The sequence below is a fragment of the Streptomyces sp. Tu 3180 genome (assembly GCF_009852415.1).
GTDB lineage: Bacteria > Actinomycetota > Actinomycetes > Streptomycetales > Streptomycetaceae > Streptomyces.
Genome location: NZ_WOXS01000002.1, coordinates 969,745 through 1,082,427, shown reverse-complemented (window position 1 = coordinate 1,082,427; position 112,683 = coordinate 969,745). Strand labels below are relative to the sequence as shown.

103 protein-coding genes and 8 pseudogenes (1 of these 111 only partly in view) are annotated in these 112,683 nt (G+C 73.8%); 51 read left to right on the top strand and 60 right to left on the bottom strand.

Features of this window, described 5'->3' with window-relative positions; translation table 11 throughout:
• Window positions 1–127: 127 nt before the first annotated feature.
• From GL259_RS05770 to GL259_RS05755, 4 genes are all read right to left on the bottom strand, one after another.
• A complete protein-coding gene (locus tag GL259_RS05770) occupies window positions 128–712 on the bottom strand; it encodes a hypothetical protein (protein ID WP_159529803.1) in 585 nt (194 codons plus the stop codon).
• Between the two features lie 169 nt (window positions 713–881).
• Window positions 882–1,601 (bottom strand): ferredoxin reductase, encoded by a 720-nt coding sequence (locus GL259_RS05765; RefSeq protein ID WP_159538413.1) that lies wholly within the window; start codon window positions 1,599–1,601, stop codon window positions 882–884.
• 88 nt (window positions 1,602–1,689) lie between these two features.
• Entirely contained in the window at window positions 1,690–2,295 is a 606-nt protein-coding gene (locus GL259_RS05760; RefSeq protein ID WP_159529802.1) for a sulfite oxidase-like oxidoreductase, read from the bottom strand.
• Between the two features lie 97 nt (window positions 2,296–2,392).
• Window positions 2,393–2,827, bottom strand: coding sequence for a MarR family winged helix-turn-helix transcriptional regulator (locus tag GL259_RS05755; protein WP_159529800.1), 435 nt, complete (start codon window positions 2,825–2,827; stop codon window positions 2,393–2,395).
• Between the two features lie 341 nt (window positions 2,828–3,168).
• Between GL259_RS05755 and GL259_RS05750 the strand changes: the two genes are divergently transcribed.
• Window positions 3,169–3,921, top strand: coding sequence for a putative protein N(5)-glutamine methyltransferase (locus GL259_RS05750; protein ID WP_166461430.1), 753 nt, complete (start codon window positions 3,169–3,171; stop codon window positions 3,919–3,921).
• Window positions 3,922–3,981: 60 nt separating this feature from the next.
• Here the strand turns inward: GL259_RS05750 and GL259_RS05745 are convergent, their stop codons facing one another.
• The gene (locus tag GL259_RS05745; protein WP_159529796.1) at window positions 3,982–6,063 is read right to left on the bottom strand and encodes a SpoIIE family protein phosphatase; all 2,082 of its coding nucleotides are present in this window, start codon (window positions 6,061–6,063) and stop codon (window positions 3,982–3,984) included.
• Window positions 6,064–6,296: 233 nt separating this feature from the next.
• Here GL259_RS05745 and GL259_RS05740 point away from each other — a divergent pair, with 233 nt between their 5' ends.
• The 3 genes from GL259_RS05740 (at window position 6,297) to GL259_RS05730 (ending at window position 9,419) form a co-directional block, all read left to right on the top strand.
• Window positions 6,297–6,665 carry a hypothetical protein gene (locus GL259_RS05740; protein ID WP_159529794.1) on the top strand — a complete coding sequence of 123 codons (369 nt, stop codon included), beginning with the start codon at window positions 6,297–6,299 and terminating at the stop codon, window positions 6,663–6,665.
• Window positions 6,666–6,818: 153 nt separating this feature from the next.
• The gene (locus GL259_RS05735; protein ID WP_159529792.1) at window positions 6,819–8,834 is read left to right on the top strand and encodes an NADPH-dependent 2,4-dienoyl-CoA reductase; all 2,016 of its coding nucleotides are present in this window, start codon (window positions 6,819–6,821) and stop codon (window positions 8,832–8,834) included.
• Window positions 8,835–8,867: 33 nt separating this feature from the next.
• The gene (locus GL259_RS05730) at window positions 8,868–9,419 is read left to right on the top strand and encodes a PadR family transcriptional regulator (RefSeq protein WP_159529790.1); all 552 of its coding nucleotides are present in this window, start codon (window positions 8,868–8,870) and stop codon (window positions 9,417–9,419) included.
• Window positions 9,420–9,590: 171 nt separating this feature from the next.
• On the opposite strand, the gene GL259_RS05725 is transcribed toward GL259_RS05730, so the two are convergent.
• Entirely contained in the window at window positions 9,591–10,127 is a 537-nt protein-coding gene (locus tag GL259_RS05725) for a hypothetical protein (RefSeq protein ID WP_159529788.1), read from the bottom strand.
• Between the two features lie 169 nt (window positions 10,128–10,296).
• Window positions 10,297–11,295, bottom strand: coding sequence for a fibronectin type III domain-containing protein (locus GL259_RS05720; protein ID WP_159529786.1), 999 nt, complete (start codon window positions 11,293–11,295; stop codon window positions 10,297–10,299).
• Between the two features lie 421 nt (window positions 11,296–11,716).
• On the opposite strand from GL259_RS05720, the gene GL259_RS05715 reads away from it, so the two are divergent.
• Window positions 11,717–12,409 (top strand): glycoside hydrolase family 75 protein, encoded by a 693-nt coding sequence (locus GL259_RS05715; RefSeq protein WP_159529784.1) that lies wholly within the window; start codon window positions 11,717–11,719, stop codon window positions 12,407–12,409.
• A gap of 131 nt (window positions 12,410–12,540) precedes the next feature.
• Here GL259_RS05715 and GL259_RS05710 read toward each other — a convergent pair whose 3' ends face one another.
• From GL259_RS05710 to dhaK, 3 genes are read right to left on the bottom strand one after another with little or no spacing between them, the layout of a single operon-like run.
• A complete protein-coding gene (locus GL259_RS05710; protein WP_159529782.1) occupies window positions 12,541–12,951 on the bottom strand; it encodes a PTS fructose transporter subunit IIA in 411 nt (136 codons plus the stop codon).
• Window positions 12,944–13,561 (bottom strand): dihydroxyacetone kinase subunit DhaL, encoded by a 618-nt coding sequence (gene dhaL / locus GL259_RS05705; RefSeq protein WP_159529780.1) that lies wholly within the window; start codon window positions 13,559–13,561, stop codon window positions 12,944–12,946. Before dhaL ends, GL259_RS05710 begins: the two co-directional genes overlap by 8 nt.
• A gap of 48 nt (window positions 13,562–13,609) precedes the next feature.
• On the bottom strand, window positions 13,610–14,602 hold the full coding sequence (gene dhaK, locus GL259_RS05700) for a dihydroxyacetone kinase subunit DhaK (RefSeq protein ID WP_159529778.1): 993 nt from the start codon (window positions 14,600–14,602) through the stop codon (window positions 13,610–13,612).
• A 251-nt stretch (window positions 14,603–14,853) separates the two neighbouring features.
• Between dhaK and GL259_RS39510 the strand changes: the two genes are divergently transcribed.
• Complete coding sequence (locus GL259_RS39510) at window positions 14,854–15,252, top strand: DUF6153 family protein (protein WP_347814614.1); 399 nt, start codon at window positions 14,854–14,856, stop codon at window positions 15,250–15,252.
• Window positions 15,253–15,379: 127 nt separating this feature from the next.
• Here GL259_RS39510 and GL259_RS05690 read toward each other — a convergent pair whose 3' ends face one another.
• Together GL259_RS05690 and GL259_RS05685 are read right to left on the bottom strand one after the other, a co-directional pair.
• The gene (locus tag GL259_RS05690; RefSeq protein WP_159529773.1) at window positions 15,380–15,658 is read right to left on the bottom strand and encodes a heavy-metal-associated domain-containing protein; all 279 of its coding nucleotides are present in this window, start codon (window positions 15,656–15,658) and stop codon (window positions 15,380–15,382) included.
• A gap of 185 nt (window positions 15,659–15,843) precedes the next feature.
• Window positions 15,844–16,182: a hypothetical protein gene (locus GL259_RS05685; RefSeq protein WP_243762258.1), complete on the bottom strand. Its 339-nt coding sequence runs from the start codon at window positions 16,180–16,182 to the stop codon at window positions 15,844–15,846.
• A gap of 183 nt (window positions 16,183–16,365) precedes the next feature.
• On the opposite strand from GL259_RS05685, the gene GL259_RS05680 reads away from it, so the two are divergent.
• The 3 genes from GL259_RS05680 (at window position 16,366) to GL259_RS05670 (ending at window position 20,107) form a co-directional block, all read left to right on the top strand.
• Complete coding sequence (locus GL259_RS05680) at window positions 16,366–16,674, top strand: DUF3040 domain-containing protein (protein ID WP_159529771.1); 309 nt, start codon at window positions 16,366–16,368, stop codon at window positions 16,672–16,674.
• Between the two features lie 574 nt (window positions 16,675–17,248).
• Window positions 17,249–18,460 (top strand): polysaccharide pyruvyl transferase family protein, encoded by a 1,212-nt coding sequence (locus GL259_RS05675; protein WP_159529769.1) that lies wholly within the window; start codon window positions 17,249–17,251, stop codon window positions 18,458–18,460.
• 168 nt (window positions 18,461–18,628) lie between these two features.
• The gene (locus GL259_RS05670) at window positions 18,629–20,107 is read left to right on the top strand and encodes an aldehyde dehydrogenase family protein (protein ID WP_159529767.1); all 1,479 of its coding nucleotides are present in this window, start codon (window positions 18,629–18,631) and stop codon (window positions 20,105–20,107) included.
• 363 nt (window positions 20,108–20,470) lie between these two features.
• On the opposite strand, the gene GL259_RS05665 is transcribed toward GL259_RS05670, so the two are convergent.
• Window positions 20,471–20,896: a DUF2267 domain-containing protein gene (locus GL259_RS05665; RefSeq protein WP_159529765.1), complete on the bottom strand. Its 426-nt coding sequence runs from the start codon at window positions 20,894–20,896 to the stop codon at window positions 20,471–20,473.
• A 283-nt stretch (window positions 20,897–21,179) separates the two neighbouring features.
• On the opposite strand from GL259_RS05665, the gene GL259_RS05660 reads away from it, so the two are divergent.
• The 5 genes from GL259_RS05660 (at window position 21,180) to GL259_RS05640 (ending at window position 25,824) form a co-directional block, all read left to right on the top strand.
• Window positions 21,180–21,689, top strand: coding sequence for an AAA family ATPase (locus GL259_RS05660; RefSeq protein ID WP_159529763.1), 510 nt, complete (start codon window positions 21,180–21,182; stop codon window positions 21,687–21,689).
• A gap of 214 nt (window positions 21,690–21,903) precedes the next feature.
• Entirely contained in the window at window positions 21,904–22,542 is a 639-nt protein-coding gene (locus GL259_RS05655) for a DUF2243 domain-containing protein (protein ID WP_159529761.1), read from the top strand.
• The gene (locus GL259_RS05650) at window positions 22,542–23,366 is read left to right on the top strand and encodes a cytochrome c oxidase assembly protein (RefSeq protein ID WP_159529759.1); all 825 of its coding nucleotides are present in this window, start codon (window positions 22,542–22,544) and stop codon (window positions 23,364–23,366) included. The genes GL259_RS05655 and GL259_RS05650 overlap by 1 nt, the downstream gene beginning before the upstream one ends.
• A gap of 45 nt (window positions 23,367–23,411) precedes the next feature.
• A complete protein-coding gene (gene ligA / locus GL259_RS05645) occupies window positions 23,412–25,511 on the top strand; it encodes an NAD-dependent DNA ligase LigA (protein WP_159529756.1) in 2,100 nt (699 codons plus the stop codon).
• 67 nt (window positions 25,512–25,578) lie between these two features.
• Window positions 25,579–25,824, top strand: coding sequence for a hypothetical protein (locus GL259_RS05640; protein WP_159529754.1), 246 nt, complete (start codon window positions 25,579–25,581; stop codon window positions 25,822–25,824).
• Between the two features lie 15 nt (window positions 25,825–25,839).
• On the opposite strand, the pseudogene GL259_RS05635 reads toward GL259_RS05640, so the two are convergent.
• Window positions 25,840–26,666: pseudogene (locus GL259_RS05635) on the bottom strand (IS5 family transposase).
• Window positions 26,667–26,673: 7 nt separating this feature from the next.
• On the opposite strand from GL259_RS05635, the gene GL259_RS37590 reads away from it, so the two are divergent.
• Window positions 26,674–26,949 (top strand): hypothetical protein, encoded by a 276-nt coding sequence (locus GL259_RS37590; RefSeq protein ID WP_166461406.1) that lies wholly within the window; start codon window positions 26,674–26,676, stop codon window positions 26,947–26,949.
• 12 nt (window positions 26,950–26,961) lie between these two features.
• Here the strand turns inward: GL259_RS37590 and GL259_RS05630 are convergent, their stop codons facing one another.
• From GL259_RS05630 to GL259_RS05615, 6 genes and pseudogenes are all read right to left on the bottom strand, one after another.
• Window positions 26,962–27,456: a hypothetical protein gene (locus GL259_RS05630; RefSeq protein WP_159529752.1), complete on the bottom strand. Its 495-nt coding sequence runs from the start codon at window positions 27,454–27,456 to the stop codon at window positions 26,962–26,964.
• Window positions 27,457–27,580: 124 nt separating this feature from the next.
• Window positions 27,581–27,813, bottom strand: a pseudogene (locus GL259_RS38585) (integrase); the annotation flags it as partial.
• A 161-nt stretch (window positions 27,814–27,974) separates the two neighbouring features.
• Window positions 27,975–28,778: an SAM-dependent methyltransferase gene (locus tag GL259_RS05625; RefSeq protein ID WP_159529750.1), complete on the bottom strand. Its 804-nt coding sequence runs from the start codon at window positions 28,776–28,778 to the stop codon at window positions 27,975–27,977.
• A gap of 685 nt (window positions 28,779–29,463) precedes the next feature.
• Complete coding sequence (locus GL259_RS38580; protein ID WP_243762257.1) at window positions 29,464–29,610, bottom strand: hypothetical protein; 147 nt, start codon at window positions 29,608–29,610, stop codon at window positions 29,464–29,466.
• 53 nt (window positions 29,611–29,663) lie between these two features.
• On the bottom strand, window positions 29,664–29,759 hold the full coding sequence (locus tag GL259_RS38575; protein WP_243762544.1) for an NAD(P)-dependent oxidoreductase: 96 nt from the start codon (window positions 29,757–29,759) through the stop codon (window positions 29,664–29,666).
• Window positions 29,760–29,820: 61 nt separating this feature from the next.
• Window positions 29,821–30,018 (bottom strand): hypothetical protein, encoded by a 198-nt coding sequence (locus GL259_RS05615; RefSeq protein WP_159529748.1) that lies wholly within the window; start codon window positions 30,016–30,018, stop codon window positions 29,821–29,823.
• A gap of 32 nt (window positions 30,019–30,050) precedes the next feature.
• On the opposite strand from GL259_RS05615, the pseudogene GL259_RS38570 reads away from it, so the two are divergent.
• Window positions 30,051–30,260, top strand: a pseudogene (locus tag GL259_RS38570) (hypothetical protein); the annotation flags it as partial.
• 70 nt (window positions 30,261–30,330) lie between these two features.
• Here the strand turns inward: GL259_RS38570 and sbnA are convergent.
• From sbnA to GL259_RS05550, 12 genes and pseudogenes are all read right to left on the bottom strand, one after another.
• Window positions 30,331–31,383, bottom strand: a complete 1,053-nt coding sequence (gene sbnA / locus GL259_RS05610) for a 2,3-diaminopropionate biosynthesis protein SbnA (protein WP_159529746.1) — start codon at window positions 31,381–31,383, stop codon at window positions 30,331–30,333.
• Window positions 31,384–31,423: 40 nt separating this feature from the next.
• Window positions 31,424–32,494, bottom strand: a complete 1,071-nt coding sequence (gene sbnB, locus GL259_RS05605) for a 2,3-diaminopropionate biosynthesis protein SbnB (protein WP_159529744.1) — start codon at window positions 32,492–32,494, stop codon at window positions 31,424–31,426.
• The gene (locus GL259_RS05600; RefSeq protein ID WP_159529742.1) at window positions 32,491–33,498 is read right to left on the bottom strand and encodes a TauD/TfdA family dioxygenase; all 1,008 of its coding nucleotides are present in this window, start codon (window positions 33,496–33,498) and stop codon (window positions 32,491–32,493) included. The genes sbnB and GL259_RS05600 overlap by 4 nt, the downstream gene beginning before the upstream one ends.
• Window positions 33,499–33,534: 36 nt before the next feature.
• Window positions 33,535–36,818: pseudogene (locus tag GL259_RS05595) on the bottom strand (amino acid adenylation domain-containing protein).
• Window positions 36,819–36,950: 132 nt separating this feature from the next.
• The gene (locus GL259_RS05590; RefSeq protein ID WP_159529740.1) at window positions 36,951–39,533 is read right to left on the bottom strand and encodes a Pls/PosA family non-ribosomal peptide synthetase; all 2,583 of its coding nucleotides are present in this window, start codon (window positions 39,531–39,533) and stop codon (window positions 36,951–36,953) included.
• 911 nt (window positions 39,534–40,444) lie between these two features.
• Window positions 40,445–41,648, bottom strand: a pseudogene (locus GL259_RS05585) (IS110 family transposase).
• Between the two features lie 940 nt (window positions 41,649–42,588).
• A complete protein-coding gene (locus GL259_RS05575; protein WP_159529736.1) occupies window positions 42,589–43,863 on the bottom strand; it encodes a glycosyltransferase family 39 protein in 1,275 nt (424 codons plus the stop codon).
• Window positions 43,860–45,158: a bifunctional glycosyltransferase family 2/GtrA family protein gene (locus GL259_RS05570; protein ID WP_159529734.1), complete on the bottom strand. Its 1,299-nt coding sequence runs from the start codon at window positions 45,156–45,158 to the stop codon at window positions 43,860–43,862. Before GL259_RS05570 ends, GL259_RS05575 begins: the two co-directional genes overlap by 4 nt.
• 131 nt (window positions 45,159–45,289) lie before the next feature.
• Window positions 45,290–45,823 carry a cellulase gene (locus tag GL259_RS37970; protein ID WP_208026440.1) on the bottom strand — a complete coding sequence of 178 codons (534 nt, stop codon included), beginning with the start codon at window positions 45,821–45,823 and terminating at the stop codon, window positions 45,290–45,292.
• Window positions 45,824–45,834: 11 nt separating this feature from the next.
• The gene (locus GL259_RS05560) at window positions 45,835–46,341 is read right to left on the bottom strand and encodes a SigE family RNA polymerase sigma factor (protein ID WP_159529732.1); all 507 of its coding nucleotides are present in this window, start codon (window positions 46,339–46,341) and stop codon (window positions 45,835–45,837) included.
• A 227-nt stretch (window positions 46,342–46,568) separates the two neighbouring features.
• Window positions 46,569–46,919: a hypothetical protein gene (locus GL259_RS05555; protein ID WP_159529730.1), complete on the bottom strand. Its 351-nt coding sequence runs from the start codon at window positions 46,917–46,919 to the stop codon at window positions 46,569–46,571.
• A gap of 63 nt (window positions 46,920–46,982) precedes the next feature.
• Window positions 46,983–47,363, bottom strand: coding sequence for a DUF6479 family protein (locus tag GL259_RS05550; RefSeq protein ID WP_159529728.1), 381 nt, complete (start codon window positions 47,361–47,363; stop codon window positions 46,983–46,985).
• 332 nt (window positions 47,364–47,695) lie between these two features.
• Here GL259_RS05550 and GL259_RS05545 point away from each other — a divergent pair, with 332 nt between their 5' ends.
• The 3 genes from GL259_RS05545 (at window position 47,696) to GL259_RS05535 (ending at window position 52,124) form a co-directional block, all read left to right on the top strand.
• Window positions 47,696–48,067: a ferredoxin gene (locus GL259_RS05545; RefSeq protein WP_159529726.1), complete on the top strand. Its 372-nt coding sequence runs from the start codon at window positions 47,696–47,698 to the stop codon at window positions 48,065–48,067.
• A gap of 171 nt (window positions 48,068–48,238) precedes the next feature.
• On the top strand, window positions 48,239–50,494 hold the full coding sequence (locus GL259_RS05540) for a serine/threonine-protein kinase (RefSeq protein WP_159529724.1): 2,256 nt from the start codon (window positions 48,239–48,241) through the stop codon (window positions 50,492–50,494).
• A gap of 61 nt (window positions 50,495–50,555) precedes the next feature.
• On the top strand, window positions 50,556–52,124 hold the full coding sequence (locus GL259_RS05535; RefSeq protein ID WP_159529722.1) for an NAD(P)/FAD-dependent oxidoreductase: 1,569 nt from the start codon (window positions 50,556–50,558) through the stop codon (window positions 52,122–52,124).
• Window positions 52,125–52,181: 57 nt separating this feature from the next.
• Here GL259_RS05535 and GL259_RS05530 read toward each other — a convergent pair whose 3' ends face one another.
• Window positions 52,182–53,963 carry a serine hydrolase domain-containing protein gene (locus GL259_RS05530; RefSeq protein WP_159529720.1) on the bottom strand — a complete coding sequence of 594 codons (1,782 nt, stop codon included), beginning with the start codon at window positions 53,961–53,963 and terminating at the stop codon, window positions 52,182–52,184.
• 283 nt (window positions 53,964–54,246) lie between these two features.
• On the opposite strand from GL259_RS05530, the gene GL259_RS05525 reads away from it, so the two are divergent.
• Window positions 54,247–55,743 (top strand): acyl-CoA synthetase, encoded by a 1,497-nt coding sequence (locus GL259_RS05525; RefSeq protein ID WP_159529718.1) that lies wholly within the window; start codon window positions 54,247–54,249, stop codon window positions 55,741–55,743.
• Between the two features lie 63 nt (window positions 55,744–55,806).
• Here GL259_RS05525 and paaK read toward each other — a convergent pair whose 3' ends face one another.
• The gene (gene paaK / locus GL259_RS05520) at window positions 55,807–57,105 is read right to left on the bottom strand and encodes a phenylacetate--CoA ligase PaaK (RefSeq protein ID WP_159529716.1); all 1,299 of its coding nucleotides are present in this window, start codon (window positions 57,103–57,105) and stop codon (window positions 55,807–55,809) included.
• 199 nt (window positions 57,106–57,304) lie between these two features.
• Between paaK and GL259_RS05515 the strand changes: the two genes are divergently transcribed.
• Window positions 57,305–58,147 carry an alpha/beta hydrolase gene (locus GL259_RS05515; RefSeq protein ID WP_159529714.1) on the top strand — a complete coding sequence of 281 codons (843 nt, stop codon included), beginning with the start codon at window positions 57,305–57,307 and terminating at the stop codon, window positions 58,145–58,147.
• A 44-nt stretch (window positions 58,148–58,191) separates the two neighbouring features.
• Here the strand turns inward: GL259_RS05515 and GL259_RS05510 are convergent, their stop codons facing one another.
• Window positions 58,192–60,066, bottom strand: a complete 1,875-nt coding sequence (locus GL259_RS05510; RefSeq protein WP_159529712.1) for a sulfatase — start codon at window positions 60,064–60,066, stop codon at window positions 58,192–58,194.
• Between the two features lie 215 nt (window positions 60,067–60,281).
• On the opposite strand from GL259_RS05510, the gene GL259_RS05505 reads away from it, so the two are divergent.
• The 4 genes from GL259_RS05505 (at window position 60,282) to GL259_RS05490 (ending at window position 62,954) form a co-directional block, all read left to right on the top strand.
• Window positions 60,282–60,524 carry a DUF397 domain-containing protein gene (locus GL259_RS05505; RefSeq protein WP_159529710.1) on the top strand — a complete coding sequence of 81 codons (243 nt, stop codon included), beginning with the start codon at window positions 60,282–60,284 and terminating at the stop codon, window positions 60,522–60,524.
• Between the two features lie 166 nt (window positions 60,525–60,690).
• Window positions 60,691–61,593, top strand: a complete 903-nt coding sequence (locus GL259_RS05500) for a universal stress protein (RefSeq protein ID WP_159529708.1) — start codon at window positions 60,691–60,693, stop codon at window positions 61,591–61,593.
• Window positions 61,594–61,791: 198 nt separating this feature from the next.
• Window positions 61,792–62,391 carry an ABATE domain-containing protein gene (locus GL259_RS05495; protein ID WP_159529706.1) on the top strand — a complete coding sequence of 200 codons (600 nt, stop codon included), beginning with the start codon at window positions 61,792–61,794 and terminating at the stop codon, window positions 62,389–62,391.
• Between the two features lie 65 nt (window positions 62,392–62,456).
• On the top strand, window positions 62,457–62,954 hold the full coding sequence (locus GL259_RS05490; RefSeq protein ID WP_159529704.1) for a hypothetical protein: 498 nt from the start codon (window positions 62,457–62,459) through the stop codon (window positions 62,952–62,954).
• 171 nt (window positions 62,955–63,125) lie between these two features.
• Here the strand turns inward: GL259_RS05490 and GL259_RS05485 are convergent, their stop codons facing one another.
• Window positions 63,126–65,084 carry an N-acetylmuramoyl-L-alanine amidase gene (locus GL259_RS05485; protein WP_166461429.1) on the bottom strand — a complete coding sequence of 653 codons (1,959 nt, stop codon included), beginning with the start codon at window positions 65,082–65,084 and terminating at the stop codon, window positions 63,126–63,128.
• 272 nt (window positions 65,085–65,356) lie between these two features.
• Complete coding sequence (locus tag GL259_RS05480) at window positions 65,357–66,496, bottom strand: aminoglycoside phosphotransferase family protein (RefSeq protein ID WP_159529702.1); 1,140 nt, start codon at window positions 66,494–66,496, stop codon at window positions 65,357–65,359.
• A 233-nt stretch (window positions 66,497–66,729) separates the two neighbouring features.
• Between GL259_RS05480 and GL259_RS05475 the strand changes: the two genes are divergently transcribed.
• Window positions 66,730–68,223, top strand: coding sequence for a hypothetical protein (locus GL259_RS05475; protein ID WP_159529700.1), 1,494 nt, complete (start codon window positions 66,730–66,732; stop codon window positions 68,221–68,223).
• Window positions 68,224–68,244: 21 nt separating this feature from the next.
• On the opposite strand, the gene GL259_RS05470 is transcribed toward GL259_RS05475, so the two are convergent.
• The 3 genes from GL259_RS05470 to GL259_RS05460 form a co-directional block, all read right to left on the bottom strand.
• Window positions 68,245–69,663 carry a SpoIIE family protein phosphatase gene (locus GL259_RS05470; protein ID WP_159529698.1) on the bottom strand — a complete coding sequence of 473 codons (1,419 nt, stop codon included), beginning with the start codon at window positions 69,661–69,663 and terminating at the stop codon, window positions 68,245–68,247.
• A gap of 293 nt (window positions 69,664–69,956) precedes the next feature.
• Entirely contained in the window at window positions 69,957–71,051 is a 1,095-nt protein-coding gene (locus GL259_RS05465; RefSeq protein WP_159529696.1) for a chemotaxis protein, read from the bottom strand.
• Between the two features lie 259 nt (window positions 71,052–71,310).
• Entirely contained in the window at window positions 71,311–72,885 is a 1,575-nt protein-coding gene (locus GL259_RS05460; protein ID WP_159529694.1) for an alpha/beta hydrolase, read from the bottom strand.
• A gap of 289 nt (window positions 72,886–73,174) precedes the next feature.
• On the opposite strand from GL259_RS05460, the gene GL259_RS05455 reads away from it, so the two are divergent.
• Window positions 73,175–73,834: a chaplin gene (locus GL259_RS05455; RefSeq protein ID WP_159529692.1), complete on the top strand. Its 660-nt coding sequence runs from the start codon at window positions 73,175–73,177 to the stop codon at window positions 73,832–73,834.
• Between the two features lie 52 nt (window positions 73,835–73,886).
• Here GL259_RS05455 and GL259_RS05450 read toward each other — a convergent pair whose 3' ends face one another.
• Entirely contained in the window at window positions 73,887–74,372 is a 486-nt protein-coding gene (locus GL259_RS05450; protein ID WP_159529690.1) for a nucleoside deaminase, read from the bottom strand.
• 159 nt (window positions 74,373–74,531) lie between these two features.
• Here GL259_RS05450 and GL259_RS05445 point away from each other — a divergent pair, with 159 nt between their 5' ends.
• Complete coding sequence (locus GL259_RS05445) at window positions 74,532–75,314, top strand: GNAT family N-acetyltransferase (RefSeq protein ID WP_159529688.1); 783 nt, start codon at window positions 74,532–74,534, stop codon at window positions 75,312–75,314.
• A gap of 545 nt (window positions 75,315–75,859) precedes the next feature.
• Window positions 75,860–76,819 (top strand): NAD-dependent epimerase/dehydratase family protein, encoded by a 960-nt coding sequence (locus GL259_RS05440; protein ID WP_159529686.1) that lies wholly within the window; start codon window positions 75,860–75,862, stop codon window positions 76,817–76,819.
• A gap of 82 nt (window positions 76,820–76,901) precedes the next feature.
• On the opposite strand, the gene GL259_RS05435 is transcribed toward GL259_RS05440, so the two are convergent.
• Window positions 76,902–77,261, bottom strand: coding sequence for a hypothetical protein (locus tag GL259_RS05435; protein ID WP_159529684.1), 360 nt, complete (start codon window positions 77,259–77,261; stop codon window positions 76,902–76,904).
• 203 nt (window positions 77,262–77,464) lie between these two features.
• Entirely contained in the window at window positions 77,465–77,905 is a 441-nt protein-coding gene (locus GL259_RS05430; protein ID WP_159529682.1) for an SPW repeat protein, read from the bottom strand.
• Between the two features lie 340 nt (window positions 77,906–78,245).
• Here GL259_RS05430 and GL259_RS05425 point away from each other — a divergent pair, with 340 nt between their 5' ends.
• The 3 genes and pseudogenes from GL259_RS05425 to GL259_RS38565 all read left to right on the top strand — a co-directional run bounded on the left by GL259_RS05425 (window position 78,246) and on the right by GL259_RS38565 (window position 79,617).
• Window positions 78,246–78,755 (top strand): MarR family transcriptional regulator, encoded by a 510-nt coding sequence (locus GL259_RS05425; protein WP_159529680.1) that lies wholly within the window; start codon window positions 78,246–78,248, stop codon window positions 78,753–78,755.
• Window positions 78,756–79,009: 254 nt separating this feature from the next.
• Window positions 79,010–79,291, top strand: a pseudogene (locus GL259_RS05420) (MMPL family transporter); the annotation flags it as partial.
• A gap of 146 nt (window positions 79,292–79,437) precedes the next feature.
• A complete protein-coding gene (locus GL259_RS38565) occupies window positions 79,438–79,617 on the top strand; it encodes a hypothetical protein (protein WP_159529678.1) in 180 nt (59 codons plus the stop codon).
• Here GL259_RS38565 and GL259_RS05410 read toward each other — a convergent pair.
• Window positions 79,559–80,521, bottom strand: a complete 963-nt coding sequence (locus GL259_RS05410) for a LysR family transcriptional regulator (RefSeq protein ID WP_208026439.1) — start codon at window positions 80,519–80,521, stop codon at window positions 79,559–79,561. The genes GL259_RS38565 and GL259_RS05410 overlap by 59 nt on opposite strands.
• 375 nt (window positions 80,522–80,896) lie before the next feature.
• Here GL259_RS05410 and sfnG point away from each other — a divergent pair, with 375 nt between their 5' ends.
• From sfnG to GL259_RS05360, 9 genes are all read left to right on the top strand, one after another.
• Window positions 80,897–82,015, top strand: a complete 1,119-nt coding sequence (gene sfnG, locus GL259_RS05400) for a dimethylsulfone monooxygenase SfnG (protein WP_159529674.1) — start codon at window positions 80,897–80,899, stop codon at window positions 82,013–82,015.
• Window positions 82,016–82,076: 61 nt separating this feature from the next.
• Window positions 82,077–83,294: an acyl-CoA dehydrogenase family protein gene (locus tag GL259_RS05395; protein ID WP_159529672.1), complete on the top strand. Its 1,218-nt coding sequence runs from the start codon at window positions 82,077–82,079 to the stop codon at window positions 83,292–83,294.
• A 136-nt stretch (window positions 83,295–83,430) separates the two neighbouring features.
• Window positions 83,431–83,985: an NADPH-dependent FMN reductase gene (gene ssuE / locus GL259_RS05390; protein WP_159529670.1), complete on the top strand. Its 555-nt coding sequence runs from the start codon at window positions 83,431–83,433 to the stop codon at window positions 83,983–83,985.
• Window positions 83,986–83,990: 5 nt separating this feature from the next.
• Entirely contained in the window at window positions 83,991–85,175 is a 1,185-nt protein-coding gene (locus GL259_RS05385) for an SfnB family sulfur acquisition oxidoreductase (RefSeq protein ID WP_159529668.1), read from the top strand.
• A gap of 37 nt (window positions 85,176–85,212) precedes the next feature.
• Window positions 85,213–86,358: an LLM class flavin-dependent oxidoreductase gene (locus GL259_RS05380; RefSeq protein WP_159529666.1), complete on the top strand. Its 1,146-nt coding sequence runs from the start codon at window positions 85,213–85,215 to the stop codon at window positions 86,356–86,358.
• A gap of 204 nt (window positions 86,359–86,562) precedes the next feature.
• Window positions 86,563–87,453, top strand: coding sequence for a glycoside hydrolase family 19 protein (locus GL259_RS05375; RefSeq protein WP_159529664.1), 891 nt, complete (start codon window positions 86,563–86,565; stop codon window positions 87,451–87,453).
• 104 nt (window positions 87,454–87,557) lie between these two features.
• Complete coding sequence (locus GL259_RS05370; RefSeq protein WP_159529662.1) at window positions 87,558–88,937, top strand: PI-PLC domain-containing protein; 1,380 nt, start codon at window positions 87,558–87,560, stop codon at window positions 88,935–88,937.
• A gap of 205 nt (window positions 88,938–89,142) precedes the next feature.
• Window positions 89,143–89,535, top strand: a complete 393-nt coding sequence (locus tag GL259_RS05365; protein WP_159529660.1) for a VOC family protein — start codon at window positions 89,143–89,145, stop codon at window positions 89,533–89,535.
• A gap of 45 nt (window positions 89,536–89,580) precedes the next feature.
• Window positions 89,581–90,660 (top strand): adenosine deaminase, encoded by a 1,080-nt coding sequence (locus GL259_RS05360; RefSeq protein WP_159529658.1) that lies wholly within the window; start codon window positions 89,581–89,583, stop codon window positions 90,658–90,660.
• Here GL259_RS05360 and GL259_RS05355 read toward each other — a convergent pair.
• Entirely contained in the window at window positions 90,642–91,157 is a 516-nt protein-coding gene (locus GL259_RS05355; protein WP_159529656.1) for a DinB family protein, read from the bottom strand. The genes GL259_RS05360 and GL259_RS05355 overlap by 19 nt on opposite strands.
• A 27-nt stretch (window positions 91,158–91,184) precedes the next feature.
• The gene (locus tag GL259_RS05350) at window positions 91,185–92,069 is read right to left on the bottom strand and encodes a LysR substrate-binding domain-containing protein (RefSeq protein ID WP_159529654.1); all 885 of its coding nucleotides are present in this window, start codon (window positions 92,067–92,069) and stop codon (window positions 91,185–91,187) included.
• Window positions 92,070–92,196: 127 nt separating this feature from the next.
• On the opposite strand from GL259_RS05350, the gene mgrA reads away from it, so the two are divergent.
• Window positions 92,197–93,189: an L-glyceraldehyde 3-phosphate reductase gene (gene mgrA / locus GL259_RS05345; RefSeq protein WP_159538409.1), complete on the top strand. Its 993-nt coding sequence runs from the start codon at window positions 92,197–92,199 to the stop codon at window positions 93,187–93,189.
• Window positions 93,190–93,227: 38 nt separating this feature from the next.
• On the opposite strand, the pseudogene GL259_RS38560 reads toward mgrA, so the two are convergent.
• Window positions 93,228–93,413, bottom strand: a pseudogene (locus GL259_RS38560) (hypothetical protein); the annotation flags it as partial.
• Window positions 93,414–93,768: 355 nt separating this feature from the next.
• On the opposite strand from GL259_RS38560, the gene GL259_RS05340 reads away from it, so the two are divergent.
• Window positions 93,769–94,179 carry a hypothetical protein gene (locus GL259_RS05340; RefSeq protein ID WP_159529652.1) on the top strand — a complete coding sequence of 137 codons (411 nt, stop codon included), beginning with the start codon at window positions 93,769–93,771 and terminating at the stop codon, window positions 94,177–94,179.
• 65 nt (window positions 94,180–94,244) lie between these two features.
• The gene (locus tag GL259_RS05335; protein ID WP_159529650.1) at window positions 94,245–96,566 is read left to right on the top strand and encodes an FHA domain-containing protein; all 2,322 of its coding nucleotides are present in this window, start codon (window positions 94,245–94,247) and stop codon (window positions 96,564–96,566) included.
• 74 nt (window positions 96,567–96,640) lie between these two features.
• Here GL259_RS05335 and GL259_RS05330 read toward each other — a convergent pair whose 3' ends face one another.
• The 3 genes from GL259_RS05330 to GL259_RS05320 form a co-directional block, all read right to left on the bottom strand.
• Window positions 96,641–97,906: a streptophobe family protein gene (locus GL259_RS05330; RefSeq protein ID WP_159529648.1), complete on the bottom strand. Its 1,266-nt coding sequence runs from the start codon at window positions 97,904–97,906 to the stop codon at window positions 96,641–96,643.
• Between the two features lie 177 nt (window positions 97,907–98,083).
• The gene (locus tag GL259_RS05325) at window positions 98,084–98,515 is read right to left on the bottom strand and encodes a PRC-barrel domain-containing protein (RefSeq protein WP_159529646.1); all 432 of its coding nucleotides are present in this window, start codon (window positions 98,513–98,515) and stop codon (window positions 98,084–98,086) included.
• Entirely contained in the window at window positions 98,512–99,096 is a 585-nt protein-coding gene (locus tag GL259_RS05320) for a PRC-barrel domain-containing protein (protein WP_159529644.1), read from the bottom strand. The genes GL259_RS05325 and GL259_RS05320 overlap by 4 nt, the downstream gene beginning before the upstream one ends.
• 164 nt (window positions 99,097–99,260) lie before the next feature.
• Between GL259_RS05320 and GL259_RS05315 the strand changes: the two genes are divergently transcribed.
• A complete protein-coding gene (locus tag GL259_RS05315; protein WP_159529642.1) occupies window positions 99,261–99,716 on the top strand; it encodes an ATP-binding protein in 456 nt (151 codons plus the stop codon).
• A gap of 201 nt (window positions 99,717–99,917) precedes the next feature.
• Here the strand turns inward: GL259_RS05315 and GL259_RS05310 are convergent, their stop codons facing one another.
• Window positions 99,918–100,805 carry an RNA polymerase sigma factor SigF gene (locus GL259_RS05310; RefSeq protein ID WP_159529640.1) on the bottom strand — a complete coding sequence of 296 codons (888 nt, stop codon included), beginning with the start codon at window positions 100,803–100,805 and terminating at the stop codon, window positions 99,918–99,920.
• A 297-nt stretch (window positions 100,806–101,102) separates the two neighbouring features.
• Between GL259_RS05310 and GL259_RS05305 the strand changes: the two genes are divergently transcribed.
• Window positions 101,103–101,543, top strand: coding sequence for a helix-turn-helix transcriptional regulator (locus GL259_RS05305; protein ID WP_159529638.1), 441 nt, complete (start codon window positions 101,103–101,105; stop codon window positions 101,541–101,543).
• Window positions 101,544–101,565: 22 nt separating this feature from the next.
• On the opposite strand, the gene GL259_RS05300 is transcribed toward GL259_RS05305, so the two are convergent.
• Both GL259_RS05300 and GL259_RS05295 read right to left on the bottom strand, forming a co-directional pair.
• A complete protein-coding gene (locus tag GL259_RS05300; protein ID WP_159529636.1) occupies window positions 101,566–102,168 on the bottom strand; it encodes an ATP-dependent Clp protease proteolytic subunit in 603 nt (200 codons plus the stop codon).
• Window positions 102,168–102,824, bottom strand: a complete 657-nt coding sequence (locus GL259_RS05295) for an ATP-dependent Clp protease proteolytic subunit (protein ID WP_159529634.1) — start codon at window positions 102,822–102,824, stop codon at window positions 102,168–102,170. The genes GL259_RS05300 and GL259_RS05295 overlap by 1 nt, the downstream gene beginning before the upstream one ends.
• A gap of 408 nt (window positions 102,825–103,232) precedes the next feature.
• Here GL259_RS05295 and GL259_RS05290 point away from each other — a divergent pair, with 408 nt between their 5' ends.
• Window positions 103,233–103,715: a VOC family protein gene (locus tag GL259_RS05290; RefSeq protein WP_159529632.1), complete on the top strand. Its 483-nt coding sequence runs from the start codon at window positions 103,233–103,235 to the stop codon at window positions 103,713–103,715.
• A gap of 33 nt (window positions 103,716–103,748) precedes the next feature.
• On the opposite strand, the gene GL259_RS05285 is transcribed toward GL259_RS05290, so the two are convergent.
• The gene (locus tag GL259_RS05285) at window positions 103,749–104,657 is read right to left on the bottom strand and encodes an SGNH/GDSL hydrolase family protein (protein WP_159529630.1); all 909 of its coding nucleotides are present in this window, start codon (window positions 104,655–104,657) and stop codon (window positions 103,749–103,751) included.
• Between the two features lie 185 nt (window positions 104,658–104,842).
• Here GL259_RS05285 and GL259_RS05280 point away from each other — a divergent pair, with 185 nt between their 5' ends.
• Window positions 104,843–105,538: a ribonuclease H gene (locus GL259_RS05280; RefSeq protein ID WP_243762256.1), complete on the top strand. Its 696-nt coding sequence runs from the start codon at window positions 104,843–104,845 to the stop codon at window positions 105,536–105,538.
• Here the strand turns inward: GL259_RS05280 and GL259_RS05275 are convergent, their stop codons facing one another.
• Entirely contained in the window at window positions 105,539–106,360 is an 822-nt protein-coding gene (locus GL259_RS05275; protein ID WP_159529626.1) for a tyrosinase family protein, read from the bottom strand. It abuts the gene before it with no gap.
• Window positions 106,361–106,394: 34 nt separating this feature from the next.
• Window positions 106,395–106,768, bottom strand: a pseudogene (locus tag GL259_RS05270) (tyrosinase cofactor).
• A 348-nt stretch (window positions 106,769–107,116) separates the two neighbouring features.
• Between GL259_RS05270 and GL259_RS05265 the strand changes: the two are divergent.
• Window positions 107,117–108,100, top strand: a complete 984-nt coding sequence (locus GL259_RS05265) for an aldo/keto reductase (protein ID WP_159529624.1) — start codon at window positions 107,117–107,119, stop codon at window positions 108,098–108,100.
• Window positions 108,101–108,118: 18 nt separating this feature from the next.
• On the opposite strand, the gene GL259_RS05260 is transcribed toward GL259_RS05265, so the two are convergent.
• Complete coding sequence (locus GL259_RS05260) at window positions 108,119–108,457, bottom strand: hypothetical protein (RefSeq protein WP_159529622.1); 339 nt, start codon at window positions 108,455–108,457, stop codon at window positions 108,119–108,121.
• A gap of 161 nt (window positions 108,458–108,618) precedes the next feature.
• On the opposite strand from GL259_RS05260, the gene GL259_RS05255 reads away from it, so the two are divergent.
• On the top strand, window positions 108,619–109,116 hold the full coding sequence (locus GL259_RS05255) for a DUF6328 family protein (protein WP_159529621.1): 498 nt from the start codon (window positions 108,619–108,621) through the stop codon (window positions 109,114–109,116).
• A 74-nt stretch (window positions 109,117–109,190) separates the two neighbouring features.
• Here GL259_RS05255 and GL259_RS05250 read toward each other — a convergent pair whose 3' ends face one another.
• Together GL259_RS05250 and GL259_RS05245 are read right to left on the bottom strand one after the other, a co-directional pair.
• Window positions 109,191–109,616, bottom strand: coding sequence for an SsgA family sporulation/cell division regulator (locus GL259_RS05250; protein ID WP_159529619.1), 426 nt, complete (start codon window positions 109,614–109,616; stop codon window positions 109,191–109,193).
• Window positions 109,617–109,742: 126 nt separating this feature from the next.
• Window positions 109,743–110,714 carry an LLM class F420-dependent oxidoreductase gene (locus GL259_RS05245; RefSeq protein WP_159529617.1) on the bottom strand — a complete coding sequence of 324 codons (972 nt, stop codon included), beginning with the start codon at window positions 110,712–110,714 and terminating at the stop codon, window positions 109,743–109,745.
• Window positions 110,715–110,786: 72 nt separating this feature from the next.
• Between GL259_RS05245 and GL259_RS05240 the strand changes: the two genes are divergently transcribed.
• Window positions 110,787–112,235, top strand: a complete 1,449-nt coding sequence (locus GL259_RS05240) for a serine hydrolase domain-containing protein (protein WP_159529615.1) — start codon at window positions 110,787–110,789, stop codon at window positions 112,233–112,235.
• On the opposite strand, the gene GL259_RS05235 is transcribed toward GL259_RS05240, so the two are convergent.
• Window positions 112,209–112,683: the final stretch of a serine/threonine-protein kinase gene (locus GL259_RS05235; protein WP_208026437.1), read on the bottom strand. 1,115 nt of this gene lie beyond the right edge of the window; the window shows 475 of its 1,590 coding nt (coding positions 1,116–1,590); the start codon falls outside the window, past its right edge — the gene reads right to left on this strand; it ends in the stop codon at window positions 112,209–112,211. The two genes, GL259_RS05240 and GL259_RS05235, sit on opposite strands and share 27 nt — an antisense overlap.

Sequence of the window (112,683 nt, the reverse complement as noted above, 5' to 3'; positions counted from 1 at the left end):
CACCCGAGCGGTGTCCGGCGGCGTTCCGCGGGGCGGCCGGGGCGGCGGCCGGCCGGGTCGCCGGCGCCCGTGCCGGCGGTGGCCCGACGGGCCCGTGACGCGGGCGGGCGGGAGGCGGTTGTCGCCCTCAGACCCCGCGGTGGGTCCACTCCGGTTCCGTACGGGCCCACGCCCGTTCCCACTCCGCCAGCCGGCGGCGCAGCGTCACCCCGCGCACCCCCCGGTGCACCAGGAGCACCCCGGCCGCCGAGACCCCCGCGGCGCAGACGCCCATGCCGATGCTGTGCTGCCACACCGAGGCGCCGTCGACCGGGGGCGGCACGTTGCGTCCCCGGGAGTCGATCCACACGTGCACCACGTCCCCGGGGCGCGCGTCCGCGGGGACCCGGGCGAGCGCGGTGCGCCGCCCCTCGCCCGGCTCCGTCCAGCGCACGGTCGCGCGGGGCACGCGCTGCCCGCCCGCCTCGGAGGAGGACCGCGCCCCGGCGGACCGCTCCACGACCTCCGCGCGCACACGATGACGGTCGGCGCGCTGCTCCGCCGCGGTCGCCCGCGCCTCGCCGTGGGCCCACCGGGCGACGGCCGCCCCCACCAGGGGAGCCCCCACGCACACCAGCACGGTGACGGCCAGCACCGTCCACGCCTCGATCACGTCCGACCGGCGCCGCAGCGGATTGCGGCCCCGGGGCCGGCCGCGCAGCCGCGTCCGCATGTCGACCTCCTCGCCCTCGCCCTCACCGTCACCGCCGCCGGGGCCGGACGGGACGCCCTGCCGCTCCCGTGGCCGCGCGCCGCACGCGCGACCGGCCCCCGGTCAGGGGTGCCCGGACGCACCGGCGCGAAACGGGGGGTCCGCGCCGTCCGGAAACGGCGCGGGACGGTCAGCCGAAGCGCTCGATACGGATCCGGTCCACGGGCTGTCCGGCCGCCACCAGCAGCCTGGAGGCGTGCTCGGCGAAGGCGTTGGAGCCGCACACATAGGCCTCCCACCCACCGGGAGGCTGCTCGGCCAGGAGCGGCGCCACATGGGCGGCCGCCATACGTCCCACGGGCACACCCTCCGGCGCGCTCCGCGTGAACACCGGCGTGGTCTCCGTGCCGAACTCCCGCGCGTAGATCAGCTCCTCGGGGCTGCGCGCCGACACCAGCAGCCGCAGCGGCACGGTCAGGTCCCGGGCCCGGTGGTGCCGGACCATCGACATCAGCGGAACCACGCCGGAGCCGGCGCCCACCAGCAGCGCGGGCCGGTCGCCCGGCCAGGCGAAGAAGCCGCTGAGCGGGCCGCGCACCTCCACCCGGTCGCCGGGCCGGGCCACCGTGTGGAACCAGCCCGAGACCTCGCCGTCCTCGACGTGGTCCAGCGTCAGCTCGATGTGCCCGGAGTCGTCCGGCGCGGACGCGATCGAGTAGTGGCGCTGGGCCGTGTAGCCGTCCCCGGCGGTCAGCCGCAGCAGCAGGTGCTGGCCGGGCAGGTGCCCCGGCCAGCCGGGCACGGCGAACCGGAAGGTCGCCGCGCGCGGAGTCTCGCGGCGGATCCCGGTCAGTGTGGCCGTGCGCCACACCGAGGCGGTCTGCTCGCTCACGCCGATGCGCCCGGGCACGGCGAACCGCGTCGGCGGGGTGAAACGCCCCGGCGCGTCCTGCGCCACGGTGCGCGCCGCGGTCCCGGTCACGCTCTCGGTCAGCCTCTCAGTCACCGGAGTACCGCTGCTCCTCCCAGGGGTTGCCGCGCGCGTGGTAGCCGTTGCCCTCCCAGAAGCCCGGCTCGTCGTGGTCCAGGAGCCGCAGGCCCGCGATCCACTTGGCGCTCTTCCAGAAGTACAGGTGCGGCACCAGCAGCCGCGCCGGGCCGCCGTGCTCGGGCGGGAGCGGCCGGCCGTCGTACTCCCAGGCGATCCACGCCCGGCCGCCGGTCACGTCGGCGAGCGGGAGGCTGGTGGTGTAGCCGGTGTGCGCGTAGGCGACGACATGGGTGGCGGACGCGTCGGGCCGGACCGCGTCGAGGAAGGCGTCCAGGCTGACGCCGCCGAACCGCACCCCGAACTTCGACCAGCTCGTCACGCAGTGGATCGCGCCCTCGTACGCCGAGGCCGGCAGCGCGTGCGCCTGCTCCCAGTCCCAGGTGCGGGGCTCGGCCACCAGACCGTCGATCCGGAAGGTCCAGTCGGCGGGCGCGAGGTCGGGCGTGACCTCCGCGGACAGGACGGGCCATTCGTCGCCCGCGTCGTACTGGCCGGGCGGCAGACCGGGGTTGTCCACGCGGGGGCGGCCGGTGAAGCCTCGGGTGATGTTCACGTGATCGGTGTTTCCGTTGCGGGGGTGCTCGAGTGGTTCCGGTATTCAACCGTACGGGGTGCCGGCGGCCGTACGCGCACCCGCCCGGCCCCGCTGCTCAGTGCCCCCCGGAGGCGGACCACGCGTTGTAGCGCTCCAGATAGCCGGCGAACCGCCGCAGGTCCTCCTCCGGCCAGTGGGCCAGCCGCTGCGCGAAGGCCGCGCGACGGCTCTCGGTCACCTGCGCCAGGATGCGCCGGCCGGCCGCCGTCAGCCGCACCACCTGGACCCGGTGGTCCCCGGGATCGGCCCGCCGCTCGACGAGCCCGGCCCGCTCCAGGGCGGCCACCTGGCGGCTCACGGTGGACTTGTCCAGCGCGTAGTGGGCGGCCAGGTCCGTGGCCCGGCAGCCGCCGCTCGTCTCCAGGTGCCCGAGCAGCGTGTACGACACCAGCGACAGCTCGGGGTGCATGCGCCCGGCCGACGCGCGGGCACGGCGGGCGAAGACCGTCATCTCGCGCTGGATGACCTCCACGGCCTCGGCTGCGTCCACCCGGACACCTCCCTCCACGACCCCGGGTCCTCAAGGCACCGTACAACCGAGGAGTTCGTCGGGTAGTGTGACCGTCCGGCTGCGGAGAGACCCAGCCGTGCAGGCCGAGGAGGTGAGACCCATCACCGCTGTGTCAGGTCGGGTGCTCTCCTCTCGAAGCGACGCGGATCACCGGCAGTAGGTGACCGCGGGAGCGCCCTTCGGCTCCCGAAAGGCCCAGGCTCTTGCCGCACACGCCGTCTCCGGCTCCCTCGTCTCCCTCCCGCCCTTCGTCTCCGGCGTCCCCCTCGCCCGTCCCCTCCTCGTCCGTCCCGCCGCCCGCACCCGCGTCCCGGGCCGCCGTGGCGGCCGCGCTGCGCGCCGCGGGCTGCGTCTTCGCCGAGGACGAGGCCGAGCTGATCCTCTCCGCCGCCTCCGCCCCGGACGACATCATCTCGATGGTCGAACGCCGGGCGGCCGGGCTGCCCCTCGAACTCGTCGTCGGCTGGGCCGAGTTCCGGGGCCGGCGGATCGCGGTGGAACCCGGCGTCTTCGTCCCCCGCCGCCGCACCGAGTTCCTCGTCGAGCAGGCCCTCGCGCAGGCGCCCGGCGCGACCGTCGTCGTGGACCTGTGCTGCGGCTCGGGCGCCGTCGGCGCGGCCCTGGCGGCCGGGCTCGGCGAGGTCGAACTGCACGCCGCCGACATCGACCCGGCCGCCGTGCGCTGCGCCCGCCGCAACGTCGCGGACCTCGGCGGGCAGGTCCACACCGGCGACCTGTTCGAGGCGCTCCCCGCCGGGCTGCGGGGCCGGGTCGAGGTCCTGGCGGCCAACGTGCCGTACGTGCCCACGGACGAGATCGGCCTGCTGCCCCCGGAGGCCCGCGACCACGAGCCGCGCGTCGCGCTCGACGGCGGCGCGGACGGCCTCGACGTGCTGCGCCGGGTGGCCGCCGGGGCGCCCGGCTGGCTGGCGCCCGGCGGCTGCCTCCTGGTGGAGACGAGCCGCCGTCAGGCGCCCGCCGCCGTCGCCGCCTTCACCGGCGCGGGACTGCGGACCCGCCTGGCCGTCTCCGAGGAGCGCCACGCCCACGTCGTGATCGGCGTCGGGCCGTAGGGCCCGCGGGCACCGGCCGCCCCTCGCGGGAACCGGGCGGCCGGCGCCGTCGGCACGGGCTCAGTCGGGTGCCCTCACGCGGGCGATGAGCAGGGCCACGTCGTCGAAGTTGTCGGGTTCGTGCAGGGTGCGCAGGAGCAGGTCGCAGACCTCCTCCAGGGAGCGGTCGGGGGGACCGTCCAGCAGGGTGAGCAGCCGGTCGAGGCGTTCGTCCAGCGGGTGGCGCCGCGTCTCGACGAGGCCGTCCGTGTAGAACACGAGCCGGTCGCCCGGCTCCAGCCCGACGGTGGTCGTGGAGAACCCGACCCCGCCCACCCCCAGCGGTACCCCGGTGGGCAGGTCGAGCAGCTCCGGGGCGTGGCCGACCCGGACCCGGACCGGCGGCAGGTGCCCGGCGTTGGCGAGGACGCACTGCCGCGCGCGGGGGTCGTGGACGGCGTAGACACAGGTGGCGATGGCCTGGTCCAGGCCGCCGGTGATCCTGTCCAGGTGCTCCAGGAGCACGGCCGGATCGAGGCCGAGGGAGGCCAGCGTCGTGGTCGCCGTGCGCAGCCGGCCCATGGCGGCCGCCGCGGGGATGCCGCTGCCCATGACGTCCCCCACCACGAGCGCGGTCTTGTCGTCCTCCAGCGGGATCACGTCGAACCAGTCGCCGCCCACCTCGCTGGTGGCGCCCGCCGGCTGGTAGCGGGAGGCGACCTCGAGCCCGCCCGTCACCCGCGGATGACTGGGCAGCAGACTGCGCTGGAGGGTCAGGGCGGTGGCGCGGGCGTTCTGGTACCAGCGGGCGTTGTCGATCTGCACGGCCGCGCGGGAGGCGAGCTCCCGCGCGAGCAGCAGGTCGTCCTCGTCGAACGGCGCGGGATTGTGCGTGCGCATGAGGTCGAGGGCGCCCAGCACCTCGCCGCGCGCGATCAGCGGCACGGCCAGGTACGAGTGGACGCCCGCCCGGGCCAGCAGCTCGGCCGCCCGGGGGGAACGGGCGATCCGCGCCAGGTCCTCGTCCTTCACCTGCGGCACCATCACGGGCCGTCCGGTGCGCACGCACTCGGTGACCAGCCGGTCCGGCGCGTACCGGGCCACCCGGCCCGGCGGATCGGCCGCGCCCAGCACGTCGTCGGCGTCCACGCCGCGCACCGCCAGCGCCCGGATCACCGCGGGCTCGGCCGGGCCGAGGGTGCTGCGGCGGCCCCGCACCACCGCGTCCAGCAGGTCCACCGCCGCCGCGTCGGCCAGCTCCGGCACGGCCACCCCGGCGAGTTCGTCCGCCGTGCGCTCCAGGTCCAGCGTGCTGCCGATCCGCGCGGAGGCGTCGGCGATCAGGTCCAGCCGGCGCCGGGCGGTCTCGGCCTCGACGCCCGCCCGGTACTGCTCGGTGATGTCCACCATCGACAGGGCCACGCCCAGCACCGTGCCGAGCGCGTCCTCCAGCCGGTACAGCGAGACCGACCAGGCGTGGTCCTCGTCCGGGTCGGCCGGGGTGCGGCCGACCGTGTTCCGGTCGACCACGGGCCGCCCGGTGTCCAGCACCTCGCGGGCGGCGGCCTCGAGGGGCCCGGTGTCCAGCATGGGCAGCACCTCGCGGGCCGTGCGGCCCAGGTGCTCCTCGGCCGGAACGCCGTTGATCTGCTCCAGCGCCGGGTTGACCGAGACGTACCGCAGATCGGTGTCCAGCACCGCCAGCCCGATGGGGGACTGGGCGACGATCCGCGTGGACAGCGCCACGTCCCTCTCCAGCCGCCGCACGGTCGACTGGTCCACCGCGAGGCCGAGGGCGTAGACGTCTCCCCGGTCGTCCAGCAGCCGCATGTTGCGGAACTCCACGAGCCGCGTGCTGCCGTCCTTGCACCGGATCGGGAAGGCCCCGGCCCAGCTCTGCCCGGTGCGCATGACGTCGGCGAACAGCTTCACCACGATGTCCAGGTGCTCCTCGTGCACCATGATCCGGGCGGCGTACTGGCCCAGCGCCTCCTGCGCGCCGTACCCGAACAGCTCCTCGGCCTGGGGGCTCCAGAGCACGATCCGCCCCTCGGTGTCCAGGACCACCGAGGCCACGCGCAGTACGTCGAGCAGCCCGCTGGGACGCACCGGACCGCGCACCGGCCCGTCGCCGTCGCCCGGGGGCGACTCCGCTGCACTCATCCCAGGCCCCGCCTTCGCCGATCCTCACGGCACGCCGTCGCCGCGCCGACTCCCCTTGTTCTACCGCGCGTGGGGACGATTTTCCGCCGCTTCCGCCGTCTGTTTCCACCTTCCCGCACCATCGCGCCGGGCGCGCCGCGACGCCGTCGCCACGGAGGGGGCCCGCGGGTAGTGCTCCCCCGCGCGTGGTGCTTTGCTGGGGGAGGGGCGGGGCCACGAGAGGAGCGACCACGATGGCCAGTGAGCGACCGCACCCGGAATCCGTCTCGGTCGAGATCAGTGGATGCAGCAAGCACGACGCCCGGATCGTGTTCGACACGCTGTGCGCGTGCTTCGCGTCCGACCGGTGCGCCGACGACGTGCCGGAGGAGTTCCACGAGACCCGTCCCACGGTGTGGCTCGGCACGTTCGACGTCGCCGAGGCGCACGAGGGCGCCCGCCCGGCCCGGCTGTCCTCGTCGGTCGACGCCGACGTGCACGGCGGCTACTGGGCGATCGACCGGTTCCGCACCACCCTGGACTCCCTGTTCACGGTGCACGACCTGAGCAAGGTCCCCGGCGACCAGGAGGAGGAGCTGCACGTGCGCCTCGAGAGCCGGTGACGCGTCCCGGAGCGCGGGGCCCCGGGGCCCGCGCTCCCGGACACGCGGGCGCCGTGGACCACTGTGCCCTCCGTCACGCTTATGCAACTAGTTGCATAAAGCGGTGGGCGTCCTCTACAACAGAGGCACGACACCGCGCGCACGGAGGGCCCGATGAGCCGTTACCCCCACCTGCTGACCCCGCTCGACCTGGGCTTCACCACGCTGCCCAACCGGGTCCTCATGGGCTCCATGCACGTCGGCCTGGAGGAGGCCGAGGGCGGTTTCGCGCGCATGGCCGAGTTCTACGCCGCCCGCGCCCGCGGCGGAGTGGGCCTGATCGTCACCGGCGGCATCGCCCCCAACGACGAGGGCCGGCCCTACGAGGGCGGCGCCAGGCTCACCACCGAGGCGGAGGCCGACCGGCACCGGGTCGTCACCGAGGCGGTGCACCGCGAGGGCGGGCGCATCGCGATGCAGATCCTGCACTTCGGCCGGTACGCCTACCACCGGGACCTGGTCGCCCCGAGCCCCCTGCAGGCGCCGATCAGCCCCTTCCCGCCCCGCGAGCTCACCGACGCCGAGGTCGAGCGCACCGTCGACGACTACGCCCGCGCCGCCCGCCTCGCCCGGCGGGCCGGCTACGACGGCGTCGAGATCATGGGCTCCGAGGGTTACCTGATCAACGAGTTCACCGCCGCGCAGACCAACCACCGCACGGACCGCTGGGGCGGCTCCCACGAGAACCGGATGCGCTTCCCCGTCGAGATCGTCCGCCGGGTGCGCGAGGCGGTCGGCGAGGACTTCATCGTCGTCTACCGGCTGTCCATGCTGGACCTGGTGCCCGGCGGCTCCACGCTGGACGAGGTGATCACGCTGGCCAAGGCCGTCGAGGCGGCCGGCGCCACGATCATCAACACCGGCATCGGCTGGCACGAGGCCCGCATCCCCACCATCGCCACCTCGGTCCCGCGCGGCGCGTACACCTGGGTGACCAAGCGCCTCATGGGCGAGGTGTCGGTCCCGCTGGTCACCACCAACCGCATCAACACCCCGGAACTCGCCGAGCAGTTGCTCGCCGAGGGCTGCGCGGACATGGTGTCGATGGCCCGCCCGATGCTCGCCGACCCCGACTTCGTCGCCAAGGCCGCGGCCGGCCGCCCGGAGGCGATCAACACCTGCATCGGCTGCAACCAGGCCTGCCTCGACCACACCTTCAGCGGGCAGATCACCTCCTGCCTGGTCAACCCGCGCGCCTGCCACGAGACCGAGCTGGTGCTGTCCCCGACCCGCCGCCGCAAGCGGATCGCGGTGGTCGGCGCCGGTCCGGCCGGCCTCGCCTGCGCGGTGAGCGCCGCCGAACGCGGCCACGACGTCACCCTGTTCGACGCCGCGAGCGAGATCGGCGGCCAGCTCAACGTGGCCCGCAGGGTCCCCGGCAAGCAGGAGTTCGACGAGACCCTGCGCTACTTCCGCACCCGGCTCGCCGAACTGGCCGTCGACGTACGCCTGGACACGCACGTCACCGCCGACGACGTGGCCGGCCACGACGAGGTCGTCGTCGCCACCGGCGTCACCCCCCGCGTCCCCGACATCCCCGGCGTCGACCACCCGAGCGTGCTCGGCTACCTCGACGTGCTCCGCGACGGCGCCCCCGTCGGCGACCGGGTCGCGATCCTCGGCGCGGGCGGCATCGGCTTCGACGTCGCCGAGTTCCTCACCGACGGCGGCGACAAGGCGCACGAGAACCCCGAGACGTACTTCCGCCAGTGGGGCGTCGACCTCGACTACCGCGCCCCCGGCGGCCTTGCCGCGCCCGAGCGCCCCGCCCCGCCGCGCACCGTCCACCTGCTGCAGCGCAAGACGTCCAAGGTCGGCGCCGGCCTCGGCAAGACCACCGGCTGGATCCACCGCACCGAGCTCAAGCACCGCGGGGTCACCATGGTCCCGGGCGTGCGCTACGACCGGATCGACGACGCCGGGCTGCACGTCACGATCGACGGCGAGAGCACCGTCCTGGAGGTCGACACGATCGTCCTGTGCACCGGGCAGGAGCCGCGCCGCGACCTGTACGAGGCGCTCGTCGCCGCCGGGCGCGCCGTCCACCTGATCGGCGGCGCCGACGTGGCCGCCGAACTGGACGCCAAGCGCGCCGTCAAGCAGGGCACGGAGCTGGCGGCGGCGCTGTAGGGGAGCCGCGGGCCCGTCCCTAGGATGAGCCCCATGTCACTCCCGCACGCGATCCTCACCGCCCTGCTCGAGAAGCCGTCGTCGGGACTGGAGCTGACCCGCCGCTTCGACAAGTCGATCGGCTACTTCTGGTCCGCGACGCATCAGCAGATCTATCGCGAGCTGGGGAAGCTGGAGGCCGAGGGCCTGATCCGGGCCCTCCCCGCCGAGCAGCCGGCCCGGGGGCAGAAGAAGGCGTACGAGGTCCTGCCGGACGGCCGCGCGGAGCTGGCCCGCTGGACCGGCGCGGCCCAGGACCCCAAGCCGCACCGCGACGCGCTGCTGCTGCGGCTGAGGGCGGCGGCCGTGGTCGGCACCGCCGGTCTCGAGGCCGACCTGCGGCGCCATCTGGAGCTGCACGAACGCCAGTTGGCGGAGTACCGGGAGATCGAGCGGCGCGACTTCCCGCCCGGCGCGGACGGGCCGCAGGACCGGCTGCGGCACCTGGTGCTGCGCGCCGGCATCGACCTGGAGACCTTCTGGATCCAGTGGCTCGGCCACGCGCTGTCGGAGTTCGCGCACCTGCCGGACGCCGGGGAGGCGTGACGGTCCGGGGAGCCCCGGGACGCCGGGGAGGCACGACGGCCCGGGGAGCCCGGAACGCCGGGGAGGCGCGACGGCCCGGGAGGCCCCGGACGTGACCGCCGCACCCCCCGGCGGGGCGACGCCGGCCGCCCGACCGGAGCGCGTCGGACGTGAGGGCGGCCGGCGCCGGGTCTACGGGTGGCGCAGCCCGCTGCGCCGGCGCACGTACCAGGCCGTGGCGAGGAGACCGGTGCCGACCAGCGCGCCGCCCGCCACCAGCGTCACCGTGCCGTAGTCGCGCGAACCGCCGCCGAGGCCGCCCATCACCCCGAGGGACGGCGAGGCCGTGGGGGTGACCGCCGGCGAGCTGGGCGCGGAGGAGACGACGACGGACTGCGTGCCCGCGGGGTTGCCGTTCGAGCACACCACGATCACCGTGTACGTGCCCGGGGCGACGTCCCCCCACGCGGCGGACTGTCCCGAGGCGGTCCCCGACAGCGCCACCTGACGGCCCTGGGAGAAGCTCGTCTGGCTGCTGGTGAGCAGCGAGGCGGTGCCCCAGTTGCCGTTGGTCTGCGTGCAGGCGCTGGTGGTGACCGAGACCGTCGACCCGGCGGTGCTGACGGAGATCCCGGGACCCGCGGCGGCCGGACCGGTCAGGGCGAGGGTGACCGCGGCGGCGGCCGCCGCGATCGGACCGGAGCCGAGCAGTGGCTTCGAAGTGCGCATGTGGACTGCCTTCCGGCGGCACGGTCGGCGGTACGTTCCTTGCGCCGCCAGAATCGGGGAACGCCCGTGCTGCCACGAGGCCAGCCAAGACGCGCCCGGCCCGTCGCGCACTCCGGCCGCCGCCGGGCAGGTGACGCCCTGCGCCGTCCGGCCGACCGGAGGGCGCGGGTCAGCCCCGCGCGCCCGTCGTCACCGTGCGCTCCGCCGAGAAGCCGCCCCAGGTCCCGTCCGGCAGCATCGCCCGGATCCGGACCCGATGGGTGACCCCCGGGTCCCGCCCCACGTAGAAGCGGTACGTCGCCCGGTCGCGCGGGGCGTCACCGCCCTGGACGAGCGAGGTGGCCGCGCGGCCGTCCAGGTGCACCTCGTACTCGGTGACCACCCCGTCCACCCGCGGCGGCACCCAGCTCAGGTCGAGGGAGTACGCCCCGTCGGACCGGTGGCTCGTGGCGCGGAAGCCGGTGGGCGCGGTGGCCCGGGCGTCCCCGCCGCCGGTGGTGGTGAGGCGGACGGCGGCGCCGGCCGGGGAGAGGTTGCCGGCCGCGTCCCGGGCCCGGACGGTGAACACGTAGCGGACGCCCGGCCGCAGCCCCGTGACCACGGCGGCCGTCTGGTTCCCGCCGACGCTGTGGATCTTCGTCCCGCCCTGGTGGACGTCGTACGACACCACACCCCGGTCGTCCGTCGAGGCGGACCACGCCAGCTGGACCGCCCGGCTCCCGACGGTCCGGCCGCGCAGCTTCGCCGGACGGGTGGGGGCGGAGTCGTCGGCCGCCACCGCCCCGGGAGTCGTCGCCCGGACCTCCCGGCTGCTCGGTCCGAGCCGCCCGTCCGCGTCGCGCGCCCGTACGGTGAAGACGTACGGGGTCGAGGGGCGCAGCCCGGTGACATCCACCATGTGCTTGGAAGCGGGCACTTCCTTGACCTTGGTGGCGCCCCGGTACACCTCGTACCGGCTCACCTCGGTGCCGGCCGCGGCGACCGCGTTCCACATGACGTGCACGCTGGTGGCGCTCCCGGCCTCGGCCGTGACGCCCGTCGGCGCCCCGGGCGGCCGCTCCGCCGCTTCCTCACCCGGCCGGTCCCCTCCGCAGGAGGTGACCAGCAGGAACACCCCGCAGAGCGCGAGAAGGCGGCGCGGGGACACGGTGACGGGAACGCCTCGCACGACTGTCGCCTCCCGGGGCGGCACACGGACGGGTCCGGGCACGCGCCCGGCAATGGTCCGGACCAATATGGCCCCGTCGGCGGGGTCCCATCAAGGGGGCGGCCGCGGGCGGGCGCTCCGGCGCGTTCCGTATGCTGGGCGTTCGAACGGCTGAACTGCCCATGAGGGCTCGGGAGTTCAGGCCCGTGGCGCGGACCGCTGTCGTCGCAGACCCGCGCCGGCGCGGGCGGCCGGGGGCCGGAGCGGACACGGGTCCGGGTCCCCGGCCCTGTCGCGGCCACGGGTGTGATCGTGCGTCGTACGGCCCTGTCGAGATGGCGTCGGCACCACTCCGGGATCAAATGGGGCCGAGTGTGACCGTCAGTGCCCCCGACGAGAGGCTCTTTTGATCGTGTTCCGAGTCCATTCGTTCACCTTGGCCATGGCCGGTGCCGCCCTGCTCGTTCCCCTGGCACTCCCCGCCGTCGCCGTGTCGCAGCCCCGCGCCGGATCGTCGCAGCCCCGCACCGCACCGGTCGCGCGGTACACGACCCCCGTCTCCGCCGCCGAGCTGCTGGCCCGGGTGGACGACTGCGTGCCCGTCTCCCAGGGCCTCTACCGCAAGGACCACGGCTCCCGCGCCACCGTCCCGGTGTGCGGCACGCGCGACGCCGTGTTCTGGAAGGCCGACATGGACATCGACTGCGACGGCCGTCCCGGCCACCGCTGCAACGCCACGACCGACCCGTACTTCTCCGCCGCCACGGCCTTCGTGCAGTCCGACGGCCGCCCGCTGAGCTCGGAGGAGCTGCCCTTCGTGGTGGTGCCCGCGCCCAGTGCCGTGTGGGACTACCGGGCCCACGGCGTGCGCGGGGGATCGGTCGTGGCGGTGGTGTACGGGGACCAGGTGCGGTACGGGGTCGTCGGCGACACCGGCCCCGCGAACGTCATCGGCGAGGCGTCCTACGCCATGGCCGAGGAGCTCGGCATCGACCCCGACCCGCGGACCGGCGGCACCTCCTCCGGAGTCACCTACGTCGTGTTCAGGAACAGCCGGGCGACTCCCGTCGAGGACCGCCAGGCGGCGGTGACGGCGGGGGAGCGGCTGGCCCGGCGGTTCGTGGACGGCGGCTGAACCGGCCGACGGGGACGCACCGCCTCCGGGAACCACCGGCTCGAGGAGCCGGTGCCGGCGGGAGACGGCGCGAGGGGAAGGCGGAGGGGCCCGGGGGCCTCCGCCCCCGGGCCCTCACACCTTCCGGGCCCTCACACCTTCCGGTACGTGTACGCCTCCGCGGCCGCCGCCTCCACCGCCGCCAGGTCGGCCCCCGCGGCCGCCGTCACCACCGCGGCCACCGCGCCCTCCACGAACGGCGCGTCCACCAGCCGGGTGTGCTCGGGCAGCTCGTCGCCCTCCGCGAGCAGCGCCTTCACCGTGAGCACCGCGCTGCCCAGATCGGTCAGGACGGCGACACCGGCCCCGCGGTCGACGGACGCGGCCGCCGCGGCGATCAGCTCCGCGCTCGTGCCGAGACCGCCGCTCCCGGTGCCGCCCGCCGGGGCCACCGGCACCGCGGCACCGGCTCCCGCCAGTCCCTTCGCCAGTTCCGCCACCGCCGCGGCCACCGCCGCGCTGTGCGACACCAGCACGATCCCCACCGGCTTCGCGTCACTCATCCCCGGCCCCCGCGTCCGAGGCGGCGTCGGCCAGCCCGGCGATCAGCAGCGCCGCCGACGTGGCCCCCGGATCCTGGTGCCCGATGCTGCGCTCGCCGAGATAACTGGCCCTGCCCTTGCGGGCCCGCAACGGCGTCGTGGCCACGGCGCCCTCCTCGGCCGCCGTGCGTGCCGCGGCGAACGAGTCACCGAGTGCGTCCACGGCCGGCAGCAACGCGTCGATCATCGTCTTGTCGCCCGCCGCGGCGCCCCCGAGCTGCATCACCGCGTCCACTCCGGCACGCAGCGCCTCGGCCAGCTGCCGCTCGTCGACCTCGGTGGCGTCCCCGAGCGCCTTGCCGGTGCGGCGCAGCAGCGTCCCGTACAGCGGGCCCGACGCGCCGCCCACGGTCGAGACGAGCAGCCGCCCGGACTGGGTCAGCACCGCGCCGGGGGTGGCGGGCGGTTCCTTCTCCAGCGCGGCCCGCACCGCCGCGAACCCGCGCTGGAGGTTGCTGCCGTGGTCGGCGTCGCCGATCGGCGAGTCGAGGGCGGTGAGCCGCTGCGCCTCGCGGTCCACGGAGGCGGCGGTCACCGTCATCCAACGGCGGAAGAAGTCGGCGTCGAGCACGGGATCTCCTTGCCTGCTAGGTGGTCGTGAACCATTGCCCGGCGTGTCTCACACGCCCCAGCGCAGTCCCGGGGTCCGCACCGGCGCGTCCCACAGCCGCAGCAGCTCCTCGTCGATCCGGCACAGGGTGACCGAGGCGCCCGCCATGTCCAGGGACGTGACGTAGTTGCCGACGAGGACGCGGGCGACGGGCACGCCGCGCTCGCCGAGCACCCGCTGCACCTCGGCGTTGAAGCCGTACAGCTCCAGCAGCGGGGTCGCGCCCATGCCGTTGACCAGGACCAGGACGGGGTCGCGCGGGGCGAGGTCCGCCAGGATCGCGTCGACGGCGACCTCGGCGATCTCACCGGAGGTCATCATCGGCCGCCGCTCCCGGCCGGGCTCGCCGTGGATGCCGATGCCCAGCTCCAGCTCCCCGGCGGGCAGATCGAAGGTCGGACTGCCCTTGGCGGGCGTCGTGCAGGCGCTCAGCGCCACGCCGAAGCTGCGGGAGTTCTCGTTCACCTGCCGGGCGATCGCCTCCACCTGCTCCAGCGGCCGGCCCTCCTCCGCCGCCGCGCCGGCGATCTTCTCCACGAACAGCGTCGCCCCCGTGCCCCGCCGCCCGGCCGTGTAGAGGCTGTCGGTCACCGCGACATCGTCGTTGACCAGCACCTTCGCGACCTGGATGCCCTCGTCCTCGGCCAGTTCGGCGGCCATGTCGAAGTTGAGCACGTCACCGGTGTAGTTCTTCACGACGAACAGCACCCCGGCCCCGCTGTCCACGGCCGCCGCCGCCCGCACCATCTGGTCGGGCACGGGCGAGGTGAACACCTCGCCGGGACAGGCCGCCGACAGCATCCCCGGGCCCACGAACCCGCCGTGCAGCGGCTCGTGCCCGGAACCCCCGCCGGAGACCAGGGCCACCTTCCCGGCCACGGGCGCGTCCCTGCGCACGACCACCCGGTTCTCCACGTCCACCGTCAGCTCGGGATGGGCCGCCGCCATACCGCGCAACGCGTCCGCCACGACGGTCTCCGGGACGTTGATGAGCATCTTCATGGTGTCTCCTCGGAGGGTGTGCAGGTGGGCTTCTGACCTGCCTTCTCGCTGGTCGGGCAGGATTCGGTCAGGTGTCGTTCCCGGCGCCCGCGAGCGGGTCCCGGCGGTGCCGGCGCCGGCTCGGCACGGACTTCCCCGGCGCCGTGCCGGGTTTCCGCGAGGGGTCGGCTGCATGTCGGTGGAGGTCCCACGGGGGCAGTATCGGCCTTGTGGCCGTGAAGGTCACGTGAGGCGGCCTCCCGAGCGCGCCGGTGGAGGCCGGGCGGCCCTCGACCGGAGGCCGTGAGGCCCGCGGCTGCGGGGAACGCGTCGCCGAAGCCGGCGACCGGCCGGTACGCCCGCTCGGTGAGGGGTGCCCGTACGATGAGTCCGTGACCTTCAGCACCCGATCGAGCGGCCGCCCGGCCGGGTTGCCGCTCGCGCTGCTGGTCCTGGCGGTGCTGGCCGGTGTGCTGGGCATGCACGCCCTGGCGCCCGGCGGTGTCCCGGCGGCGCAGACGACGGCCGGGCACGAGAGGGTGACGGCCGCGGCGGACGGCGTGCCGCACGCGGACGGCGCCTACGAGCCGGCCAGGAGGACGGCCGGGCAGATCATCACCTCGCGGAGCGCGGAGATCGAGCAGATGGACAAGCTGCTCGGCGAGGACTGACCGGACCCCGTGCGTGGGGACTGACCGGACCTCGTGGGTGCGGGGCGGGCGCCGGCCCGCCCCGCACCCCGTCCGGCTCGGCCCCGGGGGGTGGGGCCTCGGCTCGCGGTCCGGCAGGCGCGCCGGTTCAGACCGCGCGGCCGGTGAGTTCGTAGCCGGCGTCGTCGACGGCCCGGGCCAGCGACGCGTCGTCGGGCTCGGCCGCGGTGGTGACGGCGACCCGGCCGGACTCGAGGTCGACGTCCACCGCCAGCACGCCGTCCAGGGCGCCGATCTCCTCGGTGAGCGTGGCCTTGCAGTGCCCGCAGGTCATTCCCGAGACGTCGTAGACGGTGGTGACGCCCTCGGTGGCCGGGGCCTCGGCGGTGGTGGTGGAGCAGGTGCCGTCGGGGGTGCAGCAGGACATGGGTTCCTCCCGGAGGAGACGGGGCCGGACGTACGCCAGGGGGGTACTGATGACATCCACATGTATACCCCTCGGGGGTATCTTCGGCAAGTGGTCTCCGGAGGCGGTCGTGCGCACCCGGCGGGGGTGCACGACCGGCGAGGGCGGTCACGGAGGCCGGTCGTACCGGGCCGCGCCGTCGCCCGTCAGCCGTCGTTGTCGCGCCACCGGCCGCCCGTCGGGGCCGTGTCGAAGCGGGTCGCGGCCGAGGCGTTGCCGCCGAAGTCGTTGTCGGTGACCCGGCCGCCCGTCCAGGTGGCGTCGCGGGTGATCCAGAGGGCGTGGGTCTGGGTCCGGGGCCGCCGGTCGTCCCGGACGCGGTTGCCGTGCAGGTGGGGACGGACGACGGGGGCGTCGGCGGTGAGACCCGCGCGCGGCGCGGGCGCCTCCGGGAGGCGGTAGGCGGAGCCGGGCGCGGGGGTGCCGTCGCCGACCAGCCCGTGCTCGCGGGCGTCGACGGTCAGGGGCATGGCTGGCAGTGGCATGGCTGTGGGGCCGCTCCTCACCGCGTGACGTCACCGTTCCCGTCCTGCGGGTTCCGACCCGGGTACCGGGTGCCGGCGGGCTTCAACCCTGCCGGGCCGGACCGGCTCGGGGGCGGTCGGGCCGGACCGGTTAGCCGAAGGCGTGTGCGGGGCAGCAGGAGAGGCGGCCCCGGAGGAGGAACAGTGTCGATCGGCCGGCTCACCGAACACGAGCAGCGCGTTCTCGAGGAGATGGAGCGCGAGCTGCGCCGCGACCGCCGCCTGGACCGGCGGCTGCGCGCCCTGCGCCGGCACGGGCGGCCGAACCGGCTCCGGGACGCCTTCCGCGATCCGCGCCCGTGGGCCGTCGTCCTGCTGCTCGCGGTCTGCGTCGCGCTCATGGCGGCCGGCGTCGTCACGTCGGACCCCCGGGTGATCTGGGCCTTCGCCGTCGTGTGGCCGCTGATGCCGTATGCGGTCCTCCGGCTGCTGGGCCGGTGGCCGGACAGGTGAGCCGTCCGTCCCCGGGCCGCGGGAGACCGCTCGGCGCGGGAGCCGGCGGCCGTGCCCGGGAGCGGGGGAGCGAGGCGAGGACGCCGGCCGGAGCCCGCGGGACCGAGCGGTGATGCGGTTCCGGGGCCGCCCGTGAGGAAACCCCGGGGGAGATCGTGTGAGCCGGTCGGTTCCCCCGTCCGCCTCGCCTGTCCCTCCGGTCCGTCCTGCCCGCCTCGTCCGGATCGACCGCCCCGCCTTCCGCGTCGGACCCGTGCTCCGTACGGGTACGGGGCGCCGGGCGTGCCGAGCCCGGACGCCCGGTGACGACCGCCAGAGCGGGCGGGAAGGCGCGGAAGACGGGACACTTCTACTGCGCCACCCACCAGGAAGTCCGCGCGGGGCGGGCGACGGGATTCCGCCCCGCCCCGACGGTGACAAGGAGTCCGAGTCCCGCGGGAACGAGCCGGGCGCCGAGTCCCGAACGGGCCGGCCGGCGGCACGCGGCCCCGGCGACGGGCCCCGGGACGGCCCCGTCCGGCAGGTGCCCGCGCACCCCGTCCCCCGCACCTCGCGTTTCCGACAGGAGATCCGCATGACCACCCAGCGCCCGTTCGTCCCGCCGGAGCCGCGTATCGGAGTGCTCGGTTCGTACGGCGGCCTGAACACGGGTGACGAGGCCATCCTCACCTGTGTCCTCACCTGCCTGCGCGCCCACCGCCCGCGTGCGAGGCTGGTCGTCTTCAGCCGCGACGCCGAGCACACCCGCGCGCACCAGCCGCTCGCGGACGAGGCGCTGGACTGGGAGGGCGTCCCGCACAGGACCCTGCTCGAGACCCTCTCGGGCCTGGACCTGCTGGTGCTCGGCGGGGGCGGCATCCTCTACGACGGCGAGGCGCGCCGCTACCTGCGACTGGTCCGGGCGGCGCAGCTCGGCGGCGTGCGGACCTTCGCCTACGCGGTCGGCGCCGGACCCCTGCGCGAGCCGGACGACCGGGAGGCGGTGCGGACGGTGCTGTCCGCCATGGACGAGGTCGTGGTGCGCGACGAGGAGTCACGGCTCGTCCTGGAGGAGGCCGGCGTCGAGCGGGACGTCACCGTCACCGCCGACCCGGCGCTGCTGCTGCCGCCGGAGCCGTTCACCGCACGGATGATGGCCGCGGAGGGCGTCCCGGCCGGTGCCCGCCTGGTGGGGATGTCGGTGCGGGAGCCGGGCCGGGCGGCGGAGCACCTGAACGAGGGCGACTACCACGCGCTGATCGCCGGCGTCGCCGACTTCCTGGTCCGGCGCCTCGACGCCCACGTGGTCTTCGTGCCGATGGAACGCCAGGACGTCCGGCACGCCCACGCCGTCCTGTCCAGGATGGCGGCACCCGACCGGGGCCGGATCCTGAACGGCGCCTACAGCCCCGGGCAGGTCCTCGGACTGATGCGCCACCTGGACCTGGTCGTCGGCATGCGCCTGCACTTCCTCATCTTCGCGGCGCTCTCCGGCCTGCCGGTGCTGCCCCTGCCCTACGCCGGCAAGGTGTTCGACTTCGCCCGCCGGCTGGGCGCACCGACGCTGGTCGGCGTGGCACGCGAACAGTCCGGGCTGCTGCTGGCCGAGCTGGACCGGCTGTGGGACGAGTTCCCGCAGCGCCGTCCGGAGCTCGTCGCGCGCGTACGGGGGCTGCAGGACCTCGCCCGTGAGACCGGCGTCCGCTGCGGGGCCCTGCTCGACGATCTCGACGACCTCCACGGCCGTGCCGCGCAGGCACCGGGTCCGGAGCGGGAGAAGTCGCTGCTGGCCGTGGACGAGGTGTGAGAACGGCCGAGCCGCACCCCGGCGAAGGCAGGCGGTGCCTCCGTTTGCGCGCGCCCGCCCGGGGATACACGGCCGGGACATTCCGGTCACCGCGGGAGAGAGCGACGTCGCACGGGTCGCGGGGGAGACGGGGCGCCCGGAGCCGGCCCGGACGACGAGGGAGGCACCATGGCGCGTACGGCGACGCCGGACGTCTACACGGGCTTCGACCGCATGCCCCTGGCCGGCGAGTGGCGCGCGGGCAGGGCGGGCGGCTCCCGGCGGGACACCGATCCGTACACCGGGGACGTCCTGACGGAGATCGGGCTCGCCGGTGCCGACGACCTGGACGAGGCGTACCGCGCCGCGCGCCGGGCGCAACCGGAGTGGTCCCGCAGGCCCGCCGGGGAACGCGCGCAGATCATGCGCAAGGCGGCCCGGATCCTGGCCGACCGCGAGGAGGAACTCACCGGCTGGCTGCAACGCGAGGCGGGAGCGACCCGCAACCGCGCCGCCGTGGAGATCACGCTCACCCGCGCCGTCACCGACAGGGCCGCCGACCAGGCCGGCCTGATCAACACCTGGAGCGGCGCGGACTCCGACCTGGAGCACAAGGAGAACCGCGTCTACCGCACGGCGGTGGGTGTCGTCGCCGTGATCAGCCCGTGGAACTTCCCCGTCCACCTCTCCAACCGATCGGTCGCGCCGGCGCTGGCCCTCGGCAACGCCGTGGTGCTCAAGCCCGCCGGCGACACGCCCGTCACCGGCGGGCTCTTCCTGGCGAAGGTGTACGAGGAGGCCGGCCTGCCGCCGGGGCTGCTGAGCGTGGTGGTGGGCAGCGGAAGCGCCATCGGGGACGCGATGGTGGAGCACGAGGTGCCCCGGGTGGTGTCCTTCACCGGGTCCACCCCCGTGGGGCGGGGCATCGCCGCGAAGGCCGGGGTGAAGAGGCTCGCGCTCGAACTCGGCGGCAACGGCCCCCTGGTGGTGCTCGACGACGCGGACCTCGACCAGGCCGTCGCGGGAGCCCTGTACGGCACCTACTTCCACCAGGGCCAGGTCTGCATGGCGACCAACCGCGTCATCGTCCACGCGACGGTGTACGACGCCTTCGTCGAACGCTTCGTCGCCGGTGCCGGGGCCCTGCGGTACGGCGATCCGCGCGACGCCGGCACACAGCTGGGCCCGGTCATCAACGCCGGGCAGGTGGACTCCGTCCGCGAGAAGGTCGCCGGCTCCGTCGGGGACGGTGCCGAGCTGGTCCTCACCGGCGAGCCGACCGGCCCCACCGGGCAGGTGCTGCCGCCGCAGGTCCTGCTCGGCGGCAACGACGTCACCACCGCCCGGGAAGAAGTGTTCGGGCCGGTGGCGACCCTCGTCAGGGCGGACGACGAGGAGGACGCCCTCCGCCTCGCCAACGACACCGAGTACGGCCTGTCCAGCGGCGTGTACACCCGGGCCACCGACCGCGGCCTGCGGTTCGCTCTGCGCATGCAGGCGGGGATGACCCATGTCAACGACACCACCGTCCACGACGACGCGCACATCCCCTTCGGCGGTGAGAAGGCCTCCGGACTGGGACGCTTCGGCGGCGACTGGGTCGTGGACGAGTTCACCACCCACCACTGGGTGAGCCTTCAGCACGCGCCGCGCGAGTTCCGCTACTGAGCGCGGAGCCGGCCACCAGGACCGGGCCGAGGCGCTCTTCGGACACGGCGGTCCCCTCTCGTGAGCCGGCCTCCCGGCGCGGCGTTCCGGGGTACCCGCCACCCCGTGGAAACGGAAGGCCGCCGCACGGGCCCGGCGCGCCGGACCGCCCCGGTGCCCCGGGTCCGTCCGGCGCACCGGCGGGCAGCCGCCCATGCGGCCGACCGGCGATGAACCGGCGACCGGCGATGAACCGGCGACCGGCGACGGCCGGCGACGACCAGTGACCCGGCGGTCGGGTCCGTGTCGCGGACCGGGAGGACGGAAGGTCCGTACCCGGCCGCCGGCCGCGGCGGCGTGGGTGCGGCCGTGTGCGGAGGAGGGTCAGTCCGTGTCGTCGGTGGTGCGGCCCGCGGGCAGGAGCGCGCGGATGTCCGCGGGCAGCGCCCCGGCCACCTTCTCCGTCAGTTCCGGGGCGAGGGCGGCGTCCAGCACCTCCAGTACGGCGGCGGCCTCGCGCACGGCCGTGTCCTCGTCCGTCTCCGCGCGACCGGCGATCCGGCCGGCGAACACGGTGAGGTCGAATCGCTCGCCCGAGGTGCCCGGGTGGTCGTCGGCGGAGGAGCCCACCGTCTCCCGGACGGCGGCGCCCAGTGCCGACGGCAGCTGGGCGGCCATGTGATCCGCGAGCCCGGACGGCAGCCGCTCGGCCAGGGTCCGCAGTACGGCCCGCGTCGCCTGTTCGGCCGATCCCCGGTCCGGCAGCTGAGCGAGCGCCTGTACTTTTCCGATCATCTGATCATGCTGCATGAGATGGCTGTCCTTCCCCATGATGCGTTCCGTCCGAACGCCGGTGGTGGGACAACGGGCGAGTACCCGCAGTGCCGCCGCCGCACCGGAAGCCGGACGGGGCGAGGACGGTGACCGGGTGACCGGCCGCGCGGGTGTCACGCCCCGGTCGCCCCGCGGACACGCTCCGACCGGTGGGGGAGGGGCACGGCACGCGCGTCCGGACCGCCGGTGCCGGCGGGATCGGCCCCGCGCCCGCCGGCCAGGGTCCCGGCGACACCGGGCGGCGTGGCATCGTGGCCGCATGGCGAAGGGAACGGACCTGGCCGTGTTCGTCGGACTGCAGGCGTCCGGGAAGTCCACCTTCTACGACCAGCGCCTGTCCGGCCGGTACGCGCTGGTCAGCAAGGACCTGTTCCCGCGGGGCGCCCGCAACAAGCAGCGGCGGCAGATGCGGCTGGTGGAGGAGCACCTGGCCGCCGGGCGGCCGGTGGCCGTGGACAACACCAACCCGTCACCGTACGAGTGGGCCCCGCTGGTGGAGCTGGCCCACGCCCACGGCGCCACAGCGACGGCGTACTGGTTCCCCCCGGACGTGGCCGGCTCACTGCGGCGCAACGCCGCCCGCGAGGGCCGCGACCGCGTGCCGGACGTCGGTGTCCTGGCCACGCTGAGGCAGCTCCGCAGGCCCTCGGCCGAGGACGGGTTCGACGCGGTGCACGAGGTGCGCTTCGACGGCCGCGGCGGCTTCGAGGTGCGCGCCGGCGGCGGTGACGACGGGGCCGGCCCCGGCCCGCACGGCACGAGAGGGTGAGGTGTCCGGCGGCGACCGGTTCCGGCCGACGGGAGCGGCCGCGGGGCGGCGCCCGTCGGGCCGAATGGCCGAACAGGCGGCAGCGGTGCGGCGGACGGACTGGTAGTCCGTAGGGAGGCGGCTGCCACGCGCGCATGACGGGGACCCGTCCGCACAGAACCCGTGCGGGCGGGTACGAGGGTGTCGGCGGGGGCCGAGGGATGGAGGTACGTCGATGGCGACCACCGTGGACCGGGCCGGAACCGGTGCGGGGACGGCCGATCTGCGATTGCCGGGCATCGTGCTGGGGGTGGGGATCGGCGGCTTCCTGGACGGCATCCTGCTGCACCAGCTCCTGCGGTGGCACCACATGCTCACGAGCACCGACCAGGACCGCATCGGTGTGAAGTACTACGACCCCGGCACGGTCTCCGGGCTGGAGATGAACACCGTCTGGGACGGCCTCTTCCACACCGTGTGCTGGCTCGCGGTCCTGACCGGACTCGCCGTGCTCTACGCCCGGGTCACCCACAACCGGCGCCGGGTGTGGACCTCCCGGGTGCTGTGGGGCTGGATGCTCGTCGGCTGGGGGCTGTTCAACCTCGTCGAAGGCGTCCTGGACCACCACGTCCTGGGCATCCACCACGTCCGCGCCGGGGACGGCCGGCTCTGGTGGGACCTCGGCTTCCTCGCCCTCGGCGCGCTGCTGCTCGTCGGCGGGTGGCTCCTCCAGCGCGGCGGGCGGCTCCTCGATCCCGGCACCCCCGGCACCCCCGGCGCTCCCGGCACCCCCGGCGCTCCCGGCACCCCCGGCGCTCCCGGCACCCCCGGCGCTCCCGGCGCTCCCGGCGGCCGGCAGGCACCGGGCGCCTGATGGACCACCACACGCACCCCGCGCACCACGGCGCGGACAGCGGTCTGCCGGAGATCCTGCCGCCCGCGCTCGCCCTGTCGGCCTGCGCCGTGGGCTACCTGTGTCTCGTCCGCCGGGCCCGGCGCCGCAATCCCGCGCAGGACTGGAGCCCGTGGCGCACGGCCGGGTTCACCACCGGCCTGCTCCTGCTCGCCGTCGCCCTCCTGCCGCCGCTCGCGCCCTTCGCCCACGGCGACTTCCGCGGGCACATGGCGCAGCACATGCTCATCGGCATGTACGCCCCGATCGCCCTGGTGCTCGGCGCTCCCGTCACCCTCCTGCTGCGCACCCTGCCGGTGACCTCCGCCCGGCGGCTCACCGCGGTCCTGCGCGCCCGCCCCGTCCGCCTGCTGTCCCACCCCGCCCCCGCCCTGCTGCTGTCCGCGGGCACCCTGCCGGTCCTCTACTTCACCCCGCTCTACGACACCGTCACGGCCCATCCGGCCGGGCACTGGCTGCTGCACGCCCACTTCCTGCTGTCCGGCTGCCTCTTCGCCCACGTCATCGCGGGCCCCGACCCGGCCCCGGCCCGGCCCGGCGTCCCCGCCCGCCTGGTCTGGCTCGGCTGCGCCGTCGCCCTGCACGCCGTCGTCTCCCAGCTGATGTACGGCGGGTTCCGGGTCGACGTGCACGCTCCCGCCTCCGAGGTCCGGGGCGGCGCGGAGATCATGTACTACGGCGGCGACCTGGCCGAACTCCTCCTGGCCGCCGCTCTCGTGGCCACCTGGCGCCCCGAACGCGGACCGCGGCCCCGTAGGCCGGACACCGTCCCCGTGGCCCGGTGAGCGGTCCTCCGCCGGCGCCCGGGCCCGTTGTCAGTGCTGGGCGACATGATGCGGATCACGACGACTCCTGCAGCAGCGATCGTCGACGCCACCGCCTACGCGCAGGCGGTCGAGAACGCCGTGGGCGCGGCGGCCGCCTACTACGCGGGAGGCACCTCCCCGCTGGACGACGACGCCTACGACCGGCTGGTGCGCGGGATCGCCGACTGGGAGGCGGCCCACCCCGACCAGGTGCTCCCCGGCTCCCCCACGGGGAAGGTGGCCGGCGGCGCGGCGGAGGGCGACGTGCCGCACACGGTGCCGATGCTCAGCCTCGACAACGTGTTCTCCGCGCAGGAGTTCACCGCCTGGACCGCGTCCCTGGCCCGCCGCATCGGCCGTGAGGTGACGCGCTTCGGGGTGGGCCCGAAGCTGGACGGGCTCGCGATCGCCGCCCGCTACCGCGACGGCCGCCTCACCCGGCTGATCACCCGCGGGGACGGGACGGCCGGGGAGGACGTCTCGCACGCGACCGGCACCGTCGAGGGGCTGCCCGAGGAGTTGGCCGAGCCGGTCACCGTGGAGGTGCGCGGCGAGGTCCTCATGACGGCCGCCCAGTTCGCGTACGCCAACGAGGTGCGCACGGGACACGGCGGACAGCCGTTCGCCAACCCGCGCAGCGCGGCCGCGGGCACCCTGCGGGCGAGGGAGCGCGTCCACACGGTGCCGATGACGTTCTTCGGCTACGGGCTGCTGCCGCTGCCCGGCACCGACCGCGCCCTCGCCGGACGGCTGGACGGGCTCGCGCACAGCGACCTGACGACCCTGGCCGCCGAGCTCGGCGTGCACACCAGCGCCCGGACCGCGGTCCCGGACGTCGTCACCGAGACCCCCGAACAGGTCCTGGACCGGGTGAAGGAGATCGCCGCGGTCCGCGCCGGGCTGCCGTTCGGTATCGACGGGATCGTCGTCGAGGCCGACCTCGCCGCCGACCGGCGGGACGCCGGATCCGGCTCCCGCGCGCCCCGGTGGGCGGTCGCCTACAAGCTGCCGGCCGCGGAGAAGATCACCCGGCTGCTGGGGGTGGAGTGGAACGTCGGCCGCACCGGCGTCGTCGCGCCGCGCGCCGCCCTCGAACCGGTGGTCATCGACGGCTCCACCATCACCTACGCCACCCTGCACAACCCGGCCGACATCACCCGCCGCGACCTGCGCCTCGGCGACCACGTGACGGTGCACCGCGCCGGCGACGTCATCCCCCGCGTCGAGGCCCCGGTCGCCCACCTGCGCACGGGCGAGGAGCGGCCCGTGGAGTTCCCCCGGCAGTGCCCCCGCTGCGGGTCGGACATCGACACCGGCGAGGAACGCTGGCGGTGCGCCCGGGGCCGCAACCGCCACCTGGTCGCGTCCCTCGCCTACGCCGCGGGACGCGACCAGCTCGACATCGAGGGACTGGGCGCCACCCGTGTCGTCCAGCTCGTCGACGCGGGCCTGGTCGCCGACCTCGCCGACCTGTTCGCCCTCCGGCGGGACCGGCTGCTCGCCCTGGAGCGGATGAGGGAGACCAGCACCGACAACCTGCTCGCCGCGATCGCCAGGGCCAAGGAACAGCCGCTGTCGCGGGTGCTGTGCGCGCTCGGCCTGCGCGGAACCGGCCGTTCCATATCACGGCGCATCGCCCGGTACTTCGCCACCATGGACGACATCCGCGCCGCCGACGCCGACGCGATGCAGCGGGTCGAGGGCATCGGAGCGGAGAAGGCCCCGTCGATCGTCGCGGAACTGGCCGAGCTCGCCCCCCTCGTCGACAGACTCGCCGCCGCCGGCGTCAACATGACCGAGCCCGGCGCCACGCCCCCGGGCCCCGACGCCGCTCCCGGCGGCCACGACGTGCCCGGCGCGCCGGCGGAGGGCGGCCCGCTGGCCGGGATGACGGTCGTGGTCACCGGCGCGATGACCGGGAGCCTGGAGAAGCTCTCCCGCAACGAGATGAACGAACTCGTCGAAAGGGCCGGCGGACGCTCCTCCTCCAGCGTCTCCGGGAAGACCGCCCTCGTCGTCGCGGGGGAGGGAGCCGGGTCCAAGCGCGCCAAGGCCGAACGGCTCGGCGTCCGCCTCGCCACCCCGGACGAGTTCGCCGCCCTGGTCGCCGGCCTCCTCCCCTGACGCGGCCGTTTCCCGGCGTCGGCCCGGGGAACCCGGCCGGGACCCGACGCCGAGGGAAGGGGCGGACATGACCGGCCGGAAGGACGACCGCGGGGACCGCTACGACCGGGCGCGCAGCCCCGAGGAACCGGGAGCGCACTCGGGCGCGGAGAGCCAGGCACAGGAGCGGTCCGTGCCGGGCACGGCGAGCGCCGGTGAGGGGTACCGGACGCAGGAGGGCACGACGGCGGGCAAGCCGCTGGAGGGCGTCGAGACCGACGAGCGCGACCGGCGGGAGCCGGACGACGAGGACGGGGACCCCGCCGGCCGCTAGGTTCTGTCTCTTTGGTCAGCGTCGGGTCCAGATGAGGACGCCGGCGAGGTGGAGTGCGGCCTGGCGGGCGATGGCGAGTTTGCCGGTCCGTGTGGTCAGGCCGCGCCGCTGCTTGAGGCGGTTGATGCATCGTTCGACGGAGTTCCGCTGTTCATGGGCATCGCGGTCGAAGCCGGGCGGGCGGCCGTCTTGGCGGCCTCGTCGTAGCCGGTGGCCAATCTGGTCGGAGGGCTGCGGGATGACCGCGCGGATTCCCCGGCGTCGCAGGTGGCTGCGGATGGCGCGGGACGAGTAGGCCCGATCGGCCGGCACGGCGAAGGGGCGGGTCCGCGGCCTGCCCGGACCCTTCGAGGCACGCGGATGCGGGCCATCACCGTTTCGAAGGCGGGTGCGTCACCGGCTCGCCCCGCGGTGACGGTGAAGGCCGGAGGTCGTGCACCGCCGTCGGCGGCCGGGTGGACCTTCGTGCCCAGCCCGCCACGAGAGCGTCGGAGTGCGTGACCGGCGGGCCCGCCGAAGCAGGCCGCCCTTTTTGCGTGCCCCGGCGGCGTGCTGGTGGGTCCGGACGACCGTGGAGTCCACCGGTACCGTCCAGTCGACGTCGTCGTCGGCGTCCCCTGCTGCCCGGACGGCGGCGAGGATCTTCTCCCAGTGCCGTCGACGGCCCGTCTGATCAGCCGTTCATGGGCGGTTTGATGCGAGCCGGGCTCGTCGGGCAGGTCCCGCCAGGGCGAGTCGGTGCGGTACTTCCACGCGATGGCCTCGAGGGTAGGGCGGTGATCGGCCCATCGCCGCCCGCGGACCGGATCGGCCGGCATCAGCGGCTCGATCCGGCCCCGCATCGCATCAGTGATCACCAATCGGACAGGCGCATCCGATCGACTGATCAACCCATCAAGGAGACACGCGCCGGGCGACGCCATCCGGGACGGTCGTGCCGCCATCGCCGACAAGACCGGCGGCGGCTATCTCGTCATCGGTCCGAACACCGCTGACATCGATATGGCGCAGTGGCGCGCCGCTGCCCCACGTGCTGGCTGTCGTCGGTCCCGCCTTCTGCTGCTACCGGGTGTCTCCCGGTCCCTGCTGGTGCCGCTGGAGGCCGCTCTCGGCTTCGTCTCGTGACCGGCACCTCAGTCAGGAGCAGCTCAGCTGGGCGTTGATGTCCGTTCGGGTCATCACCTTTCCCGTGTGGGTCATGAACTCGCCCTCCCCGAGCCGGGCGCCCTCCAGCCGGGAGAGGTCGATCCAGCCGTCCCTCCCCTCTTCCTCCTTGCCGTCGGCCTCCTCGAAAACGGTGACGTAGAAGCCGTCAGGCAGCTTCCCCCGGAGAGGCTGTTCCTCCTTGGCGAAGTCGGCGTCGCTGCCCAGGTCGAAGAAGCCCTGCGCCGTCTCGGCCGAGCGAGGGCCGCGCGCTTTCCACAGGGTCGTGAAGTCGTCGTCGTCCGCATAGATCTCTGCTCCGGAGACGGTGTCCCCCGGGCAGATCGGATACGCGATCACGAGGCCGCCCTCCGGGCCCCGGGCGTATCCGAAGTCCGGAGGGTTCGGTGCCTGCGTGTGGCAGCCGGCGGTGACGGCGATCACGGCGAGCGCCGCCGCCAGGACGAGTGCGGTTTTCCTCATGGACATGGGTAGCCACCGTCATCCACGGACCGGATCGGCCGGCATCAGCGGCTTGATCCGGCCCCTATCGCATTGATGATCGTGAATCGGATTTAGGAACCCGATCGGCTGATCAACTCACCAAAAAGACACGCTCCAGCAGCAGGAGTTGGCGTAGCTTGCCGATCAGGAGCGGTGGAGCAGACCGGCGAGACTGCGCGGTCGGTGTCGGTGAACACGCGCTTGCCGACCTGGTGCTGCAGGACCAGCAACTGGTGCCGCAGCGCGAGGATCTTCAATGTCTTTGTCCCGCTCACTCTTCGGTAGCAGACGCAGGAGGGTGAAGGCGTCGGTCACGGCGAGGCAGGCCAGGCGCAGCAGCACAGCAGGTCATGATGCCGCCCGGCCGTCGTCCGCGTGCACGGCACGGGCGCGAGCGGTTAGGCGGCACGGAAGCCTTGGCGCCGACGATCAAGCTTCTGACCTGACCGGATGGTTTATCGGCACCCACAGCCTCCGCGGGACTACCCGAGCGGCAGGCCGGGTCACTTCTTGACCGCGACACCGCAGACGGAGACATCGGCTGTGTCCTCCTCGGCCCGGTCGGCGTCCGGCCGCCAGGCGGCCGTGGCCACGACCCCCGGCTCCACCAGCTCCAATCCGGTGAAGAAGGAGGCGATCTCCTGTGGCGATCGCAGGTGGTAGGTGTTGGCCGACTGCCCGTTGTAGACCCCGACCGCGGTGTTGAGGGCCTCGTTGGTGTTCGTGCCGTCACTCAGGGCCAGGTAGCTGCCCGAGGGCAGGGCCGACATCAGCCTGCTCACCAGGTCGGCGGGGCGCTCGGCGTCGGAGATCTGCCCCATGATGCCCAGCATGGTCAGGGCGACCGGGCGGCTGAGGTCCAGAGTCTTCGCTGCTTCGGCGAGGATGCGTTCCGGGTCCCTGACGTCGGCGTCGATGTAGGCGCAGGCGCCCTCGGTGCTGCTGGTGAGCAGGGCCTGCGCGTGCACCAGGACGAGGGGGTCGTTGTCGACGTACACAATGCGGCTCTCCGGCGCGATGCGCTGGGCCAGTTCGTGTGTGTTGTCGGCGGTGGGCAGTCCGGTGCCGATGTCGAGGAACTGGCGGACACCGGCCTCGCTCGCGAGGAAGCGCACAGCGCGCGCGAGGAACCTCCGCTGCAGCCGCGCGACGGCGGCGAACTCCGGGAAGGTCTTCAGGACGACCTCACCGGCCTCGCTGTCGACAGGGTAGTTGTCCTTGCCTCCCAGCAGGTAATTCCAGACACGGGCGGAGTGCGGGCGATCGGTCTGCAGCCTGGCCCTGATTTCTTCACGCGGGTGAGTCATGGGGAAAGCTTCACACAGAGCTGTGCCTTCGTAGGCCGACTGCCGCGATACACCTCGGCTTCGCTGGGGCTGAGGGACGCCGCCAGGACCGCGGCCCGTAGCACACACTCCGCAAGACGACCGCACACCGGACCGCCCGAGGCCCCGATAGCGACGACCGAACCTTTCCACGGTGACTTCTCCCACAGACCCGGCACGCCGAGGACGGGCATGACACCGTGTCCGCGGGTCCGGTCCGTCGCCCCCGCCGTGGTGGCGGGCCGGGCCTTTTTCGTGCGGTCGCACGGCCGGAGGCCCGCCGCCACCCAGTACGCGGACGCCGCCGCAGGGCCGGCAGAGCGAGGGCGCGCCGCGTTCAGGCTCAACCAGGCCTGCCCTGGCGGTCCTTCGCTTTGCTGCGGAGCGCGAAACCCCTTCCGTCCGGCAAGCGACTCGCCGACCGTGACAGGAACCGATCCCCCTGGCCCGTCGATCTCCTTGTCGCACCCGAACGGCGCCCAGCCCCACCCGTTCACCTCACCGGCCTGCAACACTCAGTGACTGCTTCCAGAAGTTGAGCCGGAACCGTTACCCGTGAACAAAGCCAGACCGAAGAGCAAGACCCCTCCAGACGGTCCTCTCCTTGGCACTTGTCCTTCCCGGGAGGTGGGGGTGTTGCCGGGCTGTCACCTGCCGACCGCAGGCGTCACGGCGTCACCACGGGGACGCCGTCCGGGCGGCCGGCGAGCAGCGCTGCGATGCGGTCGGCGCAGCGGAGGGCGGCCTCGGCCATGGCACGTCGGGCCATCCCGGCGACGTGCGGAGTGAGCAGGGCGTTGGACAGGCCGAACAACGGGCAGGTGAAGGCGGCGTGCTCGTGGGCGAAGGTGTCGACGGCGGCGGCCGTCAGGGGTGGGCCGGGTCGCGTAGTGCGTCAGCCGGGGCTTGCTCGTCGACGATTCCGCCTCGGGAGGTGTTCAGCAGGATCGAGCCGGGGCGCATCAGCGCCAATTCTGCCCGTTCCACCTGGACTTCGCTGTCCGCCAGCGAGCAGTGAGCCGGATCAGGTGAGAAGGCCGGCGAGCGCGCCGGCCACCGCGGCGACGAGGGCAAGGACTGCGGCAAAGGCGGTGGCGGCGCGGGTGAGGGCGACGGGGTAGGTGGCGCCGCCCAGGCGGGCGAGCCCGCCCGCGCCGGCGGCGGCCGGCACCGCGACGACGAGCACGAGCGCGGTGGTGAGGAGGACGACGGTGCCATTCACGGCAAGCTCCCGTCAGCAGGTGGGACGCTGACGTGGACGAAGGTCTCGGAACGACTCCGGCCGCCCTGTGGTCCAGGTGGGGAACTCCGGGCCCCGCACGCCTGCTGCTCCCGGAGCCGACCCGGCGGTACGAGGACGAACCCGCACTCGACTTCCTCATCAGGGCCCGCGGACCCTGGGGAAGTGTCGGAACCTCGGTGGAGACCTGGGACGGCGACGGTCTCGACGCCTTCCTCGCGTCACCCGCCGAAGACTTCCGGGGCTGGGAAGGAACGCGCACGCGGCACTCCCTCCGCTACGAGACGGTGTTCGTCACCGTCGCCGTCGCCGGCTTGCGGGCGGGTGCGGTGGGCGGCTCTCCTGGAACGTGGGCACGGGGCCGGCTGCCCGGGGACCGTCGGCCGTTTCATCGGGGTCGAGCACGTCATCGCCGTAAAGATCGTGCAGCCAATTGGATTGGTAGATAGTGTCGAGGTAGCGCTCGCCGAGATCCGGGGCGATGGCCACCGCGGTGAGTCCACGCGTGTCACGGTCGTCCAGCCAACGCACCGCGCCGCTGACGACCGTGCCGGTGGAGCCGCCGAAGAGGAACCCGCTTCTGGCCAGGCGATGGCACGCACGGATGGTGTCCGTCTCCTCGACGCGTATCACCTCATCCACGTAGGACTCGTCGAGTAGCGGCGGAGGCATGCTCATGCCGAGTCCGGGTATCATGCGGCGGCCCGGCGGACCACCGAAGGTCACCGAACCGACGCTGTCCACTGCGACGATCCGTACCGGCCGGTGCCACTGGCGGAAGTAGCGTGCGCAGCCCATCAGGGTCCCGGTGGTCCCGGCGCCGATGAACAGTACGTCCAGGTGCGGGAAGTGCTGGGCGATTTCCGGCCCCGTCTTGCGGTAGTGCGCCTTCCAGTTGCTCGGATTGGTGTACTGACTGAGCCACACGTACCGGTCATCGGAATCGCACAGCGCACGGACGTAGTCGATCCGCGCGCCCAGGAAGCCGCCTTTGGCGTCCAGGCCGGCGATGGTGTGCACCTGGCTGCCCAATGCCTCCATCAGGAGCCTGGTCGACAGGTTGCAGCGGGAGTCCGTCACGCACAGGAACCGGTAGCCCTTGCTCGCCGCGATCATGCTCAGCGCTACGCCGAGGTTGCCGGACGAGGATTCGACCAGGATCGAATCCGGCTTGAGGTCTCCGTCTCGCTCGGCGGTCTCCACCATCTCGGTCGCGGCCTTCAGCTTGATCGAGCCAGCGAAGTTGAAGCCCTCGCACTTCAGGAGCAGGGAGCGCCCGAGGATGGGCTCAAGGTCGACATAGAGCTGGGACTCGTTGAAGGCATGGGGAGCGGATATGACGGGCATGGCGGTCTCCTCCTCACTGCGGCAGGGCCCTCGCGGACGGTCATCCGTAACGGCTCAGTTCGTGGAAGAAGTTGTCGATGACGTGCAGTTCTCCGGAGCGGACCATTGCGTCGTAGACGTACTTCCCGACCGCGAGGTCGAGCACCCCGAGGCCGAAGGGCGAGAACACCACCGGTCGGTCCGCCGGCACCGTCACCCGCCCGGCCATCACGTCGACCAACGTGCCGTGCAGGAAGTCCCGGCTGCCCGTGAGCTGCTCGGCCAGATGGGGCGAGGTGTCGGCCTTCAGGCAGTGCTCGACGTCATCCACGATGTTGGCCGAGGCGAGAACGACCTCCGGCGCGAGGTCGCGCAGGGACACGTGCAGAACCACGGGATTGTGCGAGAACCACGCGGGATCGCTGACGTGCGGTTCACCGGCGACGGTGGCGAAGACCACCAGGTCGCTGCCACGGATCAGCTCCTCGGCGCTGTGGTGCACCGTGATCCGGCCCGTGGTGCCCGACTGCTCGAGGTAGCGGCGGAACCCGGCCGCGCTGTCGGCGGCCAGGTCGTGTACGCCCGTCTCGTCGAACGACCAGTCGTTGCCGGCCAGGAACGTGTGGATGTAGCGGGCGATCAGGCCCGTTCCGAAGAACCCGACGCGCATGGGCCGTGGCCGGTTCCGGCTGAGCCGGTCCGCGGCCAGCACCGCGGACGCGGCCGTCCTGGTGGCGCTGATGATGGAACTCTCCAGGCAGGCGAACGGGTAGCCGGTGTCCCGGTCGTTGAGGATCAGCACGGCGGACGCCCTCGGGATACCGGCCTGAACGTTCTCCGGGAAGCTGGAGATCCACTTTACGCCGTCCACCCGTAGGTGCCCGCCGATCGAGGCCGGCAGCGCGATGATCCGGGAGGTCGGGCGGTCGGGGAAACGCAGGAAGTACGACGGCGGGTTCACCGAGTCACCGGCGCCGTGCAGCCGGTAGGTGGCTTCGATCAACTCGACGATCTGCTTCTCGCGCCCTTCCAGCACCTGCTGGACCTGGGCACCGGAGATCACCGCGAAGGGTCGTACGGTGTGCGGTCCGCTTGCTGCGGACGCCGTCGCGGTGGTGGGGACGCTGGTCATCGGGCGGTCACCTCGAAGGCCGGCGAGCAGTCGGACAGACGCACCGGGTCGGCCATCGCGACGAGTACGTCGCGCGGTCCCTCGAAGGGCTCCCGGCTGTGCGCGGTGCGCAGGTTGTCGACGATCATCAGATCGCCGGTCTGCCACGGCTCGCGTGCGGTGTGGGTCTCGTAGACCTTGTTGAGCAACTGCACCACGTCCTCGCCGATCGGGTCGCCGCTCCCGAAACGGGTGTTGAACGGCAGCCCGTCGGCGCCGTAGACCTCGACGAGGTACTCGCGGACCTCGGGGGCCAAGGTCCACTCGTTGAGGAACGCGACCTGGTTGAACCAGCAGCGTCGCCCGCTGACCGGATGGCGCGCCACGGCGCTGCGCCGCTGCCTGGTGCGCAGGGCCCCGTCGGGTTGCCATGCGAACTCGATCGCGTTGGCGCGGCAGTAACGCTCGACAGCGTCCCGCTCGTCGGTGCCGAACGCCTCGACGAGGGACGCCCCGATCCCGTCGTTGTAGCTTCGGGTGAGCAGCCACCCCTCGCGCTCGAACCGCTCGGTCAACGCGGTGGGCAGTTCCTCGAGCACGGCCGCCGCGTCAGCCACTCCGGTCGCCCCGCCCTGATGGGGGGCAGCGAGGCAGGCGAACAGCATCAGACCGGGGAACTCGAGCGTGTAACTCTGTTCGTGGTGCATGCACATCGGCTGGTTTGGCGGCCACTGAGCCGAGGAGTACACGCCGTCGGCGTAGGTCCGCCGGGGCGCGAAGGCCTCCCTCTCGGCCATGAGTCCGGTGCTCAGCCGCTCGAAGACGGCACCGGCCCCGGCCACGTCGCACAGCCCGAGGCCGCGGATCAGGACGCAGCCGTGCTCGGCGACGACGGCGCGCAGCGCCTCCCGGTGCTCGGCTGCCCAGCGCGGCGCGTCACCGGTGACCCCGGCCCGCAGTACCGGAGGTCGGCCGGGTCGGATCTCGACCTCTTCGAGCAGCGACGCCGGGGATATGGAGGACATCCTGTTCTCCTTTCGGTGTGCGGCTGTGCGTGCCGCTCAGGAAGAAGGCAGTAGTTCGACGGCGGGCAGCACGGCCTGCGCCGCCTCGGCCGGACGACTGCGCAGGAAGTAATGGCCGCCCTCGGCGAGTTCGTGCAGGTCGACGTGGACCGCGAGGAGCTCCCAGTCGCGGTGGCGTCGCGGGTGATCGGCCGTGATCGGGTCGTCAGTGGTGACGACCACGGTGACCGGCACGGACAGTTTCACCGCCGGGGGAGTGTCGAGGAGATGTGCGAAATAGCGGTGTGCGGACACGCAGTCGTGCCGGTAGGCCGCCCCGATGCGCTCGGCACGCCGTGCGTCCAGCTCGTGGAGCTCGGCGTAGCCGCTGTCCGCGCTCAGCCTCGCGGCGATCTCGGCGTCGCTCAGCCCGGTCAGCTCGGTGACGGCGTCGCGCCGGTCAGCGGCATCGCCGGGCAACTGCGCGCCGATGAAGACCCGTCGGACGTCCACCCCGCGCTCGTCCAGCTGCCTGGCCGTCTCCACGGCGAAAGCCGCGCCCGACGAGTGACCCCACAGCAGGACTCCGGACAGGCCGCGTTCGGTGATCTCGGCGACGACCTGAGCGACCACATCCGCCAGCGACGCGAAGGGCTCGCTCTCGACGGCCACGTCGTGACCGGGCAGTTCAACGGCGTAGACCGCGATCCCGCTGCCCCGCAGCGCCTTGGCCATCGGCTGGAAGTTCACCGCGTTGCCGCCGGCGTAGGGGAAGCACACCAGGGCACCGGTCGGCGCACCGTCCGGTTCGCACAGCGACTGAAGCAGCCCGGAACGCCGACCGGACCTGCCGTCGACCAGCGCGGCCAGATCGGCGAGGACCGGATGCTGGGTCACGTCCTTGAGCGACACCGTGCGGTCCAGGGCGATCGCCAGCCGTACGGCTGACAGCGATGTGCCGCCTCGGTCGAAGAAATGGGCCCGTCGATCGATCTGAGCCCGCGGGATGCCGAGCACCTCCGCCCAAGCGGCCGCCAGCCGCCGCTCGGTCGGCGTGCCCGGTGCGTGGGGACTTTCTTCGTCGTCCTCGACGAGGTCCGGTTCTTCCGCGAGTGCCGCCAGTGCCCTCTTGTCGATCTTGCCGTTGGCGGTCAGCGGCAGCCTTTCCCGCCAGTGGAAGGCCGACGGCACCATGTACGCCGGCAGCGACGCACCCAGCCCGTCCCGCAGGCCCTCGGGGGAAGCGGCCCCGGGCCGGAGTAGAAGGCCACGAGGCGCTTGCTCCCGTCGGGCCGCCCGGCGACCACCACCGCACCGTCGCGGACGCCGGGCACCTGCAGCAGGGTGTTCTCGATCTCGCCGATCTCGATCCTGAAGCCACGGATCTTGACCTGGGTGTCGCGACGTCCGAGGAACTCCAGCTTGCCCTCGGGCAGCCAGCGGCCGCGGTCGCCACCGCGGTAGAGCCGGGTTCCCTCGCGGTGCGGATCGGGCATGAAGGCCTGCTCGGTGCGGTCGGGGTCGTTGACGTATCCACGGCCGACGCAGACGCCGGAGAAGACGATCTCGCCGGGGGCGCCGAGCGGCACCGGTGACAGGTGCTCGTCGACGACGTAGACGTGCACATTGCTGACGGGGGGACCGAGCGGGACCCGTTCACGGTCCGGCACCCGGTCCAGGACCTCGTGGTTGGTGTCGTCGCAGGTCTCGGTCAAGCCGTAGGCGTTGACCAGCTTGATGCCGGGCTCGGCCGCGAACCAGCGCTGCGTGAGCTCCTTCTTCAACGCCTCACCGGTGACGGACACGCACCGCAGGGCGGGCAGCTCGCGCGGGTGCTGCTCCAGGTACGTCAGGACGACTTCGAGGTATGACGGCACGACTTGGAGCACGGCGGCCCGACCGCGGGCGATCCTGTCGACGAACCGCTGGACGTCCAGGATCACCTCCTGCTCGACCAGCAAGGTCCGCCCACCCACCAGGAGGGCGGACAACAGTTGCCACAGCGAAATGTCGAAGCACTGGGGGGCGGTCTGGGCGACCACCTGTCCCTCGTCGAGCTCCAGGTCCTCGATCTTGGCGTAGAGGTGGTTGAGCATGCCCGCGTGTTCGCACATCGCGCCCTTGGGCTCTCCAGTGGAGCCGGAGGTGAAGTAGATGTAGGCGAGTTGGTCCGGTGCGACGGTGATGCCCAGGTCGTCGTCGCGATCGCCCTCGTCGTACGCCATGCCGATGAGGAGCTTCCGGACTCCTGGTAGCGAATCCAGGGCCTGGTCGAGCGAGTCGGTGCTTCCGGGGTCGGTGAGCACGAGCCCGCACTCGGCGCGGGAGAGCACGGCCGCGATGCGATCGGCCGGGAAGCGCGGCTCGACGGGCAGGTACACGCCTCCGGCCTTGAGGACCGCGAGGACCGCGGCCATCCAGTCCAGGTTCCTCTCGGTCACCACCGCGACGACACCTTCGCGTCGCAGCCCTCGCGCCAACAGGGCTCGTCCCAGCCGGTTGGCGCGAGCGTTGAGCTCCTGGTAGGTCCACTCCCGGTCGCCGTGCACGGCCGCGACGGCATGCGGGTGCAGCCTCACCCGCTGTTCGAACAGCTCGTGCATCCGGGCGTCCGGCAGGGTACGGCGCGGTCCGGACAGCCCCTCCAGCTGGAACCGGAGCTCCTCGTCGGAAAGCAGGCTCTGCCGCGCGTGCTCGGCATCCGGATCCGCTGCGATGAGTGCGAGCGCGGTGAGGTGGTAACCGGCGATCCTGGCGGCGCAGTCCGCGTCGAGTACGTCGGTCCGGTACCGCAGTCGCAGCGTGGGACGGCCCCTGTGCTCGGAGAACGCCATCCACAGCACGGTGTCGCCGGCGAGATCGCCGGCGACACCCACCGGACAGGAACCGAAGGCCGGATTCGGACAGAGGACGGTCTCGAACGACGGTTCGGTGAGGTCCAGCTCGCGCCTGAGCTCGTCGACCGGAAAGTCCTTGTGCGACAGCAGTTCCGACGCGACGCGATGGGCGTCGGCCAGGAGCGCCCGCCACGATGCGGGTGCGGTCGTCAGCCGGCAGGGCAACGGCCGGCCGCCCTTCTCCGCGACGTAGCCGGTCGTGACGTCGTGCTCGCCCGACAGCGCGGCGAGTACCTTGGCGTGCGCGGCCAGCATCACGGAGCCGAGAGGCAGCGTGAGATCCTCCGCCAACCGGCGCAAGGCGTTCATGACGTCGTCCGAAATCGTGGCCTCGTGCTCGTCGACGCCCGTCACCGGACGGAGCGTCCACCGAGGGATCGTGGTGGATCCGCCGGTGACGAGCACCCCGCGCCAGAATTCCCGGTCCGCCCCTCGCGTTGCCATCGATCAGTCCCTCTCCACTCGCCGTGGCACCCTGTCCGTCGCCACCTACCAGGTCGGCCCCTCTGTCGTCGTCGTTGTCGGCAGACCGGTCTGCCCGGTCGGCCGAGACGGCTTGACCACGATGGTCCTGCCCTACCCCCGCCGCGCCGGTGCCGGCGGCCGGCCGGAGGCGTCGCTCATCTCCGTGGCCGGGTTTCCACCCCACCGCGCGCGCTGCGGGACTTCCTCGCCCTTCATGAGGAAGGAGTCGGGTGCGAGTACCGATCCGTCACCCATCGTCACTCCGTAGTGGACGTGGGAGCCGACGCCCATGGTGCATCCGTCCCCGATCGTGCTGCGGTCGGACTTGAAGGTGCCGTCCTCCTGCGAGTGGCATTGGATCTTGCTCCCCGCATTGAGGGTGCAGTCGTTCCCGATGGTGGTGAGCATCCGCTCCGTCAGATAGCAGCCGTCGTCGAAGACCCTGCTGCCGAGACGGACACCGAGGAGCCGCCAGATCACGTTCTTGAAAGGGGTGCCGTTGAAGATGTTGAGGTACTCGTCAGGAACCTTCCACAGACGCTCGTGCCACCAGAAGTACGGGTCGTAGATGGAGCACAACTGCGGCCGCAGCCCGCGGAAGGCCACGACGGCACGCTCCACCAGTACGAAATAGAGGGGGGTGAACGCCAGGGTGAGCACCAGGAACGCCGCGATCGCCACGTGTCCGAAGGAGCCGTACAGTTCGACATCCGCGAGGGCGAGCACCGTGAGGACGAAGAAGAAGAACCACCGTACGAGCAGGAAGAGGACCATCGACCGGATGTTGAAGCGGTTCTTGGCAGCGAGATTCCGGCGCAACTCGGCCCCGGTCCGCATATGGTCGAACCGCGAGTCGCGCTCCACCGACCGGGGGATCTCGAAGCACGGCGAGCCGAGCAGACCCACACCCTCGCGTACCTCGCCATCGAGCGGGACCATCACCTTCGTCGCGAGAAGACAGTTGTCGCCCGTCTTCGCCCCGGACGGATACACGATGTTGTTCCCGAGGAAGTTGTGCCGTCCGATCGACGCACGGGACACCCGGAAAGACGTGCCCGAAAAGTCGACATTGACGATCGACAGGCCGTCGGCGATCATCGTGCCGTTGCCGACGGAGCACAGATACGGGGTCTCGTGCTTCACCTCCGTGCCGAAGTTGGACCCGGTCTGCTCCACTCGGGACAGGTCGTATCCGAGGCCGCGCAGATAGTGGACGATGTAGGAGCTGTCACCGAAGAGCCACGTGAAGAACTTCACGTTGGTGATGCGTGCGATCGCCCGATGCGTCGAGTAGTGGAAGCCGTACAGCGGATACACCTTGCCCGGCTTGACGACCAGATTCAGCAGGCGCGGCGCAGTGAACAGAACGGCGACGGCCACGACGACGAAGCCGAAGAACAGAACGCAGGAAACGATCAGCGCATTGACACAGAGCTCGGGCGACACAGGCCCTGCCGTGCCCGGTTCCAGCCGGTCGTTCAGCGCCGGGAGTTCCGCCGACAGCATGTACAGGCCCCCGACGGCCAACGGCACGAAGAGCAAGAACAGCTGACCCACCGTGGCGAGGCCGAATCCGAACCGGCGCAAAGTGCCGCACCTGGCGGGCGGGACCCGCACGTAGTCGAGCTCCGTGCGCTGCGCCGGAGATCCGTGCCACCGCTGGTCACGGGGGACCACCTGGCCGTTGTGCAGTGATGACGTATGACCGAGCTGCGCCCCGTCGCCCATCGACGTGGCGATGTCGAGCACGGTCTTCTCACCGACGAACACATTCCGGCCAAGGGTGACCGGGCCCGTCTGAATGCGGCCGGCGTGCGCCCGGTAGCAGAGGAAGAACGAATCCTTGCGGATCATTGTGCCGGCACCGATCGTGAGCAGGTCGGTGCAGACCGGAACGTTGCGCGAGAGGATCGTGACCCCCGCGCCGATGCGCGCACCGAGTGCCCGTAGGTAGAGCACGTACAGGGGGTTCCCGACGAGGAAGACCATCGGGTTGGCGTGGAGCAGCACCTTGACGGTCCAGAAGCGCAGATAAGTCAGACCCCAGACCGGAAAATCACGCTCTTTCCATCGGCCGACAAGGATCCACTTGGCCACGATCGGGAAAGTGCACATACCGATGAATCCGACGCCGCCGAAGGCGACCGATCGCAGGTAAATGTCCGTCACGTTCGATCCGGCGGATACCCATGCATAACCACGTGCGGTGATGACCGCGGCGAGGAAGGAGTATCCCAGGAAGAGCAGGAACTGCAGCGCTCCGCAGAGGGTGTACTGCAGTGTGCCGGCCGGATTCACAGCCTCCGGGGGTGCCGGGGCCCGCGAGCTGGCAGGCGCGGGTGCGGCAGCGATACCGGTTCCGGCGTCGGTACCGGTATCGGTGACCGCCGTCGCCAGGCTGCGGATCGTCGGGTGACGGTAAATGTCCTTTATCGATACCGGCGGTAGATCCGCCCGCTTCCTGACGCGTGCGCAGAATTGCGTCATCACCAAAGAGTTGGCCCCGAGGTCGTCGAAGAAATTACTGTCGACCGACACCTGCTCGACGCACACGACGCCGGCGAGTACCTCGGCGAGGTTCCTTTCCGTGTCTGTCGACGGGCTGTTTCCTTTTGACAGACCGTGCGTCCTGTGTTTGGATACTCCAGATTCGTCCGGCACGGCCGTCAGGGACTCGGCAGGCTTCTCCAGCATGCAAGCTCCTCGAGCACTCACGGAACCATCACGCTCCAGTCTCTGTCGTCCACCGACGGGATGCCACTCGGCTCTATCGCGGTGGCGCGACACGGGGAGTCGTCGACGCCGGGGACTCAGTTGCAGCAGCCTCGGCGCCGGGTATGCAGAGCGGGTCCGTATTACTGAGCGCTTTCCCACCTCACGCTGACGCGTGGTGAAGAACGAGAACGGTCTTCACGATGTCGGTGATGTGATTGGTGCTGCAGCGGAATTTCCGCAGCAGGCGTCGGCTTGGGAGCGGCCATGGCCTGTTCGCCGACGCAGCGGTCTTGGTGTGGGGGGTGTCGTGCCGGCGCCGCCATCGCCTGAGCCGTCGGCCGCGGAACGGGACGCGAACGGGGCGGCCGGCGCTCTGGTTGCACGGCGTCGGCGAGGCTGGGCGCGAGCGCGGTCAGAACCTCGGTGGCCTTCCGTGTGCGGCGGAACACGGTGGCGATTCCGGTGCCGAACCCGACGGCAGGCTGAGCACGGGTGTCACCACACCGCAGGTGGGCCGGGCCGGCAGGGCCCGCCGTCCAACACGCGGCCGACACCGTCAGGTTGGAAAGAGCTCATTGCTGTCGGATCGGGCACCGCGGCGGGGCGGGTGGGGGTGTGATCACCGGGAGGTGATCGACGCGATCGCGTTCAAGCACCGCACCGGGGCGCCGTGGACAGACCTGTCCGGGCGCTTCGGCTCGTAGAAGGGGGCACCACCGGCTGCGGATGTGGGCCACCGACGGCACTTGCAAGAAGGTCTGCACTGCCTTGCTTGCCCAGGCCGACGACGAGGACGACGTGGACTGGGTCGTCGCGGTCGATTCCACGGTCGTTCGCGCGCACCAGCACGCGGCCGGAGCCCGTCGAAAAAGGTGCCCCTATGGGCTTCGTCAAGCTGTAGCCGGGGTGGGTGGCCGGTAGAAGGTGCCGTCCCGGAGCATCGCGAAGAGGACGTCGATGCGGCGTCGGGCGAGTGCGACGAGGGCTGCGACGTGGTGTTTCCCTTCGCGGCGTTCTCGGTCGTCGTAGGCACGGGACTCGGGTGGGGAGAGCGAGGTGAACGCGGCGAGGCAGAAGGCCCGTTTGAGCTGCTTGTTGCCGCGTCGTGAAGGGTGTTCACCGCGAATGGAGGAGCCGGAGTCCCTGGTCACGGGTGCCAGGCCGGCGTAGGCGGCGAGGTGGCCGGCGGTGGCGAAGCTGCTGCCGTCACCGACGTCGATGAGGATGCGGGCTGCGGTCCTGACCCCGATGCCGGGCATCGAGATCAGGACCGGGGAGAGAGGGTGGGCCTCCAGAAGTTCTTCGATCCTTGCAGCGAGGAGTCTGCGCTGGTCAAGGACGGACTGGAGGGAACTGGCGAGGCTGGGGACGATCAGCGCGGCCGCGTCGGTGCCCGGGACGACGGACGGTCTGTTCGTCGAGTGCGGTGAAGATGTCCTCGACCAGTCGTTCGGCCATCCGCGGTGCCTTCGGCCGTGTCAGGGTGACCAGTCGTCGCCTTCCGGCTTTGCGGATCTGGGCCGGGGAACCGGACTGCTCCAGCATCCTGAGCACGGCCGGGTGCTGGATCCGTGGGCCCAGGACCCGTTCCAGCGACGGATGGATCGGGGTGAGCAGGCCGCGGAGCCGGTTGGCGATCCGGGTGGACTCGCCCGCCAGGTCGTCGTCGAAGCCCGCGATCACCGCGAGCTCGGCGACCGTCTCATCGGCGGGATCGACCGCCCGCAGGGTGTGGGGCATCGCTCTGGCAGCGTCCGCGATGACGAACGCGTCACGGGCATCGGTCTTGGCCTCACCAGGGTAAGGACCGGCGATCCGCCGCATGGTCAGGCCGGGCACGTAGGCGACCTGGCAGCCCGCATCCCGGGCGACTGCCAGGGGCAGGGCTCCGATGGAGGCCGGCTGGTCGACGACCATCAGCACGGTCCCGTGCTTGGCCTGGAGCTTGTCGGACAGCTCCCGCAGTTTTGGTTCGCTGTTGGGCGGCGGCTTGTCGAACACCTTCTTCCCAGCGCGATTGACGGCGGCGGCGTGATGTTCGCCCTCGCCGACACCCAGCCCCGGATGGACGCCGATGTCAGCTTCGTCCGTCACGACCGTCGCTCCCGCCCTCGCCTGCTCCCCGGCCTCACCTGCGGCATCAGCGCGCCGGCATCCACGTTACGAAGAGACTGCCGTGCCCGGTTGAGGGATGGGCGCTCGTGCCTCTGATCAGCGGTCTGCCCATGCCTCCGGCACCGGCGACACCACCTTTTCGATCATCTTGACTGGGGGCTCAAGTCATACCGGGGCCGAAGGCCGGGAGCCTCCTTGCGAGGCCAAGAAGAAGGCAACGGGGCGGTTCACGTGGGGAAAGCGATGGGCGTGAGGCGTTGGGACGCTCAAGAGGCGGACTGACCAGCAAAGTCCATCCATTGGCCGACGACCGGGCCCGTCCGCTGACTTGGCAGACCTCTCCAGGCCGACAGGGCGATGGTCCCATGTTCGTTCCCGTGCTGGAGGGCTTGCGGATCCGGCGGCGCGGGCCGGGCCGACCACGCAGCCGACCGGATCGCGTTCGCGGTGACAAGGCGTGCTCCAGCTCGGGCAACCGCGCTTGTCTGCGGCGACGGGGGATCACGACGGCCCTCGCCCAGCCCGATGACCAGCAGGCGAAGCGCCGGCGAAAGGGCCGGGCCGGCGGACGTCCTCCAGCCTCCGACAAGGCTCACTACCGCCGCCGCAGTGCCGTCGAGCGGTGCGTCAGCAAGTGGAAGCAGTACCGTGCAGTGGCCGGCGGGTACGACAGACGTGACTGCATCTTCAGCGGCACCCTGGCCGTTTGCCGCGATCGTCATCAGGCTCTGCGGCACCATCCAAGAGCCATCAGAAACGGCCCGGGGCCCGTCCGGCACGACCCGCCGGACGGGCCCCGGCCCACCGCACCCGCGCCGTCGGCGCGGGTGTTCCACACCGGCCTCCCGGCCTCCCACGTCCGGGAGGCCGGTGCGGACGCGAACGCCGCCACGGCAGGCGCCTCCCGGCGCGTCCCGGCCTACGGCACGCCGAGTTCGAACAGGACGTACCCCGCGTACGACCCGGAGGCCAGGGCCGCCGTGCCCAGCACCGCGGCCAGCGAGGGCCACTTCAGGCGGCGCATGGCCAGGGCGGGCGGGATGAAGAGCGGGAAGAGGGGGAGCAGGTAGCGGGAGACGTTGCCGAAGTACTGCTGGGTGCTGACGACCATCAGGTAGGACAGCACCGTGTAGACGACCAGCACGGCGGGCGGGCGCAGACCCGCCAGCAGCACCGTCAGCACCGGCACCGTCAGCACCACCCCGACCCCGATGATGTCCTCGAAGGGCATCGCGAAGAGGTAGTCCGAGTGGCCCACGGGGACGGAGGTGAGCACGTCCAGGGTGTGCCGGCCGTAGTCGAACTTGTGGGCCCACGCACCGTCCTGGAGCTTGCTGTACCCGCCCCAGTCGCCCATCCGCCACCCCACCCAGCCCAGGTAGCCGAACACGCCCAGCGGCGCGATCGCCACCGCGATCAGCGGCCGGCGTATGCCCTCCTGACGGCGCCACACCGCGAGCAGCCCGGCGACGGCGAGGGCGGCGACCAGGGTGACGGCGGTCGGCCGGGAGAGCCCGGCGGTGAAGGTCAGCACCCCGGCGGTGAGCCAGCGGCGGGTCATCACGGCGTAGCAGGCCCAGGCGGCCAGCGCCGTGTACAGGGACTCCGAGTACACCGCCCACTCCGCGCCGGAGCCGGGCCACACCGCCCACAGCCCCACGGCGACGAGGCCGGCCCGGCGGCCGCCCAGCCGCGCGGTGACGGCGTAGATTCCGAGCGCCGCGACGAACGAGAAGAGGACCGAGACGGTCATGCCCGCGCCGTACGGGCCGAGGCCGGTGATCTCCGAGACCATGCGCATCAGCGCCGGGTAGAGCGGGAAGAACGCCGCCGAGTTGCTCTTGTGCGTGATCAGACCGGTGGCGCCGGGGATCGGTTCCAGCGCCGGGTCGTAGCCGTGCACGACTATCTGCTGGTACCACCAGCCGTCCCAGCTGCCCAGCACGTCCCAGGGGTGCTCGCCGCCGCCGAAGCGCGGGTGCTTCTTGCGGAAGTCGCCGGCCGAGTCCAGCAGGTACATGAAGACGGCGAAGCCCACGAGCTTCAGCACGCCGTAGGTCGCGAGGACGGGTCCGTAGTGCACGGCGGCGCGGCGCAGCCGCTCGCGCGGGCCCGGGGCCGCGGGAGGGGAGTCGTCGGGCAGGGGGCCGGGGGACGGGGTCGCGGCGGCCTGGCTGGTGCCGGCGGTGGTCATGAGGGGGAGGATCCTGTCGTACGGCGGGAGCGGTGGCCGGGGAACACCCAGGCCCGCAGGAGGAGGAAGCGCAGCAGGGTCGCGGCGAGGTTGGCGAGGACCAGCGTCAGCAGTTCCACGCGGGGGTCGGCGTCGGGCGCGGTGCGGTGCAGGACGGCCAGGGAGCCGCTGGTGAGGGCGAGGCCGACCAGGAAGGCCGCCATGCCCTTGAGCTGGTGGCGGAGCACTCCGCGGCGGCCGCGCACCCCGAAGGTGAGCCGCCGGTTGGCCGCGGTGTTGGCGACGGCGCTGATCAGCAGGGCGAGCGCGTTGGCGGCCTGGGCGCCCGCCGCGGGCCGCAGCCCGGTGTAGAGCAGCAGGTAGAACAGCGTGCTGGCCACGCCCACGGCGGCGAAGCGGAGCAGCTGGCGGACCAGGCCGGGCGGCAGCTCGGGGTCCTCGTCGAACGCGTCGACGCGGCGCAGCGCGGTCAGCGGCAGCCGGCCGCCGGCCAGGGCGCGCCCCAGCCGGGCCATGCCGCGCAGGTCCGCCAGCGCCGTCGCCAGGATGTCGACCCGGCTGTCGGGATCGTCCACCCAGTCCACGGGCACCTCGTGGATGCGCAGGCCGGCCCGCTCGGCTATGACCAGCATCTCCGTGTCGAAGAACCACTCCCGGTCCTCGACCAGGGGCAGCAGCCGTTCGGCGACGTCCCGCCGCACCGCCTTGAAACCGCACTGCGCGTCGGAGAAGCCCACGGCGAGGGTGGAGCGCAGCAGGCCGTTGTAGCAGCGGGAGATGATCTCCCGCTTGGGCCCGCGCACCACCCGGGAGCCGCGGGCCAGCCGGGTGCCGATCGCGATGTCCGAGTGCCCGGAGATGAGCGGGGCGACCAGGGGCAGCAGGGCCGCGAGGTCGGTGGACAGGTCGACGTCCAGGTAGGCCAGCACCGGGGCCCGGGACTGCGACCAGGCGGTGTGCAGGGCCCGGCCGCGTCCCTTCTCGTCCAGCCGGATCCAGTCCGTCCCGGGCAGTTCGCGCGCCAGGCGCGCGGCGATCCGCGGGGTGTCGTCGACGCTGGCGTTGTCGGCGATGGTGATCCGGAACGGGTACGGGAACGTCTCGTCCAGGTGCGCGTGGAGCCGGCGGACGCACGGCTCCAGGTCGGTCTCCTCGTTGTACACGGGGACGACCACGTCCAGGACGGGCTCCGGGTGACGGGCGGGCAGCGGTGCGCGGCGCGGCAGGGCCACCAGGTCCGCGGACGCTGCGGGGGTACGGCGGCCGGTCGGCGTCGACCGCCTGACGGTTTTCATGACGGGTGCACGGTCTCTTTCCGGCGGACGCGCGGCGGGGCCCTGAGGGGGCATGCCGAGGTCGCCCGAGGCGGTGGTCGGGTGGACGGCCCGGGGCCCGGGGGCCCGCGGACGAGGCGGCGGCGCGGTCGCTAACCGCTGCCGGCCGACTCGTGGCCGGCCGCGACGGAGGGCTCCCGCGAGGACTCCGAAGAAGCGGACGGAGACGGCGGCGGGGAGGACACGGCAGGCGTGGGGGCCGGCGTCGCCCGCCCCTTCCCGGCGGCCGTGGCGCCGGCCGGGAGGGAGGTCGGCGTGCCGCCGCCGGCCGGGGCCGTGGTCCCGGCGTCCGCGGTCGCGGCCGGCGGGGCGGTGGCCGGCCGGGACGTGCTCGCGGTGGCGTCCGGGACCGACGCGGTGGGCGTCGGGGCGACGGCCGGGGGCGGTGTCGGGCTGGTCGCCGGCAGGGGCCGGTCGACGGGCCCGGGGCCCGTGCCGGGCAGCAGGGCGAGCCCGACGCCGAGCCCGGTCACCGCGAGGGCGGAGCCGCCGGCCCGCCACAGCGTCCGGGCCCGGCGGCGGGCCCGGACGCCCTCGTACAGGCGGCGCCGGTGCTCGGGCCGGAAGGGGTCCTGCTGCCGGGCCTCGCGCATCATGCGCGCCAGCTCCCGCTCGAAGTCGTCCATCGCTTCTCCCCTCACCCCACGGGACTGACGGTGTCGGACAGGAGCTGCCGCAGTCGCGCCACTCCGCGCGACGCGTGGGACCGGGCGGTGCCCACCGGGCAGCCGAGGGCCTGCGCCACCTGGGTCTCGGGCAGGTCCTCGTAGTAGCGCAGCACCACCGCGACCCGCTGCCGGGGCGAGAGCACGGCGAGCGCGGCCTCCAGGCGCGAGCGTTCCGCCACGGCCGCGGACACGTCGCCCGGCTCGGGCCGGTCGGGCAGCTCCTCCACCGGGCGCTCGCCCCACCAGCGCCGCCGGGCGGAGCGGGCCGCCATCCGGACGAGCACCTTGCGGACGTACGCCTCGGGAGCCTGCTCGGCGACCTTCGGCCAGGCGAACCACAGCTTCACGAGGGCCTCCTGGACCAGGTCCTCGGCCCGCTGCCGGTCGCCGCCGGTGAGCAGACGCGCGACATGGAGCAGCGCCGACCAGCGGGCAGCCACGAACTCGTCGAAGCCGTCTGCCCGAAACCGCTCCATCCCCACCGTCCCGCATCCGAACAAGCCCTTACACCTCAGACAAAGACTCACGACCCCGCGAAACGATGCACCGAACGCGTGTGATCCACCTCACTCCGGGCGCGGGAGGGGGCGGACCGGGCACGACGAAGGGCGGGCCGTGTGCCTTCGACCTCGTGAAAGCGGTCGAAGGCACACGGCCCGCCCCGGGGGGGGGGCCGGGACCGGTGGTCCCGGGTGCCGCGGTCCTAGGTGCGGTCGCCCTTCGGCTTGCCGAACTGGTCCGGAGTGCCGTGCGGCGGCGGGCTGAACGGCTGCGGCGAGGTGGCGGGCGACACCGGGGAACCCGTCCGGCTCGAGCCCTGCTCGGGGCGCAGGGCGCCCGGATCGCCGGACGTCGGCTCGGCACCCGCGCGCAACTGCTCCAGCCGGGCCGTCAGCAGCTCGGTCACCGGGAGCCGGTCGCCGTGCGAGCGCTCGTAGGCCAGGAGCTCCTCGATCTCGCCCGCGGACAGCGAGCGGATCCGGCTCTCCAGGCCGCCGATGGGCAGATGGTCGTAGTCGGGCAGCGGCAGGGTGTTGCGGGCGGGGTCTGTCATGGTTCTCACTTCCCTGTGTACGACGTGGCGGGGCCGCGGCGGCGGACGGGGCCGTGCGGGCGGTCAGCGGCCGCCGGGGCCGCCGCTGCCGAACCCCCCGCTGCTGCCCTCGTCCCAGCGGGGCCGCTCCTGCGGCGCGCCGGTGCGGGTGCCGGAGTTGCCGAGGCCGTCCAGCTCGTGCGGCGTCAGCCGCGTGTCGCTTCTGGGCACCTCGTCGGGCTCCCGGTGCTCCCGGACCTCGCGGACCGGCCCGCCCTCGGGCATCCGGGGCTGCTCCTCGGGGCGGGGCCTGCGTACCTGGTTGCGTGCGACCCGGCGGCTGCCGAAGGCGAACGCGCCGATCAGCAGGGCCACGACCACCACGGCCGCCACCACGAGCCCGATGCCCAGGGCGCCGCGGCCTGCGGCGAGATCGGCCGTCTGCATCCATGAGGTGTTCGTCATGGCTCGCGGGTACCCCCGGTCCTCCCGATGAACCGGCTCACCTCGGCCGCGACGCGCGGGTGCGGTCGGCCCCGCGGACCGCGTCGGGCGGTTGCGCCCCCGTCGTCCGCGGCCGTCCCCCGGCGCCGGGGCGTGCGCCCCGGCCCGGGCGTGCCGGGAGCCGTCGCGGGAGCGCTGCGGGGCGAGGGGGTTCCCGGCGTCCGGGCGTCCGTCCCCCCTCCGTCCCCCCTCGGTTCCGGCGCCGCCCCGGTGCCCGGCGGCGGGTCCGGGAAACCGTGCGGAACCCTGGGAACGCCGGGTTTGGCCGCAGGGGCCGCGGCTACCCGCCCGGTGTGACGACGACATCTCAGGAGGAGCTGTTCCGGTTCCTGGAGGACCGCTTCGCCTGCGCCCAGGCGTGCACCGAGTGCGCGCGGGCCTGTGCGACGCGGGCGAGTCTCGTGGACCCGGACGGCGCCGAGAACCAGGAACTCGTACGACGCAAGGGCATCATGTGCGCGGAGGTGTGCGACGCGACCTGCCGCGTGCTGTCCGAGCAGAACCAGGTGGACGAGGAGACCATCCGGGTCCAGGTCGAGTGGTGCCGGCAGGTGTGCCTGGAGAGCGCGCAGGTGTTCGACGGCTGCCCCGGGACGGAACGCACGGCGGAGGCCTGCCGCGCCTGCGCGCGGGCCTGCACGGAGTTCCTCACCACCCTGAACTGAGCGGCCCGGGGAGCGGACCGGACCCCCCCGTCCCGCCGGGAACGCCCGCCGTGCCGGGGGGACCGGGACGGGGCGTGCCCGCCCGGCGCGGTACAAAATCGGGCGAGACGTCGCCATACTGGACGAGCCAGGGGAGGGCGCGGCGTACAGCGACGGGGGCGGGCGCAGGAGATGGGGGACAGCAGGCTCATCCACGGCCGGTACCGGCTGCTCGACGAGATCGGGCGCGGCGGCATGGGCGAGGTGTGGCGGGCACGGGACGAGTCACTGGGGCGGCAGGTCGCCGTGAAGTGCCTCAGACCGCTCGGCCCGCAGCACGAGCGGTCGGCCGGCCGCGTGCTGCGCGAACGGTTCCGCCGCGAGGCCCGGGTGGCCGCGGCCCTGCAGCACCGCGGGATCACCGTCGTGCACGACTTCGGGGAGTCCGAGGGAGTGCTCTACCTGGTGATGGAGCTGCTCCAGGGGCGTAACCTCAGCCAGCTCCTGGAGGACAACAAGCAGCACCCGCTGCCGGTCGACGAGGTGGTGGACATCGCCGAGCAGGTCGCCGACGCTCTTGCCCACACCCACGACCAGGGCATCGTGCACCGGGACCTGAAGCCCGCCAACATCGTGCGGCTGGACGACGGCACGGTGAAGATCTGCGACTTCGGCATCGCCCGCCTCGGCCACGACATCGGCTTCACCTCCCGGCTGACCGGCACCGGCGTCGCGATGGGCACCCCGCACTACATGTCGCCGGAGCAGATCAGCGGCTCGGAGGTCGACCGGCGCAGCGACCTGTACTCCTTCGGGTGCGTGCTGTACGAGATCGCCACCGGGGTGCCGCCGTTCGACCTCGACGACGCCTGGGCGATCCTCGTCGGTCACCGCGACACCCCGCCCCGCCCGCCGCGCGGCCACCGCGCCGAACTGCCCGAGCGCCTGGAGCGCGTCATCCTGGACCTGCTGGCCAAGGAGCCCGACGGGCGCCCGGACAGCGCCCGCGAAGTGGTCCGCCGCCTCACGGCGCTGCGGACCGCGCCGCAGCCCGTTCCCGCCGCGGTGGCGGCCCGGGAGGAGTCCGGGACGGCGGGGGACGCGGCCGGGCCCGCACCGGCGGGGCGGGCGGCCCGGCTGCCGTCCTGGACCCGTGGCATGACCACCGGGCACAAGGCGGCCGGCACCGGACTGCGCACCACGCCCCCGGACCCCGCGGCCGGCCTGTCCGGCGAGTGGATCGCGCGCTCCGCGGCCGGCCGCGACGAGGAACCCGCACCGGACGAGCGCCCCGCCCCGTCCCCTCCGGCGCTGACCGCCCTGGCCGGACGGCACAACGCGGGCCTGAGCCTGGGACGCCTGGGCCGGTGGACGGAGGCCGGCGAGGTGCACCGCGCGGTCGCCGCCGAGCGCGAGCACCTGCTCGGACCGGACCATCCCGACACGCTCGCCAGCCGCTACGAGGTCGCCTTCGCCCTCAGCCGCACCGGTCGCGCGGCCGACGCGCTGCGCGCGTACAAGCAGGTGGCCGAGGCGCGGATCCGCACGCGGGGCGCCGACCACCCCGACACCCTCGCCGCCCGCCAGGAGATGGCCTACGTCCTCGCCCAGCTGGGCCGCCCCTTCGACGCCCACCAGGTGTACCTGTCGGTGCTCGCCGCCCGCGAGCGCACCATGGGGCCCGACCACCCCGACACCCTGCGCTGCCGGCACAACCTCGCCTTCAACCTCGGCCGGCTCGGGCGGCTGGAGGACTCGTACGGCATGGCGTGCGAGGTGGCCGCCGCCCGCGCCCGGGTGCTCGGACCCGAACACCCGGACACCCTCGTCACCCGCTACGACATCGCCTACACCCTGGGCCGGCTGGGCCGCTGGGCCGAGGCCCTGGAGACCTACCGCGAGGTCGCCGAGGCCCGCGCGAGGGCCCTCGGCCCGGACCACGCCGACACCCTCGCCGCCCGCTACGAGACCGGTGTCGGCCTGGGCCGGCTCGGCCGCGTCCCCGAGGCCCTCGAGCTCTACCGGGGCCTGGTCGAGGACCGCACCCGCGTCCAGGGGCCCGCCCACCCCGAGACCCTGCGCGCCCGGCACGGCCTCGGCGTCAGCCTCGGCCGGCTCGGCCGCTGGGAGGAGGCCCTCGCGGAGTCCCGCGACGTGTGCGCCCTGCGCGAGCGCGCCCTCGGCGCCGACCACCCGGACACCCTGGTCAGCCGCCGCGAGGTCGCCGTCGGCCTGGGCTGGCTCGGCCGCTGGGCGGACGCGCTGACCGAGTACCGGCGGGTGGCCGAGACCCGCGAACGCCTTCTCGGCGCGGACCACCCCGGCACCCTCGCCGCCCGCGACGACGAGGCCCACTGCCTGGAGCGACTGGGCCTCGGCGCCGAGGCCGCCGAGCTGCACCGCCGCGTGGCGGCCCTGCACCGGCGGCGGGCGGCCGGGAGGACGTGAACGCCCCGGCGGGGGCACCCGCCCCCTGGCCGGTCCGGATCACCGCGTGCTACCAAGGACCATGACCGCATCCGAGCCGTCCCGGACGTACGACGCCGTCATCGTCGGCGGGGGCCACAACGGCCTCGTCGCCGCCGCCTACCTCGCCCGGGCCGGGCGCTCGGTGCTGGTGCTGGAGCGGCTGGACCACACCGGCGGGGCGGCGGTGTCCACCCGGCCCTTCACCGGTGTCGACGCCCGGCTCTCCCGGTACTCGTACCTGGTCAGCCTGTTGCCCGGGAAGATCGTCCGCGACCTCGGGCTCGACCTCCGGCTGCGCACCCGGACCGTCTCCTCGTACACCCCCGTGGAACGCGACGGACGGTCCACCGGCCTGCTCGTCGGCGGCGGCGAGCGGCGCACCCGCGAGGCGTTCGCCCGGCTGACCGGCTCCGACCGCGAGCACCGGGCCTGGCGGCGCTTCCACGACATGACCGGCCGGGTCGCCCGGCGCGTCTTCCCGACCCTCACCGAGCCGCTGCCCACCCGCGAGGAGCTGCGCCGCGCCGTCGGCGACGAGGAGGCCTGGCGGGCCCTCTTCGAGGAGCCGATCGGCGTCGCCGTCGAGGAGCACTTCGCCGACGACCTGGTGCGCGGTGTCGTCCTCACCGACGCCCTCATCGGCACCTTCGCCGACGCCCACGACCCCTCGCTCAAGCAGAACCGCTGCTTCCTCTACCACGTCATCGGCGGCGGCACCGGTGCCTGGGACGTACCGGTCGGAGGCATGGGGGCGCTCACCGACGCGCTGGCCGACGCGGCGCGCGCCGCCGGCGCGGTCATCGCCACCGGCCACGAGGCGGTCCGCATCGCCACGGACGGCCGCACGGCCGAGGTCACCCACCGCACGGCCGACGGCGAGGGCGTCGCCGCCGCCCGGCACGTCCTGGTGAACGCCTCCCCGCAGGAGCTGGCGGCCCTCACCGGCGACACGCCTCCGCCGCCCGCCGAGGGCGCCCAGTTCAAGGTGAACATGCTGCTCGAGCGGCTGCCCAGGCTGCGCGACACCTCCGTCGACCCGCGCGAGGCGTTCGCCGGGACCTTCCACGTCGCGGAGGGGTACGGGCAACTGGCCGCCGCGTACGCCCGGGCCGCCGCCGGCGAGCTGCCGGACGAGCCGCCCTCCGAGATCTACTGCCACTCGCTCACCGACCCCACGATCCTCGGCCCTGACCTGGCCGCGCGGGGGTACCAGACGCTCACCCTGTTCGGCCTGCACACCCCGGCGCGGCTGTTCGCGCGGGACAACGACGCCGTACGCGAGGAACTGCTGAAGTCGACGCTGGCCCGGCTCGACGCCCACCTGGCCGAACCGCTCGCCGACTGCCTGGCCACGGACGCGGACGGGCGCCCCTGCCTGGAGGCCAGGTCCCCGCTGGACCTGGAACGCGACCTCAGGCTGCCCGGCGGCAACATCTTCCACCGCGAACTGTCCTGGCCCCACGCCCAGGACGGCACCGGCCGCTGGGGCGTGGAGACCCGGCACGCCAATGTCCTGCTGTGCGGCGCGGGCGCGGTGCGCGGCGGCGGGGTGAGCGGGGTGCCGGGACACAACGCGGCGATGGCGGTGCTGGAGGCGGGGGAGGGCTGACGGGGCGGGCGCCGTCCGGACGGTCCGGCGCCCTGACGGACGCGGACGGGCGCCCCCTCAGTCGGCCGACCGGCTCCACCCCGCCGCCCGGACGCGTTCCGCGTCCGCCGGCCGGGCCTCGTCGAAGAGCACGCCGCCCGCCGCCGTCTCGACCCGCACCGCGTCGACGTAGGCGCCGCGCCCGACGTACAGCTGGTCCGTCGTGTACCGCCAGCGCAGCGTGAGGTCCGGTGCGGCGGGCAGGGCCGCGGTGAGCCCGTGCCAGACGCGGCCCGACCAGCCGGTGGCCGTGCCCTCCGGGTGCCGCTCCGGCTCCCCGTCCCGGCGCCGCGTGGTGAACGGCACCGCCTGCCAGGTCGTGCCGCCGTCCGCGCTGGCCTCCAGCGCGAGGACGTCGGCGCGGGGCTCGGTGTCCCACCACAGGGCGCAGCGCAGCCGCGCGCCGCCGGACGACGTGTCCAGCGCGGGCAGCGCGAGGGTCGCCGTCGCCGAGCCCGCCATCCCGGAGAACCACGCCGTGCCTCCCCGCACCGGCCGGACCGGGACCGCACGGGCGAGACGGTTCGCCGTGGCCACCCGGGGAGCGGAGCCGGACCGCCAACGGCGCACCGGATGAACCGAGTTGCCCAGCACGACGAGGAACGAGTCGGTCGTCGGGTCGAGCACCAGCGAGGTCCCGGTGAACCCGGTGTGGCCGGCGGTGCGCGGGGTGGCCATCGCGCCCATGTACCAGTGCTGGTGGAGTTCGAAGCCGAGTCCGTGCTCGTCCCCGGGGAAGGCGGTGTTGAAGTCGGTGAACATCAGCTCCACCGACTCGGGCCGCAGGATGCGCGCCCGGCCGTACGCGCCGCCGTTGAGCAGGGTCCGCCCGAGCACCGCCAGGTCCCAGGCGCAGGAGAACACGCCCGCGTGACCCGCGACCCCGCCCAGGCTGTGGGCGTTCTCGTCGTGCACCTCGCCCCACACCAGTCCCCGGTCGAGACCGGACCACGGCCTGCGGGCGTCCTCCGTGGCCGCGATGCGCGGCCGCCAGGAGGCGGGCGGGTTGTAGCGGGTGCGGCGCATGCCGAGCGGGCCGGTGATCTCGTCGCGCAGGAGGGTGTCCAGCGTGCGGCCGGTGATCCGCTCCAGGACCAGCTGGAGCGAGATCAGGTTCAGGTCCGAGTACAGGTACGCGGTGCCGGGCGGGCTGACCGGCGCCTCGTCGAGGACCAGCCGGACCTTCTCCTCGTACGTGGGCGCCGTGTACAGCGGGATCCAGGCGCGGAAACCGGAGGTGTGGGTGAGCAGCTGGCGGATCGTCACGTGTTGCTTGCCCGCGCGTCCGAAGTCCGGCAGGTACGAGGCGACGGCCGCCTCCAGCTCCAGCGCGCCCCGCTCGATCTGCTGCACGGCGAGGACCGAGGTGAACAGCTTCGACACCGAGGCCAGGTCGAAGACGGTGTCCCGGGCCATCGGGATCTGCTGCTCCGCCGGGAACTCGACACCGGTGTCGGTCACCTCGTCGTACGCGCGGTAGCGCACCGCCATGCCGATGGGCTCGTGCAGCGCGACGGTGCCGCCGCGTCCGGCCAGCAGCACGGCACCCGCGTACCAGGGGCGCCGGGGGGAGGGGGCGAGGAACGTCTCGGCGTCGGCGACGAGGTGCCGCAGGTGCCCGGAGAGCAGCCCGGCGCGCCGGGCCGATCCGTGCCGCAGGGTCGGGAGGCGGCCGCCCGACGGGGCGGCCGCCGAGACCGGGCCGGCCGGGAGGGCGGCGAACGCGAGGGCGCCGCCCAGGGCCAGCGCACCTCCGCCCAGTCGACGGCGCGTGATGCCTCTCGCCCCTTCGTCCGTCATGAGGTTCCTCCCGTGTCGTGGCCCTGCGCGGCTGAAAGAATCTTTCGGGGGTCGCCCTGCGGAGTGAAACTTTCCTGTCAGGTGCGGCACGTGTCAATGGGGCGTGCGCGTCCACGGGGAAAGACCGGAAGAGGCGAAGCGGCGGAAGCCGGCGGGCCGCTGACGGAGGGTCGTACCCGTCCGCACCCCCCGGCGTCGTCGGTGCCGCCGCCCCCGGCACCCCGTACGGGCCCGGGACCCGTGTCTTGACCTCTCCCGGCCGGTGAACCGAGGATCGGCTGTCATGACGCCCGGACACGGCAGTACGGTCGACGGAGTCCTGCGACGCAGCGCCCGGCGCACCCCCGCACGCGTCGCCGTCGAGTACGGCGACCGCACCTGGACCTACGACGCACTCGACACCGCCGTCTCCCGCGCGGCGAGCGTCCTGCTCGCCGAGGGGCTGTCCCCCGGCGACCGGGTCGGCGCCTACGGCCACAACTCCGACGCCTACCTGATCGGCTTCCTCGCCTGCGCCCGCGCGGGCCTGGTGCACGTACCGGTGAACCAGAACCTCACCGGCGACGACCTCGCCTACCTCGTCGGCCAGTCCGGCAGCGCCCTGGTCCTCGCCGACCCCGACCTCGCCGGGCGGCTGCCGGACGGGGTGCGGACGCTGCCGCTGCGCGACGCCGACGGCTCGCTGCTCGCGCGGCTGGCCGGGGCGCCCCCGTACGACGGCCCCGAGCCGCGCTCCGAGGACCTGGTGCAGTTGCTGTACACCTCCGGCACCACCGCGCTGCCCAAGGGCGCGATGATGACCCACCGGGCCCTGGTGCACGAGTACCTGAGCGCGATCACCGCGCTCGACCTCGCCGCGGGCGACCGCCCCGTGCACGCGCTCCCGCTGTACCACTCGGCGCAGATGCACGTCTTCCTGCTCCCCTACCTGGCGGTCGGCGCGACCAACGTCATCCTCGACGCGCCCGACGGGGACCGGCTCCTCGACCTGGTCGAGCAGGGCCGGGCGGACAGCCTGTTCGCGCCGCCCACCGTGTGGATCGGCCTGTCGAACCGCCCCGACTTCGCGACCCGGGACCTGAGCGGGCTGCGCAAGGCGTACTACGGGGCGTCGATCATGCCGGTCCCGGTGCTGGAACGGCTGACGGAGCGGCTGCCCTCGCTGGCGTTCTACAACTGCTTCGGGCAGAGCGAGATCGGCCCGCTGGCCACGGTCCTCGGCCCCGGCGAACACCGGGGGCGCATGGACTCCTGCGGGCGGCCGGTGCTGTTCGTGGACGCGCGCGTCGTCGACGAGGACGGCAGGGACGTGCCCGACGGCACCCCGGGCGAGATCGTGTACCGCTCACCGCAGCTGTGCGAGGGCTACTGGGACAAGCCGGAGGAGACAGCCGAGGCCTTCCGCGGCGGCTGGTTCCACTCCGGGGACCTCGCGGTGCGGGACGCCGACGGCTACTTCACGATCGTCGACCGGGTGAAGGACGTCATCAACTCCGGTGGCGTCCTGGTCGCCTCGCGCCAGGTCGAGGACGCGCTCTACACCCACCCGGCCGTGGCCGAGGCCGCCGTGATCGGCCTGCCCGACGAGCGCTGGGTCGAGGCCGTCACGGCGGTCGTCGTCCCGCGGGGCGAGGTCACCGAGGCGGAGCTGATCGCCCACGCGCGCGAGCGGCTCTCCGGCTTCAAGGCGCCCAAGAGGGTGCTGTTCACGGACGGACTGCCGCGCAACGCCAGCGGGAAGATCCTCAAGCGGGAGCTGCGCGACCGCTTCGGGACGTGAGCCCGCCCCTCCGGGCGGTGGACACCGGGCCGCCGCGCCGCTCCGCCGCTCCGGGAAAGGGCCCTATCCCCGGTGCTCGCGCAGGTCCACGATCCGCCGGATCTTGCCCACCGACCGCTCCAGCGTCTCCGGGTCGACGATCTCCACCTCGGCCGACACCCCGATGCCGTCCTTCACGGCCGCCCCGATGGAGCGCGCGGCCGTCTCCCGCGTCGCGGCGTCCGCGTCGGGCCGGGCCTCCGCTCGGACGGTGAGCCGGTCCAGCCGGCCCTCCCGGGTGAGCCGGAGCTGGAAGTGCGGCGCGACGCCCGGCGTGCGCAGCACGATCTCCTCGATCTGCGTGGGGAAGAGGTTCACCCCGCGCAGGATCACCATGTCGTCGCTGCGGCCGGTGACCTTCTCCATCCGCCGGAACACCCGCGCGGTACCCGGCAGCAGACGGGTCAGGTCCCGCGTCCGGTACCGGACGATCGGCATCGCCTCCTTGGTGAGCGAGGTGAAGACGAGCTCGCCCCGCTCGCCCTCCGGGAGGACCTCGCCGGTGACCGGGTCGACGACCTCCGGGAAGAAGTGGTCCTCCCAGATGTGCAGACCGTCCTTGGTCTCCACGCACTCCTGCGCGACGCCCGGCCCGATCACCTCCGACAGCCCGTATATGTCGACCGCGTCGATCGCGAACCGCTCCTCGATCTCCTGCCGCATCCGCTCCGTCCACGGCTCCGCGCCGAAGATCCCCACGCGCAGGGAGGTCCCGCGCGGATCGACGCCCTGCCGCTCGAACTCGTCGAGCAGGGTGAGCATGTAGGACGGGGTGACCATGATGACCGTGGGCCGCAGGTCCTGGATCAGCCGCACCTGGCGGGAGGTCATCCCGCCGGACGCGGGGATCACCGTGCAGCCGAGCCGTTCGGCGCCGTAGTGGGCGCCGAGGCCGCCGGTGAACAGGCCGTAGCCGTACGCCACGTGGGCCGTGTCCCCGGGCCGGCCGCCCGCCGCGCGGATCGAGCGGGCCACCATGTCCGCCCACATGGACAGGTCGCCCTCGGTGTAGCCGACGACCGTGGGACGTCCGGTGGTGCCGCTGGAGGCGTGGATGCGGCGGATGCGGTCGCGGGGCACGGCGAACATGCCGTAGGGGTAGTGCTCCCGCAGGTCCGCCTTGGTGGTGAACGGGAACCGGGCCAGGTCGGTGAGCGAGCGGCAGTCGTCCGGGTGGACGCCCGCCTCGTCGAACGACGCGCGGTAGAACGGCACGTTGTCGTACGCGTGCCGCAACGAGGTCCGCAGCCGCTCGAGCTGGAGCGCCCGCAGCCCCTGCGCGTCGAGCCGCTCCGCCGGGTCCAGCAGGTCCGCCTCCGTCATCTGCACCTTCCCCTCGCCTGTCGCGCCTGTCGCGCCGCTCCGGACGACCGATCATTCGGTCGACTCCTCCGGGATCAGTAATCCAGGACGTCGGGCCCGGTGCAAGACCCGGGCCTGCACATTTTCCGCGCCGGTGCCGGCCGCCCCGCCGGGGTGAACCCGTTGCGCGGGGCGCGTCCGGGGCGGCAGGATCACCGGCATGCCGCTCTTCACCGCCCCGGACGGAACCCCGCTCGCGTACCACGAGCGGGGCGCGGGGGAACCGCTGGTCGTGCTGCCGGGCGGCCCCATGCGGGCCGGCGCGTACCTCGGCGACCTGGGCGGACTGGACGCCCACCGCCGGCTGATCCTGCTCGACCTGCGCGGCACGGGGGAGTCGGCGGTGCCGGCGGACCCGGCGACGTACCGCTGCGACCGGCTCGTCGACGACGTCGAGGCGCTCCGCGTCCACCTGGGCCTGGACCGCGTGGACCTGCTGGCCCATTCGGCGGGCGGGAGCCTCGCCATGCTGTACGCGGCCCGGTTCCCCGGGCGCGTGGGACGGCTGGCGCTGATCACGGCCGTCCCGTGGGCGCTCGGCATGCCGGCGACGGCCGGGCACCGGCTCGCGGCGGCCCGGCTGCGGGAGGAGGAGCCCTGGTTCCCGGAGGCGTTCCCGGCGTTCGAGGCCTGGCTGGAGGGGACCGGCGACTTCGACCCCGTCTTCCTGCCGTTCTTCTACGGACGCTGGGACGACACCGCCCGCGCCCACGCCGCCGGTGACGAGGAGCAGACCAACGAGGAGGCCGCCGACCGCTACGGTTCCGCCGGCGCCTACGACCCTCCCGCGACCCGTGCCGCACTGGCCCGCCTCACGGCGCCGGTGCTGGTCCTCGCCGGTGAACTCGACGGCGGCCCCGCACCGTCCCTCGCCCGCCGCGCCGCCGGCGTGTTCCCGGCGGCCGGGGTCGCGGTGCAGCCGGGCGCCGGGCACTACCCGTGGCTGGACGACCCGGAGTGGTTCACGGGACGCGTCACGGACTTCCTCTCCGGGCGGCGGTGACGCGGCGGCGGACCCGCCCGCGCCCCGTCACCCCCGCGTCCCCGTCACGGCCGGTCCCCGGGCGCGGACGCCCCGGACGGTGCGCCCTGCGGCCCGAACGCCGTCATGAAGCGGTCGCGGAAGGCGTCCATGCCCCAGCGCGGGGCGTCGGGCGCGGGCCTGAGCCCGTCGGTCCAGCCCCACCCCTCCACCCGGTCCAGCACCTTCTCGTCCCGGGCGACGATCGTGACCGGCACGTCCCGGCGGGTGTCACCGGCGGTGACGGTGGGAACCGGCTGGTGGTCGCCGAGGAAGACCAGGACCGTGTCCTCGTCGCCGTACCGCTCGACCCACTCGGTCAGGCTCCGCAACGAGTACTCGATGGCCCGCCGGTACTCGGTGCGCACCTTCTCCGGGTCCTTCCAGACCTCCTTCGGGTCCGTGCCCTCCTTCTTGATCCCGTGGAACACCGAGCCGTCGCCGAGGTCGTCCCAGTCGATCATGCGCGCGATGGGGGACCAGGGGTTGTGGCTGGAGGCGAGGATGATCTCCGCCATGATCGGCTCACGGTCCTCCTTCCCGTGCTCCAGGCGCTCGAAGGCCTCCAGGCTGAACTGGTCGGGCACCGGGGTCCAGCTGAAGTACGGGCCGTGGTAGCCGAGGTGCTCGGAGTCGTAGATGTGGTCCAGCCCGAAGAACTCGCCCTCCGGCCAGGCCCGGCGCACCCCGGGCACGATGCCGACGGTGCGCCAGTCACCGGTCTTGCGGAAGTAGTTGGTGAGGGTCATCCGGTCGCTGGTGGTCAGGCTGCGGTAGCGCTGCTGGTTCTTGATCCACAGGCCGGACAGGAAGGTCGAGTGGGCGAGCCAGCTGCCGGCACCCGTCACCGGCGAGGTGAGCCAGCCGCTGCGTGAGGCGAAGCCGGCCGACCTCAGCCGGCCGGTGCCCTCCGTGAGGACCTCGCCGACCGGCCCCGCCATCGCCGGGTCGTCGATCGCCACCCGGCCGTAGCTCTCGATGAAGGTGAACAGGACGTCCTTGCCGCGCAGTCCGGTGAGCAGCCGGTCGGGCGGCGTCCGGGCGAAGGCGTCGACGGCGGCCTGTTCCTCGAAGACCCGCGCGTCGCGCAGGCCCGCGCGCACCTGCTCCACGCGGTTGCCCAGCATCTCCGCGGTGCCCTTGGTGGCGACCGGGACACCGGCGACCCGCACGCCCAGGGTGACGCAGGTGATCCACGCGACGCCCAGCACCAGCGTGGTCCGGACGGCGACGGGGCGGTGCCGGACCATCAGGTCGGTCAGCCGCACCGTCGCCAGCGTCATGAGCACCAGCAGGGAGACGAACAGGACGATCACCCCGGCCACGGCGAGCACCTGCCCGCCCCGGCCGAACGACTCCCGGACGAAGTCCGCCGCGTCGTCGAGCAGGATCCAGTCGAGCACCAGGTCGAAGGGCCGGGCCAGCACCTGGTGGAAGCCCATGTCCACGAGCTTCAGGACGGTGAGCAGGCCGAGCAGGACGCCGGAGACCGCCGCCGTGATCCGCCGCGGCCTCGGCGGCAGCGCGAGCAGCAGGGTCGCGAGCAGGATCCCCTCGGCGGGGAGGCGGAGGAAGGCGTCGGGCGAGAGCCGTTCCAGGCGGTTCGGCACGAGGAGCGCGAACAGCACCAGTGCCCCGGCGAGGACGGTCGTCCCGACCGTGACGCCGCGCGCCGCACGGGGCGGGAGGAGCCACCGGCCGAACCGGCCCGGGCGCGCGGCGGCCGGCTCTGCCTCGGTGGCCGGCTCGGCGCCGGCGGCCGGTGCGGCGCCGGCGGCCGGCGTGGCTCCGGAGGCCGCCGCGGCCCCGGTGGTGCCCGCGGGCGCGGCGCCGTCCCCGTCCCCGTCCGCTCCGTCCTCGGTGGCGTCCGGCGATCGACGGGAGCGAGTGAAGAGCGACACCCGGAGGTCCTTCCGTGCGGTCCTGCGATGGCATGGCGAACCGGGCCCGGTGGGCGGGCCCGTCCACACCAGTACGTCCGCGCGGACCTCCGGGTTCAACGCACCTCCGGGTCCGATGGGCGCCGCCGCGGAAAGGGACTTCCCGCGCGGCCTGTCGGGGGCAGGGGCCGATCGCTAGGCTGGCCGCGGACGACGGAATCGGGAGGAGCACGGACGTGGCCGAGAGCACCACCCAGCAGCGCCCGCTGACGGGCTGGGACAAGCCGGACCTGGACCTCAGCAACGCGCAGTGGCAGTCCAGCAGCCGTGGAATGGGCGATGTCCAGATCGCCTTCGTGGAGGGCTTCATCGCCATGCGCAACAGTGGCCGCCCGGAGAGCCCTTCGCTGATCTTCACTCCCGCCGAGTGGGGCGCGTTCGTGTCCGGAGCCCGGGAGGGGGAGTTCGACCTGACGTGATCCCGGCCCGCGGGAGCCCCCCGCCGGCCGCCCCGCCGAAGCCGCCACCTCCCCGGACGTGTTCCCCGCGTTTTTCCGGACACGCGATCAGAAGCGCCTTCCCCGGTCCCCGCCTGAGTCAGGCTGGTCCGGGAAGGCGGAGGTCGTACACCGGAGGCGAGGAGACATGAGCACCCAGCCGGTCGTCGCGGCGGTCGACGGTTCGGACGACAGCCTGCGCGCCCTCCAGTGGGCCCTCGACGCCGCCCGTCGGCACGAGGCCCCGCTGCGGGTCGTGCACGTGCGCCAGTACGCCCCCTGGGTGCAGCCCGAGGTCCTGGCCGCCGGTCCGCCGGACCCGGACGACGACCCGGTCCTCGACCAGGTCCGCGCCCACCTGGAGGGGCACACCGGGCTCCCGGCCGTCGAGTACGCGGCGCTGGTGGGCGCGCCCGGCGGCGTGCTGCCCGAACTGGGGACCACGGCCCGGCTGCTGGTGCTCGGCTCCCGGGGCCGCGGCGGCTTCGCCAGCCTGCTGCTCGGCTCGAACTCCCTGGCCGCGGCCCGCGACGCCGAATGCCCCGTCGTCGTGGTGCCCCGGCCCGGGCGCGGGGCCGACGGCGAGCCGCGGGCCGAGCCTGGCCGGCTCGTGGTGACCGGCCTGAACGCCGACAGTCCCGACGAGGCCACGCTCGCCTTCGCCTTCGCCGAGGCCGCCCTGCGCGGCGCCCGGCTCCGGATCGTCGCCGCCTACCCGTGGCCCCTGCAGACCTGGATGCTGCCCGGGGAGATGCCCGCGCCGGGGATCGACCAGGACGCCGTCGAGCACGAGACGCGCGTCCTCGCCGACGGCTTCCTCGCCCCGCACCGCGAACGGCATCCCGAGGTCACCGCCGAGACGCAGGTGCTGCCCGGCGACGCGGCCGGTCACCTGGTCGCGGCCTCCCGGGACGCGGCGCTGCTCGTCGTGGGACGGCACCGCCGCCGTCTGCTGGCACCGGCGCGCATGATGGGCTCCGTCACCCAGGCCGTCCTGCTGCACGCGGAGAGCCCGGTCGCGGTGGTCCCGCCGGCCCCGCCGGAGGAGTAGACCCCGTGCCGGACGCCCCGCGCGTCCGGCACGCGGCGGCCCTCCGCCCCGCGTGCACGCGCTCCCCGGGCTCTCGACCTCGCCCGCGTGGGGCACCCCCATGAGCAGGGGCACCGCGCGCCGCCGAGGGCCCGCCTCCCGGCCGGACGGGACGGCTGCCACCGGCCCGACGGATCCCGGCCCGCCTATCATCGGCCCATGCGGGATTCGATCAGCAGGGACGCCCGGCTCACCCTGGACCTCGCCCTGACCGTCCGGCACGACGGCGCCGGCGGGCTCGCCGACGACCTGGCCGGCCCCGCCGGCCTCACCGCCTGGGTGCGCGCCCACCCGGACGCGTTGCCCGGCGCGGACCGCTTCACGGCCGGCGCCGACGACCTCACCGCCGCCCGTGAGCTGCGCGCCGCCGTCCGTGCCCTCCTCGCCCGCGCCGTGCGCCCGGACGAGCCGAGCCACGCGGACGCGGCCCGGCTGCTGCCCGTGCCCGAGGCCCTGCGGCGCCTGAACGAGGCGGCCGCCCGCACCCCCACCGTGCCGGTCCTGCGGTGGACCGAGGACGCCGGGCCGGTCGCGCACCGGCGTCCCGCCAGGGGGGAGGACGACCTGACCGCCGTCCTGGCGCAGGCGGCGATCGGTTTCCTCGCGGGTCCCGACCGCCGGCGGCTGCGCGCCTGCCACGCGCCGCGCTGCGTGCGGTACTTCCTGAAGGAACACCCGCGTCAGGAGTGGTGCAGGCCGTCCTGCGGCAACCGGGCCCGGGTGGCCCGCCACCACGAGCGGCACCGGCGGACCGCGTAGCGGCGGCGGGTGCCGCCCGCCCGCCTGTCCGCCCGTTCGGGGGGCCGGGCACGTACCATGGCGGCATGTCGTTCCTCCGCCGCCGCAGTGCCACTCCCGCCGGGCCCGACTTCGACGTACTGGCCATGGACCCGGGCGACTGGCCCGGCAACCTGGGTGCCGGGCTGCTGCCCGCCCCCGACGGCAGTTGCCAGGGCGTCTTCCTGCGTTACGACCTGTTCGGCGGCCGCGGCCCCGCGATGATCATCGGTAACCTCCCGGAGGGCTCCCCGGCCCGGGACGTCCCCGAGGGCGAGGTCCCCTTCGAGGTCGGGCAGCTGCTGCTGGCGCTGGAGAACGAGGAGGAGGTCACCGTCGTCGGCACCGAGGACGTGCCGGTGATGCAGGGCGACAACCTGCTGATCGTGCGCCGCGTCAAGCTCTCCGAGGGCCGGATCTCCTGCGTGCAGTTCGACCGCAGCGACAACGTCCTGGTCACCATCGCCGCCTGGGACCGCCCGATCACCGACGACCTGTACGCCCTCCTCAAGCCGCTGCCCGCGGAACTGTTCCAGCAGGGCTGACCCCGCCCCGTACGGCAAGGGCGCCTGCCGGACGTCCCCGTCCGGCAGGCGCCCTTCGCCGTGTCGCGGCCCTCGTCGCCCGGTGGACCGCACCTTCGGACCCCGCCGCCCTCCAACGAGGGGCCGGGCCGGTGCGCTCCCGAACCCGTCCCCCCGGCCGCCACCGTGGCGCTACGCCGGCCTCACCGTCACGTCCGCCGCCCGCACGAAGCCGACCCGGTGCCCGAACTGGATCTCGTAGTACAGGTCCTCGCCGGTCACCACCCGGTGCGAGGACTCGTCGAAGGTCACCGCGTAGTAGTACTCGCCGGGCACCCTGCCCCCGGTCACGTACCTCTGGCCCTTCGGCAGCGTGTACGGCAGCGGCGACACGGACTGCGCGGGCACCCCCTCCGGGTACGCCTCCTTCTCCGGGTAGGCGCGTCCGTACACGGGCACGGAGTCGAGGCCCTTCCGCGGGGTCACGACCAGGCCCGACGCGGGCACCGCGGTGGGCTGCTTCACCGGGTTCCTGAACCACGCCTTCTGGCCCAGGTACCAGATGGCGGTCCACTCGCCCCAGCGGTCGGCGACCGCGTACTGCTGGCCCGTGGAGGCGCGCGACGACAGGTCGTTCACCCCGGTGGTCGGAGCGGAACCGAGGCCGACGTCCCTGATCAGGGGAGAGTTATCGTCGTGGTCGGAGTACAGCCGCACCGCGCTCGAGCCGTGCGTCGCGCACGGCTCGCCCGCGTTCTCGCAGCCCGTGAAGACCGGACGGTTGGCGGCGTAGTCGGGCCGGATCGTCACCATGCCGGCGTGCCGGCCGGCCGTGGCCTCGAAGGGGCGGCCCAGCAGCTCGAAGTAGTGCGCCCAGTCCCAGTAGGGGCCGGGGTCGGTGTGCATCCCGGGGATGGTTCCCGAGGTCGGCCCGGGCACGGTGTCGTGACCGAGGACGTGCTGCCGGTCCAGGGGGATGTCGTACTTCTCGGCGAGGTACCTCACCAGCCGGGCCGAGGAGCGGTACATCGCCTCGGTGTACCAGGCGTCGGGCTCCGCCAGGAAGCCCTCGTGCTCCAGGCCGATCGACCCGGCGTTGACGTACCAGTTGCCCGCGTGCCAGGCCACGTCCTTCGCCTTCACGTGCTGGGCGATGTGCCCGTCCGTGGAGCGCAGGCTGTACTGCCAGGACACGTAGGTGGGGTCCTGCACCATGTCGAGGACGCCCTCCCAGGCGCCCTCCGTGTCGTGGACGACGATGTACCGGATCGGCTGCGAGACCGGCCGGTTCCCCAGGTCGTGGTTGCCGTAGTCGCCGTCCCCGAACTCCTCGTACGGCGCCGGGACCCACTCGCACGACACCGTCGGCGGACACTCCGTCCCGGCGGCGGAGGCGGTGCGCAGGCCGGTGAGGGCCGGCGCCGAGGTGTCGGGCGCCAGGCCCGGACGGGCGGCGAGGACGACCCGCTGCCCCGCGTCCGTGATCCGCTCCCCGCCGGCGCGGATCACCTCGTACACGTCGTCGGCGTACGCCGCCGCCGACGCGGTGTCGTCCGCGCCGGAGAAGCGGGCCACCGCCCCGTACCAGTCCGCCGGGTCCCCGCTCGCCGGCTGCCCCAGCCGGCGCTGGGCGTCCGCCAGCAGCGCGGCTCCGCCCGCCACGTTCGCGGCCGGGTCCTCGCGCAGCCGCTCGGGGCTCAGTCCGGTCAGCCGGGCCGCCCTCGGCAGCGTCGTCAGACGCGCCGGGAGGGCGTCGGTGCGCGGGGGCCGGGCCTCCGGGCGCAGCGGCGGGCGGGCGTCGTCACCGCGGGGGTCCTCCGTGCCCTCGCCGTGGTGCTCGGCCGCGGCGAGCGCCGTCCGGGCGTCCGTGAGGTGCATGGGGCCGTAGCCGCCGGTCACGCTCGGGGCGCCGCCGTGCGCGTCCCAGCGGGACTGCAGGTAGGAGACGCCCAGCAGCACGCTCTGCGGCACGCCGTACTCGGCGGCCGCGACGGCGAACGCCTGCTGGAGCCGGTCGGTGTCCGGCGGGGGCGGGGAGGGGGCCGCGCCCAGCAGGGGCAGGGTCACTGCCACCGCGGCCAGGGCGCGGACGGTGCCACGGATGCGCCGGGGTCCGGACGCACGGCCGGGTACGGGGGTGGATGGTCGCAATGCAGCCTCCTGGGACGGGCGGGCGCGAGGGGCCCTGCGGAGCCGAGCGGTGCGTCAGTGGTACCGGCCGGCTGATGATCCGTCAATCATGCCCAGGAGGGCGTGACCTCCCCCGTCCATCGGCGTGCGGGGGCGTTTCGCGGTGACGGCCGCGGGGCCTGCGGCGCGTCGGTGGAGTACACCGGTGGCTCCGGCCCGAAGGCCGTCGGGTGCGGACACACGACGGTCCGCGGCGCGCCTCTGTCGGAGCGCGCCGCGGACCGTCGCCCCCGTCAGCGAGTGCCGACCGCCGCGCGCACGGCCCGGCGGGCCAGCTGGCAGTCGTCGTGCAGCCGCCGCAGCAGCAGCCGCTGTTCCTCGCCGGACGGTGCGGCGCCCGGGTGGGCCGCACCCGGTGCCGCCGGGGCCGGGTCGTGCATCGAGCGCTGCACGGCCGTCTCGTAGGTACGGATCTCGCGGGTCAGCACGAGCATCAGGTTCACCAGGAACGCGTCACGCGAGGCGGGGCCCGCCGACTGGGCGATCTGGCTGATCTGGCGCCGTGCCACCGGCGCGTCCCCGAGGACCGCCCACAGCGTCGCCAGGTCGTAGCCCGGCAGGTACCAGCCCGCGTGCTCCCAGTCCACCAGCACGGGACCGGCCGGTGAGATCAGGACGTTCGAGAGCAGGGCGTCGCCGTGGCAGAACTGGCCCATGCCCTGCCGCCCGGCCGCGAGGGAGATGCCGTGCAGCAGCTTCTGCAGATCGCCCATGTCCCGGTCGGTGAGCAGACCCAGCTCGTGGTACCGGGAGATGCGGGCCGCGTAGTCCAGCGGGGCGTCGAACGTCCCGGCCGGCGGCCGCCAGGAGTTCAGCCGGCAGATCGCGCCGAGTGCCGCCCTGATGTCCGCCCGCGGCGGCGCCTCGGTCGGGTGCCGCTGGAGCGCCGCCACCCGGCCGGGCATCCGCTCGACCACCAGCGTGCAGTTGTCCGGATCCGCCGCGATCAGCCGGGGCGCCCGCACGGGCGGGCGGTGCCGGACGAACGAGCGGTATGCCGCTATCTCGTGGCGGATCCGCTCGCTCCACGCGGGGGAGTGGTCCAGTAAGCACTTGGCGACCGCGGTGCTCCGGCCGGTGGTCCCCACCAGGAGGACGGACCGGCCGTTGCGGCGCAGCACCTGCACGGGGGTGAACTCCGGGCAGATGCGGTGCACCGACGCGATCGCCGTGCGCAGCCGGGCGCCCTGCGGTCCGGAGAGGTCGAGCCGGCCGCTGAGCGGCTGGGTGCCCGGTCCCGCGGGGCGCCGTACCGTGCCCGCGCCGAGCACGGGGGTCGCCGGGCGCGCGGGGGTGAGGTAGGGGCCGCCGTCCGACGGACGCGGACGCAGCGGCCGGGGCGGGGCGGACACGGAGGACGATGCTGCGTACATGGGCGATACAGATCCCTTCGTGTGCCTGAGATGTCGTCGACCACCCGGCCCGGCCGCCCAGGTGCACCCTGGGGAATGTCCCTGCGGCGACCGGGTCGTGGTGGCGCGTTCCTACTCGACACCCGAGGCCCCCTGGCACACCATCTGGCGAACCCTGGCGAACCCTGGCGAATAGTCGCCCGGCAACTCTGCCCGGGCTACTGTCAACTCAGCCGAGAACCTGGGGGCTTGACGTGAGCGGACAACCCAACACCCGGCTCGCGGACCTGTTCGGCCTGGCCGGCTGGTCCAAGGGCGAACTCGCGAGGCTGGTCAACCGGCAGGCGGCGGCCATGGGCCACCCCCAGCTGGCGACCGACACCTCCCGGGTGCGGCGCTGGATCGACATGGGAGAGATCCCGCGCGATCCCGTACCGCGGGTGCTGGCGGCCCTGTTCACCGAGCGTCTCGGCCGTGTCGTGACCATCGAGGACCTCGGTCTGGTCCGGCACGGGCGTACGGGGAGACGGCCACGCGGCGGGAAGACGGAACATCCCGACGGAGTGCCGTGGGCGCCCGAGCGGACGGCCGAGGTCCTCACCGAATTCACGGGAATGGACCTCATGCTCAACCGACGCGGCTTGGTGGGCGCGGGCGCCGCGCTCGCCGCGGGATCCGCACTCAGCAGCGCCATGCACGACTGGCTGCACACCGATCCGGCCCTGACCGCCGACGCTCCACGCCTCGACGACCCCCTGCACGCCGACCCCGCCGGGTTCGACCGCTACGAGGCAGCCCCCATCGGGTCGCAGGAGATCGAGGAACTGGAGCGCTCCGTGGAGGTGTTCCGCGCCTGGGACGCCGCCCGGGGCGGCGGCCTCCAGCGCAAGGCGGTGGTGGGCCAGCTCAACGAGGTGGGCGGCATCCTCGCCTACCGTCATCCACCCCATCTCCAGCGGCGTCTGTGGGGCGTCGCCGCCAACCTGGCCGTCCTCGCGGGCTGGATGTCGCACGACGTCGGTCTGGAACCGACGGCCCAGAAGTACTTCGTCATCGCCGCCCACGCGGCCCGGGAGGGCGGTGACCGGCCGCGCGCCGGTGAGGCACTGTCCCGGGCGGCCCGCCAGATGGTGCACCTGGGCCGGCCCGACGACGCCCTGGACCTGATGAAGCTCGCCCAGTCCGGCGCGGGCGAGGAGATGCTGCCGCGCACCCGGGCGATGTTCCACACCATCGAGGCCTGGGCGCAGGCGTCCATGGGCAAGGGCCAGGCGATGCGCCGCACCCTGGGCCGCGCCGAGGACCTGTTCGTCTCGGACAGGTCCGACGCGGAGCCGCCGGACTGGATGCAGACCTTCAAGGACGAGGACCTGTACGGCATGCAGGCCCTGGCCTACCGCACGCTGGCCGAGTTCGAGCCCGGAGCGGCCGCGCACGCCCAGCACTACGCGGAGAAGGCCCTGTCCCTGCGCGTCGACGGACGGGAGCGGTCGAAGATCTTCGACCATCTGTCCATGGCCTCCGCGTGCTTCATCGCGGACGACCCCGAACAGGCCGACCGGTACGCGCGCCTCGCCCTGATGTCGATGGGCTCCAACTCCTCGCGCCGCACCTGGGACCGGCTGCGCCAGATGTACCGGCTCACCGCCGAGTACGCCTCCTACCCGAGGATCCAGGAGCTCAGGGAGGAGATCAGACTGGCGTTGCCGAAGCCGAGGGGGAAGGGCGGCGCCGGCGCGCAGGTGTGAGGGCCCGGGCCTTCGGGGCCGCTACGAGGCGACCCGGGCCACGAGCACGCAGGCGCCGTCCTCGCGCTCCCTCTCGCCGAACTCCTTCACGACCGTGCGGACGCAGTGCTCCGCGGTGCGGGCCTCGGCGAAGTGCGCGGCCAGGCCGAGGAGACGGCGGACGGCGGTGGTTCCGGCGTGCCCGGGCACCAGCCCGTCGGTGTGCAGGAGCAGCAGGTCGCCGACCTCGAGGGTCACCTCGGCCTGCCCGTAGGAGGCGCCCGAGGTGGCCCCGAGCAGCACGCCGTCCGGTGTGTCCAGCGTGCGCCCCGTCCCGTCGCGGAACAGCAGCGGGGCGGGGTGGCCCGCCTGCGCCCACACCAGGGAGCGGGTCTCGGGCCGGTAGCGCAGACAGACGGCGCTGCCCAGGACCGGCTGCACGGTGGCGTCCAGCAACCGGTTGAGACAGGCCAGCAGGGGACCCGGCTCGGTGCCGGTCATCGCCATGCCGCGCACGGCGCCGAGCAGCATCGCCATGCCCGTGGCCGCGCCGACCCCGTGCCCGGTCAGTTCGCCGGCGCTGAGCAGTGTGGTGCCGTCGGACAGTTCCAGGGCGTCGTACCAGTCGCCGCCGACCGGCGTGCTCGTCGACGACGGCAGGTAGTGGGCGGCGAGGTCCAGGGTGCGCGGGCCGCCGTGCGGGAGCCGCAGGGAGCCGCGCCACGGTGGCAGCACGGCCTCCTGCAGCTCGACCGCGAGCCGGTGCTCGGTCTGCGCGGCGGCGTGCCGCTGGCGGTGCAGCGAGTCACGGGTCTCGCTCACCGCCCGCCGGCAGCGGCGCAGTTCGCTGACGTCCCGCAGCACGGCCCACATCGAGGCGGTGCTGCCGTCGGCACCGAGTACCGGTTCGCCCATCATGTGCACGGTCCGCACGCCGCCGTCCGGGTGCACGACGCGGAACTCCCCGTCGATGGGCCGGGCGTCGACCAGGCAGTCCGTGACCATCGCCGTCAGCTTCGGCCGGTCCTCGCCGTGCACCAGGGAGGGCAGCTCGTCGAGGGTGAGCGCGGGAGCGGCCGGATCGCGGCCCAGGATGCGGTACAGCTCCCCGGACCAGCTCGCCTCGTCCGTGAGCAGGTTCCACTCCGCGCTGCCGACCCGGCTGAGCAGGGACCCGCCGTGCGCTGCGGCGGCCGGCGCGGGCGCGCGGTCCGCGGCCGCCGGCAGCGGACCGTCCCGCAGTTGCGCCAAGTGCTCGTCCAGGTCGTCGAGCTGATGCAACGCCAGGTCGTACAGCGCCCGCTGCCAGCGGTTCCGCGGGTCCGACCGGTCGGCCGGTGTGTCGCGTCGTACGGCGTCCACCTCGCCCTTGAGCCGCCGGGTCTGCGAGATGAGCGCGTCGACGTCGCCGCTTCCTGGCGGCTGGGCGGCTGGGCGGCCCGCGGAGAGGTGGGACGGCATGACGCACTCCGATGGGGAACGGTGGGGCCTTCGGGCGGACGGAGGGACCGTTACGACTGTTGCACAGCCCGCCACGCCCCGTAAGGGATTTGGCAACACACGATAAGGCGGTGCCCCTGGCATATGCCACCGTCTTCGGGAGTTACTCCGGGGTATGCGCGTGGGGCCCGTTCTTCTCGCCAACTCCCATGGTACGCAAGTGAAGTGACGCAGCGTCGGCTCACCGCCGGAACCCACTCGCGTGTTCGACGGTCACGCGTTTGTTCGTGTCCGGCCGACGGCGCGCCCCGCCCTCAGTACCGCAGCACCCCCGCGATCCCGTCCGCTTCCCCGAGGGCGCCGTCCGGGACGAAGCGGACCTCGGCGCCGGTCTCCAGGCACTGCTCCACGATCTCGTCCACGATGTCCTCGCGGGCGTCCAGGTCGCCGTCCTCGGCGATGACCAGGTGGTCGCCGGTGTCGCGCGCCGTGATCCGGTAGTTCTCCTCGACGGCCAGCAGCCGCACCCGTCCCTCCCGGGCGCTCTGCCACAACTCGTCGACCCCGGCCGCGAACTCCCTGCGCCCGCGGGCGGAGGCCAGGGACCGGGTCACGTCCTCGGTGACCCTGCGGGTCTCGGCCTCGAGCGCCGGCTTCACCGCCTGCCACACCGCGTCGGGCGTGCCCTGCGCGAGCCCGCCGCGCGGGATGTGCACCGCGCTCCTGGTCACGCCGCCGACCTCGGCCAGCAGGGACAGCGCGGCCGGTTCGCCGGTGACGTACAGCGGCCGCGGGTGGTCGCGCAGGAGCGCGCCCATCGCGAGGTCGGCCTCGCGCAGGAACGCGCGGGTGCGTTCGTCGCGGAAGGCGCTCGGCTGGTCGCCGATCCGCTCCAGCCGCTCCGGGTCGAAGTTCTCCGCGCTTCGGATCAGCGGGAAACCGCCGGAGCGTTCCTCCGCCACCCGGTCCGCGCCGCCGCTCCACAGGGTGACCCGGTCGGCGGACGCGGACAGCACCCAGAACGACCGTTCCGCCGTGTGGGCGGAGACGAGGTTGCGGGTCAGGAAGGTGTCCGAGAGCACCACGCGCTCGGGCACGGAACGCGCGAGCGACCACACCTGGTGCTCGCCCGGGGCCGCGAAGATGATCAGACCGTCCTCGCTGTGCGTCAGGTCGACCTCGGACAGGGCCCGGTCCAGTTGCCGGGCCACGTCGGTGCGCCGGTCCCGGGTGACCGCGGGATCGGACTCCAGCTGCTTCTTGGCCTGGCCCACCGCGTTGCGCAGCCGGACGACGTCCTGCGCGTTGAGGGGATCGCGCCGGTGTGTCGGCGTCAGTACGGACACCGCGGGGTAGGGGCGCGGCCGGCGAAGCCCGGCCAGGGCCGCGGGGCTCAGATCGTGCTCCATGACAGCACCATAGAACCGATTCCCGGGTACGGCATTTGGGGCAAAAACCCCGGCTGTGGCGCGCGGACCGGAGCGGCCGCGGCACGGGCCGGCGAGGGGGCGGCCGGTGACGGCGCACCCGGCCCGCCGGCCCCGTGCCCGGCGCGGGGAGGCCGCGAGGGCGCCGCGGCGGCACGCGTGCCGGGCCGGCGGCGGGGCAGGCGGGGGCGCGGGACGCCCGGCCCCGCGGAGCCGGCCCCGCGGGATCCGCGCAGGCGGTTCAGGCCCGGTCGTCCTCCCCGGAACCGCAGGAACTGCCGCTCGGCGGCAGGGAGCCGTACAGCAGGAAGTCGTCGACCTTGCGCTGGACGCACTCGGACGACCCGTAGCCGGTGTGGCCCTCGCCCCGGTTGTCCAGCACCACCGCCGCGTCACCGAGCCGCTCGGCCGTCTCCACCGTCCAGCGGTACGGGGTGGCCGGGTCGCCCCGGGTGCCGACCAGCAGCATCTTCGGCGTGCCGAGGTCCTTGACCCGCTCGCGGATGTAGTCGGTGCCCCTGGGCCGGCCGTAGCACATCAGCACCTGGGCGAGCCGGTACCGGCCGAAGACCGGCGAGGCCTCCTCGTAGGCGGTGCGCAGCCGGGCCAGGTCCCGGGTCAGCCGCTCGGCGGTGGGACGGTCCGGGTCGTCCGCGCAGTTCACCGCCATCAGCGCCGCCGGCGGGTTGTCCAGCGGTATCTCCTCCTCGTCGACGAGGGGGTCGTCGGCCCGCTGCGGCGCGGGGAGCGCCCCCCCTCCTGTCGCGAAGGCCTCCACCCCGCGGGTGTCCCCGTCCTCCATCAGCTGCGCGAGGGCCCGCTGCAGCAGCGGCCACAGTTCCTTGCTGTACAGACCCTGCCCTATGGCTCCGGCGAGATCCTGACCGCTGAACTCGAAACCGAAGGTGGTCGGCACCGGGTTCTCGTCGAGCGAGTCGACCAGTTCCACGACCTGCCGGCGGGCGTCGCGCGCGTCCTGCCCGAACGGACAGGCGATGTCCTCGGTGCACCAGGTGAGGAAGCTCTCCAGCGCCTTCTGCTGCCCCCTGGCGCTCGTCAGCCCCTGCTCGGTCATCGAGTCGGTCAGCGTGTCCACACCGTCGAGCACGAACCGGCCCACCTTCTCCGGGAACCGGGCCGCGTACACCGCGCCGAGCCGGGTCCCGTAGGAGAAGCCCAGGTAGTTGAGCTTCCGGTCGCCGAGCGCCTGGCGCATCACGTCCAGGTCGCGTGCGACGTTCACGGTGCCGATGTGGGAGAGGACGGGGCCCGAGTGCTCGGCGCACTCGGCGGCCACCTCGCGCAGCTGCGCGAGCGCCTCGCGCGGGTCGGACACGTTCTCGCCGCTGGTCGCCTCCAGCACCCGGCCGGTGGCCTCCGTGCCGCAGCTGACCGGTGAGGAACGGCCGACGCCGCGCGGGTCGAAGGAGACCACGTCGTAGTCGTCGGTCAGACCCATGAACTCCTTGCCGCCGTAGGCGAGCCCCAGGACGCCCGAACCGCCCGGACCGCCGAAGTTCAGCACCACCGAGCCCCGCGGGTCGCCGGTGGCCCGGTAGCGGACGAGGGCCAGCTCGAGGGTGCCCTTCCCGGGGTCCGCGTAGTCGAGCGGGACGGTGATCTTCCCGCACTGCAGGTCCTCCGGCAGGTCCGCGCTCCTGCAGGCCGCCCATGTGATCTTCTGGTCGTAGAACCGGTCGAGGTCCGGCTCCGTGTCGCCGACGGCCGTCAGCCCCGCACCCAGCAGGGCCAGCCCGGCCGCGCCGGTGACCGCGCGGCGTCGGACCGAGGGTCGCGTGGACGGCTTGGCCAGCATCGATGCCTCCAGGGATGCCCCGCAGCGGGCCGGGAACCGGCGCCCTCGCTCACCATAAGCGGGCCCCGGGCCCCCCGCCTGTCGGCCGGGCGGCCGCGCGCCCGGCACCGGCCCCCGTGTGTTCACCGGCCGTGCGTTCGCCCCACCTGCCCGGGCCTCGAACGGCGGGACCCCTGATGGAGTGAACGGGCCGGGGTCCGTACGGGGGAGCCATAACCCGGATGGCGGTGCCCGCGTTCTGTCCGGTGCGGGCAAGGGCCCGCGACCAAGTCTGGAAGGCAGGGAACCTATGGGACGGGTCACCCGAAACGGTGTGATCGCCGTCGTCGCCGCGTCGGGCGCGATGGCCGTGGCGGCGCCGGCGTACGCCGGCGCCGGGGCGGAGGGCACCGCGGCCGGCTCGCCCGGGGTGGTGTCCGGGAACACCGTCCAGCTCCCGGTGCACGCCCCGCTGAACGTGTGCGGGAACACGGTGAACGCGGTGGGCCTGCTCAACTCCGCCGTGGGCAACACCTGCGTCAACGAGGACGCCCACGAGAACGCCGGCGAGCGGGGCGGGCCCGCGGGGCGGGCCGGCGGTGCGACGGCCGGGAGCGGCGCGAACGGTTCACCGGGCGTGGCGTCCGGCAACCAGGTGCAGCTGCCGGTGGACCTCCCGGTCAACGTCAGCGGGAACAGCGTGAACGTGGTCGGCGTCGGGAACGCGGCCGTCGGCAACGAGTCCGTGAACGCCTCCGGCGAGCGGCCCGACCGCCCGGAGCCCGAGCCGTCCGCGCCGCCGCGCACGCGGCCGGCCCCCGATCCGGTGCCGCACACCGCCCCGCGGGAGACGGCCGCCCTCGCCGAGACGGGCGCCGGCCGCACCGCCCCGGCCCTCGCGGCCGGCGCCGCGCTCCTCCTGGGCGGGGTCGTCCTGTACCGCCGCGCCCGTCCGCGGACGGACGGCTGAACCCCGGCGGAACGGCCTGACCCGGGGCCCCGCCGCCCGGTGGGGCCCCGGGTCAGGCGCGTGCGCGGTGGAACCGCTGGTGCAACTCCTTGACCCTCCCGGCCAGTTCCGGGACGGGGCCGTCCACGGCCACACCGGGGGCGACCTCGGCGACGGGCAGCGTCCGCACCGGCGGGGCGGGCACCCCCAGCTCGGAGAGCCAGGACATCAGCTGCTCGGAGGAGGCGACGTACACGATGCGCCCGAGGCCCACCCAGGCGTGGGCGGCGGCGCACATCGGGCAGTGCTCGCCGGAGGTGTACACCGTGGCGGCGGCCCGTTCGCCGGGCGTCAGGCGGGCCGCCGACCAGCGCGCCAGCTCGAACTCGGGGTGCCGGGTGCGGTCCCCGGAGGCCACCCGGTTGTGGTCCTCGGCCAGCACGGTGCCGTCCCCGGCCACGAGGACCGAACCGAACGGTTCGTCCCCGGACTCCAGCGCCTCGGCCGCCAGCTCCACACAGCGGCGCAGGTACGGCAGTTCGGCTTCCCTCACGGCCACGGGACGGCCCTCCTCACGACGGCTTGACCGACAGCACCCTAAGGTTCAGGGCGCGCGGGGGCGAGGCCGCCGCGGGCGGGGGGACGTGCGGCCGTCGTGAGGGAGGCCGGTCCCGTAATTCCTTTGCCCCGGCGCCGGACCCGTGGTGGAGTCGGCCCCATGGACCATGCCGCGGCACTCGCCCTGTTCGACCGCGAGCTGCGTGAGGGAGCGCGGCCCGACGGGCCCGGCGCACGCGTCGAGCGCACCGGTGGTGTGGTGCGGCAGACCGCCCCCGCGCACGGCTGGAACGGCGTCGTCTGGTCCGCCCTGGACGAGGCGGACGCGGACGCGGCGATCGCGGAGCAGATCGCGTACTTCACCGGGCTCGGCCGTGGGTTCGAGTGGAAGCTGTACGGCCACGACCTGCCGGTGGACCTCGGGCGGCGGCTCGTGGCGGCCGGGTTCACGCCCGAGCCGGAGGAGACCCTCATGCTCTGCGAGGTCACCGGTCTCGCCCTCGACACCGAGCCGCCCGAGGGGATCCGCGTCGTGCCCGTCACCGACCGGGCGGGCGCCGGCCTGGTGGCCGACGTGCACGAGAAGGCGTTCGGCACCGACGCGTCCTGGCTGCGTCACCAGCTGCTCGCCCGGCTCTCGGCCGACCCCGGCACCGTCGTCGCGGTCCTCGCCCTGGCCGGCGACGAGCCGGTCAGCGCGGCCCGGATGGAACTGGTGCCGGGCACCCGGTTCGCCGGACTGTGGGGCGGCGGCACCGTGCGGGCCTGGCGCGGCCGGGGCGTCTACCGCGCGCTGGTCGCCCACCGGGCCCGGGCCGCCGCGGAACGCGGCTACCGCTACCTCCAGGTCGACGCCTCCGACCAGAGCCGTCCCATCCTCGAACGTCTCGGTTTCACCCCCCTGACCACGACGACTCCGTACGTGTACGTGCCGGTGCGGTAGCGGAGGCGCACGGGCACGCCCCGTCGTGGCCCGTCCCCGTGGACCGCCCGGCGATCTCCGGGCCGGCCGCTCGTGCGGAGGGGTTCGGGCGAACACGCCTCCGGCAGGGTGGTCCCCTCCGCTCCGGCGGGTCCACCGCGCGACCGCCTCGTCCCCGGCGGCCCGGGCCGTCGTCCGCGCGATCCCCGGCCGTACCGCCGCCGTCGGCGCGCCCTCGGCGGGGACCGACGGGAAGAAGACCGGCGGGAACGGGCCGGGACCGCCCGCGCGCTCTCCGGCGTGCCCGGATCCATCGTCGGCGTACCGCTCTCCGCCGGTTGCCGGAGCGCACTCTCCTTGATCTCCGCCCGGGGCTGCCCACGCGATGACCCCGGGGGCGGCAGGCCGCCGGTCGTGTTCGGCTCCTCCTCCCTTCCTCCTTGCGCCAGGCCCTGACGACGGTCCGGTCCCGCATTTCTTGCTAGTGCCAGTCGCAAGAGTTAGAGTCTATAACTGTTGCGACGGCCGATAGGGGATCGATCGCGCACCGACTCGAGGAGACCGTCATGTCCGCTGCCGCCACCGACTCCCGCGCCCTGCACGCCGTTCTCGGCTCCGGTCCCGCCGGCACCGCCCTCGCCCGGGAACTCGCCCGCCGCGGCCACCCCGTCCGGCTCGTCGACCGCCGGGGAGACGGGCCCGCGCTCACCGGCGTCCAGCGGTACGCCGCCGACGTCGGCACCGCCGAGGGCGCCCGGGCGGCCACCGCGGGCGCGGCCGTGGTGTACCACTGCGTCAACGTCGGCTATCACCTCCAGACCGAGGTCATGCCCCGGGTCCAGGAGGCCGTGCTCGGCGCGGTCGAGGCCTCCGGGGCGCGGCTCGTCGTCCTCGACACGCTCTACCCGTACGGCGAGACCGGGGGAGCGGTGATGACCGAGGACACGCCGTGGCGGGCGACCAGCCGCAAGGGCCGGATGCGCGCCGCGCTCGACGAGCGGTACCTCGCCGCGCACCGCGAGGGCCGCGCCCGGGTGGTCCTCGGCCGCTCCGCCGACTTCGTCGGCCCCGGCGTGCTCAACTCCTCCCTCGGCGCCGCCGTGTTCCCGGGCGCGCTCACCGGCGGTGAGGTGCTGGGGCTCGGCGACCTGGACCTGCCGCACAGCTACACCGCCATCGAGGACGTGGCCGCGGGTCTGGCCACCCTCGGCGAGCGCCCCGGGGGCGACGGCCGGGTCTGGCACCTGCCCACGGCGCCCGCCGTCAGCACGCGGGAGATCCACGCCATGATCGAGAGGCGGACCGGCCGGCCCCTGAACGTCGTGGTCCTGGAGGAGCCGCGCCCCTTCGGCCCGTTCGACGAGGAGTTCATGGCCGAGTACGCCGAGATGTTCTACCAGCACACCGAGCCCCAGATCATGGACTCCTCGGCCTTCGAGCGGGCCTTCGGCGCACGGCCGACGCCGCTGGAGGAGACCCTGGACGCCACCGTGACCTGGTACGAACAGTGGGCGGCCCGCCTCTGACGGGGACCGCCCGCGCGGGACCGACCCGGCGCGGGAGCGGTACGTCGCGGCCGTCCGGACGAAGGAACGGCTCGTCCTCACGTCACCCGGCCTGGAGGGCGTCGCGCTGCGCTTCGGCCTGTTCCGCGGTCCCGGCGGCACCGGCGGCCTGCTCCCCCTGCTGCGCGGGCGGCGGTTGCCCGTCCGTTCCCCGCGACCGCGGCCGGGTCCTGCCGTGGGCCGGAGTCGGCGACGCCGCCCGCGCGGTGGTCGCGGCCGTGGAGCGCGGGCGCCCGGGGCGGGCGTACGACGTCGCCGACTCCACCCCGCTCGGCTTCCGTGCCCACCTCCGGTGCGCGGCCGAGGCGTTCGGGCTGCCGCGGCCGATGGCCGTGCCGCTGTGGACGATGCGGCCGATGCCGTACGCGCACGACGTGATGTCCACGGCGCTGCGGGTGTCCACGGCGAAGGCGGAAACGGGAGCCGGGCTGGACCCCGGTCCGCCCGGAAGCCCGGGACGGCCTCGCCGTGGTGCGCGCGGGGACGCGGTGAGGACGGTCCCGCGTGCCCCCAGGGGCCGCGCGGCCGTCCCGGTCCGGACCGGGACGGGAGGACGCCGGTCCGCGGCGGGCGCGGACCGGCGTTCGGCTCTCCTTCCGGCCGTGCCTACGGCCTGGTGGCGCTCCTGGCCGCCGTGGCGGCGCAGACCGTGCCCAGGGCCAGGGTGAGGGCACCGATGACGATGTTGTTCCAGATCACGCCGGCGTCGGGGCCGTCGCCGACGATCCACGGCGAGACGATCATCCACACGCCCAGGGCGCACATGGCCCCGCTGAGGCCGTACATGCGCGCCGGGGCCGCGGTGAATCCCAGGGCGAGCACGCCGATCGCGATGCCCACGATCAGGTTGTGGGTCGCGAGCGCGGGCTGGCTCGTCGTGTAGTGGAGTATCCACGGGGACACCGCACAGTACAGACCGAGCAGGAACACCGGTCCGTCCACGAGGACCACATCACGACCGCCGAGCACACGGTCGTACCGTGCCCGCATCTCGGATGCGTCGGGATGGCTCGTGATGTCACCGCGAGGGTGCGAGACGTTGGCCATGGTCGTCTCCTTCGACTAGCAGGCCTGACCGCTTCTGGTGCGGTATGCGGTAAGAGCCGTTTATCCTTATTCTGCTCTTATTTTTCCCTTATGTGTAGGGTCCGCCCCGGTCCGGTGCCGGCGTGATGTGCTCGTCGGCGGGGCGCAGTTGGCCGTCGGCCTCCGCCCCCGCCCGGCTCCGGGCCGGTGAAGGACCGCACCGCCGTCCGGTTCCGGACCGGACGGCGCCTTTCCCGCGGGGCGGCCGGAGGGGCTTCCCGGTGCCCGCGTCCGGCGGACGGGAGCACGCCTGCGCCCCGGGCGGAACCGGACGCGCCCGGGACTTCTATAGGGTGACGGTGTGGCCAGAGCAGACGACGCGGAGCGGCGGACGGCGGGGTGCGACGCACCCCGGGAACCGGAGGCGGCCGACCTCCATGCCTTCGCCGTCCAGTTGCGCCGGATGAACGGCGAGATCAACCGCATGGTCCACGGCTTCGCGGGCCGCAACGGGCTGCACGCCACCGACGTCCAGGCGCTCGCGGCGATCCTGGACGCGGACGAGCCGATGACCCCGGGCCGGCTCAGGGAGCACCTCGGGCTCACCTCCGGGGCCGTGACCGCGTGCGTGGACCGGCTGGAGCGCGCGGGACACGTCACCCGGGTCCGGGAGAGCGCCGACCGCAGGGTGGTCCACCTGTACTACGCCGCCGACGCCAAGGCGGCGGCCCGGACGTACTTCCGTCCGCTCGCGCAGGCCGCGGGCTCGGCGCTCTCCCGCTTCGACGACTCCGAACTCGCCGTCGCTCTGCGGTTCCTCACCGCGCTGAACGAGGAACTCGCCCTCCGCGGGGCCTCCGGGCAGCACTGACCCTCCCGGGCCGGCCGCATGAGCGGAGCCGGTGTGGTCCACGGCCGTGCCCGCAATACAGCTCAATAATTGAGATTGTTTTTCGTCGAGATGATTCCCGCCGCACCCGGAGAGCGATGGCCGCCTCGGCCCGACGGGCCCGCCGGCTCGTCCCCGTCCTGCTGCTCGTCGTCTGGCTCGGCATCGGCGGTGCCGCGGACCGGCGACCCGGACGGCCCGGTGGAGGACCGGCGGCCCGCGGCCACCCGCGCGCTATGTCCCGGGTCAGGGAGGAGTCGCTGCGGCACGGGGCCCGCCGGGGCGTGCTGCGCGGACCGGTCGGCACCGGCGGGGCGATCACCTCGGCCGGAGTGGTGCCGGCCGCGGCCTTCGCGGCGCTCGGGGTGGTCCCGCCGGCCTTCCTGGCGCAGATCGCCCTCATCGTCGCCTTCGGCGTCCTCCTGGACGCGCTGGTCGTGCGCGCCCTGCTGGTGCCCGCCCTCGCCCTGGACCTCGGACCGGTCGCCTGGTGGCCGGGCCGGCTCGCCCGGGGACGCGGGGACGTGCGGGAGCGACCCTTCTCGGAGCGGGGCGGGATCCGCTCACATGTCCGTTCCGATCCCGGGCATCCGGAACGTACGGAAAACCGCAGGAGAAGAAGACGGCTCGCGAAGCCACAGCCCGACAGGAGGTGTCCGCCCCCATGACTGCCGTGACGGGAGCGAAGGTGTTGGAGCGTTTCCCCGCGGGATCCCCGCGCGGGTCCTGGCCGGCGGAGGAGTGCGCGGCCCGGCACCGCGCCGAGGGCGAACCCGCGACGGTCGTCATGGACCTGGAGTCGGACGCGTTCCTCGTGGTGGTCCCGTCCCCGGAAGACGGCTGACCGCACCGCCCAGCCCCCGGGCCCGCCGCACGAACGCCTCGTGCAGGGCCCGGGCGGCCAGCGGCACGGACGCGGACCTGCGCCGGCGCAGCGCCAGCAGCACCCGGGACCGGTCGCCTGCGATGGGCCGGCACACGAGCGCGCCCTGCCGCTCCAGCGGGTCCCCGACGACGCTGAACTCCGGGAGCACCGTCACCCCGAGCCCCTCGGCGACCATCAGCTTGCCCATCTCGGCGCCGTCGGTGGAGTACGCGAACGCCGGGAGGCGGCCGTCCAGGAGCCGGTGCACGTAACGGTGCATCACGTAGCCCGAGCGCATCGCGATCAGCGGCTCGGTGAGCAGGTCGTCCGCCGACACCTCCGCCCGGGCGGCGAGCGGGCTGTCCGGGCGCAGGCACACGACCGGCCGGCCGCGCAGCAGTTCGGTGGACTCGAACTCGGCCGGCATGTCGTCACCCTCCAGGTGGTTCACCAGCCCCAGGTCGAGCCCCCCTTCCAGCAGCCCCCGGTGGATGTCCGCCTGCTGCGCCCCCACCACCTCGACCTGGGTCAGCGGATGCGCGGCGCGGAACTCCCGCACGACGGGCACCAGCAGCGGCACGGTCGCCGCGTTCACCGTGCCGACGCGCACCATGCGGCGGACGCGGTGCTGCTCCCCGGCGGCGGCCCGCAGCCGGTCCACCGCGTCCAGGACGTCCACGATGCGCGGCAGCAGCTCCCGGCCCGCCGCGCTCATCGTCGCCCCGGAGCGCCTGCGTTCCAGCAGGTCGACCCCCAGCTCACGCTCCAGGTTCCGCACGGTCTCGCTCAACGCGGGCTGGGAGAGCCGCAGTTCCTCGGCCGCCCGGCGCAGCGAACCCAGCCGTGTGACGGCCGCGATGTATTCCAGTTGTTCAGTCCGCACGGCAGCAGAATGCGCGCGCCCGGACGGCCCGTTCAAGGGTTTCCCTGTCACGCCTTCGTGAAATTCGGTGGTCCGCGATACGAGACCGGTCGGGTTTTCCTTGACGGCCCCGATCGGCGGCTGCCACGATCGTCGGCATGACGATGCGACTGGACCTCACGCGGCGACGCCACGTCGACCTCGCGCGTGTTTCCAGTGCCTCCTGTCGCACCGCGGCCTGATCGTCCCGATCCGCCGCCCGTTCCCTCCGCCGCGCCCGCCGGCCCGCCGGCGGTGCGCCGCCCGCCTTCCCCGTACCTGAATTCCACGCCTTTCGGCGCCTCGTGAATTCGGCGTGCCCGAAATTCCCCCCGCATTCCGCAACAGGAGTTCCGCATGCCCGCAGACCCCTTGAAATTCGCCTACTGGGTGCCCAATGTCAGCGGCGGCCTGGTCACCAGCACGATCGAGCAGCGCACCGACTGGGGGTACGAGTACAACCGGGAACTCGCCGTCCTCGCCGAGGACAACGGTTTCGACTACGCCCTCACCCAGGTCCGCTACATGGCCAGTTACGGCGCCGAGTACCAGCACGAGTCGACCTCCTTCAGCCTCGCCCTGCTGCTCGCCACCCGGCGCCTGAAGGTCATCGCCGCCGTCCATCCCGGTCTGTGGCACCCCGGCGTCCTCGCCAAGCTGGGCGCCACCGCGGACCACCTGTCGCACGGCCGTTTCGCGGTCAACGTCGTCAGCGGCTGGTTCAAGGACGAGTTCACCGCCCTCGGGGAACCCTGGCTGGAGCACGACGAACGGTACCGGCGCTCCGAGGAGTTCATCCGCGCCCTGCGCTCGGTCTGGACCGAGGACCATGCCGAACTCGCCGGTGACTTCTACCGGTTGCGCGACTTCTCGCTCAAGCCCAAGCCGCTGAGCACCCCCGGGCGCCCGCACCCGGAGATCTTCCAGGGCGGCAACTCCACCGCCGCCCGCGCCATGGCCGGCCGGGTCTCCGACTGGTACTTCTCCAACGGCCGGGACTTCGACGGGGTCGCCGAGCAGATCGCCGACGTCCACCACTCCGCCTCCCTGGCCGGGAGGAGGCCCCCGAGGTTCGGCCTCAACGGCTTCCTCATCGCCCGGGACACCGAGGCCGAGGCCCGCGAGACCCTCCGGGAGATCGTCGCCAAGGCCGACACCGAGGCCGTCGAGGGCTTCGGCGCCGCCGTCCGGCAGGCGGGGAGGTCCACCGCCGACGGCAAGGGCATGTGGCAGGACTCCGCCTTCGCGGACCTGGTCCAGTACAACGACGGCTTCCGCACCGGACTGATCGGCACCCCGGAGCAGATCGCCGAGCGGATCGTCGCGTACAAGCGGCTCGGCGTCGACCTCTTCCTCCTCGGCTTCCTGCACTACCACGAGGAGGTCGAGTACTTCGGCCGCCGCGTCCTGCCCCTGGTGCGCGAACTGGAGGCCGCCGACCGCACGGAGCCCGCCTCCGTCCCCGCGCACGCCTGACCGCCCCCTCGGAATCCGCGCACGCGCGCACCGGAGAACAAGAAGAGAGGCCGACACCCGCATGAGCACCGTCACCCCCACCGACTGGCACCTCCGCCCCGCCCCGCGCACCGCCGAGGACTGGATCGCCCGCGCCGCCGCGGTCGCCGCCGTCCTCGCCACCGACGCCGCCGCCCGCGACCGTGCCGGAGCCACCCCGCACGCCGAGGTCCGGCTGCTGAAGGACTCCGGCCTGGTCACCCTGCTGGGCCCCGCCGAGCACGGCGGAGGAGGCCAGAACTGGATCACCGCCTACCACGTCGTCCGGGAGATCGCGAAGGCCGACGGCTCCATCGGCCAGCTCCTCGGCTACCACTACCTGTGGAACTGGGCCGCCCGCCTGGTCGGCACGCGCGAGCAGTGGGAGCACATCGAGGCCGAGGCCGCCCGTAACCACTGGTTCTTCGGCGGCGCCGTCAACCCGCGGGACAAGGACGTCGTCGTCACCGAGGACGGCGACGACCTGGTCTTCACCGGCCGCAAGTCCTTCTCCACCGGCAGCAGGGTCTCCGACGTCACCGTCCTGGAGGGTGTCCTGGAGGGCACGGACCGGCACGTCTTCGCCGTCGTGCCCTCCGGCAGCGAGGGCCTGACCTTCCACGACGACTGGGACAACATCGGCCAGCGCCTCACCGAGAGCGGCAGCGTCACCCTCGACGGCGTCCGCACCCCCTGGTCCTCCGCGGCCGGATACGTCGACAGGGAGTTCCGGCCGCGCGTCTACAACACCCTCAACGTCCCCACCATCCAGCTGGTCTTCGTCAACTTCTACCTCGGCATCGCGGCCGGCGCGCTGGAGACGGCGGCCACGTACACCCGCACCAGGGCGCGGTCCTGGCTGCACGGCGGCCACGACCGCGCGGTCGACGAGCCCCACGTCATCGACACCTACGGCGACCTCACGGCGAAGCTCTGGGCTGTCGAGGCGCTCGCCGACGCCGTCGCCGCCGAGGGACAGCGGCTGCACGACGACCCCGACGCGGTCACCGAGCAGGCGCGCGGCGACTTCGAGGTGCGGGTGGCCGCCGTCAAGGCCCGCGCCACGGACGTCGCCCTGGAGGTCACGAACCGGATCTTCGAGGTCACCGGCGCCCGCTCCACCACGACCGCCGAGGGCCTGGACCGGTTCTGGCGCAACGTCCGCACCCACACGCTGCACGATCCGGTCGCCTACAAGCGCCGCGAGGTCGGCCGCTGGGTCCTGGAGGGCGAGCTGCCCGAACCCACCTGGTACTCCTGACCGCCCCGGGGCGTCCGGCCGGCCCGGGCGCCCCGCCCCCTGTCTCCGCCCTCCGCCGCCCGGACGCCCCGAAGCCCCGAAGCCCCGACGTCCCGCGGCCCCGCACACCCCCCCCGAGAACCCGGAAAGAGATCCCATGGCCATCGTCCTGTCCGTCTCCGGCAGCCCCTCCGCCGCCTCCCGCACCAACCGTCTGCTCCGCCACCTGGACCGGCGGCTGACCGAGCAGGGCCACGAGGTGATCCCGCTCGACGTGCGCACCCTGCCCGCCGAGGCGCTGCTCGGCGCCGACTTCGGGCACCCGGCCGTCGTCGAGGCCGGCGAGCTCTTCGCCCGCGCCGACGGCGTCGTCGTCGGCACCCCCGTCTACAAGGCGTCGTACTCCGGTGTCCTGAAGGCGCTCCTCGACCTGCTGCCGCAGTACGCGCTGACCGGCAAGACGGTGCTGCCGCTGGCCACCGGCGGCACCACCGCCCACGTCCTGGCCATCGACTACGCGCTCCGCCCGGTCCTCAACTCCATGGGCGCGGCCCACGTCGTGCAGGGCTGGTTCACCCTCGACAGGGACATCACCGTGCACGAGGACGGCACGCTGACCGTCGCCCCGGCCGCCGGCGAGGCCCTCGCCCAGGTGGTCGACCAGTTCTCGGCGGCCCTGAACCCCGTCCCGGCGCTGGCCGCCGCGAGCTGACCGCCATGTCCGCACACGTGATCGCCGACGACGCCGAGGCCCTCGCCGTCGCCGCCGCCCTGGCCGAGGAGTTCCGCGCGGGCGCCGGTGCCCGGGACGCCGAGCGCAGACCGCCCCGGGAGGAGGTGGAACGGCTCTCCGCGTCCGGTCTGCTCGCCGTCACCGTCCCCGCCGGGCACGGTGGGGCGGACGTGAGCCGTCAGACCCTCGCGGAGATCTTCCGGTTGCTGGCGGCGGCGGACGCCAGTCTGGCGCAGATCCCGCAGAGCCACTTCGTCTACGCCAACGTGATCGGGCGTCAGGGCACCGACGAGCAGAAGAAGTTCTTCTACGCCGAGCTGCTCGCCGGGAGGCGGCTCGGCAACGCCCAGTCGGAGGCCGGCACCCGGCACGTCCAGGACATCCGCACCCGCCTGGAACCCCGGCCGGACGGCTCGTACGTCCTGAACGGCGTCAAGCACTACGCCACCGGCGCCCTCTACGCCCACTGGATCCCGGTCCTCGCCCGCGCCGGGGACGACAGGCTGCACGTCGCCTGCGTCCCGCGCGACGCCCCCGGCCTCACGGTGGTCGACGACTGGGACGGAATGGGCCAGCGGACCACCGCCAGCGGCACCGTGCGCCTGACGGACGTCCCGGTCCCCGCCGACCGGGTGTTCCCGCACCACCTCACCTTCGAGGGCCCTCAACTGCACGGCGCAGTAGCGCAGTTGCTGCACGCCGCGATCGACGCCGGCATCGCCCGGGGAGCGCTGTCCGAGGCCGCCGCGTTCGTCCGGACGAAGAGCCGCCCCTGGTTCGAGAGCGGCTTCGGGACGGCCGCGGAGGACCCCCTGCTCGTCCAGCGGTTCGGTGAACTCGAGGTGCGCGTCCGCGCGTCGGAGGCGCTGCTGCGGGAGGCCGCCCGCACCGTGGACGAGGCCCGGGCCGGCCTCACCGACGACTCGGCGGCCGGGGCGTCCATCGCGGTGGCCGCCGCGAAGGCCCACGCCGCCGACACCGCCGTGGAGGTCGCGAGCGCCCTCTTCGAGGTCGCCGGCACCCGCTCGGCCCTGGACCCGCTCAACCTGCACCGGTACTGGCGCGACGCCCGCACGCACACCCTGCACGACCCGGTCCGCTGGAAGGTCCAGCACATCGGCAGGTACGTGCTCCGCGGGACCCGGCCGCCCCGCCACGGCCTGCTGTGACGCACGCCCCGAGAACGACCCCGATCGGAGAACCCGCGTGTCCCTGACCTTCCACTGGTTCCTCCCCACCAACGGCGACAGCCGCCATGTCGTCGGCGGCGGCCACGGCACCCCGGCCTCCCCGTCCGGAGGGGACCGGCCGCCGACCGTCGCCTACCTGAGCCAGATCGCCCGCGCCGCCGAGCACCTCGGCTTCGTGGGCGCCCTGACCCCGACCGGCGCCTGGTGCGAGGACGCCTGGCTGACCACCGCGATGGTCTCCCAGGCCAGCGAGCGCCTGAAGTTCCTGGTCGCCTTCCGGCCCGGCCTCGTCTCGCCGACGCTCGCCGCGCAGATGGCGTCCACCTTCCAGCGCCAGACCGGCGGGCGGCTCCTGCTGAACGTCGTCACCGGCGGCGAGAGCCACGAGCAGCGGGCCTACGGGGACTTCCTGGACAAGGACGCCCGCTATCGCCGGACCGGCGAGTTCCTGCGGGTCGTCCGGGAGCTGTGGCAGGGGAGGACCGTCACCCTGGACGGCGAGCACCTGAGCGTGCGGGAGGCGGCGCTGGCCCGTGTGCCCGACCCCGTGCCCGAGGTGTACTTCGGCGGCTCCTCGCCCGTCGCCCTGGACGTGGCCGCCCGGCACGCGGACGTCTACCTCACCTGGGGGGAGCCGCCCGCCCAGGTCGCGGCGAAGACCGCCCGGCTGCGGTCGCTCGCCGCCCGGGAGGGCCGCACCCTGCGGTTCGGCATCCGGCTGCACGTCATCACCCGTGACACCGCCGAGCAGGCCTGGGCGGAGGCGAACCGGCTGCTCGACGGCTTCGACCCGGAGACCGTGCGCACCGTGCAGGCCGGACTCGCCCGCAGCGAGTCCGAGGGCCAGCGGCGCATGCTCGCCCTGCACGGCGGCAGCCGGGACGGGCTGGAGGTCCACCCCAACCTCTGGGCCGGCATCGGCCTGGTGCGCGGCGGCGCGGGCACCGCCTTGGTCGGCAGCCACGACGAGGTCGCCGAACGGATCCGCGAGTACCACGCGCTGGGCATCGAGGAGTTCGTCCTCTCCGGCTACCCGCACCTGGAGGAGGCGTACTGGTTCGGCGAGGGGGTGCTCCCGCGTCTCGCCGCACAGGGGCTGTGGCGGCATCCGGCGGGCGTGAGGGAGGCGGTCCCCGCGGGGCAGGTGCCGTTCGCGAGCTGAGGGCCCCGGCGGGCGGTCCGGCGGACAATCCGGGATGACTGGTCTACACCCTTGACTGGTACAGACCAAAGCGGTTGAGTGTGCTCCACACCCCCCACCACGGCCGCCCCCACGCCGTGACCGGCCCCGCCGGCACGTGCGGCCGGGCTGCGCTCGGGCCTGCCCCGCCCGGGAGCGGCCGTGTCGCGCAAAGGAGTTGACCCCTTGTCGAGACGCCGCATCTCCGCCGTGCTGACCGCCGCCGTCCTGGCCGCCGGCGCACCGGTCCTGCTTCCCGCCACCCCCGCTTCCGCCGCCGCGTGCTCCAGCTATCCGAACTGGGTGGCCGGGAAGTCGTACAACGCCGGTGACATCGTGCGCTACACCGACGGCCGGGCGTACATCGCCGAGCACGCCAACCCGGGCTACGACCCGACGATCAGCACCTGGTACTGGGAGCCGTACGCCTGTGACAACGGCCCCGGCACGCCGGTCGGGAACTTCGTGGTGACCGAGGCGCAGTTCAACCAGATGTTCCCGAACCGGAACCCCTTCTACACCTACAGCGGGCTCACGGCCGCCCTGAGCGCCTACCCGGGCTTCGCCAACACCGGCAGCGACACGGTGAAGAAGCAGGAGGCCGCCGCCTTCCTGGCCAACGTCAGCCACGAGACCGGCGGTCTGGTGCACGTGGTCGAGCAGAACACCGCCAACTACCCGCACTACTGCGACTGGGGACAGCCGTACGGCTGTCCGGCCGGGCAGGCCGCCTACTACGGGCGCGGGCCGATCCAGCTGAGCTGGAACTTCAACTACAAGGCGGCGGGCGACGCGCTCGGCATCGACCTGCTGAACAACCCCTGGCTGGTGCAGAACGACGCCGCCGTCGCCTGGAAGACCGCCCTGTGGTACTGGAACACCCAGTCCGGCCCCGGCACCATGACCCCGCACAACGCCATGGTCAACCAGGCCGGCTTCGGCCAGACGATCCGCAGCATCAACGGCTCCCTGGAGTGCGACGGCAGGAACCCGGCCCAGGTGCAGAGCAGGGTGACCAAGTACCAGCAGTTCACCCAGATCCTCGGAACGTCACCCGGCGGCAACCTGTACTGCTGACGGGGGACGGCGGGGCGTGGTGTCATGCACCTGACCACAATCGGGTCACGGTCCGCGCGCGTCCCGCGTGCGCCGGGCCGTCCTTCGGACGAAGGGCATCCGCCATGCGCACCCCCCACGCCCTGCTCGCCGCGACCGTCACGGCCGCCGCGTTCGCCGCGGCGGCCGTGGCGCCGGCACCCGCCGCCGGGGCCGACGCGCTGCCGCCGCCGGGCACCTACTACGTCCAGAGCGCGACCACCGGTCTGAACGCCGCCGACAGCGCCGGAGCCGTCGAGCAGCACAGACCCCGCGGCGACGAGGACCACCAGCAGTGGGACCTCCGGGCCGACGGCGCCGCGCACCTCCTGGAGAACACCGACCGCCCGGGCGGCTGCCTCGGCCGCGACGGCGACCGGGCCCGCACCGTCGCCTGCGCGAACCCGGAGGCGCGCTGGCAGCTCACCCCCGCGGGCGCCGACCGGTTCACGCTCGCCGCCCCCGGCACCGACCGCCGTCTCACCGTCGCCCCGAAACCCGCCGGCGCCAACCACCCCGCGCAACTCGCCGTCGGCACCGGCACGGGCGATCTCGCCACCTGGTACCTCACCCCGGTGAGCCCGCTCACCCGGCCCGTGCCGCCCCGGGACCGGCGCACCCTCGACCAGGTCACCTTCCTCACCGCCCACAACGCCTACGCCAACGGGGCCGACGGCGGCTTCGCCCCGCCCTTCGTCAGCCTCTTCCCCAACCAGACCCGGAGTCTCGAGCGCCAACTCGCCGACGGTGTGCGCGGGTTCATGCTGGACATCCATCAGACCCCGGACGGCGCGATCCTCTGCCACAACAGCTGCACGCTGGTCAGCAGGCCCGTCGCCCTGTGGGTCGACCTCCAGCGGATCGTCGACTTCCTGCGGGCCCACCCCGACCAGTTCGTCACCGTCTTCCTGGAGGACTACGTCGACCCGGGCGTCCTGCGCGCCGAACTCGCCCGCGTCCGAGGGCTGCCGGAGGTGCTCTACCGGCCGGACCGCACCGGCGTCCGGGAGAACGGCTGGCCGGCCATGGCCGACCTGACCGCCGCCGGGCACCGGCTGCTGATCCTCACCGACCACAGCCGAGCCGCCGACCAGGCCGCCGGGCTGACCCGTGACACCTTCGGGGTGATGTACCAGCGCGAGTGGACCGTCGAGAACCACTGGTCCATGGGTCCGGGCGTCGGAGCGTCCGACTGGTCCTGCCACAGCCGCTGGTACGACGCGGGCACCAACATCCCGCTGACCCGCACCGAGCCCGGCTTCCGCCCGCTGTTCGTCATGAACCACTTCCGGGACGCCCCGATCGCCTCCACGGCCGCCACGGACAACTCCAAACTCGCCGACCGCGCCCGCCGCTTCTGCCAGCCGGCCGCCCGCAAGAAGCCCAACTACCTCGCCGTGGACCGCTACGACCTCGGCGACCCGGCGTCCGCCGTCGCCGCCCTCAACACGTACGCGTACCCGTAACGGTTCCGGGCGGCCCCACGGCGCGTGCGCGACCGCCCCGCCCCGGAGCCCGTCCCCTTCCCGGTCCCGCCCCCTGGGCCCCGCCTCCCGGGTCCCGTCCCTCCGGTCCCGCGCCGCCCGGGACGGGACCGGAGGGGCGGGACTGGCGCATTCACGGGTTTTACGTATAACCTCTCCGGTCAATCCCCTCTCCCGGAAGGCCACGATGAGACGCATCGCCCTGGTCGCCCTCGTCGTCGACGACTACGACGAGGCGATCCGTTTCTACACCGGGGCCCTCGGTTTCCGGCTCGCCGAGGACACGCCCCGGCCCGACGGCTCCCGCTGGGTCGTCGTCGAACCGGACGGCGGGCGCACCGGCACGGGGCTGCTGCTCGCCCGCGCCGAGGGGGAGGAGCAGCGCGCCCGGGTCGGTGACCAGACCGGCGGCCGCGTGGGCTTCTTCCTGCACACCGACGACTTCGCCCGCGACCACGCCCGGATGACCGCCGCGGGAGTGGTCTTCCTGGAGGAGCCGCGCCACGAGCCGTACGGCTCGGTCGCCGTCTTCCGGGACCTGTACGGCAACCGCTGGGACCTGCTCCAGCCCGCCGGCTGACCCTCTCCCGCCGCTTCGGACCACCTGCTCGAGGAAAGACGCACCATGAACGCTACGCGCGTAGACGCCGACCTGATCCGCCGCCTCCCCAAGGCGGTCCTGCACGACCACCTCGACGGCGGTCTGCGCCCCGCCACCGTGGTGGAGCTCGCGCGGGAGGTCGGCCACACCCTGCCCACCACCGACCCCGACGAGCTCGCCGCCTGGTACGTCGAGGCCGCGAACTCCGGAGACCTGGTCCGCTACATCGCCACCTTCGAGCACACCCTCGCGGTGATGCAGACCCGCGAGGGCCTGCTGCGCACCGCCGAGGAGTACGTCCTCGACCTCGCCGCGGACGGCGTCGTCTACGGCGAGGTGCGCTACGCCCCCGAGCTGAACACCAGGGGCGGCCTGACGATGAGCGAGGTCGTGGAGACCGTCCAGGAGGGCCTCGCCGCCGGTATGGCCAAGGCGGCCGCCGCCGGGACGCCCGTCCGCGTCGGCACCCTGCTGTGCGGCATGCGGATGTTCGACCGCGTCCGCGAGGCCGCCGACCTGGCCGTGGCCTTCCGGGACGCCGGTGTCGTCGGCTTCGACATCGCCGGCGCCGAGGACGGCTTCCCGCCCGCCGACCACCTCGCCGCCTTCGAGCACCTGCGCCGCGAGAGCGTGCCCTTCACCATCCACGCCGGTGAGGCCCACGGCCTGCCCAGCATCCACCAGGCGCTCCAGGTGTGCGGGGCCCAGCGCATCGGGCACGGTGTGCGCATCACCGACGACATCCCCGACCTCGCGGCCGGCAAGCTCGGCCGGCTGGCCGGGTGGGTGCGGGACCGCAGGATCGCCCTGGAGATGTGCCCCACCTCCAACCTCCAGACCGGCGCCGCGACCTCGATCGCCGAGCACCCCATCACCGCGCTGAAGGACCTCGGCTTCCGCGTCACCCTCAACACCGACAACCGGCTGGTGTCCGGCACGACGATGACGCGTGAGATGTCCCTGCTGGTGGAGCAGGCCGGCTGGACGGTCGAGGACCTGCGCACCGTCACGGTGAACGCAGTGAAGAGCGCGTTCGTCCCGTTCGACGAGCGCAAGGCCCTCATCGAGGACGTCGTGCTGCCCGCCTACGCGTCCGCGCTCTGAAGCAGCCCCCGTACGTAGGCGGCCTGTCCGACGTGCTGCAGATCGTCGGACAGGACGCTGACCAGCCGCACGCCCAGGCTGACCGGCGGATCCCAGCGCTCGTCCACGATCCGCTCCAGGTCCTTGGCGGTCAGCGCGCGCAGCGCGCCCAGGGTCTGCTCGTGCACCGCGTCGTGGTAGCCGGTCAGCAGGCCGCCGGAGTCGACCCGGACCTCGGCGACCTGCGCCGGGCTGTGGCCGTACCCGGTGTCACGGCGGGGCAGACCGAGTCCGAGGCGCTTCTCCCAGCCCTGGGAGAGCCACACCTGGTCGAGGCCGAAGGCGTCCGCCACGTGGTCGTCCTGGACCCGGGTGAGGTGCCAGACCAGCCAGGCGACGGAGTTGGCCCCGGGGCCGGGGCGGGCGTTCAGCCCGTCGGGGCCGAGGCCCTCGACGGCCGCGTGGACTTCTTCGCGGATCCGGCCGAAGCCGTCGATGAGGATGTCCTTGGCATGCATGGGTCCACCCTCGCGCATCCCCGCCCCTCACGCGCCCCCGTCGTCCAGCAGGGCCATCAGCGCCCGCGCCGCCGGGCTGGTGGCCCGCGGGGCCGGCACCAGGGCGACGGTCTCGTAGACCGACTCGCCGGTGTCCTTCAGCGGCAGCGCGGTCAGCGTCTCGCGCTTGTACCGGAAGTGCCGGGGGACGACGGCGACGCCCAGGTTCTCGTCGACCAGGTCGAGCAGGCTGTGCACGTCGTTCACCTCCAGCGCCACCGTGCGGCGCACCCCGGCGGCGGCGAAGGCCGCGTCGGTGGCGCGGCGCGGGCCCCAGTCGGGGTGGAAGTCCACGAAGACCTCCTCGCCCAGGTCCTGCGGGGTCAGCGGCGCCCCGGCCCGCGCGAGCCGGTGGTCGGGGTGGCACAGCACCGTCATCGGCTCGCTGGTGAGCGGCACCGACCGCAGCTGGTCCGGGTCCGCCTCGGTCCGGTAGGCGAAGGCGAGGTCCAGCCGCCCCGCCGCGACCTCCTCGGCCAGCGCGGCCGAGCCCCACTGCCGCAGCCGGATCTCCACGTCCGGGTGGAGCCGCCGGAAAGCGGCGAGCAGCTCCGCCACGTGCACTCCGGCGATGCACTGCTCGGTGCCCAGCGCGAGCGTGCCGCGCAGCACGCCCTGCACCGCGGCCACCGCCTCGTGCGCCGCCCGCACCTGCGCCAGGATCCGCTCGGCCTCGGTGAGCAGCGCCCGCCCGGCCTCGGTGAGCGTCACCCTGCGGGTCGTCCGCACGAACAACGGCGTCTGCAGCTCGCGCTCCAGGGAGCGGATGGACGCGGACAGCCCCGACTGGGAGACCATCAGCCGTTCCGCCGCCCGGGTGAAGTGCTGGTCCTCGGCGACGGCGACGAAGTGCTGGAGGTGGCGCAGTTCCATGATTGAGAAGCGTATCCGCTGAATTCCATCGGATTCTTCTGTTGGACCACTGCCCCCGGGCCGCGACAGAGTGGGGCGGCGGTTCGACGGAACCGCCAAGACGTGTGCCAACCCCTCTGGAGTCGTGTTGTACACCGCACACCCCGACCGTTACGCGGACATGCCCTACCGGCGCACCGGACGCAGCGGCCTGAAGCTCCCCGCGCTCTCGCTCGGCCTGTGGCACAACTTCGGTCCGGACCGCCCGGCCGAAACCCAGCGCGCCATCCTGCGCCGCGCCTTCGACCTCGGCGTCACCCACTTCGACCTCGCCAACAACTACGGACCGCCGCCCGGCGCGGCCGAGTCCGCCCTCGGCGAGGCGCTGCGGACGGACTTCGCGCGCTACCGCGACGAGCTGGTGATCTCCACCAAGGCCGGCTACCTCATGTGGCCCGGCCCGTACGGCGAGTGGGGCTCGCGCAAGTACCTGCTGTCCTCGCTGGACCGGAGCCTGGGCCGCATGGGTCTGGACCACGTCGACATCTTCTACTCGCACCGCTTCGACCCGGAGACTCCCCTGGAGGAGACGATGGGCGCCCTGCACTCGGCGGTCCAGCAGGGCAAGGCGCTCTACGTCGGCGTGTCCAACTACTCCGCGGAGCAGACCCGCGAGGCCGCCCGCATCCTCGGTGAGCTGGGCACCCCGCTGCTGATCAACCAGCCGCGCTACTCGATGCTCGACCGGCGTCCGGAGGACGAGGGCCTGCTGGACACCCTGGACGAACTCCGGATCGGCTCCATCGCCTACTCGCCGCTGGAGCAGGGCCTGCTGACCGCCCGCTACCTCGACGGCATCCCCGAGGACTCCCGGGCCGCGAGCGACAGCCCGTTCCTGGACACCGGCGCCCTCACCGAGGAACTGGTGGGCCGGCTGCGCACGCTGAACGAGATCGCCGCGTCCCGCGGGCAGAGCCTGGCGCAGATGGCGCTGTCCTGGGTGCTGCGCGGCGGCCGCGTGACCTCCGCCCTGGTCGGGGCGAGCAGCCCGCGGCAGCTGGAGGACAGCGTCGCGGCCACCCGCGCCCTCGACTTCGACGCGGAGGAGCTGGCCCGCATCGACGCCGCCGTCAAGCGGTAGCGACGACGCCGGCGGCCGGGACGGGCCGTCCCCGCCCCTCACGGGCGTCCGGGCACGGTGCGGATCCGGTCCTCGGCGCCGAGGACGCCCGCGTCCGGCCCGGCGATCGGCGCCGGCCCGTCCGCCGGGTTCACCCGCTCCCGCGAGAAGCGTGCCGCGGCGTGGTGTCCGCCGGCACGGTGCCCGTCGACGTCGCCCGCGAGCCGGAGGACGAACCCGGGGAACCCCCGCGCACCGCCGCGATCACCGCCGTGACCGCCGGCGTCGGCGAAGGCCGGTCCAGCCGCGGCCCGAGGCCCAGCCGCCGTCCCGGGCCCGGCCCCCGGCGACCGCCCCGGCGCCGTCGGCCGGCCGCCCCCGCCGTACGGCCGCCGGCCGGCGCAGCGTTTCGGCCAACCGCGGCCGTGAATATGCCAAGAGACTGGCCTGAAACCCATGGTGACAGTGGTTCAGCCGTGAACATACTCGACAACGAGAGCGCTTCACACCGCGCGACGGCGCCCTCACGCACAGCACGCGAGCCTCGGGCGGGCGGCGAACCCCGTCCGGCGGGCGAGCAACGCAGCGGGGGAGGGGAACGTGCACGACGAATTCCTGTGCCACGTCACGGCGTACGGGGTCTGCGACGGCCGGCGCATCGGCGTACCGCTGGGCACCTACCGGGCGCCCACCCTGGCCCTCGCCCTGTGGTGGCTGCGCGACCGCGCCTCCTGGATCGCCGAGCGCCTCGATCCGCGGCCCGACGCCGAGCACCTGCCGCCGGGCGCGCTCGTCCCCGTCCCCGAGGGGGTGCCCGACGTGCCCGCGGTGCTGCGCGCCTGGTGCGGTGACGTCGCCCGGCAGGAGGAGGTGGCCGAGGCGCTGGCCGCCGGACGCCTGGTGCGCATCGCCACCGGCGACGACACCACCGAGTACGAGCTGCTGGCCGAGTCGGTGGACGCCCTGCGCATGCAGCGCGCCGCCCGCGTGCTCGGCGTTCCCGTCGCCTGAGGCGCACGGCCGCACCCCGGCGGGCGCGCCGGGCACCCGAACGAACTAATCGGTAGAATCCAGGCATGGCGGAGCGGCCGGTCGCCCCGGAGCTCGTCCTGGAGACCGAGACGGGCTCCACCGTGATGAGTCCGGTCCGCGACTACCACGTGGGACGCGACCCGTTGAGCGACATCGTCCTCGACGACGCCCGGGTCTCCTGGCACCACGCGGTGTTCCACCCCGTGGACGGCCGCTGGACCGTCGAGGACGAGCACAGCGCCAACGGCACCTACACCAACGGCCAGCGCATCCGCGCCTGGGAGATCGGCCCCGGCAGCGTCATCCGCTTCGGCAATCCCGACGACGGCCCCTGCGCCGTCCTCGCCGCCCCCGCGCGCGACCGGCCGTCGGCGGTCTCCCATCCCGCCCTCACCCACACCTTCCGGCAGCCGACCTCCGTACGGCCGCTGCCCACCCGCACCGTCCGCATCGGCCGGGACCCCGACAACGACCTGGTCGTCGACGACCTGATCGTCTCCCGCTACCACGCCGAACTGCACGTCCACGCCGACGGCTCGTACGAGATCGTCGACCTCGGCAGCCACAACGGCACCTACCTCAACGGCGTGCCGGTCGACCGGGCCGACATCCGCCCCGGCGACATCGTCGGCGTCGGCCACTCCGACTTCTGCCTGATCGGCGACGAACTCCAGCAGTACGTCGACACCGGCGAGGTCTCCCTCGACGTCCAGGAGCTCACCGTCACCGTCGACCGGGGCGCCAAACGCCTCCTCGACCACGTCTCCTTCCCGGTGGGGGAGAAGTGCCTGCTCGCGGTCGTCGGCCCGAGCGGCGCCGGCAAGTCCACCCTGATGAACGCGCTCACCGGCCAGCGCCCCGCCGACCACGGCACCGTCCTCTACGACGGCCGCGACCTGTACCACGACTACGCCGAGCTGCGCCAGCGCATCGGCCTCGTCCCGCAGGACGACATCCTGCACACCCAGCTGACCGTCCACGCCGCCCTGTCCTACGCCGCCGAACTGCGCTTCCCGCAGGACACCGCCAAGACCGAACGACGGGCCCGGGTCGACGAGGTGATGCGCGAACTCGGCCTCGGGGAGCGGGCCCGCCAGCACGTGCACAGCCTGTCCGGCGGCCAGCGCAAACGGGTCAGCGTCGCGCTGGAACTGCTGACCAAGCCGTCGCTGCTCTTCCTCGACGAGCCGACCTCCGGCCTCGACCCCGGCATGGACCGCTCGGTGATGCGCATGCTGCGCGGCCTCGCCGACGACGGCCGGACCGTCATCGTCGTCACCCACAGCGTGCTCAGCCTGGACGTCTGCGACCGCCTCCTCGTCCTCGCCCCCGGCGGCGTGGTCGCCTACTACGGCCCGCCCGGCGACGCCCTCGCCTTCTTCGGCTTCGAGCACTGGCCGGAGGCCTTCGAGGCGTTCGAGCAGCAGCAGGACCGGGACTGGGCGGGGCAGTACCGCGACTCGCCCTTCCACCGGCGCTACGTCGCCGAGGCCGCCGCCCAGCCCCAGCGGCTCCGCGAGGAGCCCGTCGTCGTGGGGCCCCCGCCCAGACCCCGCGGCTGGGGTGCCCAACTCCGCACCCTGGTCCGCCGCTACACCGCCGCCCTCGCCGCGGACCGCACCTTCCTCGCCATCATGATCGCGCTGCCGTTCGTGATGGGCGCCATGGCGCGGGCCCTCGCGGGCGGTGAGCTCACCCGCAGGTCCGCCATGAACACCCTGCTCATCCTGTGCGTCGGCGCCGTCCTCACCGGCTCGGCCAACGCGGTGCGCGAACTCGTCAAGGAGCGGGTGATCTACCAGCGGGAGCGGGCGGTGGGCCTGTCCAGATCGGCGTACCTGATGTCCAAGGTGATCGTGCTCGGCACGGTCACCGTGCTCCAGGCCGTGGTGCTGACCCTCGTCGCACTGCTCGGTGTGGACCTGAACGCACCGGACGGCGAAGGCGTGTTGATGCCGCCCCTTGTCGAGATCACCGTCGCCGCCGCACTGCTCGCCTTCACCGCGATGATGCTCGGCCTGCTGGTCTCCGCGGTGGTGCGCAAGGAGGAGGTGACGATGCCGCTGCTGGTGCTGCTCGCCATCGTCCAGGTCGTCTTCTGCGGCGCCCTGCTGCCGCTCGAGGGCGTGCTCGTGCTGGAGCAGCTGGCCTGGCTGGTGCCCGCCCGCTGGGGGTTCGCCGCGATGGCCGGCACCGTCGAGCTGTCCTCGCTCTCGCCCGGCGACCTGAGCCGTGACCCGCTCTTCGCGCACACGGCGGACGTGTGGCTGCTCTCCGTCGGCATGCTGCTCGCCCTGTCGCTGGTCCTCGGCCTGCTGGTGTCCCGCCTGCTGAGGCGCCACGAGCCGGCCGTGATGCGGAAGTAGGCGGCGACGAGGACCGGCCCGGGCCGCCGCCGCGCCGGGCACAGCCCGTGTCCGGTCCGCGGGCGTGAACCCGGTCAGCGGCCGGTCCCGCCCCGCCGGCGCACCCCTCGCGCCGGCAGCGCCCCCGCGAAACCCGCGACCAGGCCCCACAGCAGGGCCAGGCCCAGGGCGCTCCACAGCCGAGGTGTCAGCAGCACCTGCCCGGAGAACCCCTCGCCCAGATCGCCGATGCCGAGCACGGACAGGCCGATCCGCGCGTCGATCCGGGCCGTGAGGCAGATCATGAGCACCGTGAGCGCCAGGGCCACCGCCAGGTGCACCGCGTGCTGCCAGGCCCGGATCCGGGCCGGGGACAGCGCCGCCATGACGAAGGCCGTGGCCAGCAGCAGCACCGCGTCGACCACCACCAGCCACCACACCCGGCCGTCGTGCTCGGCGAGGGTGCCCAGGTTCAGCGTGGAGACGTCCGGCGTGCGCAGCACCTCGTCCAGCACCTGCGGCATGGGCAGCCCGAAGGGCCCGTCCACCCTGCCGTCCCAGGTGGCGCCGAGCCCGATCGTCAGTGCCGGCCAGGCCACGTTGGGCAGACCGAGCAGGATCACGGCGAACGTCTCGGCGGGGTGCCCGCGCGTGGCGGCGACGGCCAGCGCGACGACCAGGCCGATCACGACGTGGGCGAGCAGCAGCTGCAGCATCGCGTGCGCCGCGGGCCGCACCGACGTCTGCAGGCGCAGCAGCCGGCCCGGCAGCGGGGCGCCGCGCGCCACCAGCAGGGCCAGCACCAGCACCCCGGCCAGCCAGACCAGGCCGACGAGGACGGTCGCCGGAACGTCGGTGGAGAAACCCACCTCGGGCGTGATGCCGAACAGGTCACCGAGATCACCCAGCGGCCCGTCCCCGAGGGGGATCTCGAACGTGTGCCGTGCGGCGAGCGCCAGGGCGAGCAGGGCGAGCAGCCACAGGGCGGCGATCCTCGCGGCCCACCCGGCCAGCTCGGGCGCCCCGGCGACCGCCCGGTGCCGCAGCGGGCGCAGGAAACCCCGGCCGACGAGCAGCGCCCCGGTGAGGGTGACGGACAGCGGGACGACCGTCAGACCGCCCTCCGTGCCGGCCAGGGCGCCGGCGTCCCCGGAGAGCTCCACGGTGCCTCCGACGGCCGTGACCACGGTCGCCGCGACCACCGGGGGGAAGGAACCGTCCGGCAGGTCCGTGGCACCGGCCGCCCACAGCCCGAGCGCGGCCACCACGCCCATGGCGATCAGCCCGCCGAGCACCGCGACGAGGGCCTGCGCCCAGCCGTGCCGGGCGACCGCCCGGCCGGAGGGGGTGCGTGCGCTCACGCTGCCACGCTAAGCAGGGGCGGCGGGCGGCGCCCGCCGGGAGGTCCGTCCGCGTCGGCTCGCGGGCGGTACCGGGCCGGGGCACACGAGGAGCCCGCAGGGAGGACGGGCGGCGCGCGCCGTCCGGAACCGGCGCGGGGCGCGCGTGCCGCGCCCGGCCGGCCTCCGGCCGGCGTCCTAGAGGTGGTGGGTGCGGCCGGACCGTATCACCAGGGCGTGGTCGCCGAGTCCCAGCAGACGGCTCGCCGGCACCTCGCCGAACGTCGTGAGGACCGCCTCGATCCGGCCGTCGGCCGGATCGAACGCCGCGTCCAGCACGGTGCCGCGCTCCTCACCGCACTCGGTGAGCACCCTGCTCCCCAGCAGGTCGCGGTGCGGCGCCCCGGACGGCCGGCCGCCCGGTGAGCGCACGATCAGCCCGTCCGGCCCGACGGCGTCCACGGCGTCCAGGGCGAGCACGCTCTCCCCGCGCAGCCGCCCGCGCCGCACCCGGACGTGCGTGACCGTCCCCGACGCCGCGTCGACCGTCAGCGCCCGCACGGTCCCCAGACGGCCCGCGCCGCCCGGAGCCAGGACGGGCAGCCCGCGCACCCGGGAGAACAGCATCACGGCGACACGCCCCGCCCGCGGTCGTGGTGGGCTCCGGCGCGGGTCACGAAGCCGGGCAGGTCGTCGGTGACGTAGGCGGTCGCGTGCGCGGGGATCACCAGCGTCCGGCCGGAGGCGCTCAGCGCCTCGCCCCGCGGCACGTACACCCGGTGCCTGCGGTGCCGGGATCCGTGCACCAGTTCCCGGTGCGCGGCGAGCCGGAAGGCGACGACCCGGCCGCTGGTGCCACCCTCGACGAGGACGTCGAGCACCGTGCCGACGACGTCGCCCGCCTCGGTCACCACCTGTGCCCCGAGCAGCCGCCCGCGCAGGGCGTCCCGGCGCGCCACCGACACGGGCACGTCGAGCAACGCCTCCCGCCCGTGGACCATGACCGCGTGGTGGCCCAGGCAGTGCACCGCCGGCCAGGGCAGGTCCTGCGGCAGCGGCCCCGACAGCAGGGACCGGCCGGTGAGGGTGAAGCCCGCGATCCGCGCGGCCGAGGCGTCGAAGACGGTGTCCTTGACGTGGGCGACGGCGTCCCCGCCCAGCGTCACCACGGGCAGGGTCGTCAGGCTCCGCACCGCCATCAGTTCGTTCATGACACGCCCTTCCCGCCGGCCGGCCCGGCGCCCCGCACCCGGCGGAACCCGGGTTCCCCGCCCCGTGAAGGCGCACACCGATCAGGGGGGACTGCGCCGCCGGACTCGGGGTACGAGGACTGGTGCAGAATGTCCGGCCGACCCGGCTTCCCAGAGAGAAACGCATGACCTATCACCTGGACGGGGCAGTGATACCGACTGGTTTCGACGTGCCCGTGGAACCGCTGCGGCGGGCGGCACACTTCACCGGCGAGCCGGGATGCATCGCCGAGGCGCGGGCCTTCGCCGCGCTCTTCCTGGAGCAGCTGAGGACCGAGTGGTGCGCCACGATCGACGAGCGGGCCGACGGCGCGGTCCTGCTGGTGGTGAGCGAGCTGGTCACCAACGCCGACCGGCACAGCAACGGGCCGTACATCCTGGAGCTGGAGGGCACCGACACCTCGCTCACGGTGGCGGTCTACGACAGCAGCGCCACACTGCCCCGGGTCTTCCCCCGCGACCCCCAGCGCGTCGGCCGGCACGGTCTGGAGATCGTGCGGGCACTCGCCCGGCACGTCAGCGTGGAGCGGGTGCCGGTCGGCAAGCGCGTGCGCGCGGTGATGGGCCTCGACGGCGGCTGAGCGACCGCCGGATCATCCTCCCGTCCTCCTCCGTCCTGCTTGTCCCCTCTGTTCTCCTCCGTGCCGGCCGCCCGGCCCCGTCCTCCCTCCGGCGTGCCGGCCCGCGGTCTCCCCCCCGCTCACCGGCCGGCGGCACGCGGACGCGGCCGCCGTCCCCCGTGCGGCGGGGGGACGACGGCCGCGTCCGTGGTGTCCTTCGGGTCAGGCGCAGCCGAGCTCGCCCAGCATGCCCTCGCGCAGTCGGGTGATGATCCGCTTGATCAGGCGGGACACGTGCATCTGCGAGCAGCCGAGACGTTCGCCGATCTCCGCCTGGGTGGCCTCCTCCACGAACCGCATGTGGATGATCTGCCGGTCGCGCTCGCTGAGCTCGGCCATGAGCGGGGCGAGCGCGTGGAAGTCCTCGACGAGCCGCAGCCCCTCCTCCTCCACGCCGATGAAGTCGGCGAGGACGGCCTCCCCGTTGTCCGGGCCGTCACCGGTGAGGGCGGCGTCCAACGACGAGGAGTTGTACCCGTTCGCGGCGATCTGCCCCTCGATGACCTGGTCCTCGGTGATGTTCATCAGCGTGGCGAGCTCGGCGACCGTGGGCTCGCGGTCCAGCCGGCTGGCGAGCTCCTCGCGGGCCTTGGCCAGTTCCACGCGCAGTTCCTGGAGCCGGCGCGGCACGTGCACGGCCCAGGTCGTGTCACGGAAGAAGCGCTTGATCTCACCGACGATGTACGGCAGCGCGAAGGAGGTGAACTCGACCTCGCGCGAGAGTTCGAACCGGTCGATGGCCTTGATCAGGCCGATCATGCCGGTCTGCACGATGTCGTCCATGTCGTCGCCGCGGCCGCGGAAGCGTCCGGCGGCGAACCGCACCAGGGACATGTTCATCTCGATGAGGGTGTTGCGCGCGTACTGGTACTCGTGCGTGCCCTCCTCCAGCTCCGCCAGGCGGCGGAAGAACTGGCGGGACAGCTCCCTCGCGTCGCGCGGGGCGACGGTTCGCGGGTCCGCCACTCCGGGCAGGCTTCCGTCGCCCGTCCCGACCTCGGTGTGCTCGTCGACGACCTGCGCCTGCGACCGGATCACGGCGGTCTCCATTACCTCTCCCCACGAACGTCACGGCTGACATGTGCCTGGGCCCTTCGGGCCTGCGGGTACCCAGGTCACGCGAACTCATTCCTCCGATGTTCCGAACGGCTCACCCCACGGTGAGCGGCGCGTGGGCCCGAGGGGCCACCGGGCGGTGAGACCGCTCGTCACTCGTACGACCGAGGGTACGGGGGAGGAGCCCGCGCGGCAGCACGGGCCGTGCCCGGACACGCCGCGCCGGTCCTCTTCACTCAGGGCGGAACGCCGCTCCCTTCCCCCCGGGGCCGTGATTCCTAGGCTGGAGAGGTGAATCGTCAAACGCCGAACCACGCCCGTGTCATCCCCCTGCGGCCGGCGGCCGCGCGCCCGGTGCCCGTGCGCGCCGCCGCGCCGCCCGGCCCGGCCCCCGCCCCGGCCCCGTCCGCCCCCGCTCCCGCCGGCAGGGAGCCGCTGTGGCGCGACCTCGTGGGCGACGTGCTGCGCCGGGAGCGGCTCGCCCAGGAGCGGACGCTGAAGGACGTCGCCGAAACGGCCCGGATCTCGGTGCCGTATCTGTCCGAGGTGGAGCGGGGCCGCAAGGAGGCGTCCTCGGAGGTCCTCGCGGCCGCCGCGCAGGCCCTCGGGCTCGGCCTCGGGGACCTGCTGTCACGGGTTCAGGGCGAGCTCGTGCGCGTCACCGGCCGGCGGCTCGGCGCGAGCCGGGGCGTGTCCGGTTCGTCGCACGGCGGGCTCTGCCTGGCCGCCTGACGCCCTTCGCGCAGCCGGCGCCTCACACCCGTGCGAGGCGCCGGCTCAGCACCTCGTCCGCCAGGCCGAAGGCCACGGCCTCGTGCGCGGTGAGCACCTTGTCGCGGTCCATGGCCGCCCGCAGGGCCGACGCGTCGTGGTGGGTGTGCCGGGACAGCACCTCCTCCACCTGGGCGCGGATCCGCACCATCTCCTTGGCCTGGAGCGACAGGTCGGACGCCGTGCCGCGCGCCCCGCCGGTGGCCGGCTGCCCGAGCAGCACGCGCGCGTGCTCCAGCACGAACCGCCGCCCGGGGTCCCCGCCGGCCAGCAGCACGGCCGCCGTGGACGCCGCCTGCCCGACGCAGAACGTCGAGATCGGCGCCTGCACGAACGTCATCGTGTCGTAGATCGCCATGAGCGAGGTGAACGAGCCGCCCGGGGAGTTGATGTAGATCGCGATCTCGCTCTCCGGTGCCGCGGACTCCAGGTGGAGGAGTTGCGCGATGACGACGTTGGCCACCCCGTCGTCGATCTCGGTGCCGAGGAAGATGATCCGCTCGGACAGCAGCCGGCTGAACACGTCGTAGGACCGCTCGCCCCGCGGAGTGAGCTCGACGACGTTCGGAATCGTGTACGTCCCCATCACTGCAGCCCCATCCTGCGCCGTGCGGCCGCCGGGCGGACGTCGGCGAGCGACTCCACCACCCGGTCGACCATGCCGTACCGCCTGGCCTCCTCGGCCGTGAACCAGCGGTCCCGGTCGCCGTCCCGGGAGATGGTCTCCGGGGTCTGCCCGGTGTGCTCGGCGGTGATCCGCTCGATGGTGCGCTTGGTGAACTCCAGGTTCTCCGCCTGGATCTCGATGTCCGCGGTGGTGCCGCCGATGCCCCCCGACGGCTGGTGCATCATGATGCGGGCGTTCGGCAGGGCGTACCGCTTGCCGGCCGTACCGACGCTCAGCAGGAACTGGCCCATGCTGGCGGCGAATCCCATGGCGAGCGTGGAGACGTCGTTGGGGATCAGCCGCATCGTGTCGTAGATCGCCAGACCCGCGTGCACGGAGCCGCCGGGGCTGTTGATGTACAGGCTGATGTCGGTGCGCGGATCCTCCGCGGACAGGATCAGCAGCTGCGCGCACACCCGGTTCGCGGACACCTCGTCGACCTGGGTGCCCAGCAGCACGATCCGCTGGGCGAGCAGCTGGGCGGCGAGGTGGTCGTCGAACCGGGTCGGCGGGGTGTCGCCCTCCTCGGCCCGCGGCGGCGTGACCGGCCGTGGGCCGGCGGTGAATGGAGACATCGGCGCTCCTCGTGGTCGCTCGTCGGACACGCGGCCGGTGCGGCCGCGTGTCCTCCACTCTCGACCGGCGGCAGGGGCCGGCGGGCCTTTCTCTGCCCGTGGCAGATCCGCCACGGGCAGAGCGCTCACCCGGGCTGCTTCCGCCTCGACTCCCGCAAGGACGCCCGCACATCACCCACCGGCGGATCGGGCTCCTCCACCGCCGCGAAGTGCCCGCCCCGGCCGCACCCCTTCCGGCGCACCGGGTGCTGCGTGCGCTCCCGCTCCGCGGGGGCGGGGCCGGGCGCGGCGGGTGCGGCCGAAGCGGTCGCGCGGGCCGTCCGGGTCGCGCTCCCTCGCCCACCGATGAGTTTTCCGGCGCGCAGGGGTCGACACCGATGACCGCAGTTCCACATCAGGGAGGTATCCATGACCACCGACGGATTCACCACGTGTCTCTGGTTCGACGGCCAGGCCGAGGAGGCCGCGAACTTCTACGTCTCCGTCTTCGGGAACTCGGGCGTCGGCCGGATCGTCCGGCACCCCGAGGCCGGACCCGGCCCCGCGGGCACCGTCCTGACCGTGGAGTTCACGGCCAACGGCCAGCGGTTCGTCGCGCTGAACGGCGGGCCCGAGTTCACGTTCAACGAGGCGGTCTCCTTCCAGATCGACTGCGCCGACCAGGCCGAGGTCGACCACTACTGGGACAGGCTCGTCGAGGGCGGCGGCGAGCACGGCCCGTGCGGCTGGCTCAAGGACCGGTTCGGCGTCTCGTGGCAGGTCACCCCGAGGCGGCTGATCGAGATGGTCGGCGACCCGGACACGGAGAAGGCCGCCCGCGCGATGAAGGCCATGATGTCGATGGGCAAGCTCGACGTCGCGGCCCTGGAGAAGGCGTACGCGGGCGAGTGACGGCCGGCGCGAGACGGGGCCCGCCCCGCGCGGTCAGCTCCCGCGGACGTGCTCCCCGATCACCCGGGTGATCTCCCGCGCCATGCGCAGGATCCCCGGCGAACGGACCGGGCAGGGCCTCGGCCTGGACGTCGTGGGCGCCAGGCAGAAGTGCAGGGGGTCGTCGTCCCGGTGCAGGGCCGTGCGGTCGCGGCCGGGTTCGGTGCAGTAGTCGGGGTGCGCCCGCTCGCGGGCGTCGCACGGCAGGTACTGGGCCCAGGAGTACCGCGCCCCCGCCGGACTCACCGTCCGCCCCGCGTCCGCGACGAGGTCGCCGGAGGCGGCGGCCCGTTCCGCGTAGAGCGCGTTGATCCGGCGGACCCGGTCGGGGGTGATCGGGTCGGGGCCCTGCAGCACCCAGACGATCCGGGGCCGCCGCGATCCCCCGGCGGCGGCGATCTGCCCGGTGAGCCGTCGCGCGTCGGCCGCGTACCGCTCGAGGTACCTCTCCCGCGAGGCGTCGTAGGTGATCCCGTCCATGCACGGGGTGTAACCCCAGGAGTTGCCCCAGAACTGCAGCACCACGTAGTCCGGCCGCAGCGAGCGCACCAGCGCCGCCGCCTTGTCCGGGGCCGGCACGAGGGAGCGCTCGGCGGAACCCTCCAGGTAGTCGCACAGGGTGGTGCCCGAGTAGGGCGCGCTCGTGTAGCGGGCGCGCAGGTCCGCGCGCAGTTCCCCGCCGAGGACCTTCTGGTTCTCCGTCGCCAGGGAGTCCCCGAGGTACAGCACCGCCGGCGCCTTCCCGGGCACGGCGTCCGGGGAGGCGGCGGGCCGCTGGTGCGTGGTGGCCGACGCCTTCGGCGGGGCGGGCGGCGGCCCGGCCTGCGGCCCGGACGACGGGTCCGTGCACGCGCCGAGCAGCGCGGCGCTCAGCAGGACTCCCACGATCCACGGCTTGCGCATACGGCGACTCCCGCCCCGGCCTGCGAAACGGCTCCCCAGGCAAGCACAACCGGGGGCGGCGGGGAAGACGCGCTTCAGGACGGATCGCGTCCCTTCCCCGGGCGGGACCCCGGTCCGCTCCGGCTCGTGCGGTGCCGCCCGGGGAAGGGACGGGCACGCCGTCCGGCCATGGCATGATCGGACACATGGGTGAACGTGTGGTGGCCGCGTGCGACGGGGCTTGCAAGGGAAACCCCGGGCCCGCCGGCTGGGCCTGGGTGGTGGCCGACGCCTCCGAGACGCCGGTCCGCTGGGAGGCCGGGGCGCTCGGCAGAGCCACCAACAACGTCGCCGAACTCACCGCGCTGGAGCGGCTGCTGGCGGCGACCGACCCGGCCGTGCCGCTCGAGGTCCGGATGGACTCGCAGTACGCCATGAAGGCCGTCACCACCTGGCTTCCCGGCTGGAAGCGCAACGGCTGGCGCACGGCGGCCGGCAAGCCGGTCGCCAACCAGGAACTCGTCGTCCGCATCGACGCGCTCCTGCAGGGCCGCTCGGTGGAGTTCCGCTACGTCCCCGCCCACCAGGTCGACGGCGACCGGCTCAACGACTTCGCCGACCGCGCCGCCAGCCAGGCGGCCACCAGCCAGCAGGACGCCGGCAGCGAGCTGGGCTCGCCCGAGCCGCCGCCGTCCCCGGACACCCCGCCGGCCGCCGCCGGGCGCAGGTCCGGCTCGGCCAAGGCGTCCCGGCCGCGCGGCGGCGGCTCGTCGTCCCGCACGATCAAGGCGAAGTTCCCCGGCCGCTGCCTGTGCGGCCGCTCCTACGCCGCCGGTGAGCCCATCGCCAAGAACGACAAGGGGTGGGGCCACCCCGAGTGCCGGACCGCCGCGAGCGCCTGATCAGGCGTCGAAGGTGTAGTGCGGCGTGTGGTCCAGCAGGTCCGCCGGGGTCGTGTCGTGCCACGGCCGCATGGTCTCGTCCAGGTCGACGACGTCCGGGGTGCCGGCGGCCGGCAGGTAGCCGGAACCGGGGTGGCGGCGCCGCCACTCGGCCCACAGCTTGTCGACGTAGGCGTGGTGCAGCCAGAACACCGGGTCGTTGGGGGACACCCCGGAGGCCATCTGCCCGCCGACCCACACGTGGACCCGGTTGTGCAGATTGACCCCGCGCCAGCCCTCCAGGTGGTTGCGGAAGCCGTCCGAACCGCTGTTCCACGGCGGTGTGTCGTACGTGGACATCGACAGCACGGACTCGACCTCCGCCGGCGTCGGCAGCCCGCGCCCGCCGGCTCCGAGCGAGCGTCGGAGATAGGTGCGGCCGTCCACCCGCACGGTGATCGGCCAGTTCCCGGTGGACGCGGCGAACGGCCCGTCCATCACCCGGCCGTCCCGGCTGCGCCCGCTGCCGCCGAGGAAGTCGGGCGCCCACAGGGAGGAGCGCACCGAGCCGTCGGTGCTCCAGTCCCAGTACGGCAGGGCCACCGACGCGTCCACCGACTGCAGCGCCCGCTCGAACTCCAGGAGGAATCTGCGGTGCCAGGGCAGGAAGGACGGCGAGCGGTGTCCCGTCCGCTCGCCGTGGTCGGTGTCGGCCACGATGAAGGCGTTGTGGGTGGTGACGAACTCGTCGTAACGGCCGCTGCGCTTGAGCTCCAGCAGCGCGGCGACGAAACGGCGCTTCTCCTCGGCGGTCAGGCTCGCCTGGTTCTTGCGGACGGTCATGTGCGGGGTGCTCCCTACGTGCTTGCTGCGGTGATCAGTCGGTGGGGAAGGGCAGGAGCGGGGCGCCCTGCAGCTCGTCCACCGCGGCACGGGCGGCGGCGCGCGGGGTGGGGAGCGGGGCGTAGTGGCTGACGACGCTGATCCAGCTGCCGTCGGCGTTCCGCATCACGTGCAGTTCGACGCCGTCGACGAACACGGCGTAACCGGGTCCGTGGTGGTGACCGCCGGTGGCGGCCGGCCGGCCCTGTATCCGGCGGCCCTTGTAGACCTCGTCGAAGCCCGCGGGGAGTCGTGGCGGTGCCCGGCGCCCTCGGCGGCCCGCGCGGACGGGACGAGGGCCGGCAGGCCCGCGGCGGCGGTGAGGGCGGCCGCGGCGGTGAGCGCGCGGCGACGGCTGGGTTCCGGCATGCGGATCTCCCGGGGGTCGGTCGTGGATCAGGACCCCGCATGCTTACCGCCCGTGCCGGTACCGGGAGAAACCCCCTCGGAGCGGTTGGCCGCGATCCGGGCGATTCCCGTCATGTCGTACGGGTTTGAACGAAGATGATCTTGTCGTGCGAAGAGGGCGGGCCGCGACGGAAGGGGAAATTCCGCCCCGTGCGGGACGCTTCGCCGGGTGATCCTCCGCGGGAGGCGCCCGGCGCGTGGCCCGTGTCACACCGCGAGATCGGCGTGATCCCGCGGGGGCGCGTGCCCGGGGTGCGGCTCCGGACCGGTGCCTTCGCCGCCCGCCGTGGAGGATGACAGACTGACGTCATGGAAGAGCGCACATTCGACAGGTCGGGCCAGCACGCCTCCGTGATCGGTCTCGGCACATGGCAACTCGGGGCTGACTGGGGCGACGTCGACGACAAGGAAGCCCTGGCGGTGCTGGAGGGCGCGGCCGAGTCGGGGGTCACCTTCTTCGACACCGCCGACGTGTACGGCGACGGGCGCAGCGAGCGGACCATCGCGTCGTTCCTGAGCGGCCGGCCCGATCTGCACGTGCTGGTCGCCACCAAGATGGGCCGCCGGGTCGAGCAGATCCCCGAGAACTACGTCCTGGACAACTTCCGCGCCTGGAGCGACCGCTCGCGGCGCAACCTCGGCGTCGACCGCATCGACCTGGTGCAGCTGCACTGCCCGCCCACCCCCGTCTACTCCGCCGACGAGGTCTTCGACGCCCTCGACACGCTGGTGGAGGAGGAGCGGATCGCCGCCTACGGGGTCAGCGTGGAGACCTGCGCCGAGGCGCTCACCGCGATCGCCCGGCCGAACGTGGCCAGCGTGCAGATCATCCTCAACCCGTTCCGCATGAAGCCGCTGCGCGAGGTGCTGCCCGCCGCCCGGGAGGCGGGCGTCGGCGTCATCGCCCGCGTCCCGCTCGCCTCCGGCCTGCTGTCCGGCAAGTACACCAAGGACACCGTCTTCCCCGAGAACGACCACCGCACCTTCAACCGGCACGGCGAGTCCTTCGACCAGGGGGAGACCTTCTCCGGCGTCGACTACGCGACCGGCGTCGAGGCCGCCGCGGAGTTCGCCGCGCTCGCCCCCGAGGGCTGCACCCCGGCCCAGCTGGCGCTGCGCTGGATCATCCAGCAGCCCGGCGTCACCACCGTCATCCCCGGCGCCCGCTCGCCCGAGCAGGCCCGGGCCAACGCGGCCGCCGCCCGGCTGCCGGAGCTGCCCGGCGCGACCCTCACGGCGATCCGCGACCTCTACGAGCGCAGGATCCAGGGCCAGGTCGAATCCCGCTGGTGAGGCGGGACCCGGGCGGGATCACGGCTCCAGGAGCAGTTGCCTCTCCTGCTCCTGGTCGCCGGAGGCGGTGCCCTCGTCACGTGCCGTGAAGGCCCGGGCGAGCGTGTCGCTCGCCCGGCGCACCGCTTCCGGGGTGCCCTGCACGGTGACGGTCACCGGCGCCGACAGACGGCCGGCGTCCGCGTCGGGGGCCTCCTCCCGCCCCTCCCCGGCGAACGTCGCCACGCGGACCGTGGCCCTCTCGTCGGAGGGCGACCGGTCCGGTGCCCCGAACACCCCCTCCAGGGCCCGGACGACCGCGCGGGCGTCGTCGGCGTCCCCGCCGCTGAGCGTCACGGTGAGCTGGGTTTCGGACATGCGTGCCACGACCTCCTGGCCTCGGTGTCATCGCCTCGGCGGCGTCGCGGTCCGTGTAACCGCGCGCCGCACCCCCAAACCGCGGCCCGCGCGGGGAGAACGGTGGCGGACGGGGAACCCTCGGGGAGAGGAACGACGTCGTTCACCCAGGGAGGCGCACCGTGCCGGAGGCGGAACAGGACCGAGGCAGGCGCAGAGGGCGCAACGAGACCGAGGAGGAGCGGGCGGACCGGATGTGGCAGGAGCTGATCCAGGAGGTCCGCGTCGCCCAGATGGGCGTGCAGATCCTCTTCGGTTTCCTGCTGACCGTCGTGTTCACCCCGAAGTACGACGACCTGTCCGACGCGGACCAGACGATCTACATAGCCACCGTCGTCCTGGGCGCGTGCGCCACCGGTGCGCTCATCGGTCCGGTGTCGCTGCACCGCCTCGTCGCCGGACGGCGCATCAAGCCGCAGGCGGTGCAGTGGGCTTCCCGCCTGACCCTGCTCGGCCTCCTGCTGCTGCTCGCCACCACCAGCGCCTCGCTGCTGCTGATCCTGCGCGTGGCGACCCACGACGACTTCGTCCCGTACCTGGTCGCCGGCGTGGTGTGCTGGTACCTGCTGTGCTGGTTCGCCCTGCCGATGTGGACGCGGCACCGCCACACGGCGCGATGAGCGCCGCACCCGGCCGTACGGCGCGATGAGCGCCGCACCCGGCCGTACGGCGCGATGAGCGCCGCGCCCGCGGCTCAGCTGCCCGCGAGGACGTCCGCGAGGAAGTCGTCGACACGGACCTCCTCGCGCCCCGGCGGGACCAGCCGGTGGGTCTCCCGCAGGAAGTCGCCGACCGTCTCGGCCCAGGCGAACACCACGGCGTGGTGCCGGCCGCCGTCGGCGTGGGCCTCACCGAGGAACTCCATGCGCAGCTCACGCCCCACGCCCCGGGACTCCGGGCGCAGCCGTACGTCCCCGCTCCCCACCGACCGGGTGAGGCCGTCGGTGACCATCTCCCGGTCCAGCTGCCAGCGCGCGAGGACCCGGCCGTCGTGGCTGAAGACGAAGGTGACGGCGAACGGGTCGCGGGGGTCGTAGCTCAGGTGGGCGAGTACGGGAAAGCGGTCCGCGTCGCCCGCCTGGAGCTCCACCACCAGCGTCTTGTGCACGAACGAGTTCACGAGAGGGCCTCCGGAAGTACCGACGTAGAGACCTCTAGTACCCCGTGTCCGCGCAAAATGCTCGGCTCTCCGGGTGAATCCGGCGGGCGCCGGGGAAACGAGGACGGCGGCACCTGTGCTCCGGCGTCAGCCGAAGGCGTCCCGCAGCGCCGGCAGCAGCGTCTTCTCCGACCAGTCCAGGTACTGCGGCTGCGACTCGCCGCCGATCTGCACCAGGGCGATCTCGGTGAAGCCGGCCTCCACGTAGGGGCGCACGGCCTCCACGAAGTCCTCCGGGTCGCTGCCGCACGGGATCGACCCGGCGACGTCGTCCGGCGTGACGAACCGGGTCGCGGAGTCGAAGGAGTCCGGGTGCGGCAGTTCGGAGTTGACCTTCCAGCCGTTGCCGAACCAGCGGAACTGGGCGTGGGCGCGCTCGACGGCCGCGTCCCGGTCGGGGTCGTAGCACACCGGCAGCTGCCCCACCCGCGGCTTGCCCTCCCCGCCGTGCCGGTCGAAGGCGTCGAGCAGGTCCGCCTCCGGCTCCGTGGCGATCACCAGGTCGGCGAGCCGGCCCGCGAGGGCGCAGGACCGCTTTCCGGAGACCGCGATGCCGATCGGCGGCGTCCGGTCCGGCAGGTCCCACAACCGGGCCGACTCGACGTCGAAGTGGGTGCCCCGGTGAGTGACGTGACCGCCCTCGAAGAGGGCGCGGATGATCTCCACCGCCTCCTCGAGCATCTCGTGCCGCACGTCCACGGACGGCCAGCCGCCGCCCACCACGTGCTCGTTGAGGTTCTCGCCCGAGCCGAGCCCCAGCCGGAACCGGCCCTCGGACAGCAGCTGCAGCGTCGCCGCCTTCTGCGCCACCACCGCCGGATGGTAGCGGAACGTCGGGCACGTCACGTACGTCATCAGCGGAATGCGCGAGGTGGCCTGCGCGGCGGCGCCCAGCACGCTCCACGCGTACGGCGAGTGACCCTGCGAGCGCAGCCAGGGGAAGTAGTGGTCCGAGGTCACCGAGAAGTCGAAGCCCGCCTCCTCGGCCCGCACCACGTGGTCGACCAGTTCACGGGGCCCGGCCTGCTCGGTCATCATCGTGTATCCGATTTGCACCATGACGCCCGGGTCCCCGGCCGCGGGGCGCGAAAACGGTGGATCGGGCGCCGGCGGACCGGGCAGGATCCCCGCATGACCGCCCGCCCGCTCCCCCTCGCCGCTCCGGCCGCCCGGGGCGTCGACGCCTCCGGCGTCCACGCCTTCCTCGACGCCCTCGAGGCCGCCCCGGACATCGAGCCGCACAGCCTGATGATCCTGCGCCACGGTCACCTCGTGGCCTCCGGCTGGTGGGCGCCGTACACCGCCTCACGCCCGCAGCTGCTCTACTCGCTCAGCAAGAGCTTCACGGCCACCGCGGCCGCCCTCGCCGAGGCCGAGGGACTGATCGACTTCGACGCCCCGGTGCTGTCGTACTTCCCGGAGTTCGAGGCCGACATCACCGACCCGCGCAGCCGGGCGATCCTGGTCCGGCACGTGGCGTCCATGGCCAGCGGCCACGAGGGCGAGACCGTCGACGAGGCGTACGCCACCGACCCCGCCGAGCCCGTGCGCGGGTTCCTGCTGCTGCCGCCGCAGCGCGATCCGGGCACCGTCTTCGCCTACAACCAGCCCAACACGTACACGCTCGCCGCGATCGTGCAGCGCGTCACCGGGCAGTCCCTCACCGCCTACCTGCGGCCGCGGCTGCTGGACCCGCTGGGCGTCGGCGAGGCGCTGTGGCTGCGGGACGGCACCGGCCGCGAGATCGGCTTCAGCGGGCTGCACGCCGCCACCGACGCCGTCGCCCGGCTCGGCCTGCTGTACCTGGACGACGGGGTCTGGCAGGGCCGGCGGCTGCTGCCCGAGGGATGGGTCGCCCGCGCCTCACGCCCGCACATACCGACCGCCGGGGCCATGGGGGAGCGGGACCGGCAGGACTGGGACCGGGGCTACGGCCACCAGTTCTGGATGTCCCGGCACGGCTACCGCGGCGACGGGGCGTACGGGCAGTTCTGCCTCGTGCTGCCCGAGCACGACGCGGTGATCGCCGCGACGGCGGCGACCGAGCGGATGCAGGACTACCTGGACCTGGTCTGGCGGCACCTCCTGCCCGCCTTCCGCCCCGGCCCGCTGCCCGGCCGGGAGGCCGCGGACGGCGCCCTGCGCGAGCGCCTCCAACGGCTCGCCCTGCCACCGGCCGAGGGCGGCCCGGTGCCGCCGGGACGGGCGGGGGACTGGTCCGCCGCCGTGTTCACCCCGTACGGCGGGGTCTGCGCCGACCAGCCGACCCTGACGGAGGTCAGGGTGACGGGGGGCGACGGCGACGACTGGACGCTGAGCCTCACGGACGCCCGCCACCGGCTCGACGCACGGTTCGGCGCGAAGGAGTGGGCCGTCACCGAGCAGCCCCTGCCGGCCGCCGTGAGCGGCGGCTGGGCCGACGCCGGCACCCTCGCCGTGGACGTGGTGTTCCTGGAGACGCCGCACCGCCTCCACGTCACGTGCTCCCTCACGGACCGGACCTTCACGGCCCGCTGGGGGACCCGTCCGCTGCACGGGCGGTCCCTGCTCGCCCTACGTGCCCCGCGCGGCGCGGTCTGAGGCCGGCCGGAACGTCCGCAGGACGGTCCGCAGCGCCTCCCGGCTCGCCGGTTCCTCCCAGCCGGCGGCCGGGGTCGTCCAGCGCAGCGAGAAGCCGCGTCCGCCGCCGAGGAGGAGGCCGCGGCCGAAGGTGCGCACCCGGCTGCCGCCGGCCTCGGCGTACCACTCCATGTCGGCGGCCTCGCGCCCCTGGTACGTCCTCGCGCGGATCGAACCGATCCGCTCGTAGCCGCCGGACCGCTCCAGGCGCGGCTCCACGTCGTCCCGCCACACGGCCACGGCGTCGGACCCCACGCGCTCGCTGTAGGTGACGGCGAGCGTGCGCGGATCCCCGTCCGCGCCGAAGGTGACGCGGTAGGCCAGATCGGCGGCGCGCGAGGTGTCCTGCCGCTCCCAGCCCTCGGGCAGCGCGACGGAGAAGCCCTCCGGCGCACGGTAGGTCCGGTAG

Bases quoted from the DNA above. Each gene is read 5' to 3' on its own strand.
- GL259_RS05770 (WP_159529803.1), bottom strand. From the start codon at position 712: ATGCGGACGCGGCTGCGCGGCCGGCCCCGGGGCCGCAATCCGCTGCGG.
- GL259_RS05745 (WP_159529796.1), bottom strand. From the start codon at position 6,063: ATGAGTGCAGCGGAGTCGCCCCCGGGCGACGGCGACGGGCCGGTGCGC.
- GL259_RS05740 (WP_159529794.1), top strand. From the start codon at position 6,297: ATGGCCAGTGAGCGACCGCACCCGGAATCCGTCTCGGTCGAGATCAGT.
- GL259_RS05735 (WP_159529792.1), top strand. From the start codon at position 6,819: ATGAGCCGTTACCCCCACCTGCTGACCCCGCTCGACCTGGGCTTCACC.
- GL259_RS05730 (WP_159529790.1), top strand. From the start codon at position 8,868: ATGTCACTCCCGCACGCGATCCTCACCGCCCTGCTCGAGAAGCCGTCG.
- GL259_RS05725 (WP_159529788.1), bottom strand. From the start codon at position 10,127: ATGCGCACTTCGAAGCCACTGCTCGGCTCCGGTCCGATCGCGGCGGCC.
- GL259_RS05715 (WP_159529784.1), top strand. From the start codon at position 11,717: ATGGCCGGTGCCGCCCTGCTCGTTCCCCTGGCACTCCCCGCCGTCGCC.
- GL259_RS05710 (WP_159529782.1), bottom strand. From the start codon at position 12,951: ATGAGTGACGCGAAGCCGGTGGGGATCGTGCTGGTGTCGCACAGCGCG.
- dhaK (WP_159529778.1), bottom strand. From the start codon at position 14,602: ATGAAGATGCTCATCAACGTCCCGGAGACCGTCGTGGCGGACGCGTTG.
- GL259_RS05690 (WP_159529773.1), bottom strand. From the start codon at position 15,658: ATGTCCTGCTGCACCCCCGACGGCACCTGCTCCACCACCACCGCCGAG.
- GL259_RS05685 (WP_243762258.1), bottom strand. From the start codon at position 16,182: ATGCCACTGCCAGCCATGCCCCTGACCGTCGACGCCCGCGAGCACGGG.
- GL259_RS05675 (WP_159529769.1), top strand. From the start codon at position 17,249: ATGACCACCCAGCGCCCGTTCGTCCCGCCGGAGCCGCGTATCGGAGTG.
- GL259_RS05670 (WP_159529767.1), top strand. From the start codon at position 18,629: ATGGCGCGTACGGCGACGCCGGACGTCTACACGGGCTTCGACCGCATG.
- GL259_RS05665 (WP_159529765.1), bottom strand. From the start codon at position 20,896: ATGCAGCATGATCAGATGATCGGAAAAGTACAGGCGCTCGCTCAGCTG.
- GL259_RS05660 (WP_159529763.1), top strand. From the start codon at position 21,180: ATGGCGAAGGGAACGGACCTGGCCGTGTTCGTCGGACTGCAGGCGTCC.
- GL259_RS05655 (WP_159529761.1), top strand. From the start codon at position 21,904: ATGGCGACCACCGTGGACCGGGCCGGAACCGGTGCGGGGACGGCCGAT.
- GL259_RS05650 (WP_159529759.1), top strand. From the start codon at position 22,542: ATGGACCACCACACGCACCCCGCGCACCACGGCGCGGACAGCGGTCTG.
- ligA (WP_159529756.1), top strand. From the start codon at position 23,412: ATGATGCGGATCACGACGACTCCTGCAGCAGCGATCGTCGACGCCACC.
- GL259_RS05640 (WP_159529754.1), top strand. From the start codon at position 25,579: ATGACCGGCCGGAAGGACGACCGCGGGGACCGCTACGACCGGGCGCGC.
- GL259_RS05630 (WP_159529752.1), bottom strand. From the start codon at position 27,456: ATGTCCATGAGGAAAACCGCACTCGTCCTGGCGGCGGCGCTCGCCGTG.
- GL259_RS05625 (WP_159529750.1), bottom strand. From the start codon at position 28,778: ATGACTCACCCGCGTGAAGAAATCAGGGCCAGGCTGCAGACCGATCGC.
- GL259_RS38575 (WP_243762544.1), bottom strand. From the start codon at position 29,759: ATGCGCCCCGGCTCGATCCTGCTGAACACCTCCCGAGGCGGAATCGTC.
- sbnA (WP_159529746.1), bottom strand. From the start codon at position 31,383: ATGCCCGTCATATCCGCTCCCCATGCCTTCAACGAGTCCCAGCTCTAT.
- sbnB (WP_159529744.1), bottom strand. From the start codon at position 32,494: ATGACCAGCGTCCCCACCACCGCGACGGCGTCCGCAGCAAGCGGACCG.
- GL259_RS05600 (WP_159529742.1), bottom strand. From the start codon at position 33,498: ATGTCCTCCATATCCCCGGCGTCGCTGCTCGAAGAGGTCGAGATCCGA.
- GL259_RS05590 (WP_159529740.1), bottom strand. From the start codon at position 39,533: ATGCTGGAGAAGCCTGCCGAGTCCCTGACGGCCGTGCCGGACGAATCT.
- GL259_RS05575 (WP_159529736.1), bottom strand. From the start codon at position 43,863: ATGACCACCGCCGGCACCAGCCAGGCCGCCGCGACCCCGTCCCCCGGC.
- GL259_RS05570 (WP_159529734.1), bottom strand. From the start codon at position 45,158: ATGAAAACCGTCAGGCGGTCGACGCCGACCGGCCGCCGTACCCCCGCA.
- GL259_RS37970 (WP_208026440.1), bottom strand. From the start codon at position 45,823: ATGGACGACTTCGAGCGGGAGCTGGCGCGCATGATGCGCGAGGCCCGG.
- GL259_RS05560 (WP_159529732.1), bottom strand. From the start codon at position 46,341: ATGGAGCGGTTTCGGGCAGACGGCTTCGACGAGTTCGTGGCTGCCCGC.
- GL259_RS05555 (WP_159529730.1), bottom strand. From the start codon at position 46,919: ATGACAGACCCCGCCCGCAACACCCTGCCGCTGCCCGACTACGACCAT.
- GL259_RS05550 (WP_159529728.1), bottom strand. From the start codon at position 47,363: ATGACGAACACCTCATGGATGCAGACGGCCGATCTCGCCGCAGGCCGC.
- GL259_RS05540 (WP_159529724.1), top strand. From the start codon at position 48,239: ATGGGGGACAGCAGGCTCATCCACGGCCGGTACCGGCTGCTCGACGAG.
- GL259_RS05535 (WP_159529722.1), top strand. From the start codon at position 50,556: ATGACCGCATCCGAGCCGTCCCGGACGTACGACGCCGTCATCGTCGGC.
- GL259_RS05530 (WP_159529720.1), bottom strand. From the start codon at position 53,963: ATGACGGACGAAGGGGCGAGAGGCATCACGCGCCGTCGACTGGGCGGA.
- GL259_RS05525 (WP_159529718.1), top strand. From the start codon at position 54,247: ATGACGCCCGGACACGGCAGTACGGTCGACGGAGTCCTGCGACGCAGC.
- paaK (WP_159529716.1), bottom strand. From the start codon at position 57,105: ATGACGGAGGCGGACCTGCTGGACCCGGCGGAGCGGCTCGACGCGCAG.
- GL259_RS05515 (WP_159529714.1), top strand. From the start codon at position 57,305: ATGCCGCTCTTCACCGCCCCGGACGGAACCCCGCTCGCGTACCACGAG.
- GL259_RS05500 (WP_159529708.1), top strand. From the start codon at position 60,691: ATGAGCACCCAGCCGGTCGTCGCGGCGGTCGACGGTTCGGACGACAGC.
- GL259_RS05495 (WP_159529706.1), top strand. From the start codon at position 61,792: ATGCGGGATTCGATCAGCAGGGACGCCCGGCTCACCCTGGACCTCGCC.
- GL259_RS05490 (WP_159529704.1), top strand. From the start codon at position 62,457: ATGTCGTTCCTCCGCCGCCGCAGTGCCACTCCCGCCGGGCCCGACTTC.
- GL259_RS05480 (WP_159529702.1), bottom strand. From the start codon at position 66,496: ATGTACGCAGCATCGTCCTCCGTGTCCGCCCCGCCCCGGCCGCTGCGT.
- GL259_RS05470 (WP_159529698.1), bottom strand. From the start codon at position 69,663: ATGCCGTCCCACCTCTCCGCGGGCCGCCCAGCCGCCCAGCCGCCAGGA.
- GL259_RS05465 (WP_159529696.1), bottom strand. From the start codon at position 71,051: ATGGAGCACGATCTGAGCCCCGCGGCCCTGGCCGGGCTTCGCCGGCCG.
- GL259_RS05460 (WP_159529694.1), bottom strand. From the start codon at position 72,885: ATGCTGGCCAAGCCGTCCACGCGACCCTCGGTCCGACGCCGCGCGGTC.
- GL259_RS05455 (WP_159529692.1), top strand. From the start codon at position 73,175: ATGGGACGGGTCACCCGAAACGGTGTGATCGCCGTCGTCGCCGCGTCG.
- GL259_RS05445 (WP_159529688.1), top strand. From the start codon at position 74,532: ATGGACCATGCCGCGGCACTCGCCCTGTTCGACCGCGAGCTGCGTGAG.
- GL259_RS05440 (WP_159529686.1), top strand. From the start codon at position 75,860: ATGTCCGCTGCCGCCACCGACTCCCGCGCCCTGCACGCCGTTCTCGGC.
- GL259_RS05430 (WP_159529682.1), bottom strand. From the start codon at position 77,905: ATGGCCAACGTCTCGCACCCTCGCGGTGACATCACGAGCCATCCCGAC.
- GL259_RS38565 (WP_159529678.1), top strand. From the start codon at position 79,438: ATGACTGCCGTGACGGGAGCGAAGGTGTTGGAGCGTTTCCCCGCGGGA.
- sfnG (WP_159529674.1), top strand. From the start codon at position 80,897: ATGCCCGCAGACCCCTTGAAATTCGCCTACTGGGTGCCCAATGTCAGC.
- GL259_RS05395 (WP_159529672.1), top strand. From the start codon at position 82,077: ATGAGCACCGTCACCCCCACCGACTGGCACCTCCGCCCCGCCCCGCGC.
- ssuE (WP_159529670.1), top strand. From the start codon at position 83,431: ATGGCCATCGTCCTGTCCGTCTCCGGCAGCCCCTCCGCCGCCTCCCGC.
- GL259_RS05385 (WP_159529668.1), top strand. From the start codon at position 83,991: ATGTCCGCACACGTGATCGCCGACGACGCCGAGGCCCTCGCCGTCGCC.
- GL259_RS05370 (WP_159529662.1), top strand. From the start codon at position 87,558: ATGCGCACCCCCCACGCCCTGCTCGCCGCGACCGTCACGGCCGCCGCG.
- GL259_RS05365 (WP_159529660.1), top strand. From the start codon at position 89,143: ATGAGACGCATCGCCCTGGTCGCCCTCGTCGTCGACGACTACGACGAG.
- GL259_RS05360 (WP_159529658.1), top strand. From the start codon at position 89,581: ATGAACGCTACGCGCGTAGACGCCGACCTGATCCGCCGCCTCCCCAAG.
- GL259_RS05355 (WP_159529656.1), bottom strand. From the start codon at position 91,157: ATGCATGCCAAGGACATCCTCATCGACGGCTTCGGCCGGATCCGCGAA.
- GL259_RS05350 (WP_159529654.1), bottom strand. From the start codon at position 92,069: ATGGAACTGCGCCACCTCCAGCACTTCGTCGCCGTCGCCGAGGACCAG.
- GL259_RS05335 (WP_159529650.1), top strand. From the start codon at position 94,245: ATGGCGGAGCGGCCGGTCGCCCCGGAGCTCGTCCTGGAGACCGAGACG.
- GL259_RS05320 (WP_159529644.1), bottom strand. From the start codon at position 99,096: ATGAACGAACTGATGGCGGTGCGGAGCCTGACGACCCTGCCCGTGGTG.
- GL259_RS05315 (WP_159529642.1), top strand. From the start codon at position 99,261: ATGACCTATCACCTGGACGGGGCAGTGATACCGACTGGTTTCGACGTG.
- GL259_RS05310 (WP_159529640.1), bottom strand. From the start codon at position 100,805: ATGGAGACCGCCGTGATCCGGTCGCAGGCGCAGGTCGTCGACGAGCAC.
- GL259_RS05300 (WP_159529636.1), bottom strand. From the start codon at position 102,168: ATGGGGACGTACACGATTCCGAACGTCGTCGAGCTCACTCCGCGGGGC.
- GL259_RS05295 (WP_159529634.1), bottom strand. From the start codon at position 102,824: ATGTCTCCATTCACCGCCGGCCCACGGCCGGTCACGCCGCCGCGGGCC.
- GL259_RS05290 (WP_159529632.1), top strand. From the start codon at position 103,233: ATGACCACCGACGGATTCACCACGTGTCTCTGGTTCGACGGCCAGGCC.
- GL259_RS05285 (WP_159529630.1), bottom strand. From the start codon at position 104,657: ATGCGCAAGCCGTGGATCGTGGGAGTCCTGCTGAGCGCCGCGCTGCTC.
- GL259_RS05280 (WP_243762256.1), top strand. From the start codon at position 104,843: ATGGGTGAACGTGTGGTGGCCGCGTGCGACGGGGCTTGCAAGGGAAAC.
- GL259_RS05275 (WP_159529626.1), bottom strand. From the start codon at position 106,360: ATGACCGTCCGCAAGAACCAGGCGAGCCTGACCGCCGAGGAGAAGCGC.
- GL259_RS05265 (WP_159529624.1), top strand. From the start codon at position 107,117: ATGGAAGAGCGCACATTCGACAGGTCGGGCCAGCACGCCTCCGTGATC.
- GL259_RS05260 (WP_159529622.1), bottom strand. From the start codon at position 108,457: ATGTCCGAAACCCAGCTCACCGTGACGCTCAGCGGCGGGGACGCCGAC.
- GL259_RS05245 (WP_159529617.1), bottom strand. From the start codon at position 110,714: ATGGTGCAAATCGGATACACGATGATGACCGAGCAGGCCGGGCCCCGT.
- GL259_RS05240 (WP_159529615.1), top strand. From the start codon at position 110,787: ATGACCGCCCGCCCGCTCCCCCTCGCCGCTCCGGCCGCCCGGGGCGTC.